Consider the following 115,343-nt stretch of genomic DNA (forward strand, 5'->3'; position numbering starts at 1 on the left):
CAATCCATTTATCCCGCTGGCCAGATGTAGATGGTCTGATAGGACCAATCTCGGTTATGCGTACTGGTTTGATACCGCAGAAATGAAGTACGTTTCGCTTCATGACATTCAGCCCGGCCCGATGGTACACGAGTCGATTGTACCAGGCAGGGGTGTCGGACGTAACGATCAGGTGCGCAGATTTACCCAATAGAAGCTTATCCCATAACGGTGAATGCTCTCTGTATTTGAATGCGAACCCAGGCAAGAATACCCGATCGATAAAGCCCTTCAGAACAGCCGGCGTGCTCCCCCACCATATCGGATAAACGAATATCAGGTGATCCGCCCATCGGATCATCTCCTGTGCTTCAAGAAGTTCATTTTCCAGTTCCGTCCGCTTACCGTATCCATGGTGCAGATTCAAGTCAAAGGAGATTGAGCTTAAGTCGATATTTCGGACTTGGGCTTTGCTGTTCTCTTGAACTCCTTCCGTATATGCTTTGGCTAAGGTTGCACAGTAGCTCTGTCCATCCGGATGGCCGTTAATGACAAGCATTTTCGATTTCATTGCTTTTACCTCCCCGGTAATTTCATTGTGATATAATAGTAAAATAGCAACCCTAGTATATACCGGCAACTGGCGGAATGAAATGATCAACAACGTACTTTTACTTGATAAATTACGCAAAGGGGAGAATTCGGTGATCGATTCGGGTGTTTCTGTTACCATGCTGTATCCAATCATGAAGTCGCTTGTCCATAAGGGCGTGGACACAGATTCGTTTTTCCGGTATGTATCGTTTGACAGCACAGTTCTGACGCAACAGGATGCGCGTATCCCAACAATGGAGTTAGAGAGATTGACAAACGCGGCGGCAGTCTATACACAGGATGATTATTTCGGATTGCAGATGGGGGAGTTTACGGAATTTGCCGATTTGGGCGTGCTCGGATACGTCATGATGCATTGCAATAACATAGAAGCTGCACTTCAGTCGTTTCAGACTTACAATGAAGTGTTATGCAGCGGATTCAATCTGGATTGGGAGATCGTAGATGAAGATGTGAGAATACGCATGTTTACCCAATCTAACTGGAATTTTCCCCGCCATTGTGCAGAAGGTATGGCTACTTCGCTCTACCGTCTGATCGGAATTCTGTGTAATCGAACGGTTCCGTTGCATGAAGTCAGGTTTATGCATGAGTCACCGGGGGGAATACATCCTTATGAAACTGTGTTCGGAGTGATTCCCACATTTGGAGACAATTCCACAATGCTGTGTATGAGTAAGGACTTGTTGGTGAATCCGGTTCTGTATTCCGATACAAGATTGTTATTCGTATTCGAAACGATTGCCAAAGAAGCCATTGAGAAGTTACAAGTGATAGGATCGTTCTCGGATGAAGTATTGCAATAGTTGGAACACTGTCTTCCGACCCATTATCCGACCTTACGGCAAACTGCGGAACACTTTCAAATGAGTGTGCGAACGTTACAACTTCGTTTGAAAAAGGAGAATACTTCTTATCACGAATTGTCTATTCGTGTGCGAAAGCAATTGTCCATCGGTTATTTAGAACAATTGCATATATCTATAGGTGAAATTGCATATGCTCTCCATTTCTCGGAACCGAGCGCATTCAGCAACGCCTTCAAGAAATGGACGGGGATTACGCCGTTACAATATAGGGATAACCTGAAATGCGAAACTCTAGATACAGGGTCATTTCGGGATCCTACCAACAAAACGCGGAAAACATACGCTAAGAGAATTTTGGAATAAAAAAGCCGATTTACCCTATGCTAAGAGAGTAACATCAGAAAAAAACGAGTTTACAATGGTAAGGAAATCCAAATATGAAAAAAAGCCTAAAGTGTAAGGAGCTGCTAAAAGTGAATTATAAAACGCTAAATAGAATTCTTGTGGTACTGTTTTATGGGAGTAATGATATCCGGAATGATTATTGCCCAATCTGATAAAAAATTGCTTAGCAACTTTGGTATTATTATCTTCATTATCTTGAAGATTTTGAGATAAAGCCAAAGAATATCTTTGAATTTTATCCACAAAGTATTGTTCAAATTCAAAATACAAGTGCACCTGCACTAGCGCCATTTCCATTCATATGTGGAATCTTTACTGTAACTCAATAATTCTTATCTTCTAGTAACCAAGAAACCTCTCTATACACTAAATTGATTAGGAAGTTTAACTCCATTTTTTCTAACTCCCACTCCTAGAGCAATTGCAGCTCCCAAGCTGCTTGATATACACCCCAAAGTTAGAAAAACTGACAGGTCTGATTCACCAATTAAAACAGATGCTATCCCTCCAACAGCTGGAAACAACGCAACCATGTAACCACTTTTTGAGCCACCTATTTTCTCTACAAGTTTTAAATAAAACAGCCAAGCTAAAAAAGAAGCAACTATGGTTAAATATAATAAGGCAGATAAATATGTTACTGAAGTTGGTATTATCATTTTCTGTCCTTGGAATATCACAATAGCTATCATGAATATACTTCCAACTGTGAAACCAATAGCATTTGCATAAATCGGATCAATTTTATGACTAGCATTTCTAGCAGAACTAGCATCACCAACTGATGTGAGTATTGTGCCTAACAAAGCTAAAAAAATTCCATTTACATCCTGAAATCCTTGAAACTGATTCAAAGTTGGGTAAATTAGAATACATACACCGAACACCCCCAGAATTCCTCCAACTAATACTCGGCTATGTAACTTCTCTTTAAGAAAAATATTAAGTGCAATAGGTGTTAGAATTACTTTTAATGAAAAAATTAGTGTCACAAGTGCTGCGGAGCTTAATATAGTAGCATAATAGAGGCATAAATAACTTAATGCAAAGTTACATATGCCAAAGACCGCAACAAATGGAAGATCCTTCAATGCAGGAGCTTTTTTAGGTTTGAGAACCCATAAGAGAAATAAAAACAAAATAGTGGTTATTACTAACCGATAAGTCAAAGAAAGCTCCAAACTTACTGGGGTTCCTTGAACCTTCACTGCAATAAAATTAAGCCCCCATACAACCAAACAAAATATGTACATAAACCTAACCATAGTTTTTCCTTCTTCCTAATGTCATGTCATTGTTGAAAATACATCTTCAATTTTAAATGATTACCTAGATTAGACTCATTTTTTTGAGTGATGTCTTTTGAAAACCAAAACTAAGTTACCCAAGTATTCATTAAGGTTTCTCTGGTGCTTTCTATCGCCCTCCTAACCAATAATCATTTCCATCAATTTTACTTAAACTGATAAATCTTATAAATATCTCTATGTGGATATAACCCTTCATTTCTAATACTCTTAAGACCTTATTATTCATTCCATTCCTGCCGTTTGCTTAATTCCAATTATTTCATAATATTAAAATCCCTTCAATTAGATGTTTCTTGGCCAACATAAAAACGAGCGCTAGTCCTTGTTCCAGGTTCGCGCCTGATTGCTGAAGAACAAATTCATCCAAAAATTTGTGCAGCTATGCCATATAATGTTTTACTACGTGGTGGTAGTAGGTTTGAATTCTTAATCATAATAGGGGGTTGACTAACTTTTATGAAATTGTATTTTTCTAGATGCCACATAAATGCATCATTCCCTGATGGGATATCTATTCTTAATTTACCTTGATGGTTTCTAGCTAATCTATCAATTAATGCAAGCGCTGCATGATGATCTGGTGCTACAATTGGACCAAGTATTAGATTGATAGGTCCTAAAATAGACAAACCATACCCTATGATTCTCCCATCTGGATTTTTAACAACTAGAGACTCTTTAGCTTGGTTTATTCTATTGCTAATAAAATTCCTTCTTTCTACACCAAATGCATCCTTATCTAACTTTACAACTTGAGGTAAATCCTCCTTTCGCATAGGAAGAATCTCTACTTCTAAAATGTCATCTAACAATCTGGGAACATAATTGTCACAGAGATACTTATGTACACAATCTGTATATTTAAATCCCATACTTTCATACATTGGCTTTCCTTCTTCTGTTGCTATTAGTATAACTGTTGTATCCTTAGAAACAGAATCTAAACATGCTTGTGTTAATTTCTTTCCAAGTCCTTGCCCTCTGTAATCTTGATGAACAATAACCATACCTATAGATGCCAGGTTTGAGCCATATGGAATGACTGCCGCACTAGACACAATTGTCCCATCTTCATTCTTGTATCCGTAAACTTTGCCAGATGACATTATAGTTTGAATTTCATCTTTATCGTAGTCCCACCCTACAGAAGCAGATAATTTAATTAATCCTGGTATATCTCTTTCTTTAAATGTTTCTATATCTCTAATTGTTTTACTATTACTAGATATGTTCATGTAGAACTACTCCTTTAGTTATTGATCCAATTTGAATTTTTTAATCATATTCTTCCTATTATCAGTCAAGAAATTTTGCTTTCAGTAAATCCATAAGATTTTGTTGAATAATTATGAATATTAACCAGCCACTAATACCTATAGTAATAGAAGCGTATAGATTTATTGATTGCTTTAATGACAGGTAAACGATAAGTAATAAAAATGCAGTAGCAGGGAAACCCCATAGAACACCAAGAGCAAATTTACTCAAACTTTCACTCGATTCTCCTTGAACAGATAACCAAATAATACTTAACAAACTTACGAGTGGAAGAGCAGCAATAACTCCTCCATATGTAGGGAAGCGCCTAGCAATCTCCGTTACAATACCAATGATCGTTGCTGAGACTAGGATCTTAGCCAAAAGGTACATTCTTCGCACGCTCCCTCAATAATTTAAAGGCAGACTCAACTAGCGATTTTTCATCAGAAGACAAGTTATCCCATATATCAATTAACTTGCTCTCGTCTAGACTTGTATTTCTTTGTAAAACCTCTCTTCCTAAATCAGTTAATTTCAAGACAACTCTCCTTTCATCTAATGGGTCCCTATCTTTCATTACATAACTTCTTTCGATAATGCGTTTAACATTTTCAGAAGCAGTATTGTGAGATACATTTAAGTAGGAAGAAACATCGTTAATTCCTATGTTCTGTTTTTTCTCTATTAGTTGCAGGACCCTAATTACTTGGTGTGTAATCTTTTCTTTATGCGGATAGTGCAAATGAAAATAAATATCTGTCCAATAATTATTTAGAGTCTTTACATTGAAATCCATATTAAAATCACCTCATTGTATCGTTTAAATAGATTATATCGTATAATACGATATATAACAAATTAGTTTGACGCCTTCCTAAAGAAAGGCGCCCGATAATGGAAGATCTTCAATTAATATTTATTAAAGAAAAGCTCCCGATTACGGAATATTAAAAATAACGAAAGTACCATAATAATGGCTCCTCAGTTATTTTACTAAAGAATCCGTTAATTGAAGTAGAAGTTAATTAGTTCTTTTAAAATAGTTTATTAAGAAATGAATAATGCCAAAAATCAAAAATATATAACCAAATCCAATTGATAACTCAGGATTTTTCATTTTCGTAGTAAGCTCTTCTACTAAATTTTGAGCATAACTAGAATAACCAACTGTTAAAAATAATCCTCCTGCTATTAGATTAAGAATTGCCACACTGTATTTTTTCACTCTAAAGCCACCTCAAGTTATATTTCTCGTGTGGATGTGTACTACAACAGAACTCCCTCGTACATTTCAATTTAATCACCTAAAATTCGTATAAAGTAAAGTTGCTGCTTCAACGTAATAAGTTGTTATATCTTTATTATATAGCATTTTTTATACATTCTTTCATAATCTCATCCGTTTTAACTTAAATATCCAATTATCTTTAGAAAAAATCTTTCACAATCTGGTCATATAATGAAAAATGAGCGCTTATCCTTGTTCCAGGATCGCGCCCAATTGCGGAATAAGAATACCATTTTTTTCTCAACCTTTTTAAAGTTAGAACATTTAATATTTAAGGCTAATGGTACATTTTTTTATAATTTTTACAAATAATAGTAATTGCATTTCAAGATATATTGGTGTTGATAAACATTATTTGAGAGAAGGAAAATATATTATGGAAAAATTCATACAAAACTTAGATTTATCAGCTAAAGGTATATGGTTCCCTATTGTTCTGGGGATTATTTCTTTGCTTTACATGCTTTTCATGCCAAAACGATTAAGTTGGAAGGAAATTTACATTACATATGGAGTAGGAGCTTTTTTAGCAATAACAATGGATATTGTTATAATGGGAAGCCAAATAGATGTATTTGACTAAGGAGACGCTAAATCGGAAGGTCTTTGCGATTTCATGAGTTACGGTGTTATCGCTCCTTGCTTAGCTGTAATCTTTCTTAATTACTTAAAGCATGAAAAAAAATGGATGTACGTTGTTATTTTTACACTATTATCTTTTTCATCTGAGTGGATGCTTGTTCAAGTGGGATTTATGAAATTAAAGGGATGGAATACTTGGTGGTCTCTCCCTGTATACACTTTTATTTTTGGATTTTGGTTACCTTGGCATTTAAAGTTAATACGAAAAACATAAGAAATATAGGTTGTCCAAAAAAATTTTCGATCAAGAGTTCCAAAATCAAAAACATCATGGCGCCCAATGTGGTTAATCATGTCTAAATTTACGATTGTGCACGTGGTGAATCAGCATTTTTGGCTTTTGAAGAAGCCTGTTAGCTACATAATACTAGCTTTTTTAGAACCTTTACTCCATTAAAGTGGCCCTAAAAAACAAAATGAGCACCTATTCTTCTTCAAGAAGGGCGCCCGATAATGGAATAACTAACATATTGCCTTGATCCTAAAATCATTCTACTTAAACTAACGCTCCAGATACTTGAATACAATTAAATAGAAAGAGTTGCTACTCGCTTATCTTCTTTTTTTCTTGTGAGAGATAATAATATAAAATTTTTTAATGAGCTCAAAAATTAGATAACCTAAAACACCACCCATAGTATTTAAGATTAAATCATCTATATTAAAACTTCTGGGAAATATGAGTCCAAAATAACTAAATATAATTTGCATTGTTTCTATTACAAAACTAACTGCAAAGATAATAATTGCAGCTCGACTTATGCTATTAATCTTAAAAATGGATAGATAAACTCCCAATGGTAAAAGCAGTAACAAATTATAAAAAGATAACTTTACAGCATTCCAAAAAAACCAACCTAAACCAGAATCAATATAATGGTTTATTAGGTCACCTATAAAGAAAAATGGTATGAGTTGAGTATTCCAAGCCCAACTCCACTGAGTTTCAGAAAGTGGTGGTAAATGAATATAACTGTAAACGCTAGAATAAAGTTGACACTTTTTGCTTGATAGGATTTTACACTTTTGCTCAATCAACCTATTACTTTAGTAAAATAGTTTGTGACGTTATTTTACTGGAGGTTAGGATTTTGGAGGAGAAGTTAGTGTTATATATTAAGATTCATGAATTACATAAAAGAAAGTTTAAAGTATCACAAATAGCTAAAGAGCTTAAGGTCTCAAGGCCAACTGTCTATAAGTATTTAGAAATGACATTCGATGAGGCTACAGCTTATACTGAACAACCTTTAGGAAAGAAGAAAAAACTAGATCACTATAAGGACTGGATACTTGCCTGGCTAGAAGAGTACCCTCATCTAAGTAGTGCTCAGATCCATGATTGGCTTTTAGAGAGATACCCCGACCTCGTGGTCGGTGGAAGTACTGTAAGAACATATGTGAGGGGTATTCGAGAAGTCTACCAGATTGAGAAAAAGGTGATTGTCCGTCAATACGAAGCAGTTCCTGAACAGCCTATGGGTAAACAACTCCAGGTAGATTGGGGAGAAACAAAACAGAAAACAGTAAACAACAAAGAAACCAAGCTGTACTTTATTGCCTTTGTACTCGCTAACTCTCGTTATAAATACATGGAATGGCAAGCACGCCCATTTACGACAAGAGATGCGATCCGTTGTCACGAAAATGCGTTTCAGTTTTATGGAGGGCGAACAGAAGAAATTGTCTACGATCAAGATCATTTAATCTCAGTGAGTGAAAATGCAGGACAACTGCTTTTAACAGCTGAATTTCAAAGCTATGTTAATGAGCGTAAATTCAAAATATACCTGTGCAGAAGAGCAGATCCCGAATCTAAAGGTATGATTGAAAATGTAGTGAAATACATTAAAGGCAATTTTGCAGACAGTCGTGTATTTAATGACATTGAAGATTGGAATGAACGTGCACTACAATGGCTCAAGCGTACTGGTAACCACCAGGTGCACCAGACAACGAAAAAAAGACCAGCAGAAGTGTTTCTCCTCGAAAAGCAACACTTACAGCCAGTCTCTTCGTTACTTTCATATGAAAGCACCAATAATCAAAGTATAACAAGAAGTGTAAGCAAGGACAACACGATTCGCTACAAGTCAAACCGTTATTCCGTCCCACTCGGGACTTATCAAACTATGAGTGAGAACCTTGTGTGGGTTGAAGCGAAGGTAGAAGATCACAAAACTCTTGTCATACGTAGAGAAGCAAATGGTGAAGTGATTGCCGAGCATGTCATCAGCTCGGAAAAGGGAAAACTTATTCAAAATCGTCACCATACCCGAGATCGCTCTAAAGGCATTAAGGAACTTAAGCAACGCCTCATTTCTCTCTTTGAAGAACAGCTTAAAGCAGCTGCATACTTGGATGAGGTTAGTCAAAGATACCCAAGGTATCAGCGAGATCAGTTTGCGATTATCTATAAAGTAATCCAGCAGTATCCGACCTTAGTTGATTCTGTTTTAACTAAGTGCATGACAGAGAAGCTTTACAATGCGAATGATTTTCGTGATATCGCTCATCATCTCGATACATTACAAGTTGAACCGGCTGAAGAGGTACAATCCTTTTACACAAATTCGTTAAAACACTCTCATATCAAAGCATCTACGCGTTCTCTTAATGCTTATACCAGTATTTTAGGAGGTAGAGCATGATGAACAAGACTGTACATGAACTACAAGATCAATTCCGTCAGCTACGATTGGCGGAGACTGCGGAGGAGCTTCCACTGCTTCTTCGCGAAGCTGAAAAAGCATCATGGACCTACTTGGAGTTTTTAGAGTCTATTACCCGACATGAATTAGCCAAACGTGAAGCGAAAAGCCTTGAAAAAAGAATGAAATGGGCACGCTTCCCTTTCGTGAAGTCATTAGATGAGTTTGAGCTGAAAGGACAAAACGTTCTGACGGCTCGACAGCTCTCCCAACTCCGTGAATTAAGCTGGCTGGAGCAACAATACAATTTAATTCTTCTTGGTCCCCCTGGCATTGGAAAAACATATATCGCAATTGGACTTGGACTCGAGGCTGTTTATAGAGGGTTCAATGTTTATTTCGCCACAATGGGTGAACTTGTGCAGCTTTTAAAATCAGAAGAGTACTTGAACAAATCTAAAGTCCAATTAAAAAGAATCAGAAATGCCGACCTAGTAATCATCGACGATTTAATGTATATGGCCATGGATCAGAGAGAAGCGAACCTATTTTTTCATTTGATTAATCATTTGTACGAACGAAGTTCGATTATCCTGACATCAAATAAAAGTCCAGATGAATGGGGCAATTTAATAGGAGACCAAGGGATCACCACAGCTATTTTAGATCGTTTACTTCATCGTGTGGAGGTCATCCATGGAGACGAAAAAGAGGAAAGTCATCGGATGAAAAATCGGAAGAGCATTTTTTCAGCAGAAATGTAAAAAGGAAATGAGCAAAAAGTGTAAAATTCAACTTGACGTCTACAATAACCTGTTACTTTATTGAAAACGTTTAGTAAGTAGAATATAAAACTAATGATAATAAGGGATTGTAAAATTATTTTTCCTTTGTTTTTTCTAATCGTTAATAAATAATTATTCATAATTGTACTCCTAAAATCGAATTAATATCTTTACTACTCTTTGTTACAGATTTCTTCACTCCCGCAAAAGAAGACCGCGATTCTTTCTCCGTTTTCAATTTTTGAGCCCGTTAATTGAAGACGGATATTATTCAATCAACCAATTCAACAGAAAAAGTATTAATTTGAGCAGGATTCGATTCTTTAATGATGCCATCAAATCCTACTTTTATCTTGTCTCCAACTTCGAATGTTTCATCATTATTCACGGAAAGGTCAACAAACACATCACCTTCAGGATTACCCTCATACAATTTAGCAGAAACAATTGCGGTTTTCCCGTTAATATCTTTGATTGTTCCTATAAAACTAAAATATTCCGTTTTGACTTCATTGTTTTTTTCTTCACTGCTGCCTATTGAATTAGAGCACCCAACAATGGTTAATAAAACAATGATTGCTAATGCTTTAAATATCCTTGTCATCTCACATTAATCCTCCGTTAATATACTATTAAATGTTAAATGGTGCTTTTGCCGAAGAAAGGATAATCTGGACATTTCCACTATCCTGCCAGTTTGCTTAATTCCAATTATTTCATAATCTAAAAATTCCTTCAATAATATATTTTCTTTGGTCAATATAAAAACGGGCGCTGATCTTTGTTCCAGGAACGCGCCCGATTGCCGAAGACTCGATTTCGAGATACTTGTATATGTTCTTCGATTAAAGCTCCTAGATTGCTGAAGATAAAGCTACCCGTTAGCTTCACAAGCTTTTATAATTTTTATCCTGACTTTTTGATTGGATAACATAGCAATGTCCATCTCCAAATGAAGAGTCATAATGTCCAATGTTAAATTTTTCTTTGTCTATTAAATCACTGAAAGTTATAGGGATATCACAACTCCAGTTCAATTTATCTATTTTATGTGGGAAGTTATCATCGTTTGGATTTGGTGTATGAACAAATACCGCATCTTGACCCGAATCTTCCCCATCTAAAGAAATCCAAGTTTGATAAGGACCTTCACACTCTTTCAGTTGATTTAATAACCTTTCATATAAGGCTAAATAGGCTTTAATATGTTCTCTTCTTATTTTTACACTTTCATTCCCGACACCATACCAGTCAAGATGTATATGATAAAAATCAAACCAGGATTCATTATTAAGATCCAATTGAACCGAATTCACCTGTTTCCATATATTGTTAAAGTATCTCTTTTTACCACGAAACTTTTTCAAATACACCCTCCTTTTTAAGCAGACTGCTTGTTCTACATTCCTGCCCAATTCTTAAGTAAGGGGCTACCCACTATGCAGCAATCGCCCTATTTAATGGCACAACCAGGAAAGTTAATATATACAATGTGTGATTAATGTGGTGATGGTTTACTCTTATTCAAATTATAATAATCTGCTAGTGAATAAATAAAACCAGATACACCGAATACAATAATTGCACTTCTTCTGTTAAGTTCATAACTACTGATTAAGTTTTCAAACCCATATAAATGGTTAAATACCCATATTCCACTTAGCCCTCCTATAAATGAATAAATAATAAATCTTGGAGAAAAAGATTTAGTAATTTTGTTTAGAAAAAAAGTTAAAGGTAAAAAGGATATTAGATAAAGAAACAAGCTATGTACTAAGTTAAACAAAACAAAACCCAAGCCAACATTCTTTAGTCCATAGTAAATGGTTGTTGAAATCTTATTACCTTCAAGAAATTCCAAGCACACAGTGGCAAGAGTATATAATAAAGCGAAAACTCCCCACATAGTTAGATAATGCTTATAACTATTCATAAGTATTCTCCTTGCATATGAACTATCTCACTTTTGAGAGCAAGTGGGTCTGCTTGTTCAGTAATCGCTCCAGATTGCGGAAGATGTAAATTAAGTTATTCGCTGTTATTTTATTTGTAAATTATCTTCTAGTTCCATCTTTTTAAGACAATTATTAAGGACCTTTTTATCAATTCCATTTACAAAAGAATACTTTTCTTTATAAATCGCTCTTATAGCTTTTTGTCTTCTTTACTTTGTTTAATCATATCTAAATTCTTAATAAAAAGGTTAAGTGGTATATCTTCCACCTCATTATGTAGAGATGGTTGTAGGTATTTAATTTCTTCGTACTTTTTATAGTTATTTCTAGCAAAAAATCTATCTCTTTTGATACAATCTTGCTTTTCTTCTTCCGTATGTACGATATCCTCAGTTTCTGTTTCTAAGAAAATAGCTTTAAGTGATGAGTTTCCAGCTGATATGGCATCTTTAAACAACAAATCTTCTAATTCAGCTAATGTTTTCGTTCCTAATCCATTACTTCGAACAAGAGGATTAGTTGCTATATATACAATGAATCCTGAATTTACATCAGCAAAATAGTGTCCTGTTGCAAATGAAACAAGCTGATCTCCTTCCAACCCAATCAAAAAATGATAGTTATTCGGTCTTCTTGTCTTAGCATATTGTAAACTTTGAAGAAAAACACTATGCGGTTCTCTCACTTCAATAGGAAATGCCTGATCATATAATTCCATAACATTTTCTAGGTTAATTAAATTATCCTCTGAAATTTCTACCCACTGTATCGTCATAACATAACCACCTGTATAATATTCCATCATTTGTGTTCAATTGATTCTTATATAATTCTTATTCAGGAATCCTGCCCGTTTGCTTAATTCCAATTATTTCATAATCTAAAAATTCCTTCAATAAGATAATTTCTTTGGTCAATATAAAAACGGGCACTGATCCTTGTTCCAGGATCGCGCCCTTTTCTTGAATAAAATATACATAATAATATTGAATTAAATAGAGGAAATGAATGAGTTTTTTAGAACTTATTATAGATAGGAAAGAGAAAAGGAGTAAATGAGAAGTGAGTAATCAAATAATCCCATCGTTAATTGCTTTTGTAGTTGTTTCAATTTTATCTCCACTATTAATTGCTGTTTTGAGAAAACTTAGGTTCATTCAACCGATAAGAAAAGAACTTCCTTCAGATCATCAGTTAAAAAAAGGCACTCCGTTAATGTTTGGAATTATTCTTTTTGTAGGAATTATCGTATCAATTCTTTTTTCACCTACTCCATTAATGTATTTCTTGTCCATTACCTACATTCTTTTTAGTTTTATTGGGTTTTTGGATGATTTTTGGAAAGCTTCTCGTCAAGATCCAGGAGGGGTATCAGGTAAGACCAAACTTATTCTTCAATTTATTTTTACTGGCATTTTGCTTTTTTACGTGATCAACGAACTAGGCGTAGACACCAGCATTAATATTTTAAAAAATATTTCCTTGGATCTTCCAATGGTGTTATATGTCATTGTCATTACCTTATTTGTCGTAGGTTCTGCAAATGCCATAAATTTTACGGATGGATTAGACGGTCTTTTAGGAGTTGTTGCAATCCCTACATACTTTTTCTTTTTTATGGTCTCAGACAGATCAGAGGTGCAAATTTTTTGTTTAATTATGATTGGATGTTTACTCGGCTTTCTTATTTATAATATATATCCTGCAAAAGCTTTTATGGGGGATACTGGATCATTAGCTATAGGTGGATCGCTTTCATTTCTTGCTGTTCTTGAGAAAGTTGAAATTTTAATCCCCATTTTATTCTTTATATATTTTGCTGAACAACTTTCGGTTATTTTACAAGTTTCCTCATTTAAACTTACTCATAAGCGTATTTTCAGAATGACACCGATTCATTATCACTTTGGCTTAAAATATGGGTGGTCCGAAACTACAATTGTCACGGTTTTTGGATTTATTTCTTGGTTTTGTGCTTTTATCTGTTTAGCTTATTGGAGATTTCTTCTAAATCCATAAATAAAGTTATAATCATTCCAATGAATATTAGAGGTAACCAGGCAATGCACAACGCTAAGAAAAAATACCAAGGTCGAAAATCTGCCACTGCAAAAATTGATGTACTAATCAATACCCCGATAATTACATAAATGAAGATGATCTCCATTTTGTCATCGAACTCCTTTTTAATATTATAAAAAGGTGCACTTGTAGGGGTGCTACATTTAGGCATAATATTAAGATAATTTATGTTAAAACGATCTTCGACTTGAAGATCGTTTTAAGTAGGAACTTTACATACATAGCAACCTGGTATTCAAATACAAAATTAGATAAATTTCTTTAATCCTTCAAATATATGGCCCTATACAAAAAGAGAGCCTTTCTTCAAGAAATATATGTTCTTCGATTAAACTCCAAGATTGTTTAAAATGTGATCTCGAGATATCAAATAGTCTAGTCCTTAAAATTCAATTAATTACTCTGATCAAAACCACTCTCTTCCATGTTCACGAATGAATTCTATATCCTTTTCATAATGCTCAAGGTGTCCTTCGTTTATCATTTTTTGAAATGCAGTGTCTCCTTCGTTGGACTTTCTCTTCATGTATTTACATAACCCTTCTAACCGCAACAATACCATCTCTAAATAACCTTCATCTATACCTTCAATATCGTAAGAATTAAAAAACAACTTAATTCTTGTTTTGATCCTTTCTGCATCATATAAAGCATTATAATAGACAGGCTCACCTGCTTCGTTATGATAAAGTCTGCTTAAAGGAACGCATGTTTAAAGGGTGTAAGCTATGTCCCAAAGTCTTGGGCCGGGAGCTGCAACATCAAAGTCAATAATGCCTACTGGCTGTTCATGATTAAAAATAATATTGTACACAGCAAAATAATTATGACATAGGACCTCTCTCTTAATAGGAGTATTGTCAATTGGAATCCATACATCTAACAAAGGAAAGTCACTAACTGCGTCATGATAAAGACGAAGCATATGTGCTATTTCTTTTAACACATCATTTGACCACATATATTTTTTCAAAGGGTAATTTCCAGCCTCTCCTTCAATGAAGGATAATATCTCCCTGTTTTTTTCATCAATACCCAAAAACTTCGGGGCATAATTAAAACCTTTGCTCTCTAAGTGCTGCAATAATTTATGTAGTTTTAAACTATTAGGTTTTATTTCTCGTCGAACAGTATTTTCAGATCGATATACATTTGAGACATTCCCTCCAGCTAACTTTTCTTCTTCCTTAGAGTTTGACATTGTTTTCCTCCCCCATATTAACAATTAAGACACTCATTATTACACTCCCACCAGTCGTTGCTAGAAGTAAAAGCGATTAAACACATTGAACAATCGCTCCCAGAATTGTTGATGGTTCTATTGAACTCACTCATCTGTTAGATTAAGTTAAATTATTCGCAAATTTAACATTCTAATTTTAGGGATAAAAAATATCAACTATACTATCTGATAAAATTTGAAGAGGAGCATCACCAATGTTACATAGCATAATAAGTCCAAAGTTTTTAGCTGGTATCATGGAAGCAAAACTACTAACTCCTGGATACCCCCCTGCATGTTCAATTACCTTTGAATCACGCAACTTTTTAATTTTCCAACCAAGTCCATAGCTTAACCCAGGCTCTCTTTGTGCAATCATAGAATACATTTTACTTCTACTCGATTGACTAATGATCTTCTGTTCACTTCTCATTATTGCAATTAAATATTTTGCCATATCATTTGCAGTTGAATAGATAAATCCAACAGGTGCCCCTAACTGATTATTAGGAGTCGGTATTTTTATAAAGTCGCCTTTACTATATAGATAGTACTCATTCATATTATAAGATGAACCCTTTGAGGGGTTTATGTATGTATTATTCAGGTTTAAGGGTTTCATTATATTTTCTATTAGATATTCTTCCCAAGTTAAACCACTTATTTTTTCTAAAACATCAGCCAAAATTACGTATGCATCTGTACAATACAGCCATCCTTTACCTGGTTCATATGCTAAGTCAATATTTGAAAAATACTTTGTGATGTCTTCTCTGCTTTTTATTTTAGTAATAGTATCTTCAATGTTTGGACATTGTTTAAAAATAAATTGGTATTCAGGAAGATTTTTTGCGAATTTATATAAACCATTGTCCAGTAACGTCACAAGCCATATATCATCTGGGAAACCAGCAGTATGACTCAGTATGTGCTTAGAAGTAATTTTATTATATCTACCGCTCTTAGTACTAAAATAAGGTAGATATTCAATAATAGGTGTATCTAAATTAAAATCAGTATTTTCTTCTAAATGTAACATTGCAATAGCAGTAAAACTCTTTGATATACTCATTATTGAACTGACTGTATCTTGTTGCATAGGTTTCTTTAATTCTATGTTTGAATAGCCATAATCGAAAGTGAAAATACTCTCTCCATCAGAAACTATATGTAAACTCAACCCAGGAATCTTATTCTCATTAATAAAGTTCTCAATAACCTGTTCTACTTTAAGCAATGTCTCATGCATGGTCTAACCTCCAAAATATGTTTCTCGCCATAATGTGAAAAATCCAAAGTAATATAACCATCATATCCGTTTACTTAGTTCCAATTATTTCATAATCTAAAAATTCCTACAATAAGATATTCCAACCAGGCTTAAATAAAAATGAGCGCCTATCCTTGTTTCAGGAAAGCGCCCGATCGTATTATAAGGTCAACCGGAAGTATTATATTCTGGTTGACCAATTTTTTATAGGTTATTCTTTAGGTAGTCGGGATAGGACGTAAGCGCCCGTGGGACCTGATCCCGTCCGTAATAATGTCTACCCCCTACTTGTAGAAACATGTTTGAGGCTGGTTGGGGCACAGACCCCGAATAACAAGCGAAGCTATGACACTACAAGATAGACAGGGGCTACCGACAAATCTACTAATAGGAGACGTGATAATTTATGGATCCAGTGATTGGCCTGGATGTTGCAAAAGGAGAAAGCCAAGTTCAAGCTTTCCTGGCAAGAAAGCAACCTTTCGGGAAGACCTTTAAGTTTAAGCATGATACCAATGGTATGGGTGATTTTTTTATGTTTTACAAAGAAGTGGAATTACATGCAGAATCTAAACCGGTTGTTGTGTTTGAGTCTACAGGGCACTATCATGAACCAATTTTACAGTATTTTGAGGAAAGAAAGATTACTTACTACTTAGTGAATCCAGTAGTTTCTTACGAAACGAAAAAAGTAGTCTTCGAAAAGTAAAGTCAGACCCTGCCGATGCGAAACACCTGTGTGAAATGTATTACAAAGAGGACTTAGTAGCCTATAAACGGAAATGTGTACAAACGATGAATTTGAGAAATTTATGTAGACAACACGATTCTCTAACACGTAACTATGTACAACTGAAACTTCAGTTCCAAACGATAATGGATCAAGTATTCCCTGAGTATAAATTAGTTTATAGTAATTTATACTCACCTCTTTCCTTAAGAACGTTACGCCTCTATCCTACTTCTCATGAAGTATTAAAGATTCCAACGGATGAGCTAGCCAAGGAGATGCATGGACTAGGAGGAAAGAGATCGTATGGTTGGTTTTATGAAAAGGCTTTGAAGTTAAAAGAAGCAGCCGAACGGAATCCCTTTAAGAAAACGTTGTATCAAAGCCATTTGGTTACACTAAAAATGTATATTCAAATGATTCTTCAACAACGAGAGTTTTTGAACGTACTAGAGCAGGAGATAGAGACGTTAGCGAAGCAGTTTGAGGAGTATGAGATTCTTACATCCATCCCTGGAGTAGGTACCAAAATTGTAGCCACTCTAATTTCTGAAATAGGTGATATCACACAATTTAGTCATCCCAAGAAACTAGTAGCCTATGCAGGAATTGATCCAAGGGTATTCCAATCTGGTAAGTTTACGGCTACGATAAACCGGATAACCAAAAGAGGATCTACGAAGCTACGTCAGACCCTCTATACAGCTGTTCAGTGCGGACTCACCAACAACCGTAATGTGAAAATTCGAGAGTATTATGACAAAAAAAGAAGTGAGGGCAAGCCTCACAAAGTAGCCATCATAGCTTGCGCCACCAAGCTATTGCATTGGATTTATGCCATATTAAAGCATAAACAAAAATATACCGCATAAAACCATACAAATAATTACAATTATTACAAAAACTTCAATAGTGGTTATTGAAGCTTCTTTGTGATGCTCATTTTCATTATAGCATCTTTAATCTAGTATGATTACTTAAAAAGTATTGACTTATATTAGCTGGTATTGCGGAAGATGTAATAATAACTCAACATATCCAACTTATGCTAACTTCATAATCATGACAAATTTCAACTACATATCTTAGTGAAGGACAATAAATCCATTGGTCTGGACCCATACCCATAACATCCTCAATACAATCCAGTATTGTAAATATAGTATCTTTACAACTGGGTAATTATATATCCCAACAATAAGGTAAACAGGCGCTGTCGTGTCCAAAGATTGATTCGATAGAACAGTAGGGATTTTCAAAATGTCTTTTGTATTAAAAGTAATTTTATTATCTATCTTTTCCCAACAATTCTTCCCCAAGATGAAATTGGAAAACAATTCGTCATATTGCTTTCAATCTTGTCACTTTCAATCTCATCTAAGATTTCCACAGTATCTTTTTTGGGAAACAATTCTAACATCTCAGTAATTTGTTTCTCTCTTTGTGATTTTTCTTCCTGCTTCTTTCTTTCTTGGAATATCTGCTCTAATCGCTTTCTTCTATCTTCTCTTTTCAAAAGATAATGCTCCTTTACCTCCGATTATCTGTTATATAAATTAAGTTTCTTTCTTTTTGCTTCTTCCACTACACTCCCTTTAACTTAATACAAATTATTTCATATTCTAAAAATACCTTTAATATAATTTCTTTGACTAATATAAAAACGAACGCTGATCCTTGTTCCAGGAAAGCTCCAGTTAATTGAATATGGTATTAAGATAATTTATTCCATATCTTTAAAGCAACTGGATAACATTTTTCGATTGTCAAATCTTCTTCAAACCACTTAATAAATACCTTGTTTATTCCTACTGCTAATTCATTAACAGATTTAATATCACATAAGAGTCGTACAATATCTCTTATTTCAGGATCATATTCATCTTCTGGACATCCCATACTAAGCAAGCCTATTGGGTCCCATTCATCAATCACTTCTTTAACAGAAATATATTTAAACATAAACATCCCCACCTAAAAAGTGCATTTCTTTAATAGTAATATTCACTTTTCTTATTCAACTGCCCTATTCTTATGAAAGGTGCGATTCACTATGCAGCAATAGCTCCTAGTTAATTGAATAACTAAGGCATACCTATTACTGAATATATTTTAATTATATCCTCTAATTCTTTAATCAAATTCTCTAGATATGATTGGTTTGATACAAATTCGAATGTTAGTACAGCACCACTTCCTGCTGGATAACAAGTCTCTCCAGACCAATCAATATGACCTAACTTATTCATTACACCTTCAAAATGTATAAAGCTATCTAAATTTTTCAAGATAGCTTTTCCCGATAAATGCCTATGCATCAACTTTAAGTCATTAACAAAATCCCTAATATCATCTGTTCTTAAACTTGCATTAAAATCAACATAATACCCTGGAATTTCAACTTTCACATTTGAAATAACCCAATTTCCATCCCAATAATCGGAACTGTCTGGATGTTCACGACTTAACACTTCTATTTCTACTTTAGTTTTCTCTCCTAATAGTCGGAACTTCACTTTACCACCTCAAACTTTCAACCTTTTAACTTTAGTCCTTGTTGCATTGCCACTTTGCTGCAATCGCTCCTAGTTACTTCAACAAGAATGCATTATCTTTCAACCCATTCCTTAAAAACATCTAAAATTTCTTCTAAGTTTTCAGGACCACCAAAACCAACAAAGTGAAAAGCATCCCATTCTGGATTATAGTCAGTTTTACAAAAAATCCAGTCCGTGTTAGTCCGTTCAATATCAGCTCTTTCAAAGGGTTTATGCCTTACATCAGTATCTTCTATACTAATCATTACACTCCATCCAGGGTTATCTATTGTATCAATTCGTATTCCATATCCATGTTCCCAGTCACCATTACATTGTTCAAAATACCATTTTTGAATCCAACTTAATGTCCCCATTACACCCTCCGTTACAAATGACCTTCTTCCATTATCCTGCCCTTTAACTGCATTACATTCTATTTCTAGATAATCCAGCTAATTTCCTTTTTAGACCTGAAAATGGCACGATACAAAAAGACGCGTTTCTAAATAAACGCGCCCTTTAATGGAATAACTAAGTAGCTTCTTTTAGATGATTTCAGCATCTTTTACTCAGTCAAATCAAAAAGCTTAGCAATAACATCAGAGCTACCTGGTGAAAATAGAATAATAGATAACCCAATCAACATAACACCCATAAAAGCTAACATAAAAACCTTTACCTTTCTGATAGAACCTAGTTTAATTGCCTGCGAACATGCTCTAAAAAGAAGAATAACCCCAATAAAAAGAATTACAAAATATTATAAACCCATTAGATCACCTCATTAATTTTTCAATCGGTTGAGGAAACTTTTTAAACTACTAAAAAGAAGTGACCACAATCGTATTCATCTAATTTCAAAATTTGTTTATAGTTTTCAAACCAAATTCCATTCTCCAGATCAAATCTTAATTTTTCCAGACATTTCATTGCATCTTCCCCTTTAGCAAGTGGAGAAGTTCCGCGCTGAAAATCATTGTCTAAATATCGTTCAGGACTTCTCCAGCCTGTAAAGAAAAACTGATCAACCAAATCATATGGGAGTGGATAAGGAACAACAGTAACAGGACGTTCAATCTGCTCCTTAAGCAATTGAGAGAATTCCTTCATTGGTGGATGAATCCTATACGCATTTTCTAAAACTGGTTCAAAGTAATCAAACAACCAACAATCTTCTTCACATAATCTAGGGTCTAGAGTGAATATGACGATCTTTCCATTCTCCTTTAAAACTCTCCTCATTTCTTGAAAACAAAGGGACAAATCTTGAAAATGATGAGATGCTAGAGTGCAAATAATCCCATCTATAGAAGCACTTTTTAACGGTATTCTCTCTGCAACTCCCTCTTTCCAATGGATATTTCTATGCTGTTTGCATTGGCTTCTCATAATTTCAGAGGGCTCAAGAGCAATGACATTATAGCCTACATCAGCAAGTTCATAGCTGTAATTGCCAGTTCCAGCACCAATATCCAATATGGTTGCAGAATGTTCTAAGTTGAGTTGTTGCAAGATAAACTGAGTGATGCGGGAATCTGCTTTTCTGGTAGTGTTATATGTCTTTCCTATTTTATTATAAAGGGGCATGCTTTTCACTTCTCTTTCATCAGTATTGGTCGGCGGTAGCTCCTAATAAAGCTGTCCGTTTATGATTTTAAACGTATCAATACCAAGAAAAGTTTAACTTTATTTGAATTCTTTGGTTTAATATAAAAACTATGAAACTTTATTGTTAGTATATGCCAAGTTCCTGTCGTAAAGAGTATAGCAAGGGATTAATAAAATTCTATTTAATTCTAAATTGGTCCTTCCCACAACCTAAAAAAGAGCTCTAATCACTAATTGATTAAAGTGCCCGTCTGCAGAAGAACCAACCAATACATAATCAAATCTCCCTTTCATAGTAGAGAAGGGAGATTTATTGTTAAGATTTATTCTTTTGATGAATGCATTAGATTAAATTCTTTGGAACCGTTTTTAGGAATGCTCAAAATAGTCCAATCTTTATCCTTTATTTGTTTTCCAATAAATAAAATTTGTCCTAAATGATAACTTATGTGAGCTATTTCCGTTTGAATTGCTTGTAGTACACTCATTGGTTGTTTCCTTAAAGTTACAGTTTGATGTAATTGTTTTGCCTCGAGATTTTCCAGGGTATCAAATAGTAAGTTCCATCCATCTTCCCAATTTCGCATAAGGGTTTCCCTCGTCTCACCTCGATCAAAAAATTCCATATCCCTTTCCCTATACTGCTTTTCTCCATCAGTAATTAAAAAATCCCGCCATCGAGAGTTCATATTACCAATAATATGCTGAATAATAATTGCAATATTATTAGATTCTGCATTGGGCTTCCAATGAATATCCTCATCGGACAATTGAATTAATGCCTTTTCTGCTCGCGATTTGAATTGTTTAAACTGCTGTATCACAATTGAAAGGTATTCCTTTTCGAAGTTATTCAAAGTCTGTCCTCCTCATTTTATGAGTTCTATTCTAAATGCTATTAAACATTTCTCCCATAACCTTCTATTTGTATTAAGGATACTACTATATTGAAATCTCTCTTTAGTTAATAAGCGATATTGGGTAAAATATCCAAAAATCATCTATAAATACTACAGCTACAAATCCCACTATAATTCCCAGTCCAAGACATGTTGTAAAATGAATTTTACTTCGTATAATATTAACGGTATAGCCCAGAGCCAAAGCTAGTAACACAAAGGTAAAACCTATAGTTATCTGGCCAATGCTAAATCCCGCAAGAACACTAAAGATGTAAATTCCTAATGCTGCAACCCAATAAAATTGAGGTTTCCCTTTAGCGGCTAAAATTGTTGTTGCAATGGATATTGTAAAAGCCGAGAATGCAATCACTGAATATATTAGCATCCTTTTCTCTCTCCTTTCTCATTCAATTTCTTAATATAATTTTTATTGGATAATGGCGAATTAACAATGTATGTTTCTTTAACTTCCAATATATATTATATTAAACGTCCAGATTAAAATTTCCTTCTTTTTCCTACATTCTAAGTACTCTTACGAAACCCGAGTTGCCTCGGTTAGAATGAAAAATAGCGCTGATTCTTGTTAAAGGAAAGCGCCCGATAGTGGAAGGTCATTTCTATTAATTGAAATAAAATCATTAGTTGGTTTAATGAACTTAGTATGTACAATTCATCTTGTTTCTTTGGCACTATCTATTATTTGTATTTCTAATAATATCCTCTAGTTCTTTTTTTGTATCAGGGTGTAAAACAATCTTATTGGTAAGATCTAAAATAGAATTTTTAACCTTTCTCCCCCAGTTCCTTGAAAACGACCGCCAATCACATACCATTTCTAGGAGATATTTTCTGGGGATAGGCAAAGCCTGTTTATTATTCGGATCAACAACCCAATATTCCCAATGATGCTTATTTTTATGTTGATGGTGCAGCCAGGCATATCTCCATTTCAATTCATCATCAGCACTTTTTTCTCCATTGTAAAAAAACTTCTTAGCATACGGTAAAAACTCATTTGGTGAAAATTTTGACCAATCATGAATAATGCCTTCTATGTATAATCCTTCTTTCCAGCATTCAATAAGCACGTTTAGTTTATGGTCAAGGATATAAAGGAAATACTTCCAACAAGCCTTTAACATAAAAAGCCTCCTATCTATCCAATAATTGTTGATTTGTATTTTATTTGAATATCAATTGCTTCTGGGTTAGTCCATAAAAGAAAAGAAATTTAAAATGGCAACCTGATTTTCAATTCTTGCGCTCGATTGAAGAAGATACCATTTTCTCGCTTATTGTCAGTATTTCAATGAGGTTTATTTATGTAAGACACTTGAAGTATAGGTAGATATTGAAAGTAAGGGTAACTTTGGGTCTATAGTGAAACAGAAAGTAATCCACTTCAAACTGAATAGGGATGAACTAGTATAAGTAAGATCGAACTGGTGGAAAACTTCTTCGTCCGACCTCCAAAAAGCTCTATCTCCTATCCTATGGAAACGAGGCTCTCTCATGTCATAATACAGTTTCAGAAGCTTGATTCAGTTTTTCTTCAGAATAAAAACTTGCTTTAGAGGGCTGAATATTAAAGATAAATAATATAATCGTTACTCCAAACATAATTAAGGTTCCTAATATGACAACAAACTGAATAGATATCAATTCCGCAATAATTCCAAAAATTACTGTTCCAATAATGGTGAAAAAAGCTCCGATGAAACTATAAATACTACCAACCCGTCCCATTACCTCGACAGGAACATTATTTTGATAAAAGGTGTAAATTCCTGTGTTAATAAAAGCCATTGAAAATGATAGAATGAAAAAGCCAATTGCTGCTACCAAAAATCCACCCGAAAAAGCATAAATCATATAACCGCTTGATACCATCAAGGATCCAAGACCAATCAGCCAAGAGGTAGCTACTTTTTTTACAATAATTATGTTTACTAAAGAGCCTGCAACTATTCCAGCACCAGCAACGCTTACCAGGAATCCATAATCTCCCTCTGATAAAGAAAGCACTTCAATAGCAAATGCTGCTTCCAGTGAATCTATAACCGTTGCTAAAACCATGACCGCACTAAATAGTAAATAAATGACCATTATATAGATGTGTTTACGACTAAAATCAACAACTAATTTCCAATCTTTTTTCAAAACCTTTAAGCTGAGTTTTTCGTCTTTAGTTTCTATAAAATCATTTTTTTCTATATTAGGCATGGACATTGTGATTAGTGCTGCTAAAAAAAGGGCTACTGCATTAACATATATCGCAAAATTAGGGGTGCCACTCATAAATATGATACCCGCAATAGCAGGCCCGGTAACAAACGCTCCAGAATCAATAAAACTTACGAGGGAATTAAATCGTTTTCTTTTATCTTGAGGAATTAACTTAGTTATGTAAGTCATTGTTGTAGGACCAGCAATGGAACTAGCTATACCTATTAAAAATACAAGACCGTATATTGTCCAAATAGATGAAAATAAGGGCAATAAAGCAATAAACACTGCCTGGAATATATTAAGCCACAATAAAAGATGCTTTTTATTTATTCGATCAATCAGACTACCCGACCAAATGTTAGTAAATAAAGTAGATAAAGCTCTAATTATATATAGACCTGAGACAGCAAGTACCCCCATCTTATCAAGAACAATTAAGTTTAGTGCTAAAAAATACACCCATTCCCCAATACTTGAAATACCAATAATAGTCAATAAAATTGCAGGATATCTCCACGACTTTAAAATCATTTTTGTACGCATTTTCATTTTCACTCCTTTTTGAATTTAAATTTGGACAATAAAAAAACTCACCCCCAAGACATTGTCTTGAGGACGAGTTATTGCGTGTCGCGGTGCCACCCCAGTTTGATAATATGTTACCATATTACCCTCATTAGATACTGTATTAACATCATACAAATACCCTAGCTCTATAACAGGAGCTCCTGTCACACTATCACCTAGATGGATCCAATGTGCTGCTCAGAGGCTTGCTTCAGTAAATAAATCCTTACTCCTTTTCACCAAACGGAGCTCTCTGTGAATGATTACCTTTACCTACTCTTCTCTTCATCGCCTTTAATATTATTTAACATTATCCAATATTCGGTTAATTTTGTAAATAGGTAATTTACAATTAATTGAATATTCAATTATATGGCCCTTAAAATACAAAATGAGCACCGATTCTTCTTCAAGAATGGCGCCCTTTAACAGAAGACTAAATTTCAAGATAATCTTAAAAGACTTTAATAATAGTCTTCCATTATTGACCCATTTAGTTGTAAAAGAAAACTTATAACTGCTTAATTAACTTTATGTCAGCATAATTATCAGCAACGTGTTCTTTGTCTCCGTATATCCGATTAATTGCATTTAGTCCAAGTTTAGACCAAAATCTAAGAGTTCATTGAGAATAATTTCAAGGATGTGGGAGACTAAAAGACTCACAATCCAAGAAAACTCCCATATTCATCAGCTCTATTACCAAGTTATTATTCAACTAGTGCACCCTTTAACGAAATAATAACCAAATTATTATTTACTCCAACTTGGAATGATTTCACCAAAATATGTACCAATTTTCTTAACTTTATTCATTACACAATTTATGCCTACTCTGAAAAAAACCAGTATTCCTTTGTTATTCAAAATACAAAGAGTACACGCATCAACTTTCGGAAATTTTAGAGTAGCTAAACACTTTACTTTTTATTTCATTTTAACTATTGACGAAAAGCTTGTTACTATACCTAGTGAAAATAAATAAATGACGTTTAATAAAAAGATATAACTACCATCTATATGTTCTATAGCCCATCCTGCTAAAATGAAGGAAATTGGAACAATTAATTTTAAAGCCATTGAAGTAGTTCCTGCAACTCTCCCTAGCAACTCATTCGGTGTTTCCTCTTGTCTTATTGTTTTATAATGAATTACCAATTGGGACACACTAAATTCGGCTAATAACATTCCAAACGCCAGCATTATCCAGGTATTCGAAATGAAATAAATAAAACTACTTATACACATAATGAAAATAAAAGCAATGAATAAAATTCCTCGATTAAAATATTTTATAGATTTCTTTACAAATAAAGCACCTAAAAGACCACCTAGAGCTCCTGAAGAGAAAATTAAAGCCAACTCAGAAATACTTATCTTTATATTATCTAAGGCATAAAAGATAAAAATGGCACTAGTCATAGAACTAGCAAGATTAATACTTAATACTATTAAACTGGCCAATTTTATAGTTCTATTTGATAATATCGCGATCCACCCTTCTTTAATATCGGATAATATATTTTTTTTCGCTTTAATATTCTTTTGGGTTTCTGAATTTAAGTTTGAAGGTATACTAACATTTATGACAAAACAAAAAAGTATAGATAATCCGAACAAAGTTATAATTAAGCTATAATTAGCTCCTAATTTAAGAAATATTAAACTTGCAAGAGTCGGACCAATTATATTAATAAGTGTACTCATAAAAGTTTTGGCCGAATTTGCTTGTGTAAGCTGTGATTTTTCAACTATCAGTGGTAAAATCGCATGTGAAGTATTGCCAAATGTGTACTTACTTAAATATAAAGCAAAGCCCAGAATGTAAAGAACCCAAAGATTCACAAGTGAATAAATTATTAAAAGCATCAATACAGAAATGACTACCATTTGTATGAAAATGGTTGAAATCATTAATTTTTTTCTATTAACTCTGTCGACTAAAACACCTATGAACATACCTAAAAGTATAGTCGGTAAAATTTCTACTGCTCTCATTGTACTCATTGCTAAAGAAGAGTTTGTTAGAGTATAAATGTATATAGGTAGCATAAAAGTGTACACATTAAAAGTTAAATTCCCTACGTTGGAGCCTATATACAAAAAAATAAATTCTTTGTTAGACCAAATAGATTTTGTATTGGTTTTAACATATACCTGTGATTTATGTTTCTCTACATTTGTTTTCATGATCCCCCACCCACATTACCCCTCAGTTCTAAAATACTGTTGAATAAACCTAATTATTTTCATTTTTTGAAACGAGTACTTCTACTCCTTGTGCTTTAATCATATCGATATTTTCTTTTGTTGTTTCTTCATCGGTTATTATTACATTTATCCCCTTTACAGGATACATACCAGAAAACATATCCATACCGAATTTGTAATGCTCTATTAATGCGATAATCCTCCTTGAATTTTTATAAACAGTTTTATGAAAAACTGAAACTTCTGGAGTAGCTGTACTTAATCCTTTTGATGATAATGCACCAGCAGTGGCAAAACATAAATCCACCGTAAATTGTTGAGCAGATTCATTTGCTAGAGCGTCTGTGATATTACCTGAACTTTTAACCTCTCCACCTATCAAATAAGTTCTTACATTCTCTAAATCCCTTAAGAAAAAAGCGATTACAACAGAGTTTGTAATTACAGTAAATGGAACATCATTTGGTAGGTATTTAAGCAAAACATAATGAATGGCAGCTCCACCAATAAACACTGTTTGATTTTCTTTAATATAAGAAGCTGCTAATTTTGCAATAGCATTTTGATATATACTACCTTCTCCATATCTTTTTGAAGGAGGTTGAGCCATATTTCTAACATTAGGAATAGGTATTGCTCCACCATGAGTTCTCTTTAAAAGTCTTTGCTCTTCCATAATCGATAAATCCCGCCTAATTGAATCAATTGACATATTGAATCTATCCGATAAGTCTTTTGCTAACACACGACCTTTTTGTTCTAATAACTTTAAAATTTCTTGCCTTCTTTCTTCAGAAAACATATAAACACCTCTTTATCACAGTATTTTAGTGGTACTATATTCCATATTATTTCACGTTTGTTCCGCTTTGTAAATATTAATTTAGTTTTTTTTGCTTGTTTTTTCTCGTTTATTCATTTTTATTACTTTTTCAATTAAAAAAACCCCTTTCAGGGGCTTTAAATTTCCTTATTTACAAACCAGTTTAAGTGAGGATTTTTACAATTTAAACTTCAATTATTATTTTAACGGAATATGTGAAAACGATCTTCAACAATCTGGCCCTTATATGTAGTATACCAGGGCGTAGTAATTAACGTTAATAACGTTAATTACTACGCCCTTTTTGTTTCTTTATTTACAACATATATATAGTAGATAAATATAGTAAACATAGTTTTCATAGAAAGAGAAACAAAAATACATCACTATTGTTTTTGGAGGTGATGTTAATGAAAGTGCAAGAGGTTTTAATTAATGACAGAAAAAGATATTTGCTTATTGATGGAGATAACAAACCTGTCGGTCCAGTTTTAAGGTTTCTTAAATATCTAGATAACATTGGAAAGGCCGAAAATACCTTAAAGTCATACTGTCATTATTTAAAGTTTTACTTTCAATTTTTAAACGAAAAAGAAAAAGAGTACAAGGAAGTGGATCTTAACCTTCTGGCGGAGTATGTATCTTGGCTAAGAAGTCCTAATCAATCTACTAAAGTAATTCAATTTCAACAAACAAAAGCAAGGAGATCTGAGCGAACAGTTAATACTATGGTGACTTGCGTTCAGAGTTTCTACGATTATTTAATGCGAATTGAAGATTATGAAAAAGATCTATCAGAAAAAACAAAGAAGCAAGTGATTGGGAATTACCGATCGTTCAAACCCTTTCTACATCATATATCAAAGGGGAAGCCACTTGATAAAAACATTTTAAAAATTAAAGAACCTCGGAGAGAGGTTTTAACACTTACAAAAGATCAGGTTCAATCTATTCATGATGCGTGTAGCAATATTCGAGATGCTTTATTGGTTCGAATTTTGTATGAAGGCGGTCTTAGAATTGGAGAGGCATTATCTTTATGGATCGAGGACTTTGATATTGGCTCTACCTCCATTCAAGTACGAGAATCTAAAACTGTAAACGGCAAAGGAAGAAGAGTATATGTATCTGGCGATACAATGAATGTTTTTCAAGATTACCTAATTGATTATCATGACGCGGATACCAATCATGTATTTATAAATCTAACTGGTCCTAATAAGGGAGAACCATTAAATTATCAAGCAGCTTTCGATGTAATTAAACGTATAAGAAAGAAAACCCAGATTGATATTACCCCCCATATGTTAAGGCATACTTATGCCACTGAGCTTCATGAACAAGGGGTAGAAATATCGATAATCCAAAAGTTGTTGGGTCATTCGAACGTTCAAACAACAATTAAGACTTATGTTCATCCCACCGATGTCACTATACGAAAAGAGTGGCAGAAAGCACATGACAAGATGAAAGGTGACAAGAATGATTTTATTAAATAAAGCAACTGAACAACAAGCTAGAGCTGTAAGATATGAGCAAATTTTACAAGAGTTAAGTGGGTATTGGGAAAACGAAGAATGGGATGCATTAGATTGTCCCCTTTACAAAAAAGAAATAATAATAAAAAGCCCAATAATTAAATTTGAGGAAACATTGAATCCAAGAATTAGAAATGAATTTAAATATTATTTCTTCAGTCGGTTGACTAATTTAGAAATAAATATGGCAACAGTATGGAGTAATTCTACTGCATTTAATAAATTGCAAGATTTTATTTTCAGATTCTATTCTGATATTGGTTCTATTCTAGACATCCCTTACGGGAAATTTTCAATTCACTATAAAACCTATCTTTTTGAACATGGGAAAAGCGACTTAACAGTAAAAGGCTACCTCCAGTTATACAACCGAATTTATTCATTTTTCTTTGACTGGTATGATCAACGGAAGGAAACAGAGAAAGATATTTGGGATGTTCGAAAACTAGGTATTGACTATAATAACAGTAATTGCGGGTACACTTTAAATTTCACTTCTGTACCAAGACCTTTTCAAAACTTGGCAAAAAGATATATCGAAAAACGTGTTCTAATACAAGAAAGTTTAAGCTGGGGTTCTGGCATACAAACCATGGCAAAGCTGCAAGAATTCTTTAAATATATTTATAAAAAGTATCCAAACTGGCAAGACTTAACCTCATTAAGTAGGAGAGATATCGAGGAATTTATGCATTATTTGCGAACCTCTCCAATGGGTGGAGATAGCGTTCACAAAGGTCAACCCCCTACTGAGAATCACATCCATCGCTCATTATCTGTACTAGAAACGTTTATTGTATATATTCAAAGATATGAATGGGATGAAGCTCCCAAAAAGCCTGTAGGAATCCTAATTGTACCTGAAGATAAACCTAGACTACCTCCAAAGGCATCTAACGAAATTAAATACATATCTGATTTTGTTTGGAATCAGATCATTGATCACATGGGAAAACTGCCGCAGGAGATTATTCCGGTTGTAATATTGTTAGAGACATCAGGCTTTAGAATTTCAGATGTGTGTTCTTTGAAAGTAGATTGCTTGATTCAAAGAGAAGATGGTTGGTGGATTACCGGAGATCAGCGTAAAGTAAAGGGGAAAAATCATCGGGTCCCAATTTCGGAAGAAATAGCTAAGGTTGTGCTTTCCCAACAAAAATTAACAAGGGAAAAATCGACTTCAGAAACAAATCCATTAAATTATTTATTTCCAACCTATCATGGTACAAGAAAAGGACAGCCCATTTCGCGTGACAATGTAGTAAATAATTTAAATAAACTAGCTATTGAAAATAATATAATGGATGAAAACGGAGATATCTATCGATGTAAAGCACATGCATTTAGACATCGTTATGGAGTAAACCTTATTAATAACGGTATGAACATTTTACATGTACAAAAGCTGATGGCTCATGTGAGCCCTGAAATGACACTGGTATACGCCCAGATTCATGATACAACCCTTCGAAAAGAATGGGAAAAAGCCACAAGTAATGGGGCTGTAAGATTAAATCCAGGTGGCAAAATTATCGCTACTAGTATAGAAAAACAAGCAGACGAAAATGGATTAGAGTTAGAATGGCTCCGCCACAATTTGGATTCCATTCGATTAGATCACGGTTTGTGTATTAAAAGCCCCAAAAATAATTGTGACTTTTTGGAACAAACTTTAGAACCACCATGTATAAAAAACAATTGCCGCAGTTTCCATGTAGATCTGACGTTTCTAGATTTCTATAACGACCAAATTCTTAAAATGGAATCTGATATTGAGATATATCAAAAATCAGGTAGAAATAGATCAATTGAAATTATTCAGCCAAAATTGAAAAAGTATAAAGAAATTAGAGATGGAATAATAAAAAATGGTGGGATTTATGGACTTCCTAAAACAAGAAGAGAATTGAGAAACTGAATATAGAAAGAGATGAAATACAATGGCAAATATAAACCCAAATACTCAACCACTTCTTCGAAGTATCGAAGAAAAACAGCAAAAAGCAAAGCAAAAGGTTGAAAGTACCATTAAAGAAATGATTAAACATAAAGAAAAGATAAATTTTAATTCTGTATCAGCAAAATCAGGGGTATCAAAACCATTTTTATATAAACACAGCGATATCAGGTCGAGAATTGAAACATTAAGAAAACAAGAAGAAAAATTAGATTCACCGAATCAAGTAAAACGAAACATGACAGACCATTCTAAAGATGTGATAATTGCATCACTTCGAAAGAAAATGATGCATCTCGAAGAAGAAAATAAGAAATTGAAGGAACAATTAAAGGTCGATTGGGCCGCAATTTATAAGGAAATCAATTAAAATAAACCATATCTTTATTAACATGTAAACATAGAATGAGGTTCGATCGAACCTCATTTTTTACCATGATACTATATATAAGGGCCAGATTGTTGAATAAGCGTGACTAGATAATTTGATGTAAATAGTTGCTTTCTCAAATAGAATTTTAAGGCTAAAAACTCACTTTATAAGATACATAAGAAACCAATGTTCTATACCCAAATCTGGTTTGAAATCAAAAAAAGCCTATTATCTGCACCCTGCAGGTAGTAGGCTTTTAAAATAAAGAACTTTTCTAATAAGTAATCGGATATCCACCATTATTTAAGATCAGTTTATTTACTCCCTCTTTTATCCAAAATAAGCGTTAATACTTCAAATAAGCGTTAACCTCTTTTAACGTTAATTATGATATAATAAAAAAAACGACCAATCCCTTATATACCAAGGGATTGAACGTTTTCTAGGCGCAATTTTATAAGCGTTAAATTGTATTATACGCATACTACTTACATCCATTCATCGTACATATCTTTTCGTGCTTGATGATAAAGCCGTGTATATAAATGGGTTTGATGAGGACTATTATGCCCTAGCAGTGTTTGAATGGCCATAAAGGGCATCCCTCTTCTTGCTAAATGTGCTGCGAATGTATGACGTAACGTATGTGGAGAAACATGTCTTCCCAGCTTTTTGGAATAACTATCAAATCTGGATTGAATGGTACGAGGGCACATCTCACCTGTTCTCGAATAGTTTACAAAGACAAATGGAAGCTCATCCTCACGTACATCTAAATAGGCTTTTAAATGTTCTCCGGCCTCTCTTGTAAATAAGACGATTCTTTCTTTTTTACGTTTCCCTTTAGGAATGGTAATCATGCGATCTGGCCAATAAATTTCTTCCTTTTTCATTGAAACTAACTCCTTTAATCGTACACCCGTTGCATAAAATATCTCAATAACTGCCCTTTCCTCTATTCGTCCCTTCAAGATTGTTCGTAACAGCGCTAATTCACTCATTTGTAAGTAATGTGGCAATGTATCATTTACTTCTGGATAAGGTATGGATTCAACTGGATTCTTGGAAAGGATTCCTTCTTCCACACAGAACTTGAAAAATAACTTAATGCCAGCTAGTTTTGTTTTTAAGGTGACCGGTTTATATCCACGTGCATCTAAAAAAGACATCCACCTTCTAATATCACTAGACATGACTTCCTCAAGTGGTTTATTACCATATTCGATGAGTTGATTAACCGCTAGCAGATAACAATATAAGGTGGTTTCTTCCAATCGAAACATATACTCATCTCTAAACTGCGTCAAACATGTTTGGAGTGTCATCAAGGAAGCCCCTCCTATCCCATATATTTTCGATATAGTACCATGATTTCTCTTTTCGGAAGACGAGCGTAGATTTGGGTGGTCCTAATATCCCGATGACCTAGTTCATCTCCAATAAATGACAACTCTGCTCCTTTGGCTAATAATTCTGTAGCAAATGTATGGCGCAAACGATGTGGGTTCAAACTGGAGGACAAGCCCGCATCCTCTCCTATCTTCCTGATAATATCTTGGATAGTTCGAACACTTAAACGTTTTCCTTTCCAAGAAATAAAAAGGCTATTCGGGAACGTAGGTCTAACAGAGAAATACCGTTCCAATAGATAGGCACATTTTTCGGTAAAATGAACATAGCGAATTTTCTTCCCTTTCCCCACTACACGTGCTGTACGGTTTTCTAAATCTACATCCTCTTTATTTAACTCACTAACTTCACTTACTCGACATCCCGTCGTAAGCATAAATTCAACTAACACCTGATTTCTTAGGGACATTAACTCACTTTGGCTTCGCATTTTGGCAATTTCCCCCTTTTCTAGATACTTGGGGATGGATTGAGGAAGGCGAGGAAACCATCTACTCTTAACAGGAGATACTTCCACCAACTCTTCTGCTACACAAAAGTTATAAAAGGAAGAAAGGATACTTAATCGTAGTCTTAGTGTTGCCTGACTTTGATGTGCTTCATTATGTTGGAACCATTCAAGGATTGTATGGGAGGATAACAACGTATATGGCTCCTTCATTTCTCCAAAAAATCTTTCTAGAAAAAAGCGATAGACCTTAATCGTGTTTTTACTTCTGTTTAATATTTTTAAACTCATTAAAAACTCTCCTACGATTTCTTGATTGACTTTTATGGGTAATGTTTTCGTTAATTCCCAGTAATTACTCATTCTTTCACCTCTTTAATTGTAAAGATCATATTGTTTTTTTCGTGCATGTTCCATCAGTCTTGTATAAATGCGGGTACTATTAATATCAACATGGCCTAGAAGTTCCTGAATGTAACTTTGTGGCATATTCTTCTCCGCTAAATGGGCAGCAAAGGTATGACGCAAGGTATGTGGGGTGATTTTAAAACCAAGTGTTTGGGAGAAGCTACGAAAGTTTTTTTGAATATATTCCCGGTGTAGCGGCATCCCTCTTCGATTACAAAATAAATACTCGCTATAAACTTCCCGCTTGTCGAGATACCCCTTTAGCCGTTCTGCACAATCATGGGTAAAAAGGACAAAACGTTCTTTATTTCCTTTTCCTTTATGTATCCATATTTGGCGCGTATCCCATTTTATTTCTTTTAGTTTGATGTGTAATAGCTCACTAACCCTCACTCCTGTGGCATATAGGGTTTCAATAATGGGACGGAATTGATAATCCCCCTTTGTTAATTCTTGAAGTTGTGCAATTTGGCGCTTACTTAGATAGTATGGTAGAGAATCATCTTTTTTAAGGGCTTTTACAGTTAACGTAGGGGGGTTTTTCAAGATATTCTCTTCTATACAATACTGGTAAAAGGATTTTAAGCCTGCTAGCTTAATATGAATAGTATTTTTACTCAGACCTTCTTCCACCATGGAAGCAAGCCATGCCCTTATATCTGTCGCTTTCACTTCATCGTAATTTTTCCTGCAAAATGAAAAGAATTGATGGAGGGAAAGTTTATAACTTCTTAATGTCTCCGCTCTATAGCGAGAGCGGTTATCTTCCAAAAACGATTGGATTACATCTGTTTTCATAATTCACTACCCCATTTTATTGTGATAAGCGGAAATAATATCTTCCGATAAAATACGTGCATAAATACGTGTCGTATTCAAGTTTACATGTCCCAATTCATCCGCTATTAATTCAAGGGTTGCTCCCCTTGCTAACATGTTCGTTGCAAACGTATGACGACAACAATGCGGATGTAACGTTTTTGGTAGTCCAGCCTTAGTACCAATTTTTCTAGTAATGGAATAAATAGTGTAGGTGGTTAAAGGTTGACCTGAATGAGATATAAATAGCGGTTCCTCTTTCTTATAGGGTCTGGAGTGAAGATATTCGTTCAGGGCGATGGAACATTCCTCAGAATAATGTACATTTCGAATTCTCTTTCCTTTCCCTGTTACCTCTGCTGTTCTTTTTTCTAGATTGACGTCTTGGATTAATAGGGTAGAAACTTCTGAACTCCTGCAACCAGACGAAAATAAAAATAGAATTAACGCACGATCACGAGGAGCCAAATTCTCCGCCACAATTTTCACCTTAGAGTATTCCATTTCATTTAAATACTTGGGCAAGGACTGTGGAATTTTAGGTCTCCATCTTTTTTTAATTACTACATTTTCTAGGTACTCTTCAGCTAGACAAAATTGAAAAAATGAAGTCAGTGCGGATAAGTAAGCGTCTACTGTCCGTTCCTTTTTTCCCTGAGTAAACTGTTTCAAATGCTTTCTCACTTCTTCAGCTGTTAATAGTTTTAAAGGAACTGTACACTCTGCGAAAAATCGTTCTAAAAACCAACGATAATTTCTGATAGTCTTTTCTGATTTGTTGGCCAGTTTTAAACCTAGCAAATATTCATTCATAATCGTCCTCGTTGATTCTTCCTTAATCTCACTCTTCCAATACTCTCTCATCAATGAACCTCCTTCTCTATCAAGTGCTTACGTATGATAATCTTTAACTAATAATCTCTTTTTTATACGCTGAATCCATGCAGACCTTGGCTTGGAAATTAAACACTAATCATATCTCCATGTCGATTAAGATAAAAAATATATAGGCTATTTAATAAATTTCGTCCGAAAATGAAAAATGAGCGCTAATCCTTTTTTGAGGATAGCGCTCTTTAATTGAATGTTGAATACTGTTCTTATTATTCATCTCTATATCTAAAAAATGATCATTCTGTTTTATTACCAAGTTTTAAAAAGGTAACTTGGAGGCTGTTCGCATACTTAAAACATTAAGAGATTTGAACAACAAACCTGGCAACTAGTTAGCCCAGTATGTTAGCTGAAAAAAATCGGCGTCCTCTAAACCTCCTCCATTTTAAACCTGGTGTTAATCCTGATATTTCTTACATTTACTCGAGATGAAGATATATAGTGTTTATCCTCAAGAGCCTGAACAAATTTTCGGTGCACTTCATTATTCCTAATTTGAGGACGCTTTCCATTTTCAGCTATCTCCGCATAGGGATCACCCAATTTTGTTAACAATTCTGTAATAGTAACAAAATCAAACTCTTCTATTCGCTTACTGATTAGAATGAGCTTATTATCAACACGCATATCAACAGCCATTAGCCAGTCAAAAACTTCCTTGGATACTTGCACATGATTTTCGAGGATAAAGTCAGCCAATCCCTCAAAAAATGCTGTATCTTCTTTTGATAAGCCAGCTACGTCAAGTCCCTCAATCAAACGGATTTTATACTTTTCCGGGACGCGCTCTGAATGAAATAGCTGCACCACACTATCATGTTCCAACGGATAGTTATCCATATTTTCAATAAATTGATCTATATTTTCCTCCAGGTATAAGCAAACAAGGTTGTTGTAATTTGCTTTCAATGATTGAAAGTTATCATTACTCAGTTTTAGCACACCCTGAATTATCATTGTTTCTACTCTTTTCATTGGTATGGAATCAACTGGAAAGTAGCTGAATTTTGAGATGCTGCTTGTTAATACCTCAAAGGACTCTTCTGTAATCTCCTGATTTTTTATAATTGCTTCAGATACTTTTTCCACAGTATCTATATCAAACTTCTCTGCATCCCCTATATAATGTTTAGATAGCTCGCTTGCAACTTCTGGTTTATTAAGAAAGTTAACTAAATCCTCATCAAAGCTTTCCCCCTCTTGGAAATAAGCTACCACATTTGACCAGGTTACCTTAATTTTATTGAAACTAACAAGAACTGGCCAAATTTCATGATTAATATTGGCGATATTGGAAATTACTACAGGTTGCTCTACAATAACTTTTTCTTTTAGATTCATTGAGACATCTTTACGATTCAATAAATCAATCAGCGCATGCTCTGTTTCCTCCTTAATCGCCACTTTTATTAGTACTTGATCTACGTATATTTCTATATTTGAATCAATATAATTTTGGACATCTTGTCGATCCGTTTGCTTAATGAAAGAATAAGATAATTGTTCCGTAGTTACTCCAAGGATGGTTGCTAATGTACTTGGATTAATTTTATATAACTCCTTTTCAACCACATTATCGATAAGATCCTGATCGCTCGATAGTTTTTCCAAGCCCAGAAATTTCACATCTAGTTCTAGTAATATCTGCATCCGTTTGTTGTTATCTGTTGGTGCTATTGTTAGAAAATCATGATGTCGCGCGATAAAATCTGATAGTTTCTCTCCTTTGTTAATCTTTATAATATCATCTATGTTGGCAAAGGCTAGGATGTCAGATACATAACTATCCTTTTCTTCCGCTGAGAAATTAGATTCCTTCTCGATAAAATGCCATATATTGTCCCATTTTCTACAGATGGATTGGATAAACCGTTTTTTTTGCGTAGCTGTTCGCCTGAACCCGTCAATAAAATCGATGGATTCTTTCTTTTCGTTGGCTAGCTGGGTAATAATGGTTTCGTAAAAAGTTTGGTAAGTTTCAAGATGACTATTTTCCATCAGATGGTTAAGTAAATAATAATTGAGGATTTCCACCTGTTTAAATTCATTACCATTCAAACGTTCAATAATTTTATCGATATTGTTCAGAGAATGATGTGCTTCTAACGGTTCATGATTTTTGACACTAAAGATGAATTTCATATCTGTTTCAGTTAAGCTACCTGGATGGAAGTAAGTGAGATAGTGGTTATACATCTCATCAATATATCCATGACGTAGCAGGTAAATTAACAGCTTTTTATCATAAATACACTCCGAGAAAACGTCTTTAGGGTCGCTTTCTTCGATTAATTCTTTCAAGGATTTGGCGCTAGCTTCTGTTTTTTGTTGTTTTAGCTCGGCTAATTCTTCCTTGAGGAGATCTATTCTGTCTTCTTCACGTATCTTTATATATTCCTCTCGCTCAAAGTAGTTTTGCTTGGTGTCGAAGACAGTCGCGATTTGCTCGGCTTTGGTCTGACCGCTACCACGGTTGGGCAAGTTATAGTTAACTCTGTCTGTCTGTTTCAGATTATCGAAAAAATTTTGTTCGTTATAGTTATTGTTATTGTTATAGCTTGTTGCCCCAATGTTAATAGCATAGTTCTGGTATCTATTCGGTTTATAAATCCCTAACTCATCTAAATAACTCACTTGCAATTCTCTTAATGAAGTCAGTGTTTCTTGCTCTGTCCCTTTAATCTTTAACTCTAGCGTTTCAATTTCCGTTTCTAGTGTGTGCGTTCGAGTGCGAATAATCACGGATTTATTTTGTAAAACATCGTAGACAAGTCCCTTCTTATATTGCAATTGCGAGAAGTCAAACGGATAGATATTTTTATAGATGACCATAGCTAAGAGTTTATTCAAATCAAGGTCGATGCCCCCAAGCTTGTCCTTATAAATAATAAATTCGTTAAAAACATTTTTTAAAATCCGCATATCATCTATGTAAATCGTCACATCGTTTAAGAAACTCCTGTCTATTTTGTCTGTGTACGTTAATTTGTCAATTTTCTCCGTTAATTTATCTATCGAATTTGAGGAGTTAATAATCGGGATGACAGGAATGATAAAATCAAAAAATTTCGTGCGATTTTTGCTGAAGTCAATCGTATCTTGCATCTTGCTGCTGTCCTTATCGACGACACCGAAGATTTCATCCTTAACGGCATATATAAACACAACCCTCCGTTTGATTTGCTCGGAGTTGTTGATAAGCGCATTCAACTCTCGTAAGCTCTCAAATATAACTAAGTTATCAAATCGGTCCAAATCCTCGAAAATTACAACATCATACTTAGTAGCTTCAAAGAAATAAAGAATTTCATCGAGGTATTTATCAAAGATGGATTGAGCATCCACGTTATTTTTTTCAATCGTCGCATTGGCTATTGTCACTTTATTAAAGTTTAGATTGCCGCGGACCAAGCTGTAAATATTTTTTAAAAAGACAAATGGAAACAATAAGGTGACTGTAATCAGAAAAAAGGTCCATAAGATGTTTAAAGGTTGTCCACTAGTGAAATTTTGTTGAAGTAGAGTCCCCTGAAAGTTGTCTTTTAGGTATGTTGGTTGAAATAGATAGATACTAGCTGTCACTGAGGCTACCAATAATGTGAGAAAAAGAATAATACTGCGATTTTTCACATGCTTAATGCGCTTGAATCGCGAAAAGGGAATGGTTCGATCCTTGACGCGATATATCATTTGTTGGAGGATGCTTTTCTCTAGGTCATCCTCTTCGTTTTTCCCTTCTTGTGGCTGAAAAGTTGCTAACGAGATATTTAAAAAATGGTACGTATTTCCATGATTTTTTTCATACGTCTTAAGTACACTACTCTTTCCTGAACCGTATGGCCCAGTCAATGCAATGTTCTTCACATTGTCATTCTCCAAGCCCCAAGATATTGCCTCTGCATATTTACCATTTTCATCAATGTCAGTGCTTGGCGTTAAGTCCTCGAACAAACTTTTAGGCTTGTTTTCACCGGTAGCTAGTTTGGTCTGGAGCTTGGTAAGGCTGTTGGTTAGTTTCGTTAACGCTTGGATAATCCATTTTTTCATTAGTACACCTACTATACTATTATTTATTAGGTTCGCTTTACGATGCTTTGCATACAGAGTCATTATTTTTATTAATTTAATAATAACATTTGTAAAAATTTAGTGTGATTAATAAATATATTTACTCAATCAAATGGTCCAAAAATGAAAACAAGCACATATCCTTATATGGATTGCGCTCGAGCGTATTATTAGGTCAGCCTCTTCTCCTCTTATTCTGGTTGACCTTTTTTGAAAGGTCTTATGATAGCGGTAGTCGGGGTAGAGCGTAGCGCTTGTGGGATTTGATTCCGTCAGCAAAACTGTTCGCCCCCTACTTGTATAAACATGTTTTAGCTGGTTGAGACATGGATCCCATTAACCAAGCGAACTTATGGCATTACAAGGAGCTTAGGGGTTACCGACTAATTACCTTATTATAGGAGCAGATTGGTAGATGAACCCAGTGATTGTTCTGGATGTTTCAAAAGGAGACAGTCGGGTACAAGCCTTTTTCACGATGAGCTCTATTTTATCTTAATTAAGCTCCCAGATTGTTGAAGATCTTATAATATTATCTTATTAAAGAAAAGCTCCTAGATTGTTGAGTAATCCTAATTCAAAAATCAACTATTGGTAAATACATTCATTCATTTCAGTTGTAGATTAGTTTTTTATCCAAGTTATTAATCGTAAAACTTGAAATGGGTCACTCCAGGTAATAGCGAAACTCAAAATAAAAAATGCTCCAACCGATAAGAATTTCCAAACGCCCTTTTCCCTTTAAACATAGCCTCAAAACAAAATAATGATCCGATAACTAAAAAAACAAACCCCATAATCATAAGAAACTCAAATGATTCCGAAAAAACATAGGAGCAACTAAACAAAATAACACCGATAATCGCAAATACAATAGACCATATACTTAGATGTTTCATTGACTACTCCCCTCTGTCACATATTTAATTTTCTAGGAGCAAACCATTATGCTGCAATCGCTCCTAGATTGCTGAGCAAAGACCATATTCGAAAAGTTATACATCACTACTATCAATATTAAGGAAGTAATCATTGGGTATGTAGGTTGGGATTTTTTCAGGAGAGTCAAATAAACTACTTCTAGTAAATATGGTGAAGCCCACCTCTCCAATATCTAGAAAGGTTTCGAGTTTATTAACATCAAGGTTTTTAAATACTAAAGGTTTATCCACCCAATGTTTTGGGGGAATTAAATCTTGCTCTGATAAATCTATCCCGTGAAAAATGAACACACTCAGACCATTACAAACTAGGTCTTCTGCAAGCTTACTTATAAGATGTAATTTATCTATTGAGTCTACTTTTATAACTGCTCCATCTGACGAAAATTCATAAAATGGAATATTATTTGATATTAAAGTCTCTTTCTCGTATCCAAAAATCATTGAGTTCAAAACAAAGAAAACAGGAAGACCGAACATTTTATGGACTAACGAAATTATTAAATCATTTGTGATGTCAGTCATTCCAATTGAGATAGATGCAAAAGCATCTTTTGGAAAGTCAATACTATTAATTATGTTTTGGTCTGAATATTGTACAAAATATTCTTTTTTCAACTTCAGTCCTCCTTCAAATTTTCAGTTCCTTATGTTCTCCATTTAGCTGAATAAGAAAATTCATTTTTTGAGATATAAATACAATACTTCATTTGCATCAGGAGTTTTTAATAATAATTGAGAGTATTTGATTAGGCATACTCCAATAAACTCTTCTTCATCACTTGTATCCACTTTTGCATTGAATTCTTCAGGCAAAAACAAAATATAATCCCCACCAGTTTTTTCCCATAAACCCTGTAAATATTTCAAATCATCTTTGCTAATGATTTTAGTATATGGATTTCTTATGTTTTTACCATTAATGCAGCTTGGTTCATACCACCAAAGAATCGTGATTTTTCGGATCCATAAATACTTGTTATGCAGTCAAATAAGCCTATTAACAAGTCTTTTTTTGGTTGTGCTAATGGGAATTCAATTAATGTCTTTAACTCAGCTTTTTGTCTTGTATCTTGATTTAAATCAATTATATCTAAAAATCCTTCCCAAGAGCCTTCCATACTCTGCCTCCTTAGCTTGGTTAAAATTTAGAAAATGCTATAGATTATTTTTCTCGTTTGAGAAAAGCGACTGTCCCTTTTCCACAAAAGAGCATATATAAATAAGATGACTTATAGTTAGAATAGTATGATTTCTTTCTTTTCTCCTAAATAGACATTACAATTAAAACACCCAATAAAATAATTGCTAATCCGAATAAAATTAGAACTCCCCTCATTAACCAGTATGGTAGATATTTTAATAATAGAGAAATCAAAAATAATACGAGCGTTTCTACTACTCCAGAGTTATAAGCAGCAGTATCATCGAAATATTTTTCCTTTTTATGCTTATCTTTTGTTAGTCTTATCCCCCAAATAATTATTGAAACACCAATCAAAAAAAGAATTGTTACTCCAACATAAACCCAAATCATTGTGCCACCTATTTTCGTAAATTCTATTACCTCTATCTATTTTTCCGTATATCAAGACAAATATTACTTACTCAATAATCCTGCCCTAAATTACTTAATACCTATTAATTCAACCCTCGACCATTAACTCAATAATTAATTTCACATAAAAGAAGCTTACCTTGAACCAGATAAGCTAAATTTAGTTGAATTGAAAGGGAATGATTTTCAAAATTCAAAAAATATACATAAATAACATTAGTGTTTTCCTTTTTCTTCCGTACAATATATACAAAGGGGGAATAGTTTTGAAATATGGCGTTTTTTTAATTATGTTATTGATACTTATGGGGTGCTCTTCTAATTCACCAGCTGGAACCTTGTCGGACAAGGATACAAACCCTAATGTAAATATTATTAAAGAAGTCGAACCCGACTGGCTAAAACATCATTATCTGTCTGATAATATGGATCGAGGAAACCACGATTACTATGATCAGGTTCTCGTGATTGATCCAACCGTAATACCATCAAGCTACACTCGAGGAGATATTGTATTTTTTAGCAATAGTACGAATGACCAAATGATCTCCAGAGTGATTGCACTTCCAGGAGAAAAAGTCAGTATTTCAGATGGGCAGATTTTTATTAATAACAAGAAATTAGATGCTTTTTATGGGAAAGCACATCGGCTCGGTTTTGATAAAAACAGTTACTTTCCAGCAATGGATAAGGCAGGAGTAGAGTACAATAAGGAAGGGATGATGGATACCTTTAATACCAGTATGAAAGAACGGGAATTATCCGAAAACGAGTATTTTGTGGTTAGTGACGATTGGATGCGAGGAACTATGCAGCCCCTTGAACAAGGCGACATAATCGGTAAAGTGCTTGGCTACCAATATGGCTACAAGAACTAACTATTGGTTGAATTTTAATCTTAGTCACAGAAATGAATAATTTTACACCAGACTTAATAACGAGGCTATTAATATAGTTGGATAAAAAATTTCAGAGATTACTTAAAGGGTTTGCTTGTGACTTGCAAACAATAAAACCTTATGAAAGACGCAATGTATATAGCAGCATTTTTCAAACTAGAAGGCTTAGAGGTTTTTTCCTCTAAGCCAATTTTTTATTTCGATATTCTATAAAAGCCCTAGATTGCGGAATAGTTTTGTACCTTTTATTTTAAGAAAAATATTCAAAAGTTAGAGAAGGGAAATTTAATTCACATTAGTTCTTCTTCAAGAATTGCAAACAATAGGCTATCTCTCCACTCACCTTTGATTTTGGATTCTTTCTTAAGCTCTCCTTCTAACCTAAAACCAGCTTTAGTTAAAACATTTATTGAACCAATATTCTCAGAGTCACATTTAGCAAATATTCTATGTAGACCCAAATCTGTAAATCCGAATTTTAATAAAGCAATAACAGTTTCCAACGCATATCCGTTACCCCAATATTCTGGATGAAAATAGTAACCAATTTCAGCAGTTTCATAATGGTCTGTAATAACTAAAAAACATTCACCTACTACATTATTAGAATATGTCACTGCAAAAACATATACTTTTCTATTTTGTTCTTTTTGAAAATCAATTTGTCTATCTAACATTTTCTTAGTATTTTCAAAGGTAATAGGTCCCCAAATTACATATTTAAAAATATCTTTGTTAGACCGTATGTTATGTATTGCTTGTAAATCCTCAGATTTCAATTCCCTAATTGTTAACCTATCAGTTTCCACATTTGTGATTTTACTCAAATTTTTCACCGCCAGTTCACTAATGCAAGAGACACCCCATAATATTGCCTTCCCTTGACTATTTGTTATTAATAATTACTCAGTTATACTGCCCTTTAATTGAATATCCTTATTTATACAGAAATCTCCTTATTTTTCCGATAATTTTTCACTAGTACAAAAATCAAGTATGAAATCTCTTTTGATAACGTGCTACAAAACCATCTGACCCAGTAACTGAGATTGTACATTGTACAAAAGAAAGGAGCTGATTCAGATTAAGCTCCTTTCTTAACCATATTCGTTTTTTGATATGGCTCCCAAGAACTCTATATTCTTCTCAAATCGTTATTGCTCTTTGATATTTTGCATTAGTAGCACGAATATTATATTCATACAAATGAACGGGCGGCAGCATGTTTTGATTAATGCAGCGACCAAGTTCCACAGCCAATCCTGCTGGACCGAAATAGAACAAGTGAATTTCGGAAAACTGATTTTCACTTTGTAAGCGGTATATTTCTTTTCGGAACACACTCTTCAGAACTTCAACATCATCCTCATATAAAACGGCATTTAGTTTTGGCTCGTCAATTTTGATGTTCAACCTTTGGAACGGACCTTCTACCGCATCTGTTATATCCCGTTCATGAATGGTTCCGCTGACTTGTAAGCTGACCACAAGCTTTTTATGAACTTCTTCTGAAACCTTTACTTCTGGCAGCCCCACATTCTTATCAGGGTTCACATTTTCGTGACACCACATTTGTGTATCCCTATCAAATTGATGAACAACAGCGGCTGTTGTATCCGATATCAGACTTCCCAAATGAATTAATAACGGAATCGGAGAAAGCGGGAAAACAAAAAGATACGTCCCCTCATGTTCCTTCTTTGACTTCACCACTTTACGGAAGAAATCCTCATTTTCTTTCTTGGCAGCAGTCCAGCCTTCTTCTGTGAAATCAGTAAATTCCTCCTGTAAAGAAACAGCATCCAACAATAAACAGTTGGTTTCCTTAGATAAAAGGATGGAATCGACAGGCATGAGGTTTTTTCGCTTATGAACCACCACGATTGCCTTATTTTTCTTAGAAAGCTGTTCACTGACCCAGCTTTCATGTTTTTCTTTCATGTCAAACAAATCTTGAGGAGGGTGCTCCTTATGATTCGTGTCAATGGTATGGTGACACGGACTGCACATCAGCATCAAGTTCTCAAGGGAATCGATATTCTCATCGGTTATGTCGAAATCGTCAGCAAATTCTCGCCTCGGTCCACCCTTCTTTCCCTTTGCCTTCCCAATGATATGAGCTCTCTCTCCAATATTTACTTTTGCATTAACATCATCCAAGATTAATGGCGTCTTACACCTAGCACACAATCCACCTGAACTAATCCATAACGAACGGTCTTCAGTCGTAGATAATTTAAAAGGGTCCCTGCTCATGGATTCCACACCTCTAACTTATTTATTTTTACAGTCTTCCGATTTCCTACCCACGCTCCGATGGATTCGGTGCCGATAATAAAGAAAAAAAGAAAGGATGACTCACACTGCGTCTTTTTCAACACTTTCTTCCACTCTCTTCTATCGTGAAAAGAAGGGGAAGGATGTTTCTCTGGATGAGTGTGCCACTCCCCCACATAATTACAGGTACCTTCACTTTCTTCCCAAATCTTATCAACGAGTTCCTGATGAGTTTCCAGGTGCTTTTTAAAGAAGCACCTTTCACGTCTGTCTTTTTCCGTTGGTTCGGTGATTAAATCAATGATGATGTCATCCGAGCCCTCTATGAACCTTCCCATTAAAACTCCGCCCGCTTCCGTATCACGGCTTTCTAACTGACGATAGGTACGGAACTTTTCCAGGACATCATCGTTTATCTTCAACTTCGAGGTTGGACCGAACGAGAAAATCATGGTGTTTCACCCGCCTGACATATTACACAATTTTCGTTCTTATATAAATAACGGGTATCAAACAATAAGTCGGAAGGAAATCCATACCTCGGACTTAACTGATATCCTTGACTGAGAAGTGCCGTGGAATCACCCTTCCAGGACATAAGCGGGCTATCCCTTTCCTCACCTGACAGAATCCTTACAGACAATCTAGTGGCCATGACCGCTGTCTCAAGAGCATCGATTGAACCGTACGGAGTGTAAACAGATTGACAGCCTGCCAACGTTTTTCGGAAATTTTGACCAGGAGCTGCAAATGACGCCTGGTTGGCTATTAAGCGCTTCGGTTCATCAGGTTGAGTGAACAGGCACTGAAAGCAGCCTGGTGTCCCTTTCTTCGTTGATAAAGCATGCCCGCCTAACCCAATGGGGTCTAGCCAAGTAAAAAGAATCGGCGGCGCCCCGTCCATTTGGCGCAGCATTTCATTCACGTACAGCTCTTCGGTCGGGGATCCGAGAGCGATGATGACCAAATCCGATTCAAGCAGTAGCCCTGGTTCTCCTTGGATGATGTCCAAAATATCGGAGGTTTCATATTCCACCTCAACGAACGGAAACTTTATCTCCATGGCTCTTTTCATCGCCTCTGTCTTAGGAAAATGGTAATAGCAAGCACTATCTTTAAAATAAACATCACTGATTCCCAATTCATGCCGATAGACGTTATCGATATTCAAGGCATCGTTATCAATCAAAGTAAACCTTTCAATTCCCGCACGTGCCAGTTCAAAGCATATCCTGCTTCCCAGTGACCCCAGTCCAACGACCGTCACTTTCTTATCTGCAATTCGGTTATGTCCCTGCGTTCTATTCAGCAAATACTCCTTATCATGCCGTTTGATATCCAATGGCATCATTTCAAATGCAGCCTGGTTTTTCCTTATAGGATGAAGAAAAGGAAAATGCTTTCCTTTTCCCTGTTCTGCACGGAAATCAGAAAGCTTTAAGCCTATAAGAGCTCTTTGCCCCATGGGGATAGGGATGCCAAGCACGATATACTCCTCATCCCCCTTTTGGATGAACTTCCTCTTCAAATATTGATTCAGTTTATTCTTGGTTGAAGCCGTAATGTTGTGCTTGATAAGCTGTCGATAATTCCTGATATCCCATGTCTCCCAAAATGCAGGTGGTTTAATAGTAGAAGACTTCCTCAAAGGGATATAAATTCCATTGCTCCTATCAAACTCATCCAGCACATTGCGGCTGCTATATAAACGGTTCAAATAATAAACCTTGCTTTCATTAATACTGTCCAACAATATGGATTTATTTCGATTCTCATCATGAAAAACAACTATCTCTTTGAAGCGGTCTTCTGGTGTGAGGATAGCATCCACTCGGGTAATCCCTTCTTGCCTTGACCACAGAGCTTCAAACTCCACTAGGAAGTCCTCTGAGTTCAGCTTAAGCACACCCTCTTCAAGCGTTCTTTTCGCGCGTTGAAACGATTCATGGATAATGCCCTTCGGGTTGTTCCTGTCGAGCAGTACCCCTTCATCATGCGAGTAGCAGATAAATCCGTCAGGCTCTATGTGAGGAATGAACCCAGCTTCTTGACGGTTTTTCAGGAAGTACATCGGTTTTTTCAAAGGAAAAAGTGAAGGAAGAGCAAGTTGGATCGTGAATTGCTCTTCCGCCACACTCATCTTCCCCTCAAATGCATGAAGAAATTGACTACGCTCACTTTTTACTTGGTGAACATCGATTGCCTGTACTTCGGCAAACAGCTCGTCCAAGTTCAGGCTATCTATCGTAAAATCATCAGCCATACACACACCTCATGCTGAAGAATGGTCTACCATGATGGCAGGCCCCCTCTGCTGAGCGGACTCCTTTTGGGTCGGAACAGGGAAGTCTTCCCCGAACTCTTTTTGCAGCATTTCACATGCTTTTACTGGGTCCGTTTCAACTCTTGCTTCTTTCAACCTGTCACGCATGGATTCTAGCTTAGACTTGAAATTCTTCATTTGGCTGCCTGTCAGTTTCTCGTAAATATCATTATAGGGAGGGGTAGGCAGATTCACCTCTAGCCGGTCTTCCCATTCACCGTCATCATTGAACTTATAGCTGAATGAGTTAATCATATTTTGAACAAACGATTCCAATGCACCCAAGTCATCGTATGTCTTTGTGAAGGCGTTATAAGAATAACTCGGATGAAAATGAGTCAATCCAGCTACTGTTAACCCAATCCCAGATGGACGGTTCACGACACCCTTAAACTTCAAATCTTTCCAGCGCTTCAAATAACGGATGACCCTTCTGAATTGCTTGCGGTCTTCTTTATCCATCAGATTTTCTTTGATGGTTCTCACCAACTCTTTGGGGTCAGAATGCTCCCATGTTCTGCTGTCACTCCCGCTGCCGAGCTTCCCTTTCGCAAGGTACGTTTTGCCATCATCATTTTCATTCGAATATATCGTGAAGTCCACATGGTAATTACGGTCGTCATTATCTACTTCTCCTTCGAACCTTACCGACACACACGGGTACTTCATCTCTGTGTCCTCGTAATCATCCTTCAATGCGTTATACACTAACTTCTTTGCTGTAACTGGATTAGGATAATCCTCGGTGGAGATGTTAAACAAAAGGCCGACATCAATATCATAGTCACCGCCTTCTAAAGGCTTAATGCCTGTGTGCATCGTATAGCTGCCTTGATGAAAAATATCATACTTGCCCTCTTCAAGGTCGATGTTTTCCTTTAGGACATCAAGCAGTTCCTCTCGCTTGTCTCGAAGGACTTGATTATCATCGATTTCCAATTTGATTGCATCATGAAAATCAAGGAAATATGATTGCAGATTCCCCATCCCTTTGTACCTCCCTCTATAAATATTGATATATCAACGGTTTGACCCGTTGGTGGGATGTCAAAAAAATATTTTTCGACATACTCCCTAACAGATATTAATAAATTTGTGATTCTCTTACATTTGGTGGGTACGCTACGCGGTCACTACTGGGTAATGATGGTAAAGTAGTGATCATTGGATATACGATGCACAATGGATCTCTGCGTAGCTTATGATGACGTACCCTCCCATGTCTCTGGGCATCAGTGTGCCTACATTCCTTCGTTCGGTCTAGTCATAAGGCAGAGGCTAGCGAAGCTCCTTTAGGGACTCGAGGTCGAATGGAAAAAATAGTGCCAGCTTCTCCGTGTCATCCTGTTGTCTAGGTCTTTAAAGGGGATGCAGGACTTTACATAGCCTCTGCGAGACTAGGAATATCCCTCATCATTCGCTTTGCGTCAAACGCTTTGTGCTTCGTGCTGATTCCATGGAGAACTTTTAAGAGTTTTCCGCATAGGACCACGATGGATTGCTTCTTGCGTAACGGATTATCCTTACGGTTTGTGTAGTAATCATGGAGCCTTTTAAAAGCTTCATTATGGCGAATCATCGGCATCATCACTCGGAATAGGAGGGAACGAAGCTTTCTTCTGCCCCTTTTGGAGATTCGCTTTTGTCCTTTGTGCTGGCCGGAGGAATTTTCCCGTAATGTCAATCCCGCGAGTTTGATTAGTTGGCGTGGATCTTCATAGTGAGAAAAGCTTCCGATTTCAGCTAGTAAATCGACAATCGTGGTATCTCCAAGTCCAGGAACCGTTGAGAGCCATTCGTATTCTACTGATGTTTGGATAAGTTCAACCAGGTGCTGCGTAATGCTTTCAATCTCTTGTTCTAACTGGTGGTAACGGCGAACGAGTGTGGCAATTTCCATACGGGCCATCTCCCGTCCTTCTGTTACCCCGATCGAGTCTGAAGCGAGTTCTATCAGTCGTATGGCTTTCGGCCTTTGGGGGGATTTGAGCCCCTCGACCTTACGGTAAAGTGCCAATACTTCATCCGGTTGTTTCTGATGAAGATCGGCCGGAAATGGTGTGCACTCCAGGACAGCCATTGCCATCTTTCCGAATGTCGGAAAGACCTGGGTGAACTCAGGAAAATAGCGATCCAGCCAGCGAATGACCATGTTTTTGACGGCACCCAGTTCCTCTGTCAACTTGCTTCTGAACGTTGAACCCACACGGAGTTCAGCCTCCACATCCTTTAGGATACGAGGATAACTGAAGCGTCCATCTTTAATCAGGCGAGCGATAACTAACGCATCTTTACGGTCATGTTTGGTTGGCAAGTTGTCATCCAATTCTTTTGACCGCTTAACGTGCATAGGATTGGTCATCACCAGGGGAATGCCTCGTTCCTCAAGGAAATAGGCTAGATTAAGCCAGTAATGGCCGGTAGGTTCAATCCCGACAATGACCTCCGTCTTTTCGTATTCTTTCATGGCAGCCAAAATACGCTCGTAAAAACGATCAAAACCGTCGCTAGACTGTAATACCGAAAAAGATTTTTGAAGCACACGCCCACGGTCATCGACAAAGCAGGCGAAGTGTTTCCGCTTTGCAATATCGATTCCGACTACAAGTGTATTTTCGGTGACTTGATTTATCTTCTGATTTTGTTTAAAATCCATGTTGGAGTCCTCCTTGGTTACCTAAGTTAGGGGTCAATTCGGTGCACGATTTGACACCCCGTATCATACCAAGAGGGCTCTTTTTTGTTCAAGTCCCCGAAAATCCTTCTAACAGGAATGCTCCTTATATTTAAGTAACATAGTAGTGTTTATCCAAATGAACCCAATTTTTATCTAAACTTCTATTAACCAATTCTACCTGATAACTTAATACCAATTATTTCATAATTTAAATATTCCTACAATATGTTATTCTTCATCCTTGCCAAAATAAAAAGAGCGCTGATCCTTGTTTCCTAGATCGCGCCCGATTGCGTAAGAACGTTATGAAGTAATGCAACCGTTAGTTAAATAACATGCTATTCTTTTAAGGCACTCCCTGAGATATTGACTCTCTTTGATACAAAGTAATATACGAATACATAAACAAATAAACTACCAATTACAAGAAAGTATATTTTAGCAGTAGAAGCATTAATGAACATTGTGAAATATAGAATAATAAATTGGGCATATAGTATGACCAAGACAAACTTTAAGAAAGAATCTTTTATCTGAGATTTTGAAATAGGATAAAGTAATAAACTTTGTTTCATTTCATGTTGTAAAGGAATTACTTGAAATCCAGTCATAAATAAAATGAGGAGATTAAAGATCCAACCATTTGTTGGCATAGCATAATTAACAAACATGCCAATTACAGTTAGCCTTAAATAAAGGTAAAAATAATCATTATATCTTACAAACAAGTGTGAGTATAAATATACGAATGTACTACTCTGACCATATGGGATACACCTTTTCAGAATAAAAGTGAGCAAACGTCTATTTCGAAAAGAGCGTTTAAGATTAGGTACATCTATGAAGTAATTAATGAATTTAAAATTCTTTAATAAGGCACTTTCTTCTTCTATTAGCCTCTGCCAATTCAAAATTCTTTTTCTTTCTATAAAATAAATTAAATAGACGAAATTTACACTGATTAAAAGAAACGCAAAAATCCAGTCGTTTTTAAACAAAAAATAATTCATTAAATATATTGAAAAAAACCTATTTATCCTATGTAACACTAATTGTACATGGTTCTCTAACCATTGTTCATCCCACTTCATTAAAATGTTATAAGCAATAATCCCAACTATAAAAAAAAGGATGGGAAGATCTATATAAATTGTTTTTAAAAATAGAGATAAGAAAACAGCAATGAAACTAAGTAATTTAATTGCATCAATAACAAAACTATATACAAGTGATTTAATAAAATACGGCTTTAATTTCGATTCTAATGGCAACAAAAAGACAATATCTGCTCTTTTAATAAATGTACGAACTTTTGTCTGTATTAAAATGAAGGCTACAAATAGTGATAAGATTCCTTCTACTGGTATTTGAGGAGGTATCCATTGAAGAAATAAATTAAAATAATATATAAAGATACTACTAATGATCAACAAAAAATAAAAAACATTCGCACCAATTATTGAATAGTATTTGAAAATTTTTCTATAAAATTCCTGAACCCTTAAACCCCATAATGATTTTATATCCATTAGTACACCATACTTTCATTGAATACTAATTTAATTGCACTATTGTATATCTCAATTAGCTATTTTCTTTTTGCCCTGCGTTAATTGCTCCAATACCTACTTATAAATGAATATTCTCCATTTCAATTGTATAACCCTTCTTTCACTATTCTGCTCCTTTACTTTAAGTACAATCCTTCACAATCTCTAATTATCTTAACATAAATATCCAATTTTACTGCATAGTCTTATTCCATTATCTGGAACTAAAATAAAAAATGAGCCCCAATTCTTGTTCCAGAATGGCGCCCTTTTGTTGAAGATATTATAAACCCCTATCTCTTAATTCTTTGATTATCAGTTCAACAATTTTATCTGGTGGTAGAGTTCCGTCAATCACTATATCTGAAATAGGTTTAATACTGTTCTCCATTTCTAGATAGGCCACTCTTCCATATTGCAAATAAAATTTCACTTCATTACGAACATCGTTAATAGTGCTATCCGCGTGATCTCTAAGTATTCGCCTGGCCATTGCTACGTCTAAAGAAGTGTCAATATAAATAGATAGGTCAATGTATTTCTTCATCTTATCGTTCATATATGAAAACGGATAGTCTAGTAATATGTATGTAGGTACTTCTCTAGACGATTTTAACCTCTCAATATCTGAAATCAATGGGTCTAAATTCCAAAGGTTATAATCTGCTCCCTGATCCACCCACTGAACAATGTCTTGTGGTGCGTTTTCAAAGTCATAATCATCAAAAAACAACTCTTTTGTATCTTCTAGTACTAAACTCAATTTTTTTGTTATGGTAGTTTTTCCTCCACCTGAAACAGCTGCAATTGAAATAATCGTTGGCTTAATACTCATTCATATAATGCTCCTTATTTATTACTTTTTTATAAGAGAGAAACAACTCTCGCTTTCTTCTTTTGAAGAAGCTATAAGAATGTTCAGCATCTGGAATAACCACAAATCTAGTATTTGGGATTTTATCTTTTAACTTCCTGTAAATGATTTGATTAGACTTTATAAATTCATCACTTAATTGGGTGCCTTGACCAGCCTCATTTGTTCCACAGTCTAAATAAATGGATTCAACGAGAGTAAGATCACTTTCATCAATAAGTTTTTCTATTTCCTCCTGATTGGACCAAAAGGAAGAAGATAAACAAATTATAGTACGGAATAAATGAGGATATTTACAGGCAGCGTAAATCGTGATTAATCCACCAAGTGATATTCCTGCCATCAGGCTATTATCGCTAATAGTGCGGTAATTACTATCAATGGTAGGTTTCAATTCTTGGACTATAAACTCGATATATTGCTCTCCTTTTCCGCCATAAGAATCACTATTACCAGTTAATTCTCTTACAAACTCTCCACTTACCCATGGACAATACTCATTTTTACGTTCTTCAACGACTTGGTCAATAGCTACTATAATTACATCTATATCATTCTTTTCTACATATTCTTCTAGCCCTAACGAAATACCACCAATTGCATCCTTATCTTGAAACACATTTTGACCATCGTGCATATATAAAACTGGATATCGCTTGCTTTCTGATTTTGAATAACTCTTGGGAAGATATACCCGAACAAATCTACTGTTCTTTAATATTGAACTAACTATTTGAAAAGACTCCAGTTCAACCAACACCTTTTCACCTTATTTTCAATCCATAATCCTGTCTGATTCTTAAACATGTAAAAAGCTTTCTCTCTATAATTAAGTACGGCACTTTATTGCTTTAAATATTCCTCATAAAGCAAATTCATAGCTTCCATAATTTTATTGTCAGCAGCCTGATTGGTAAATCTATTAGATAAATTAATAGCCCCTACTGCATAAATAAAAGGATCTTTATTGAAGTCTCCGATCATACCGATATCAATTACAACATTGTCTAAGCCACCTGTCATATGATTTAGATAGTGTGGTGGAATGTGGTTTACATCACCTTTTTGTCTAACCAGGCCATTAATGATTGGTGCCCAAAGGAGAGGATGTGCTTTGTAGCCTTGAAAGATTTGAATCAATATTTCAAGAATTTGGTTTAGCTGACCCTTGTTTTCAATATCTCTTGGGTTTTCAGTAATATTTATTGACGGAAAATAAGATTGGAGAGAATTGTTTAACTTTTCCCAGCCACCACAATAATTCACAATACATTTTGCTACATAGCTATCATGACAAGCAATCATAACTTCAATCGCCTCCCTTAAAGGAAGTGATTTTCTATTTTGTAGATGAGGATAAAGTTCCTTGCTATCTTCTTCTGGATTAAATGAAATCTCATTAATTAGGTCTTCCCAATTATATGTATTTTCCTCTACCCATTTTGCTACACAATATGCTATTGCCACTTTTGCTGCTGATGCAAGGGGGACTGTAAGTTCACTATTTAAAGAGGTCTCATACCTTTGTTCTTTGCTGGAAAATAATATGACACCTATTTCTCCGGTATCTATTTCTTTTAGTTTATCAATAATTTTATTCAAGCATATTCACCTTACCTAATTTTAAACTTTGGCATAAGAATCTATTAGTTCAATCCATTTATGTCCATGAGGGTACTGTATTTTCAAGGATTTTTTTAACCAATCACGGTTGCTAACATTTAATTTAGGTAATATATTTCCTAAATCAATAACGTCTTTCTCTCTAATGACAGAACTTCCACCTTTATAAAGAAGTTGTATTTCTGGTTTTAAAAATGGTATTCCAGATAAAGATACTAACCCAATATCTTCAAGTGACTTTCTTATTGTGTTGTTTCGTTTGTAGATCCAATTCTTCTCCTCTATATCCAATAACATTACTTGGAAAGCCCATGTTGATTCATCTTTTTTCTTAACCCAGATATTATCATAATGAGAGTCTAGCAATTGATTCTTGTTCCAGGGTATTAACTGCCCTTTAAATGCTATAAACATTTCCCAATCTCTACCCAGATGTCTTTGTAAAATTAAGTGATCTGGTCTTAGGATAACTATGTCAATATACTCATGAGCCCTTGTGACTTTTCGTAAATAAATATCTAAAGCCCACCCACCAGCAATCCACCATTGGATAGGAATTATGCTGAAGATACTATGAATTTCAGTAATAGAAAGAGGTCTCCAGACTTCTTCATTATCTCCCAACTTTTCACCCCATTTTTATTTACGAGCAATCCATTACAGACATTCACCTTAATACCAATTATTTCATAATCTATAAATTCCTACAATAAGCTATTCTTCATCCAGTCCCAATAAAAATGAGCGCTAATCCTGTTCATGGATCGCGCCCGATTGTTGAACATTCAACCTACGTTTTTGGCTTTTATGTATTTACTTCCTTCTGCATATTTTTACCACTATCTATCCTCGCGCTCTTAAAACTCCATGTACCAATGATAGTTGAAATGAATAATAAAGCTCCTGAAAACATATAGGCAAACTGTGCTCCAAACAAGTCAACGATTAAACCTATAAGAAAAATAGAAATAGAAAAGATTATTTGGTTTAATGTCGCACGTGAGGCAAAAACAGATGCTAATTCTTCTTTTTCTATTTCCTGTTGAATATAGCTTCTAGTAGAGATGCTCATTAGTTGGAAAAATGGCCCCATTATTACTACTAATACCAACCCTATAAACGAAATAGGAATGATACCGTAAGAGATTGTAAGAATAGCTAAACTAAATGAACTAATCAATATAGCTTTAATATAATTATTCTGTATTCGGTTTGCTACTTTCCATATGAATAGCCCACCAAGAATAGTTCCTGTAAAGTATGCGGCGTTAATATACCCCCACCATGACTCTCCCAGATTATAGACTTCTGTAACAAAAGCAAGAGTGACTGCACCTATCCAAACAGTACCTCCAAAACCATGAGTTATATCCATCAAAGTTATGGTTCTTAATTTGGGATGGGTGAACAAAACAGTCCAAGTCTTATAAAACACAGCATATCTCTTGGATTTTTTTAATGATCTCGTATCGGAGGGTATATTTGTTAATTTCAGAGAAATTAGAGAAATGGTTAAAAGGACAAATGAAATCATTAATAAAATGGTATCACCTAATTTGGCAATTAATACTCCCCCAAGTGTCCACCCAATTAATAGCAAAGTTTGGTCAGAGGTAGCTAAGAATGTATTAGCACGTACTAGAACGTTATTCTCTATTATTCTTGGGACAATTGCATTTTTAATAGGATTCGTTGCTGCATAGAATAATCCTAAAAAGAAATTGAGAACAAACAACAATACAATTGTGAAATTTGACAAATCTAGGTTAAAGAAAATAACCAATAATATAAAGATGATTAACTGGGATATTTGACTGAAATATAAGATTGCTTTTGATGAATAAAGCTTAGTTAACCCAGGTAAGAAAATCCCACATACAATCTGTGCAACAGTTGTAGTTAAAGTAACAGTGGAAGCGAGTGTTGCTGAGCCTGTTTCACTATATAGTATTGTAATGAACGTCATGGTGAAGAACGCAAAGCTTAACCTGCTGGAAGACATACTAATAACTAAATTATAAAATGATCGTGGCAGAAGACTACCTCCTTTACTCTCACTTCTATTTTAAAATCATTTTTTAAATACCAATTATTTCATAATATTTAAATTCCTACAATAGTTCATCCTACTCCCCAAAAAAGATAGCTGATCCTTGTTACAGGATTGCGCCCGATAATGGAGGATCTTTTTTGTATGATTTTTATTTTCAGTACCTACTCTCGTACTGTCTCAACTCTTTATCAGTAACCAACTTAAATAATAAGGTGGACTCCTCCTCTTTCAATTTTTTGTACATACTTTCTCCTTCTACTCTTATTTCAATTCTGTTCTTATTAGCTGTTACCCAAATAGAAAAAAATCCAGCATCTGTTATGAAACGAATGTGCGGAGGTACACTCATTTCTACTTCTGCTCTTTCCCATTCTACACTACTAAGGATATCTTCTATTTGCCTCAATTCAGCTGAATCCTCTACAACCTTTAATTTTCTATAACCTGCACTTGTATTTTCTTCCACATTAATAGTGTTCTCCTCAAAATTAACCTTTGTTTTCACTAAATCAATATTGTTCTCCTGTTCTTGATTCAATTCATCATTGACATTCGAAATTTCAGACTTTACAAAGTTGCAACCTACTATTATGTTTGTGCAAAGCAGAATACCAAGAAAACACTGTTCCCTACTCTAGTAACGTAACGGATTGTTGATGTGCGGTGGTATAGAATATTCATGAGTAAAGTACTACTCTCAATTTTTAAAGCTAATTATTTTGTTTCTTTTCTAACAAAAATTGAAAGCAAAATTCCTAACAATATAAAAAACCCTGAACCGATTAATACCTTTATTGGCGAGGTCGAAAAATGATGTGGAATCATTTTAATATCGTTGTTTTCTGTATGGGTTTTCCTTATATGTTTTACAGTCCACCAATCCTCAGGAGTAGAGTGATTAGAAGCGACATACAACCATAGTAAATAACTAAATAAAGTAAATAAAAAGACTCCCACTAACCTATTCATAATCCCTCCCCCTATACAACCCTGTCCCATTGCTTAATACCAATTATTTCATAATATGAAAATTCCTACAATATGTTATTTTTCGCCCCGGTGAAATAAAAAAGCACAAATCCCTATTACAAGATCGCGCCCGTTGTGGAAGATCCAAAAGTTTGAAGAAAAAAGGGTCGCCCGTAGCAACCCTTAGTTTTAGAACATTGAATTAGCAATTTTAAGTAAATCCTCCACTGTAATCTCTTTTTTCGTTGTTTTACTTATACAAATTGAATACCTTGAATTCTTATGTTGAAAGATAAGTTGATGGGCAGAAGGAACATTCTGATACAGTGCTTTCGTACCGCTCTTCAATGTATAATATTCATCATTTTCACCTTCTAACTTCTTTAAATCAGTATCACTTGGTACTATTTTCACCTGAACTAATCCTTTTAAATCAGCATTCCTATACCTCAACATTAGTGTATCTTTATTAAAATCTGCGTCAATATGGGTAATGTCAAAAGGAAACTCGGAGGCTGCAAGTATAGGAGTATTCATTTTATCTTGATACTCTTGAATTGCTTTTGCTTCATCTATAAATGGATTAGAACCATCGAACACAACTCTTATATCCGTAACTTTTTCTTTATTAGATGTTACTTCCCATATAAACGCAATTCTTTCTGGTTCATTCTCTCCACTTTCAAAGTAGCCAATTATTACTCTTACATTTTCATTAGGGGAATTTAATCCAGAAAACCCGGTGATTGGTGTTTTTTCTCGAATTTCAGGTATTTTAACATCAGGAACTGTAAATGACCTTGCTTCTTTTTCACCGTTTCTAACTAACGTATGTATAAAGTTACTAACTACATTACCCTCTTTAAAAGGTGGTGTGGCCATCCCTGTTTGTGCTGATAAAAATAAAATGCCTAAAGTAATTATTGTTATCATAATTCTTTTCATTTTTAGCACCTCCAAGGTTATCTTTTCCTCGGATGTAAGTTTTATGTAATCTATAGTAATTGACTTTTTAGCGTAATAAGTCAAAGGAGCTGTCATAAAGGCAGCTCCCACTCTTTCGTACTAGCGCCCGATAGCGGAAGACTTTAATTCGAGATAATTTGTAATACGATCTACGATTAAAGCTCCAGATTGCTGAATAGGGATGTTATTATATTTATGCCGCCCCTGGGCTTTCTTAAATTTATTTCTTTGTCAGTTTAAATGTTTCAGTCTTACCATTCCACTCAACTGTTACCTCAACTTCAGTATGTTCACTAACTTGGGCATTAGTTGTGTTCGCTTCACTATAATCTTCAACAGTCCCATTTTCCTGTAATTTATCCCTAGTTCCGCCAAAACTACCGACACTATCGACTTTATAGGTAATTGGACCAATCGACTTTACATCTTCTCCCTGAAATTTCAGTAAAAGTCCCTGCTTTTCAAAACCGCTAGACTGGTGCACCTTTAAATCTGCTTGCCAATTATTTGATTCACCTGAATATGCAAAGTCTTTAGAGCCGCAAGCCGACAACAATAAAACAGTTATAAATAATGTTATCACTATTCGAAACATACTTTCTCCCCCCTCTATATTTACTTGCTTGTTTTTTACAATGTCACTTAAGTCAGAAGAGCCTTTATTTTTCAAATTGCTCTCCCTTGTTATACCTTGCATTAACTTTATAATAAAAACTGAAGCAGATTATTGCAGTTAATAGGGCTGTTCCTAGTACAACACATACTCCATCCCAGTAAACGGAACTCCCAGCTAAAACCCAAACTTGGTAAGAGGTGATTAAATACCCAGCTACGGCTACCCCTCCCAAAAGTAAAGAAATGAGGTTCGACCTCGCTTCTTTTAATATGGAGTCATTTTTTGAATACTTGATCTTTGTCAATTTTGACATACTAAACAACAATAGGAAAATTGAGAAAACGAGTAATAAAAAGTTAATCTTTTTGCCTCCCCACACAATATCTTTATCAAACTAATCACCAAGGTCTAAATGTATCCTGAAACAGTTATTCCGTTAAACTCCCTCTTTCTTAAGTATAGAGCTCTCCCGCTATGCTGTATTCACTCCTAAATAATTGAGTTAAAATGTTAATAACTTTGACATATAAAACTCATCATAAAAGCTTCCATCTATCATAAGAGAATTTCTTTTTGTACCTTCTATTTCAAATCCGCTCTTTTTATATAGAGCTACACCTGCTTCAATGTTAGTAACCGATGTGTGTTCCAATCGTGATATGTGGTGATTTTTCGCCCACTCATCAACACGTTTAAATAAAGCAGTTCCAATCCCTTGTCCTCTGTTTTGTTCTAAAATCCCTACAACAATGTAAGCTGAGTGTTTAGTTCTTTTTACACTTCCGCCAATAGCAATCAAATAACCTATTAAATTTCCTTCTTTTTCTGCTACAAAGATTGTTGAATTGTTTTGCTGTCCTAGACGTTCTAAATGTTTTCGTTGCTGTTCATGAGTAGTTTTTCTTTCTCCAGCTTCCATTAGCATAAAATTTGATTTTGCTTCTACTTCCTTAATGAGATTTATCAAATTCTCAGCATCCTCAATTTCTATCTCTCTAATTAACATAAAATACTCCTTCCCCTTCTTTCTTCTGCTATACTGCCTGTTTGCTTAATTCCAATTATTTACTTATTAGGAGTTAACAGTTAAGTGGACCAATGGGACGGTTCTCACGGTTCATGCTCATCCTATGCAAGAGGTGAAGGATAAAACTGGGGATGAGAACCAAAGATGAGGCAATATATTGTCTTATCATTGATTCTTTAGACCTTAGTTTAAAGAAGTTATCATTAATCTAAATGAAATAATTGTAAAACAAAAAATTTTATGATAACATTTTAATAAATTTGAACGTTAAAGGAGTGTTGAATGATGTCCTCTACAAATTTATTATTGATTAAATCTTTCGATCAATTAAAAGCGATTAGTGATCCCTTAAGAATAAGAATTTTTTCTCAAATAACTAACCAATCAAAAACGGGGAAACAAATTGGGGATATTTTAAATATCCCAGCCCCTAAAGTACATTATCATTTAAAAGAACTTGAAAAAGTTAAGATCATATTTATTGAAAAAACTGAATTACTAAATGGGATTGCACAGAAATTTTACAAAACTTATGGAACAGATATTGTTATCGACCAGAAGCTTTTTCCTCACCTCAATGAAATGAATGAATCAATTAGAACTTCAATATATTCAATTTTGTTAAATGCAAAAAATGAGGCAATCGCTGCTCCCGAGGATTCATTTTCAATTTCTTCAGGAGAATATATGGATTGGCCTTTAATTTCTATTCAAACAAAAGTTAATATCAAACGACCACAGTTTATGCAGTGGAAAAAAAAGTATCATAATCTTTTAAATGAATTAGCAAATATGGAAAATACAGACCAAGAAGATGTAAGTACTTTTTATATTTCAAGTGTAGGTTTTGAAGTCAAAAAGGACAGAGGGGAATTCTAAAATGATATCCTTATTTAAAAACTGGAGGTTTACACGATTATTTTCCGGAAGAATTATAACTAATATGGCAGACAGTATCTATTATATTGCAGCAATGTGGTTAGTATATGAATTAGGAGGATCAGCATTTCACACTGGATTAGCAGGTTTTTTAGTCTTGTTACCACAAGCAATACAATTTTTAGCAGGTCCATTGGTTGATCGTTGGTCTTTAAGAAAAACCCTATTTTTTACTCAGCTTGTTCAAGGCATACTTATAGCTATTATTCCAATCGCATATCAATTCAATTATTTAAATATAACTACAGTACTCATAATAATCCCATTGATATCTTTGCTAAATCAATTCGCTTACCCAGCTCAAACGGCTGCTTTACCTTTGATATTAAAAAAGGATGAATTAGTTAAAGGTAATTCATTATTTAGTTTTGCTTATCAAGGTATTGATATGGCTTTTAATGCAATTGCGGGTATACTAATTTCATTATTAGGAGTAGTAACGTTATTCATTATAGATTCCGTTATATTTTTTATTGCTGCCGTACTATTTTTATCAATTAGAATTCCTGTAAATGAGGATACGGATGACTTAATACCAGATAATAAACATAGAAAGCTGAAACAATTACTTAAGAATTATTTGTTAGAATTAACTGATGGATTTAAATTTGTTTTTGGATCTATCATTGCTAAATTATTTGTAGCGATAATTGTTGCAAATTTTGCAATTGGAGCAACCCTTGCTATTTTACCAGTATACGGTGACTACCTTGGTGGTTCTGATACATATGGATATTTAATGGCAGCATTATCGGCTGGAACATTAATAGGAGCTCTGTTGGGTAGTATTATGGGAAGGTTCCCCTTAGGTACTCTGACAATTATAGCATTTCTTATTGGATTTTGTTTTTGGATTAGTTCCATCTTTATGCCTTCAAAAACTTTAACAATTATATTGTTTGGTTTTGCTTGGATACCTTTAGGTGTAACTAATGTTGTAATGAATTCAGCTATATTAGGAATGATTCCACAGAAATTTGTTGCGAGAACTATTACTGTGGCAGCTAGTATTGGGACTTTAATGATGCCTATCGGTTCCCTTCTAGGAGGTTACGTTGCTACAGTTCTTGATATTACCCTGGTTTTTGGATTATTAAGTTCTGGATTTTTATTCATTTCAATTTTTTGGGTTTTGAATTCTACATTAAGAAAATTACCACAGCCCGTTAAAATGAATGCTGAAGATTATGGATTACATATAAACAATCAAAAATCAGCTCAGGCTAATTAAAAAAAGTTAAGCTTATAGAAGCCCCTAGTAGTATTTGAAAAATCACTTTTTGTGGATCCTTTTTACTTTCTTTTTCGATTGCCACTTAAAAAGTATAGTAAGTTGAGATAAAATAAGACATACCTGTATCGAACAGATATGCCTCTTCCTTATTTAAATATGATCTCCAGCAGATACATCAGCTTATGTGGACCACTTTACTTGATGGACGGAAAGACAACGATGTGCTTGGAATCCTGCTTTTTACGTATACTTTCATTTGTTAATTTCGAAAAATGGTGCTGCGAAGACGAGACAATATGGTGTTTCATCTTTTTTTATATTTTATAGATTTGGTATCTGGCCCTTTTCATGAAGAAAGACTTCCTTATTTCAGAAAAGCGCCCTTTAATGGAATAACTAATATGCTATTATTACATTTATTGCGGTATATCAAATGCTGCTGATAGTGCTTTTCTTTCATAAACATGAAAGTAGTAGTTATAAGGGTTTTTGTCATTCATAACGCCTTTTTTTACAGATACTTCTTTCCACTCATCGAAATTAACTTCAGGCATCAAAGTTAAAATCTATATCTCTGGTTAGAATAATATTCCTTCTTTCAGGTAAAGCCCTTCCAATTGACTCGAGGTTCTTTCTACCTAATATGATTGGATGCCCTTTTGTAGTATTTTTAACATACTCCCAATCTTTCTGGATTCTCCAGGGGATGTCATTCTCTTTTCCAATTACTCTATTCTTATCCATTGCAACAATTAAAGAGACTTTCATATATAACACAGCCTTTTTTTACTAATTAACCATGTGATTTTTATTTTAATTTTTATACCTTTTAATTCTTTAACCGCTTGTTGTATCATATCAATACCTATCCCTTTACCTTGGAATACTGGATAAAGATAAATAGCTGCCAATTCTACCTTTCCACCATCCCTTACTGTGGAATAGTTTGCAAAAACGACAACTCTCCCCTCAACTTCAGCAATGTAAACAATAGAACGTTCTATCCGTTGTTTCATACTTTCATCACTGTAATTTAATTTCAAGAAGTTATTTTGTACTTCTAGAGGAATTATGCCCTCATATGTTGCATTCCAAGTTGTTTTCGCTATGCTTTGAAATTACAATAACTAAGTAGCTTCTTTTAGCGAGTTTAACCATTATTTATATCCAGGAAAAACCGAACAAAATCCCGTCCAAACTTAGACATTTCAAAATTTTCTTTTGATTTCATTTTCGGTTCTTGGAGCCTTGGTAAAGGTCCTTTGTGTTTGGGGTTTGTTAATTTATTTAGATAAGTATGCAATTCCTTAAATTTCTTCACAATTTCGTTTAAGTCATCTGTAATATTCAAATCCGTTTTAGTTGTCAGCATTCCTTTTCTTAATAAATTTCTCCGGACAGATTCATATTGTTCATATGTAATACCATGTCTTTCCATTACATCCTTATATGTTTCTCGAGCTTCTTGAACGTCGAGATGCCAAGAAGAGTACATAAGTCTTAGAACAGAAATATCCACCATTCTTAGTTCTTTAAGCACATCATAATAAGTAAGTATAAAATCATCTGATACTTGTTCATGTGCAGTAATGTTCACAAAGCCATGTACCATATATTGAATTTTTTCTTCTTGTTGTTCATCAACAACAAAATCCAATACATATTTAAATAGTTGATCAATTTTCTTTTTTTGATGATCCGTCTTATGTTCTAAATTAATCCTAATTTCTTCAATCTTTATGTGAAGCTCTTCGGTGAAAGTTTTTATGTTCCTTTCAAACCGAGCCCGCTTATACCCCTGCACTGCACCTGATACTCCGGGGATAAGTTAACTTCCTGTTTCTATAAGAATTTCTCCTACTATACCTGTTAGGGATTCTTTTGCAATGTCTGCTGCAGTGTCACTACCAACAGTCAAGATGGTTTCAATTGCAAGATTTTTGCCGGTGTCATTTAGATCTTTTCTTTGATTCTGATTCAAAAGCATTCTCCTTCATTATATTAGTAGTAATGAGAAAAGGGGACAAGCCCCCTTGTTAAATCATACTATCTTAAACGGATGGTTTCTTTTCCGCTTTATTTGATAAAGTATTATTGTTTACAAATTAAAATGTGGTTTATTTATCTCAATATCATTCGATTGAACTGGGATAAAGGGATGGTTTTAATATTTAATTCTTCTGCTCTTTTGAGTAGCTTATACTCGTTTCCATCTGTATAGACAATAATGTCGGCTTTTGTGCTATTTGTTCCTTTGTTTACACCAAGTACTTCCAAATGTTGAACAAGGATTTCTTCGACCCTGTTTTGCGCCCGAATAGGTAACAGAGCAATGTTGATAACTTTCCCTTTCAATTCCGGAATTTTTTTGAACGGGGACTCATTGTTTTCCACTGTAGTAGCGATAGATTTTCGGGTAATAGAGGCTGTTCCTAGATCGAGATCCGACGATACTGCGTCTATAAACCAATCATCAGTTTGAACCTCAATCTCCAACGCTCTTGCTTTAACCAGTTTGCTTCCCGGATTTTCCCCACAAATCAATAAATCAGTTTTAGGCGAAACGCTTCCTGTAACGGTAGCACCACACTTGGTTGCGATCGCTTGCATAAGGACCCTAGGAAAAGGGCTAGTACCGGTGAAAACCATCCTCTTACCTGCAAATACGTCACATTCCCCTTCCACATTCGCGTTCGCTTCCACCAAATTTTTAAATTTTTTCGGTGACACTTTATATAATGGTAACCATGTTTGTGGATTTGCCTTTTCTATCACCTCATAGAGCGCATTAACATCATCAATCGCTTTATGCGTCAAAGGACGGTTTACTTCGAAATACCGCAGTAAATAGTCCAAGGAATACGAAAACAACTCTGGATTTTCAAGTTTAATGGCCCTAACGGAATCATAGCATTCATACTCCTCCCCTAACCATCCATAATGCACTAGAAACTTTCTATCAAATGCAACGTTATGCGCAACTATAGGATACTTATATTTTTTCACTATTTCTATAAACCGTTCTTTACTCTCTTTGTCTTCACATATATTTGCATACCCTTTTCCCATTCCTAGATGAACTAAACGTATGTCTGCTACTTCTGCGATATGCTCCGTTAAAACGATTCTTCCGTCTTCCACGACCAACAAGGCAACTTCGTATATACCAGAGTCCACACTAAAATCCAGCGTTTCTATGTCAAGCAGAATCATGTTTTTCATAGTGCTGCACCGATATGAACCTTGAAATTGTCCTGAAGATAATTGTTCAATTCATCTCTACTACTAAATAGCACGGAGAGTTTTTCAGATGAAAAATGAAAATGATCACTGTATGTACTCTTCCTTATAGTAAAGGTAAGTGACAGGTCTTTTCCCTCTTCGTTTTTGTATTGTATCGTATCTTTGTGTACTGCTTTATATTGATGCCTTCCTACTTCTTTTCCGGTTTTTCTTACAATAAATAACGCATCATTCTTAATTTCGTGGAAATGTAGCTCCTGGTAATCATATAAACCTCTAGAATAAAAAGATTCAGTTCCAGTTTCCAAATGGCTGATCAGCATTTCCTCTCGAGTAAAACCCGTAATATAGACTTTGTTTTCATGAATATCTATAATTGCACTTTTCAATTCATTTATTCGAGCTTGTAACATTATTCCACCCCTCCATACAATATTTCCCTCTTTATATTACCTTAATTTTCCGAATATTTCTTTGTTTTTTTAAAAAACATCCTAAATACTTGAAAGGTTAACTTGTGGGGTGCAAACAGACAAATATTCCGTGTAATTACATATAAATCTCAATTGAGACACTTGGTATTTCGCCCAAAAAAGACCGACTTTTATTAAGCGGGTCTTTTAAATTACTAAATATCGTTTTATTACACTTATTTTTCCATGATGCCTAATACCAGTTGTTTCCTCAAGATATATTTTCCATTAAAAAAATCTTATCATGTGGCATATAAGCTTACTTAAGCTAAGCAAGGGGTTATTTTAACATTGAATATTAAACCACCCAGTTTCTCTAGGAAAATCATCTCTTGTTAGTCTAGTACCTGTGATAAGTTCCCTAAAAGATGTGATTGTACCATCGTGAGAAACCACAAATATTTTTTGGTTTTCTTGCCGTTTGCACCAATTAAGAAATTTCTTAGCTTGTAAGTTGAATTGCAGTTCAGGTAGAGTATTAATTCCATTAATCCACAATTCCTCTGGAATCTCATTCTGTAAATCAAAGCCTGGAAACTCTTCTTCTATCTTCCTCTTACTTAATATTTCATCACAAGGCAATGTTTTTCCAGAAGGAACTTGAGGGAATATTCTAGGAGAAACAAGTGGACTTACAATCTTTTTACAATTAACATTTGAACTCCAATAATCAGCTGTTTGTAAAGCCCTCCTTAAAGGACTAATTACTAAGATATCTTCTTCAGTAAGGGGAAATTGTTCTCTAAGCAACTTAGATTGACTCACCCCTTCAGCAGTAAGTGCAGGGTCGCAAATTTGCAAGCTCTTTGGGATATCTAAGGTATGTTCACTCTCCCCGTGCCTAATAAATACTAGCTCCAAATTATCTCCCTCGCTTTCTCATAAGCACTAAATCAGTAACCAGAAAACTAATCAAAAGTGATAAAGAACGGCTGATTTTCTATATCAATTATCTTTAACAGTTCTTGTTTATATTCCGTAAAAATAATTAACTGTAATGCTTCTTCAAGACTGAAAAATCCTACATCCAAACTTTCATCGCTTGTCATAAGATTGCCTTTTAATGGTTTACCCAACCACCAAAAGTTACATATATTTTTTCTTGATTCTTGGGATACTCCACAAAATCTTAGGACTTCAATATCTAATCCAGTTTCTTCCTTCACTTCTCTAATTACTGCCTCTTGAATAGTTTCATTAGCTTCTACAATGCCACCAGGTAATTCCCATCCTCTTGAAGGATCCTTTTTTAACAGTATTTTATTCTTATTATCCCTTATGACTGCACCGGATGTGAGGGTGAATGGATTAATCATCTATTACACCTACTTTAATATAGTCCTTTATATTTAATTCCAATAAACTTTTTTATTTAACACCAATTACCTAAAAACAGAACAACCTCAAGAAGCCACAAGGTTCTAGCAATTAAATCCACTTGAAAATATATTTGCTCTTCTACTTCTTCATAGTACATACTTCTAAAAGATTCTCGAAGTATCAGAGCTTCATAATAACATCGTCAACATTATCCCATTCATAAATTAGTTCATTTAAAACTTTTCCACCGATTTTAATTCGAACTTTTTGAATTAATCTCGCCCCATAATATTCATAAAAATAACGAGTTTTATTTTCTTCAAGAACTTCCACATATATTTTTTCATAACCCAATTGTTTAAAATGCAAAAATAGTTCTTTAAGCAGCTTTTTTCCAATTCCTTTTCCTTGATATTCTTCAAGGAGATAAATCGATGTTAAATTACTAGAATTTCCCACTACATTGGTCTCTCTCTTCCAAGCATCTGCAAAACCTATAATTTGACCTTGATTATTTTCCGCAACAACAACATAAATATGGGTTTTTTCAATATTTTTCTTCCACAGTTCTGTTCGTTTTTCATAAGATAAATTGTTTAAGAAATCATTTGGGATAATGCCTTTATAAGTTGTCTTCCAACTATCAACATGAACGTTTGCTATCCCTGGTGCATCTTCTACTTTTGCTCTTCTTATAATCATTTCAACACCCCGTTATGTAATTAATCGCTTAAACAAATACTGACACTCTATTCTTCTCAATACTATAGTAAGTAAAGTGATCTCAACTCCTATGCTGCTATCGCTCAATTCATTAGGAAATAGGCATCTCCCAATCTTCTAACTCCGCCCATTTAATAATGGGTTCTCCTTCTTGTGACTTCATTGAACCGACAAATACATTATTATTAGTCATTTTTTTAATGAAGTGATTTATTATTTCAATTGTAGTTGCCGATACATTTTTATTTGCGACTTCATTTATTTCAATCCACTTTAAAGAACCTTCATCACTTTCAACTAAGGGGTATTGCTTACTTAAAGTACCAAAAAACACATATTGTATTCTAATTTCCTCGTAAGCTTTTGTTCTATGTACGATGTATCTGAGAGTTAAATCATGCAGATGATTTCTATTTATTCCTGTCTCTTCTTCTATTTCTCTTAAACAAGCATTTTTAGGTTCATTTATTTCTATACCTTCTATATGCCCACCTATAGGAACTAAATGTCCAGCAAGAAATGTATCTTGTGATTTTTTTTGAAGAAATAACACTTGATATTCTTCGTTTATTATAAAAGCGACGGCCAACTGTCTAAGTTTCAAAACATTGTCCCCTTTCTATTTCAGTTTTAGAATTCTACCTGATACTGACCTAATTTTATACTTCTAGATGAAGCATTACGTTTCCTTCCTTATTCCACAATCTGGCCCTAAAATACAAAATGAGCACCGATTCTTATTAAGAATGGCGCCCGATTGCTGAAGACTCGGTTTCAAGATAACAATACATTTCTTCAACTATAGCTCCTAAATTGAAGAATTCTAAATCTCTTTTAGTCGGGGGTAATTAAACCGTATCTGTTCCTTTTACCCATCCACGAACTAACATCACGCCACTTAAGATTCTTTGCAGAAATCCAGCTATTAGCACCCTGAGTATAGGTATTTGGTTCCCAATCCAAATCATCAGCCCAATAAAAATAACCTTCGTGTAAAATAAGTTTTGCTTCATAAATGACTGGGTCATAGTTAATTGGACTTGGAACGATATGAAATTGAGTTACGCCTTCAAAAAGTAATTCAATTGCAGAAGGATTATCATTCTGTCTTTGGAAGAGGATTCGTACATTTGTATCAAGGTCTGTTGACATGCCCATAGATAAACTTTCGTCTACATAGCTCTCTGTCCACATATATAATTCCTTTAAACAACTATCATGGAATTCACCAAATGTTTCTAACAAATTATAAATATCATTCCTATCTTTAAGTTCTTTCCATTCCATAATATCACCATCATTTAATTATTTCTTCTTCTATTAAACTTCCTATTCCTAAGTAATAAGTAAAAAGTAATAAGCGATCCACCATGCTACAATTGCCCCTATTTAATGGAAGAACATAATTAAGGTAAAGCACCAATTAGATTTCACTAGTGAATTTCTTAAAATCTTCAATGAAAGGTTTGTTAGTGGGAGAAATATTTTCAGGTAATTCATCTATGTTATAAAACTTAATTTCGGCACTTTCTATTCCATCAGCTTTAAAATGCCCACTAAAAGTTGAGGATGAAAATACTACATTAACAAAGTAAACCTCGTCACCATTTGGATAAATGTGATGTTGCTGCCCGCCAGAGTAAACATTTAACAACTTCATTTCCTCAATATTTATATTTGTTTCTTCAAATACTTCTCTTTTTGCGGTTTCTTGAATACTTTCTCCTACATCCATTACACCACCAGGTATGCACCAGTTTCCATCATCACTTCTTTTGATCAAGAGAATTTTATTATCTGGATCCGTAACAATAACACCTGCTGCACATATTATCAGTGGCATATTCCCTACTGCCTGGCGTAAAGTTTTTATATATTCCATCTAATTCACCTTCTTTATATGTTAGGAAGTCTGTTTACTACGCTATTGCTCCAAATTGTTATTGTAGGTAGTATAGATTGGATTTTTGAGGGTTCAACTCTCTATTGAGTCTTCTAATGTTCTTAGTAAAAATTCTCCGAAGCTTGGAAACTCAGTTTCAAACTTTTGTGCTTCTATTGGTAATCCACGTAAATATGAAACAACAGCAGCGTTATCATCGTTTTCATCCTTCACATTAGAGCAATCTAAACAATAATACATATTGTCATAACCAGCAAAATAGAAACAAACCAGGTGTTCGGGGAATCCTTCTTCTTGTCTAAAGTGTTTAGTAATCCAAACCATACTTGGAACTCCACCTTCTTCAATTCCAAGGCCGTATATTTCTTCTCCAAAAATGTCACCAACACCATATCTTTTTAGAAATAGTCTATAACTACTAGGTAACTTGACGCTTAGCGTTTCTTCAGCAGAATAAATTAAATCTTCCTGAATTTCACCAATAAAATCTCCCTCATCCGAATGCTTCTCAATGATTTCAAATGCCTTTTTAATAACCAATTAATTTCTCCCCTATAGTAAGAAAATTTAAAATAGCTCTCTTAAGTTAAACTGCTCAATTCTTATGTAAGGAGCGATCCACTATGCAACAATCGCCCTATGATTCTTGAAGAAATTCTTGCATCATTCTTGGTCAATATTTACTATGATTTCATCATACAATTCATCATCAATATAAACCTTTAACTTCCATAGTCCCGATGATGGAAATAATACTGCTGAACGAGCGTGTCCGTTTATGACATCACCACGAGGGGTTAATTGTTCATCTTTGAATGTGATTGGATTTATCACTTCTTCTTCGCCCTGTTTAAATGCTTTTACTTCCCATTTTTTGTTGGATATACTTTCGGGTCCCCAAAAATGCCACATCCACTTTTGTCCCTTTTCTGTTACAGTTTTAGGACCGATAATTCCAATACTACCTTCTTTACCGAACATTTCTCCGTACTCAGTTTCAAAGTTGGAAGTATTATCAGACCAAGTTGCCTCTTTAACTGTTTCTTTCGAAGTACAAGCTACCAACAATAACACCATACATAGCAATGGAAACAAAAATAAACTTTTCTTCATCTTAATCCCCCTTTATTAATGGCTTAACAACTCATAATATTCTTTTTGCTTATTCAACAATCCTGCCCTATTACTTAATACCAATTATTTCATATTCTAATAATTCCTTCAATTAGATATTTCTTGCGGCCATAATAAAAATGGACGCTGATCCTTGTTCCTGGATCGCGCCCTTTCATTGATTAAGATACTTAATATATCATTCTCTTTGAAAGATAATACTGCTGATTTTCTTTAGTTGGATGTTCTTCTATCACACCAACTACTTCATAACCATACTTTTGATAAAAATTAGGTGCTTGGAAGCTAAATGTATCAAGCTGAATTAGTCTGCAATTATTTTCTCTTGCAAAATCCTCTATCTTTAGTAATAACTCTTTCCCATACCCTTTACCCCTCAGCGATTCATCAACCCATAAGAAATCAATATGTAAGGTGTACCAAAAAATTGTTCCTGTTATTCCTCCTAAAATTTTTCCTCCCTCATCCTTTATAATAAAGCTAATATTCTTAACAGGATGTTTTACATCGTCAGGTAGTTTAGAAAGATTATGTTCTATTACTTTTTTTCGAATGTATTCACTATCTTCTTGATTCCATTGTTGCGTAATTATCATAATTTCCTCTCCCACCTAGAAGTCACTGAATTTATATTTTATCATATTTGCTTCTTCAACCTGCTTCGTTACCTAATTAATCCTTTTTCAATTTAATTGTCCTAAAATACAAAATGAGCACCTATTCTTCTTCAAGAATGGCGCCCGATTGTTGAAGACTCGATTTCAAGAAAATTATACATTTCTTTAACTATACAAACTGCCCTGGATGAGGTCTGATAAGAAAGAATCCACATCATCCCTAATCACAACCCCATGCCCTGTACAAAGGATACTTGGCCTAATCTCCCTAAGTTTCTTAAGTCCTTCCATAAACAACTCAAAATGGTGCTTACTTCTCATCTCCTCGTTTTTTGCCCACTCCGAGATGAACTTTACATATTTATCCTTCATTTCTTTCCCATTGCCCGCAATTTTTTCATTTGGCAAAGGGTCACCAAAGAAACAAAGGTGGTCCCCACAAAACAAAACACCACTTTCTTGATGAAAAAGAGCAACAGAGCCTGGAGTATGATGACCTAGGAGGATACACTCCAACCCGTTGATAGCCGCACCATTATCAGGGAGCGTTCCTGTAAGAGTGGTTTTCAGATTTTCCGGCACCAGGCTGAGATCTTCACTATGAATATAACTTTTTATGTTTTCTAAAAAGGAAAGTCCACCGATGTGGTCTTTATGACCGTGCGTAGCTATGAATGCGAAAATCTCGTCTTTATTTAGATTAATTTCTGTCAAGGAGGCTTCTAGGTAATCAAAGTGCTCCTCTTTACCAGAATCAATAAGTGTGTAGCCATTATCTCCCATCACTAAATAACAGTTATTATAGGAATTCCACGATTCATCCCATAAGAGAAAGCCATACACATGATCCGTTATTTTTTCAAAGTAGTATTTCAAAAAAATCCCCTCCCTGTTTACACTCCGGAAAACTCCTCTTTCAACAAAGAGCTGCCATATTGTTTTAATACCAATTATTTCATATTCTAAAAATTCCTACAATAAGTTATTTTTCATCCTCGCAAAAAAAAAGAGCGCTAATCCTTGTTACAGGATCGCACCCGTTTGCTGAAGATTGAAATGTAAGGTATAAGTCTGTTTTGCACAGACTATAAAGAAAAGCCCACTTTTGTTAAAGAAGAATACGTATTATTCATTTATTTCGTAAACTAATATATCGAATAATTTTCCATCAGTATAAAGCAATATTGCCCATTCTCCTGACTTTGGAATGTTCACGCTTGAAGGTGCGTGTGCATTTGCTCCATTATTCCCTCCTCCAAGACCTATAGTCCAACCTGTTGTTATGATTTGATGGACAGTTCCTGTATATCTGTGAAAACCAACGACCGTTAGTTCGGTTTCTCGGGGGTTTTCAACACCCCATAGGTGCCACATCCACTTTTGATTGATGTTTATGCTTGGCATATCAGCACCAATAACACCTGATTTATTTTCATTTCCAATAATATTGTCATTGAACGTCACAGCTTTTTTATCCCAATCAACTTTTTCAAAATTACTTACTTCAACAAAGTTTGGTATTTCTTCAGGTAAAATAATAGAGCCGTCTTTTGCTTTTTCATCTACACTGACAGCTACATCACCGTAGGCTTTGCCATCCAAGTACACCTGATACTTCCATATGCCTCCATAGGGTACTTGAAATGTAACCGTGAAACGCTGTAAACTTGAGTACCCAGATGAAGGTTCAATTATTTTTTGAGGAGATAAAACTTGGACTCTTTCACCAGTTTCCTTATTCAACGCAGAAATGGAAAGTTCTTTTCCTTTATAAGTTTTAAAAGGCTCTGCGAAGTTAAAGATATATCCATAAGGCTTTCCTGCTTCCAATTCAGGATCAGGGAATATGCTAAATAGTATATTCTGATTCTCCTTATATTCATGTCGTATTTCCCACATATCAGGAGCACCTGGACCGCCATTTATCTTTTCATTATTTTGCCTGATTAAAAACTCTGTTGAAACGAAGAAGGCTAATAAACAGATGGCAAAAGTGGAAATGAGGAATACGGCTAATTTATTGGGACTGTTTGGCTTCCCTTTTCCATCTGTAAGGATTGCTTTTCTAATATTATTTTTTTTAAATTCCGTAAAGTGAATACCTTTGTGCGTCGTTGAATCCATCGCTTTCCGCAACTGTTTAAGCTTGTTCTCCATCATATCCCCACCTCTCCATCATTTTTTTCAGCCTTACCCTGGCTCTGCTCAATCTCGTTTTTATCGTATTTGGGTTCACACCTAATATTCCTTTAATTTCTTCAATTGAACATTCCTCATAATAATAAAGAATAATAATTTCCCGATACTTAACAGGCAAAGATAATACACTCAAGGAAAGGAATTCTTCCTCGTTGCGCTTCAATAGATTCTTTTCTGGTGACAATTCCTTTGATGAAAAAAGAGTAAATAGGCTTGAATTAATGACCACTTTTCTAAATGCAGAACTCTTCAAAACATCCTTTGATTTGTTAATAGTCAATCGAAAAATCCACGATTTAAATGAGATAATTTCATCTATTTTTTCATATTTCTTGTAGCACGCTATGAATACATCCTGAACAATATCTTCAGCTAACCTCCAGTCCTTCACATAGTTATAAGCTAACTTTGTGAGCCGTTCTCCGTACTCATCCATAATAAACTCCAACCATGCATCTCTGTCTTCTAAAGAACCTTGATCCCTAATCTTTTTCACACGCTTCTCACCCCATTTGCCGTATAATGCTAAGACGATTTAGTTAGAAATAGGTTTCATTTCTTTCAAAACTCAATTTCAGTTCAATATCTTCACTTTTTTTTGACAAAAAAAACACTTATCCTTTTTCCGGATAAGCGCCCTTTAATGGAATAACTAAAATCTGACCTTATTCATAAAATCACTTAATTCTTATTAAACTAACACCAGTTAATACCAAATGATCTATTTTACATTAATTATTCAAATGAGATGAAAGACCCCGTCCAATAAGGTTTGCAGACACAGGCTTTTTCCCTACTTCCCTTGCCCAAATTGATAATTGTCCTATATGGTGAATTTCATGAGCAATGAAATGGCGTATAACCTCACCCCAGGTATCCGTTACAATTCTTCCATCTTGTAAGGTATCGTAAAATAATTGATTTTCCTACTATCATCCCAGATGTTCACAAAGTTCTCCACTTCCGTTCGAAATTCAGCGTCCAATTTTCGTACCTGATTCAAGCTCTTATAATCATTGAAACTCTCCTCAAAGTCTGTTTTACCTTGTAAAAGGCGTATCCAACTCCATTCTACATAAACTATATGGAAGAGTGTATGTAGTATACTACCTACACCGCCAGTTCGGTTGCGTAAAAGATCTTCTTCACTTAACTCCTCACACCACCGATACCATTCTTCTCTGACCATCCAGTTATATTGAAATGTTTGCAATGAAACCCCTCCATACTTCAAGAATATGACAACTGATAAAACACTTCACTTCTGAGAATAAAACAAAGCAAACTCCAGTATTACTATTTCAACTAAATAGTATAGATTCCTTCTTAAACATGCCCTCAGTTTCGGTGGAATTTTCACAATCTTGATACTTACAAAATCTTATAGCCATGCGTTCATCAACCATCTGGCCCATATAAAACGATCGCTGTCCATTTTTTAGATGAACAAGACTATGTGTATATTATGGGGGGAACTGTAGATGCGTATCAACTTTGCGAGCTATTCTACACTGAAGAGTTGAAGCCTCATAGAAAAAGAGGAAATCAGTTATTAAAACTGAGAAGCCTCATAGAAAAAGAGGAAATCAGTTATTAAAACTGAGAAACCTCACCAGACAGCAGGAAGCAATTGTAAGTGTTTCATCTCAAACAAAATTACAATCACAAATTCTATTGGATCAGGTATTTCCTGAGTATCGAGGTGTTTTTGGAAATCTATATTCTAAAGTCTCTTTAATGTATTCCACTATCCTGTAGATAAGGAGCAGAATAGTTGAATAAATTAAACAAGAACAACCACATCTATGACTGTTCCTGTTGTTTTGGTTTTGGATTCTTTGTTGTTTTAAATGAATTTCTAACCTTATAAACATGATAATTGTAATTGAGTTTTCTTTACCTACTTATCCATTCTTACTATGTTCTGCTTTCGCCAACCATAGTGAGTCATTCCACGAGGTTTGTATACCGATAACCCTGTGACCACAAGTAATACCAATAATCCACCAACAGCGTGTATAACAAGGGACAGTCTTAACTCACGGAGGTCGGTGCTGAATAATATCGTCTCTGCTGCTACATTTGCAATATAACTAATTGGCTCCAGTTGTAAGTACAAGACGATAGTTGCAACCAGCGTTAACAATAATTTTATTAAAACCCAATAATGACGGAACAATCCCCACTTTGTGCCTAACGATTGAATGAGACCGCTTAACAAAGAGAATATACTCAACGGAACAATGACAAGCAACGTAATTAATTCCAGCGATAGGTAAGATGCTCTAACCACCTGTTCATTCTCACTATTCAAACCGACAATAGAAAGAACAAGAAAACAAGCAATAGCTCCAATCCAGCCAAGAGTAGAAACGATATGTATCAAAAGTGCAAACTTTCGGATGCGTGGTGTCATCATCACGATTCGATAATACCTTGTTTTATTATCGAAACATCGTTGCCAACTCCATTAAGTGAAAAGTGGCGATTGGGTCCATGTTCTCCACCGATACCTGTAACTTTCATAATTACAAATAATAAAACTAAAACAATAACAATTATCCCAAAGACTTTTACCCACCGTGGGGTACTTGGTGGTCCTTCTTGTTTAGTCATGAAATCCTCCCAATTTTATGCTTTTAAATATATTTAATTATAACAAAGTTTATAAGCCCTCTTACAGTATGAGGCTGGTAGCATTAGAACATTTTTTCACAAGCACTTTAGAAATATAGTGTTGTGTTGCACAGTATTACGTCTACTCCGCATATAATGAGTTGTTATAGTGATAGGTAAGCTTTTGACGTTATCTCCAGCTTTTCCCCCACTTCACACCGTACAGGCGAGTTTCCCAGCATACGGCGTTCCAACTAATCCAATTCATTCAAGATTTTTATGATTATGCAAAGGAGAATCAGATTGCTTCGTTCAGACATTGCTTTCGCAATTTATTGACTTCTATGAGTTGCTTTTCATTTAACTTAAGTGAGTTTAAAAGCACTTGTATTTTCTCTAAATCTCTCAAATGTATAAGGAGATGTACAGATTTATGCAATATCATTAAGTTTCCGTATGAATCATCTTTGGTGAGATGGTACGGTGTCTTATGGTGGCAATGCCATTCATCGAGTCCTAATTCAACCCCTGTAACAGCACATTTCCCATATTGTGCAATAAATCTACTAATTCGGTTATCGTTGTATTCGATGGAACGGCTCGGTATGAACTGTTTCATCACACGAGTAAGCGTTTGTTTATTGATTGCTCGCAAGTTTTTATGAATTTTGTCCCTACCTACGGTAGTGTAGTTACAAATAGTTTGAGAGAAGTTCAGATTTACCTTGCAACGTTGGGCATGAATTGGGATAAGTACCATTTCTTTTATTTTGAAGAGCTTACACTCATATCCCTTGTACCGTTTCTGTAAGGATTTTGGAAAGTCCTGAAACGTAGCTTCTTTTCTCAATTCTTTTAAACGATTAAACAATGCTTTATGAAGACGATAGTTCAGCTCGGTTAAATCATCAGTGATGTGTGAAGCTGCTGAATAATAATTTTGGATTCCCATTATAACTGTATTAAAGCGCCAAACATTCTCAACCGATTGGTGTTTCTGAATCTCTTTGATTGTTTGTCTTACTTTTATCTGTGCATTTTTGAGCGCATTCTTTGTCATGTGTGAGCGAGCGACATAGAGGGTTCAGTAATCGTTTTAAACAACACTGTATAGACAAAGAATATTCCGATGTAACGGTGGGTCATTATTTCAAACAGTCAGCCAGGTTTATGGACTACCTTTCTTCTCAGAAAGTTATGGATTGTAAAGGTATTAATCTACAATACTCCTAAATTTTCAGCAGCTTATTATTTGAATCCTACTAGTAGATTTTTTTCGTGATTACCATAAAATTCTGAATATTTAATGAAAAACTAGCAATTGTAGATTCATTCGACAGTAAATATCTACATTTTGCTAGTTTTAATTATTAAATGCATTCTCTCTCTAATTGTTATTTATATATGCTTTGATCGAAATATTTTCATAATAACATTATTTCGGGTTTAAATATGAATTTTAAATTTGTGTACTTCTATTCAATCCAAACCTTCACCTAACACCTTAATATTATTTTTCATTATTGAAAGATAATCCTCTTTTGCTTCACGTCTGTCTTCAGAAAGTGACTCTAAATTGTGCAAGAAAAGCGGACTTGTTCCAGTTTCATTTTGGACAGTTTTGGCAACTTTATTGTTCAAATTTTCCTCGAAGAATAAATGCGTAAGTCCTTCTTCTCCCATTAAGTTAATGATTTCAATCAACTGTTGTTGTGAAGGTTCATCACTTGGTGATATTCCACTGATGCCTATTTGCTCAAGACCATATCTTTCTTCCCAATATCCGTAAGCAGAATGGGATACAATAAATTTCTTTTTTTCGGCACTTTTTATCATTTCATTGAATTCTGCATCCAGCTTTTCTAAATCCCTTTTCAAAGAAATAAAGTTTGCCTCAAAAATCTCTTTTTCTTCTGGATATAATTCTACTAGTGATTTTTTGATATTGTCAGCTACTTCTATTGAACGTATAGGGTCTAGCCAAAAATGAGGGTCCACTTCACTCTTTTCATTTTCATGTTTTTTTTCATCATCGCTATGTTGATCTTTTGCTGAGCTTTTTAATAGCGTAATATTTTCAGTTGCATTTACAATCATTACCTGCTCATCCTCTAAAGATTCAATAATAGACATGGCAAAACCTTCTAAACCTGTACCTGAATAAATAAAGGCATCTCCTTTTGCCACTTTCACCATCTCACTAGGCGATAAATCAATGGAGTGTGCATCGGAGCCAGGAGGTACTATATTCTCAATGGAAACCAAACTGCCACCAATCCTTTTTGTAAAATACTCTAATGGATAAATTGTTGTAAATATTGTAAGTTGTTTGTATTCCTTATCTTCATTTATTGATTGATCTGCAATACACCCACTAATTAAACTGATAATGATAAAAGATATCATCAAAAATTTTATTCTCTTATACATGACATTACTCCTCTAAATGATGTATTTCCATAAGTAATCATTACGATTTATAAATTATTTCTACTTAACCATAAACTTAATATTTATATGGTCCAATAAGTTAAAGTATCCCATATCCCTAAAACAACTAAAAATGCACCGGCAACTTTTTGTATTATACTTCCCACACGTTTTCCTTTCTTCATTACCATGCCACCAGCTTCGAAAAACCATATTAGAAACATTAATATAAGTATTGGCACCGTAGTTCCTATCGCGAATACGGAAGGAAGAACCATACCATATGATTCCGTTAATGCAACCGGCATAAGGCTTAAAAAGAATAGGACGAACATGGTCGGACAAAATCCTAAGGAAAAACTGAAGCCTAACAAAAAAGATCCCCATTTTTTTGATTTAATATTTTCACCAGCAATATTGAGTATAGGGAGGTGCCAATTCATTTTTAGATATCCTAATAAAAATAGTCCTACCGCAATCAACAGCGGTCCAGTCAATTTCCGTATCCAGGGAAAATAAAGGGTCAGTGAAGACTGAATTTCTCGACCAAATAACCAAATTAAAAGCCCAAGAGATGTAAAGGCTACAATTTTACCTAAAGTGAATAATATGACATCCCCCCAAGCCACTTGTTTATCAAGCGACTTTTTTCCAAAAAGGGTTATTGCCCCAATATTCCCAGTCAATTGGCAAGGAACCATCGATCCCACAATACCTAACAAAAAGGCATATAAAAGTGTAACCTCTTTAAATGAAATCGCAACATTCGAAAGTGGGACTGTAATGGAGTTTGTAATCCCATTCATAATTTCGTACATTAAACCACACCATTTCATACTGTTTTTATCTTAATTGTAAGATAAAAATGTGCAGATATTATGAAGAAACACACTTATTCATTTATTTGTAACTATTACCTTTCCTACCATCCCAGCTTTCTTATGACCTGGAACCGTGCAATAAAATTCATATTCCCCTATCTCAAGAGGGGTGAAACGAATCTCATTTTTACTATTTGCAAGAGCGTGCAGATGCAAAGGTCCCTTTAAATTATGATGACTACTTTCCATTGTTTTTACTGATAAGCCTTTTATCTCTATATCATGTTCCACTCCATCCATGTTGTTTAATTGAAGAATGATTTCCTCTCCTACTTTTGCCACAAAAGATGCAGGTGTGTAAGCATTGTTTACCGCCTGAACAGAAACTACCTTTGGATCTTTTGTGCCAGTAGCACGATGCTGATGTCCATGATCTGCTGATGGTTTTACTGCACCATGACTTAATTGAAAACCAAGAATCAGGTATGCACTAATTCCTACCATTGAGAAAAGTGGCTTTAAATACCACGATTTATTAAACTTATTTTGATCTTGGTTAGATTGACAAAACACAAAAAACAATAATAACGAACAAACACTTATCGTTAACAATAGGATTATCAAGAAGAATACATCCTTAGTTGAAATCATTTCTCCCAGCATAGCACCCATCATACCACCCATTAAACCTGACATGGCTCCTTCAATAGACGTAAGTAATCCGAGTCCTACACCCGCGAGTATACCAGCAACCATACCTAAAAATAGTGCAATTATTGTGGAGCTGAATAAGTCCCCTTGGTACATTACGCCAAATGTCAATCCAACTATCAAACTTATGGTCATTGCATAAGTCATGGATAAAATCATTCCCGCCATGGAAGGCAATCGTTTCTTCAATATTCTTGAAAGTACTAGGATTATACCTATTTCCATAATCAATGTTAATAAAATATACCAATAAAATACATGCATCGCGTACCCCTCCCCTCTAACATATCTATGCAAATGATGGTGGGACATGTATGCTGTAGTTTTACAATACTGTGCAGATAATAAGGATTTTTATTTTTAAGTATTAGGAAGTTAGCTGGAGGGGTACACCATTAATGTTTAATAAATCTTGAAAGGAGTTTTTCCATTGTTAATTAAAAATGAATATCAAGAATGTTTGGACGCCTGCTTGGCCTGTATGGAAGCCTGTAATTTTTGTTTTAATGCTTGTTTAAACGAGAATGATGTAAAAATGATGGCTGCCTGTATCCGACTAGATCGCTTATGTGCAGATACTTGTAGTCTTGCAGCGACAGCTATTCAATCAGATAGCCCATTCAAGGAAGAAATCTGCAGATTATGTGCCGAAATCTGTGCTGCCTGTGGAGAAGAATGTAGTAAACACACACACGAACATTGCCAAATTTGTGCGGACGCATGTTTTCGATGTGCAGAAGCTTGCAGAAGAATGATTACTGCATAATGTACTTTTTAAGACACGCCACTTATTGGCGTGTTTTTAATTTTGTTTTTTCCACTCACTACCCCTATAATACATACATCCAATTCAGTTAATAATGACAATTTTTTTGTTGCTTTCTGTCAATCTGCAAGCTTTCTCGATAATTTCCGGATATTCTAAAACTATTACAAAGTAGGTGATGTACTTGAAGTTCTCAACCAAGCTAGGGCTTTGGTTCTTCTTTTGTATTTTAATTATTGAAACTGGTTCCATGCTTTTCCTTCATCAAAATGTCGTTCAATCCCTCGTTGATAATGAATTGAAGTCATTATCGGCAAGAGGAGATAGCCATCGAGATGTTCTGGAAGAATCTTTTATCGACAATACACTTCAACATATCGTATTAATGGAATCGAAAACCGATACGGAAGTGGTGATAACAGACCAAAGTGGAAATGTTATCGAATCTTCCATTGCCATCAATGACGAAATCACCTCCATTATTTTGCCAAGTACGCATGAAGATATGATCATTGAAGCAGATTGGGAGTCACAATCCTATATAGCCACTGCATCCCCATTCAGTTCGAATAGTGGGGTTAGGGGAACTGTCTTTATGCTAAAAAGCACTAACCAAATGAAAAGCTTGATTACCAACTTAAACCACCATTTCGGGATTGCTGTTATCATTATTTTATTTTTCCTGGTAATTACGAACCTCATCTTAGTGAAGCTTTTAACCAAACCCTTAGTATCCATGAAAGAAGCAACAAAGCGAATCAATGAAGGAGACTTCACGGTAACCCTTCCTGTGAAATCCAAAGATGAAATTGGAGAGTTGGCGAAATCCATTAAAACATTGGCAAGTAACCTAAACTACTTGCAACAGGAGCGAAAAGAATTTTTGGCAAGTATATCCCATGAGCTACGGACTCCACTCACCTATATCATCGGTTATGCTGATATTGGTCAAAAGCATAATTTAACGGATACTCAAAGGAATGAATATCTGAAGATTATTCATGAAGAATCGATTCGAGTATCAAACCTACTTGAGGATTTGTTCGAATTAGCCAATATGGATCAGAATTCTTTTTCGATTGCAAAGGAAGAAATCCAACTAGGGAAATTCTTGCAGACTATTTTTGAGAAGACTTATCCCGTATTCTCCAATTCCGGCATTGGTCTAAAGTTTAACTGCAAACAGAACTGCTTCGTGAATATAGATCCTTTGCGATTTGAACAAGTAGTACAGAATATATTGGACAATGCACTGAAGTATTCAGACAGAGGGACCACAACCATCGAATTAAGCAAAAAGGATAATATCTGCATACTCTCCATCTCTGACGAAGGTAAAGGAATTCCTGATGATCAAATCCCATATATATTTGATCGCTTATTCCGAGTGGAAAAATCCCGATCTCGCCTTACAGGTGGAGTTGGTCTTGGGTTATCCATCGTAAAGGAAATTGTAGATGCCCATGATGGGGAGCTGAAGGTGAACAGTGAAATTGGTGTAGGTACAACTGTATCGATTCTATTAAAGGAGGCAAAATAGATGAAACAAATACTACTGATAGATGACGAACAAAGAATGCTAGACCTTTTATCCCTCTATTTAACCCCGCACGGGTTTACCTGCATCAAAAAGACTACTGCTTTGGAGGGGATTCTGTTTCTGAGTGATCATGAAGTGGACCTCATTATTCTTGATGTCATGATGCCAACCATGGACGGTTGGGAAGCATTAGCTGCAATCCGAGACTTTAGTAAAACACCTATAATCATGCTCACAGCTAGAAATGATGACACCGATATGATAAAGGGCTTAAAGAACGGTGCAGACGATTACATTTCCAAGCCATTTAATGAAGATGTGCTTGTAGCAAGGATTGGAGCTGTGCTCCGTCGATCGGCCACAGAAGGGCCAACGGAAAAGCCATTACACTTCAAAGGTTTATCACTTGACTCTCTTTCTTACAAATTATCATATAATGGACAGCCTATTTCCATTACACCAAAAGAATTTGCCTTACTGGAGCTATTTTTAAAGTATCCGGATAAGGTCTTTTCACGGGACCATTTACTTTCTACACTTTGGGAATTGAAAGCAGAGACGGAAAACCGCACCATTGACTCCCATATTCGGAATCTTAGAGAAAAACTGCGACAAGTTGGTTTTAATGTGGACAGGCATTTAAAAACCATTTGGGGAGTTGGGTATAGGTGGAATGATAAATTTGAATCGAATTAGTAAATCCATGGAGGTTTAGAGATGAACAAGATAAAGAATTTTATTATGATAACAGTTATAAGTATGCTAGTTGTTGGATGTTCAACTAAAGAGCAAAATAAAAATAATGACTACTTTATAGAGGCAAAGGAAGAAACCATAAATCATATCCACGGGATTGGTTACTTGGGTGATGAGAAAGACTTAATTCTAGCAACCCATCATGGCCTTTTACGCTTTTCTGAAGGAAAATGGTACAAGACTAGTAAAAATAATCATGATTATATGGGATTCCAAGCAACAGATGAGCAATTTTTTTCCAGCGGCCACCCTGAGCTAGATTCCGACTTAAAAAATCCCTTAGGGCTTATTAAAAGTAGTGATCAAGGTGCTACCTTAGAAAGAATTGCTTTTTATGGGGAAATTGACTTCCACTATCTTGCGGCCGGATATAAGAGTCAAACATTGTACGTTTTTAATGAGCACGAAAATTCCCTGAAACAAGGTCTTCATTATTCGGTAGATCAAGGGGAAACATGGGAAGCTAGTTCCATGAAAGGAATATCTGCCAATGCCATCGGAAATATAGCTGCACACCCTACTTCTTCAGAGGATGTTGCTATCTCCACCAATAAAGGATTATTTATTTCTTCTAACTTTGGTAATGAATTCAAGTTGCTAACCAGCTCAAATTCTGTGACAACAGTGGAATATCAGGAGGACAGTCTGATTTACTTTATCCTAGAAAATAATGAAACCAAATTAGTAAAGTACAATTTTAAAAATGAAATAACTGACGAGTTGTCCCTACCTGAAGGGATTTCCAGTAAAAATCCCATTATGTTCATTGCCACTAATCCAGAGAATAGGTCAGAAATAACAGCCATCTCCTTGAATAATGACATTTATCAGTCCAACAATACTGGAGAAAGCTGGAATACATTAGTTGAAAAAGGTAACGTCTCTAATGAATAGAAGCCGTAAGCATATTGTTATCGGAGTCTGTTCCTTTTTGCTAAGTTATCTGATCGTACAAACCAGAAATGAATGGGCTCCCCTGCATGCTTGGAACCGTGCATTCGCAGATGTATCCTTATTCATGCTTGGACTTGTCATGGTTATAGGGCCAATCGTACGTATCCTCCCAGTCTTGAAGGGGCTGGTTGCATGGCGAAGATCGTTAGGGGTATGGTCTGGAATTCTTGCGCTTATTCATACGATTATCATTCTAGATGGATGGGTTGAATGGGATTTTACACGATTGTTTTTCATTTTCACTCCATTTGGTCAAGAATGGGTATTGCATCCTGGTTTCGCACTCGCTAATGCAATCGGAATAATTGCGGTGCTATACTACCTTATACTAATGATTACATCGAACAATCTGAGTATTAAAGTATTAGGTAATTCAGCCTGGAATTATTTACAGAGTAAAACAAGCACTCTTTATCTTTTGGTTTTGTTGCATACTCTTTATTTTTTGTATTTTCACAAACCGGAAAATCCTAACTGGATGAAAGGTCCTTTTATAGCCATTATTGTTTTGATTTTCTTATTTCAAATAGCAGGATTTGCATGGACCATTCGAAATAGAATCAAAAAAAAAGTAAACAAATAAAACTTGTTTACTTTTTTTATTGGACTGTCACAAATTGTTACTTTTTCTAATAATGGAATTCCATAATTTCTGCAATCATTTTTGATAACATTCTCCTTGAAACTACTTAAGGAGGAATAATCATGAAACTAAAGCTGATAGCTTTACTATCTTTTACGGTAATATTTTTGGCGGCATGTTCGGATATGAGTAACATGGATCATGGTGAAATGAATATGAGTGATTCTTCAACTGAACAAGAGAAAGAAAAACTCCCTGAAACAAAAACTACCTCAACTGAAGTATTCTCTGAGAATGAAATAACATTGGTTGCAAAAGAGGCAGCTCATCAATTAAACAATAGTACAGTGGTAAACGCCTGGACCTTTAATGGTTCTGTTCCTGGTTCTCAAATACGTGTTCAGGAGGGCGAAGATATAACAATTCATCTAAAAAACGAACTTAAAGATCCTGTTTCCATTCATTGGCATGGCCTTCCTATCCCAAATGCAATGGATGGAATTCCCGGTGTGACCCAAAACGCTGTTCAGCCTGGCGAGACCTTTACCTATAACTTTACTGCCACAGTTACCGGGACATACATGTACCATACACATCAAGACGGTGTCAATCAACTTGATAAGGGCCTATACGGTTCTTTCATTGTAGAACCTGCTAATAAGACATATGACAGAGATTACTCATTAATGTTGGACGAGTGGATGAGTGACCCTAAAGGCTCTTCCATGAGTGATATGGAAGACATGGACCATGGAAAAATGAATGATAAAGAAAAAGAAAATCAGGACAGTTCAATGTCCATGGAGGGCATGGGCCATAACATGGACGGCTACGACATCTTCACCATTAACGGAAAAAGCGAAGATTTGATTGAGCCGTTAAAAGTGAAAGAAGGGGAAAAAGTTCGAATACGGCTTGCGAACATAGGGTTCATGTCACATAAAATACACCTTCATGGGCATCAATTTAAAGTAGTAGCAATTGATGGTCAGGAACTGAACGCTCCACAAGAACTAGAAAATCAATTATTGTCTATTGCACCTGGTGAGAGGTACGATATTGAATTCATTGCTGACAATCCAGGTGTTTGGTACCTTGAATGCCATGGGGAAATGACAGGAACAGAAGGAATGAAAACAAAAATACAATACGAAGGATATACGGAATCCAAAGATAAGCCAAATCCAAAAGAAAAACTACCTGAGTTTAACTTTAATGACTATGGTGAAGCAAAAAGTGGATTTTTTGAGATGAACCAACAGTACGATCTGGAGTACACGATGAATTTAGATACCGAGATGGAAAAGAAGGAGATGGTGTATACCATCAACGGAAAAACTTTTCCTGAAACAGAGAATATCATAGTAAAAGAAGGAGACAATGTCAAAGTGAAATTGGTCAACAATTCAGCCACAGATGACCATCCTATGCACCTTCATGGCCAATTTTTCCAAGTACTAAGCAAAAACGGAAAACCAATAGAAGGATCTCCAGTCATTAAAGACACCATCAATGTAAAACCCGGTGAAGAATATGAAATCGCATTTAAAGCAGATAATCCAGGAAACTGGCTCTTCCATTGCCATGATTTGCACCATGCCGCAGCTGGAATGGTGACTCAAGTAAAATATGAGGGTTTTAAACCTGATTTCAATCCAGATCCAGAAGCGAATAATAAACCAGAGTAAAATTACCACAACTCATAAGGATACCAAAGCCTCTTTCACCACGAAAGAGGCTTTGGTTATGCCTGTCTGGCGGAAAACTAGATGTAAAAATATATTTTTCTCCTAGTATTCTTCTGTAATGATAGGAATTCCGATTGTAATTTGTAAGTTTGAATTGGACGGTTCCCTTCTTAAAGCCACTTGAAGATTAAATCGCTTATTGTTGGTGGAAGGTAAACTGAAAGCCCAATCCTTGTTAAAGGCTGACACCGAAACAAGGTTTTTTTCTTCAAGCCCTTCCACTTTATCAGCAGATAGGTTTTCCAAAAGTAAATTTGCTTTTACATTTAAATCCGAGTTGATATCAACATCTAATAAACTTCCCTTCACTGTAAAGTATATACTGTTCTTCAATTCAATATCATTAACGAAGCTTCTATAATCCTTTTCTGACCATCCTCCTCTTGTATAACTGTAAGTCTGTACTACTTGATATGAATGATCCTCCTTATAAGCCGTAACCGTTATTCTTTCCCTTTCGATGTCACTCTTCATATTAGTTCCTACAATTAAATAATGATGATCCTGTTCCATGTCGGTGGACCATTCGAATTTTGTGTAATCTTTCTTTAACTTCGCTTCTATTTCCTTGATTACATCCAAATTATTTACATTAAGTTCCTCACGGGAATAAATCGTCCACTCATGTATTATTACTCCCTGATTTTTAAGTATGTTAATAGTAGATAATAACTTATCCTTTTCATCCATGGATTCCCTATATTGACTATCTATTACCATGAAACCAGCTATAAAAATAAGAATAATGTATAAAAGCATTTTCACGATTCCATTTCACCTCCCGATTATAACCCTGCTTATAAATAAATTTAAGCAGATAAATATTCGTTGAATTTCTGTTACAAATAATGCACAAATTCTGGACAAGTTTTCGCTAAACTTAATTGATTAAATCTTGATAGAATAGGAGCTTCCAGATATGAATTCTTTACAGGCTATAGATAGAGTAGCATTCGAAATTGGACCATTTACAATCTATTGGTACGGAATAATTATTGGGATTGGAGTACTTCTAGGTTGGTACCTTGCAACCCAAGAGGCAAAGAAATTAGGGTTGAGTAAGGAAATATTTTCAGATCTACTAATTTGGGCAATTCCTATCGCAATTGTCAGTGCAAGATTATATTATGTCGCATTCAATTTGGATTATTATTTAGATAATCCAGGAGATATCTTTGCGATATGGCAAGGTGGTATCGCCATACATGGTGCTCTGCTTGGAGGTGTCATAGTTGCTTATATATACACCCGAAAAAAGCGTGTTTCCTTTTGGCAATTAGCAGATATAGCAGCCCCTAGCATCATTTTAGGTCAAGCAATTGGAAGGTGGGGGAACTTTATTAACCAAGAAGCACACGGTACTGAAGTTTCACGATCCTTTTTGGAGGGGTTATATCTCCCTAATGTCATCACGAATCAAATGTTTATTGCGGGAGCCTACTACCATCCCACATTTTTGTATGAATCACTTTGGAATTTAGCTGGATTTGGTGTTTTGTTATTTTTGAGAAGACTCCCCATCAAAAGAGGTGAAATTTTTCTCTCTTACTTGATTTGGTACTCATTCGGAAGATTCTTTGTTGAGGGTTTAAGGACAGATAGCCTTATGATAGGAGAGGTCCTAAGGACAGCCCAGATTCTTTCCTTATTAATCATTCTTCTTGCCATTTTTCTAATTTGGTTCAGAAGAAAAAGTGGCTATGCAAAAATTCTTTATCTTAATGATTACAGAAAATAACTTTTTCCATAAAAAATAGCTTGTAGTATAACGCTACAAGCTATTTTTATGGCTTTATTCTTCTGATGATAATTCACTTTCTGTTACCCACTTATGATTGGTTACTTCCTCTCCACTGTCTTTCAAAGTGAAGTCTACCATATAAACGGTGGTTTGTTCCGCTGAATCAATAACTGCAGTTGCACCCTCCATACCTTCCATATGTTCAGCTTCTACCTTTACTTCAGCACCAGCTTCATAAGGTTCTTCCTGTCTATCCGCTATCTCTTCGTGGATGATCCATTTATGATCTTCGACTCTTTCTCCACCATCGGTTGGGTCATAAGATATGGTATATACCGTTGTATCATATGCTCCAACAATCGTAGCTTCTGCACCTTCCATACCTGGCATGTGAGCCTCAGTAATAACCGCTGTACTTCCAACTGGGAATGCAGGACTTTCTGCTTCCTCCAGTCCTTCAGGGACTTCACCGGAACCGGACATATCCATTCCGGAATGGTCCATTCCGGAGTGTTCACCTTCTGAATTTTTCTCTTCATTTTCGTTTGAAGCTGTATCGTTTCCGTTATTCGAGCATGCAGATAATACTAGCAATCCAGCAAGAGCACCAAACAATATTAGCTTTTTCCAACTCATTTTTGTTTCCTCCTCCAAAATTAATATAATTATTATACCCAGAAAATTTGCAGAAATTATGGACTTACTCGATTTCATTCTATATTTCACAAAAAATTAAAGATCCAGTTAAGCAACCTTTAACTTCTTCCATAAACTTAGAAAGAAATGTATTTCCTCGGGTTCACCGCATTCGATTTGGCATTATTCCAATTACCTTCATGCAGCTCGAAGTGAAGGTGGTTTCCAAAAGAATAACCTGTGTTGCCCATTCCTCCTAGATACTCCCCTTTTTCCACATATTGTCCTTGACTGACAGAAAGATTATCCATATGAGCATACACGGAAGTATAAGTCTGTCCATTAACACTATGTGTAATGATTACCCAATTTCCATAAGAACTACTATAAGATGCATTTGTTACATAGCCATCAGCAACAGCTACAATTGAAGTTCCTCTTGGTGCAGCAATATCTATTCCATAATGGTAACGGGGTTGACCATTTAATACATCATATCCAAATTCAGTAGTAAATACCCCATTTGTAGGGGCAGTCCATACTCCTTCACTGACAGGAATATGAACTGGGCTATTTACCTGTTGTGGTTTAGAAGTTGCTACTTTTTGCTTTTGTTCTTCTGCAGCTTTCCTTTCTCGTTCCTTTTGCCTTGCTAATTCAACTAATCGCTCCTGCTCAGCTATAATGCTCTCTTCAATACCTTTCTCTAACTCGTACAATTCATTGCTCTTTTCTTCAAGGTCAACCTGCATTTGTTCTATTTTTTTCTGTTGAGCTGTAAGACTGTTGATAAGTTCATTTTTTTGTTCCTTTTGTGAACCTAAACTTGCAATAAACTTATCTAGTTCTTTCTTTTGAGTTTCCAAATTTACTAATTCTTCCCGTACTTCTTTTTCTTTTTGTGTTAATGAATCCTGTTCTTTCTTTTGTTCGTCAATTATATCGCGGTCTGCCTGTACGAGTGTACTTACTGCTGTTAATCGATTTATGAGGTCAGCAAAGTTCTCAGAATTCAAAATAACTTCTAGATAGTTATTATATCCTCCGTTTGTTTGAAAGGCACGAGCCCGATCTTCTAATAACGCTGCCCTCTTTTCCAGCTTTTCTTTCAGTACCTCTATGTCTTTTGTCAACTTTAAAATATTTTCATTCGTTTCTTTAATATTTCCATTTACGGATTTTATTTCTTTATCCGTATTGGATATTTCCATGTCTAACTTTTTAATTTGGGCTGTCAAGTCATTTTGTTGAGCTATAATACTATCAATTTTTTTATTATTGTTCTCGATACTTCTATCAATTGACTGACGTTCTTGCTGAACATCCTGTTTTTTCTGCTTTAAACTATCAATCTCTTCAGCTGAAGTGGAGTGAGGAAAAAAAGCATTACTAACTGACAATAATGCAACTACAAAATATCCAAGAAACCTTTTATTTTTATTCATTTGAAAACTCCTGTTATAATTATTTCCTCTTCCTATGTATGGATAGCAAATTAATGAGGATTCGAATGCATTTTGTGTCGAAAAACAGAATCTATTATCGAACTTCCTTATCTTAACACTGTCTAGTGCTTAGTAGATAACCGTTGTCTTACAAATTCTTCTCATGCTAGTAACATTTTCTAGCATTTTTTGTGCAGAAAAAAACAGTCTCTTAGCGCAGGCTAAAAAACTGTTGTCTCTATCATAAATTTCCTATATATATTTTCTCAGTTTAAACTAGTATATATTAGAATACATTATCAGCAAACATATACTATACTCAATTCTTGGTATACCTTCGTATGTTAAAAATCACCAACATCTTTATCTTCCCAAACCAGTTCACTAAAATACTTAGCAAATACTTCCACAGAATTATCTAACTCCACCATAGTATTATCTACTCCCCCTACTTCTAGTAGAATAGATCTATCGGATAAATCTTGGTTATAAATCCCGTCACCTTCGGATTTATTCTTTATAACTACACCTCTACTTAAACCCGGAAAGTGTTCTTCTATAGCATAGTGGAGATTACTTGCGAAATCCAGATTCTCCTTGAAATTTTTATTCTCTTCTCCAACAATAAACAATAGTTTAGCGTAATCTTTACCATTTATTTTAATATGAGTTTTATCTTTTCTTACAGAATCTCTGTGAATATCAATCAAATATTTCAGTTCATTATTGGAACTTAATACTTCTTCAACCACCTCTCTTGAGTACTGATATGAGTTATAATAATTCCAGCCCCGTGAAAGTAATTGTTCAGTTACATTAGTAGTGTTATGTTTGGCGACTATTCCATGACTTAATAACTTCCCTTTTAGCATATTTCCTACAGCTATAACGTTAACTTTAGAATTATTACTTGTTGCCTCATCAGGTGTTTTGGCACCCTTTAACAAAGGTAAAAATGATTCCCAACTATGCGATTGATAAATGTAAACTAATTCCTTTTCATTCGTTTTTTCTGGTGCAGGAGGTGGAGATATTTCTTCTTCTATTTCTTCTAATTGTTCATGTGCAATTTCCCTCTCCTTCAATAATACTTCCATGGGAGGAGAGGATTCATGTGGAAGAGTAGTATAGTTCGTCCCTTCTCCTGCAATATGTATCCTGTAGTCAAATGCATAAAAGCCTGGAATTTCATTTCCTAACAAACTCCTGACATCATTAGGTTTAATATTAGTGGCTAATTGAAATATCATACTTTGAATCGGTATTTTATCTACCTCTACTCCTTTTCCAATCATATAATGATTTTGGCTTTGAAGTGCACTTAAAAAAATATTTGTATTATTTATCTTGTATAACCAAGTGCCAATAATTTCTGAAGAAAGCTTATTTGTAAAAGCAGTACTTATTACAGTTACCAATAAAAGCGATATGATGATAGACAAAAAAGTACTATTTAAATAGAAGACCAAAATATTATTAGATGAACGTTTAGTAGAATTCATTTTAGCTCCCTCCTCATTCTAGTATTTATCCTATGAATGAAGCAGTTAAAATAGAAGGAGATAATGTATGCTTAGGAAAATAGTTACTATATACTGAAAAGGATGATACGATTAAAGTATCTTTACCTTTAATCGTATCATCCTGATATTTATTCATGACAAGTTGAGAACTATTAATAATTATTAACTGACTTAGAAAGTTGAGCATTACGGGTTCTCGGATCGCAATCTGCAACTTTATCTTTTGTGCTAGATACCCAGCGGTCTTTGTTAAAACGAGTCCATAGAACAATTGCTCTAAAGACTATATCAATTCCAATAGCTATCCAAACGCCTGCCAAGCCCATTTCTAGCACTATCGCAAGAAGGTAGACTGTCCCAGTTCTTATAAGCCACATGCCTATGATGGTCAGATACATAGGATACTTTGTGTTGTTTGCACCTTGATATGCACCTGTTAATATTTCCTGCAATTTGGTGAACAGCAAAAGTATTAGTTCCAAGTGCAAAAACACTTGCAAAAGCTGCCCCGACAATTCCATATGCAGGAATGAACCAGAATCCAACTATTAAGAAGACTGTATGCTTGTTAATAGTTATTTGCGCAAGCTGACATGGTTTCTTTTGTTGTTTGAGGGTGACAGTGCGATTCTGGTTCTGGTGCCTTTTCGAGTGCCATCCATTTTCCCCGTTTAAATTGTATTGCCAATACTATTGCACGAAATGCTATATCTGCTCCTATCGCTATCCAAACTCCCGCGAGTCCCCAGCCCAGCTTGATTCCAAGAAGATAGACAAGTACGGTTCGTACCGCCCACATCCCGAATCCAGTAAGGTACATCGGGAATTTCGTGTTGTTTGCCCCCTGGAATGCTCCTGTAAGCACCATTAATACAGCGAGGAATGGCTGGAACATACCCGAAATCTTTAGTGCGGTACCTATATCATCAATAACTTGCTGTTCGTCGGTAAAAAATCTGCCAGCCCAGTCACCGAGGAAGAAGAGCAAGGCACCGAGCAGGGTCATCGCTCCTACTGTGAGATAGGTGGATAGTTTGGCATAATGCCTGGCTTCTTCAAGATTGCCCGCACCGATTTGCTGGCCAACCAAAATTGTGGCTGCTGTAGCAAATCCATATGCAATCATATAGGAAAATACTTCGACATTGCCGGCAATCTGGTGGGCGGCAAATGCATTGGTACCAAGGGCAACAACGAAACCGAAATAAACAATTTGGCCGGCACGCATGACCAGTCTCTCGCCTGCAGCCGGTGCTCCAAGGGTAGTCAGTTCCATCAGATGTGTCCTGTCAATACGCCAGTAATCTCTTCTGAAGGTAAGAGTTGCTGTTCTATTGACATAGTAAAATAATGCAATGCTGCCGATTAATCTAGAAATGACGGTTGCGATCCCTGCTCCAACGATGCCCATTTCAGGTATGAACAAAAATCCGAATATGAGGACATAATCCAGAACGGCATTCACAATATTGATGACAATACTGACCTTCATTGGGGATTTTGTATCGCCTGCTCCTCTAAGAATAGCGCTTAATACAAACATGAAACTCATCACAATCGACGGGATTCCAACAATCCTAAAATATAGAGCCCCTGCCTCTAAAACTTCCGCTTCTATCCCCATCAGTTTTAGCAGCGGTTCAGCGAAAATCCAGGTAATAATTCCTGTTAAGATGCCAAATATGGCAGCAAGAACGATTGATTGCTGTGAAATATGCCTTGCTTTTTCCGGAAGGTTAGCACCAAGGAAGTTTGCAATCCTTACATTGGCTGCTACCCCAATTGCCATAAATAACGCAAAATATATCGCAAGAACTGCATTGGTGACCCCTACCGCCGAAACTTCTGCCAGACCGATTTTTGATACAAAGTATGTATCGACAAAGCCGAGGACCGTCTGGAAAAAATTTTCGATGACTGCTGGAATAGCCAGTATCGTAATGATTTTCAGTCGTCCTTTGTTCGTTTGCGGCCTGTCAATTTTCCCTTCAATCTCCTTCACGTTTGTACCTCCTTTCTAGAAAATTGAACAATAGCACACAATCCTGTGTGCCATTGCTGAAACTGATGCCTATTACTTGACTTCAATCACAAAAGGCACCGTATAAAGTTTTTGTTTGTACTTGAACTGCCCCCAAATTTTATACAATCCACCTTGGGGAAAGCTGGTCATATACTCGACATTTGGTCCTTTTTCGTTTTCATCTACTGGGTGAACATGGAGAAATTCATTCATATCCTCACTGACAATCACGACATGTCCTGCAGAACCAAGATAGGGTTCAAGTTCAGTAATTGGGTTTCCTTCCTTATCATTTAGGGTGAAAATCAAACTTATATGCTCATCTACTTGCGCTTCTGGGAGAATCAGCTCGATTGTCAGGTCGTCTATCTCCTTTTTCAAAAGCTTATCAGGAACCACCTCTTCCATTGTTTCCGAACCGTTTACGACAAGCTCATGAGACGCAAGCTGCTGATTTGCCCCCTCCGGCAGGAAATCTGCATATAATTTATATTCCCCTGCCTTTGGGAAGGTTGTCTTTACCTGAAATTTGCCTTTCCCACGATAATGCGGATGAAGATGCTGAAAAACAGACAAATCCTTTTTGATTGCCAGTAGGTGCATTTCTTTTTCATGCACAGCTAAAAAAGCCTCGATAACCTCCCCGGAGAAATCTTTGATGTTAATAAGAATTTCTGTTTCTTGACCAACTTTGACCGTAAGAGGGTTCGAGGTCCAATCAACCTGTATTTTTGATGACGTTGCCCCACCTTTAGGTTTGTTCTCGTGATGGTCGGTGTGGTCTTGATAGGAATCCACCATGCTATGTCCTTGATGATGTTCATAACTGACATGTGGTGCTCGACTAGTCTGGCTACTATCTCTTGTCATTCTTGCGGTCTGCCTGTTGTCATGATTGTTTACAGTACTATGATCATTTTTAGGATTCATCTCCCGACCTCCAATCAAAATCTATTCTTCCATCATATAACTGAAATGATTCATGACTTTCTTTTGTTCATCTGGCGTACCCATAGGCGTTACATCTGCTTCAATCTCTTTCAGGAATTCAGTAACCATATTTAGCAGTTGCCCTTGCTGAAGTGCCTATTCAATATGAGTCTGTTTGACCTGATGGTCCTTCATTTTAAGAGCTGAGAAGAAGTTCTCCTTCGCCATTGCCTCTGTTGAAACCTTAATCTCTAATGCGATATGCTTGTCCATCAGCTGTGACCCTCTAGATGTAGTTTCGAGCTGACCCTCCGGAAGCTCATCGAAATCCGGAAGCTTCTCAAAATCACTTTTGTCAGGATCGAGCATATCCATCATGATACGCACATGGCTTCTTAAAATCCCTACCTTAGTATTTAGCAATTCAAGTAATTTTTCTTCTTTTACTTCTCTTGCCATAAGCTTTACTTTCAATATCATGCCGTCATGGTTAGGTAGGTGAGTTGCTAGTAACCCTAAGTCAGATGCAGGTAATAGCATATTTTTATTCCTCCCTAATTTCTTTGGCTTTACTAGTTTCTACCCCAGGTTTCTTGAACTAAACTCCATAGAAAATGCATATTTGACTACAGTGAGCAGTATTGTTTGTAATTATAAACCGGCGCTTATAAAATACACAGCGAGGAATTGTGTATTTAAAAATAATGTCATGTAAAAGCTAGATAAGAATTAAAGGAGGTAAAAATGGTGAAAAAAATTGTTATGCCCGCACTTATCTTATTGATTCTGCTCATTGTGGGCGGCTGGTTTTTTATGAGGGTTTTTGGCGGCATGAACGGCAACATGCCTGGACAAGGGGGAGGAATGATGGATGATGGTATGATAGGTAACGATAACGGAGAGGTTGAAGATATGAAGAATGACTCATTCGCTGATGGAGGAACCTCTCTTCCCATTCCCCCCATCCTAAAAGATGAGAATCCGGACCCAGGAAAAGCAGAGTTCACTCTTGTTGCCCAAAAAGGAACCATGGAGTTTATAGAAGGCAAACCAACAGATACGTTTGGATATAATGGCGATTACCTAGGACCCGTGATTCGTGTAAAAACTGGAGATGATGTTTCGATCAAGGTGAAAAATGAGATTGATGAAGCAACCACTGTCCATTGGCATGGACTAGAAGTTGACGGCGACCAGGATGAAGGCCCTCATTCCGGTATCCAGCCTGGAACCACGTGGAATCCGCAATTCAAAATTGAACAAAATGCTGCTACATTATGGTATCATCCCCATCTGCTCCATGAAACTGGCGAACATGTATATAAAGGACTTGCTGGTCTATTTATAATTGATGATGAAGATAGTGAGAACCTGGACTATGACCTGCTTGCCCATTTGCTCCCAGTTCTTCTTAAAACTTCTGTATGATTCTTTCCTGTTTTTTATACCAGTGATAGGATCGTTAAAATATATATGGTCATCGTTGTATCCAGTAATTAGCACGGAATGTTCTTTGTAAGTGATTGATTCAGGTCCTAATGGCGTTATCCATTCCTCAAAATAAGATGCCGGCAGCTTTTTATAGGTTGTATTAATGATCACCCATATGGGAAGGTCCAAGGATAAATAGGTTTTAATTTCGGAAAAGTCAGCTCCCGTTATATCCTTTACTTTACCAGGTAAGTATTTTTCTGCCAGCTCAGCTATTGGTCTATGATAAACACCAAATCCGGGTTTCTTATAGGTATACATATCCCCAATATAGCCATCGTTTGGATGTCCCCAGTTAGGTACACCCTCTCTTTTCTCGAGCAACACCGGATTCTTCTTAATGCCTGAAGCTAATTCCATTTTATCCACATCAATATCATTGTATTGAAGTAACATTGCAAGACTAGTTACTTCACATTCTCGTGGAAGTTTGGGAAATTGTTTAACCACTGGTGCGTAAAGAAGCACTTTATCCTTTATTCTTATAATCAAATTTACCTTTATTGAGCCTTCATTTTCATTGCTTGGCCTACAACATTCCCCCCACACTTCATTTTCTTTGTTTATAATAAAAGTGACGGCCAATTGTCTTAGCTTCAAAAAATCGACCCCTTTCATTTTCGCTTCAAAATCCTACCTGTATACTGACTTAACTTATAATTCCAGATGTGGCCTTACGATTCCTACCTTATTCCAGAATCTGGCCCTAAAATAAAAAGTGAGCGCCAATTCTTCTTCAAGAATGGCGCCCGATTGCGGAAGAATTGAATTCAACATAACTTGTATTATGACCTTCAATTAAAGCTCCCAAATAGTTGAATAGTCCTCACTATCCTTCAAGAAGTTCCCTATAATAAAGTTCTTCTCCTTGAAACTCAACAAGTAACATTCCACTACCTTCTTCATCTATTGAATAAACTTTTGTCCCTTTTGGTAATTTAGTTGCACTAAGATTATTAAACAACAAGCTACTGGTAGTCTGTTTTTGAATTTTACCAACGTAGTTATCTTTAGAAAAAGATATATTCTCCCTATCATTTTCGAACCAACCCAAATTTGTCACATTGCTAAAAATTTTGCCGTCATACTCAATAATGTCTGCATCTTTGTTTTGTTTCAATACATCTCTGGCAGTCACTCTTCCCCCGTCAGCTACACCGCAACTAGTAAACATATATATTGCTAAAGTAGTTATAAATAACACTGCAATTAACGATTTATTTATTATATTCCCCTCCCATCTTCCGACGTATCTTCTTTAAGTAACCTCCCATAACTTGAACAAAGGGCGATTGCCATTCCCGCAAATGCTCCCAACTGTTGAAGATATACAATTAAGGAGTAACCTACTCATTTTTAGCTGGCATTTGTCAGCCACCTTCTATACAAGTGAGACTTGAACTTCCAACAGTTGCATTTAATTCTTGCAGTAATGAAGGTAAACGGTTGCTTTGTAAGAGGTATATTATTTTTTATAAATATCTCTTCTGTTTCTACCCAAGCATCTGCAATTGCTTCAGGGGACATATTCGACTGTATTACCATTTCAACACCTACTTTTTACTTGACTATATCATTTCCTAGTGAATTAACCTGCACAGTTAGCCGAAGATTCTCTGACGAAATAAATGCAGAGCCGCTACTTGATCAGTAAACGCCCCTCTACTTTGATAAGCAAAACAGTCATGCTATGCTATGACTAATGTGCATTTTATTATTCTTTAGGTTGTGATACAGAATGAACTTACTTGAAAAACTATATACTCTTATTATTTTCTTAGCAGTGATTATTGATATAGGTTTAGGACAAGTAGAACTAATAAGTGAAAATGCAGAAAGGTTTATCTTTCCTTTATTAGTAGCAATGCTTTATATTACTTTCTTACAAATTCCTATTGAGCAAATAAAAAAAGCTTTTAAAAACATCAAGTTTACATACATTTCAGTCATCATAAACTTCATTTGGACACCTATCCTAGCGTGGCTGCTAGCGATGGCATTTTTAGGTGATAACCCAGCCTTGTATATTGGATTTATTATGCTGATGGTTACACCCTGCACTGATTGGTACTTGATATTTACAGGGATAGCAAAAGGAAATGTTGCATTATCAACTGCAATCTTACCATTAAACTTAATCTTACAAGTCATTTTGCTACCTATCTACCTTCTGGTTTTTGGCGGAACAACAGGTGTTATAGAGCTTTCGTTTCTAGTCGAAAGTATCTTAATTGTACTATTCATACCATTGATTTTAGCTTTTCTAACAAAATTGTTCTTGAGAAGTAAACAACAGTTAAGAAAAAATCTTATATCCAATCTCAGCGTGATGCCGATAATTTTTCTCAGCCTTGCAATTGTTGCTATGTTTGCTTCACAAGGCCAAATACTTTTTAATAATCTAGATTTAATGTGGCAAATTACCATCCCTATTCTTTTGTACTTTATTGTAAATTTCTTAGTTGGTCAGAAAATTGGACAGCTTATGAACTTTTCGAACTCCGACAGAACAAGTTTAAGCTTAACGACTTTAGCAAGAAACTCGCCAATCGCTTTAGCAATCGCTATGACTGCATTTCCAGACCAACCTTTAATAGCTTTAACATTAGTTATTGGACCATTATTGGAATTACCTATTCTGGCTATCATTACACAGATTTTATTATTTATTTCAAAAAATAAAAGTGCATAAACAACTAAAAAGCACACATCAATTTATTTTAATGATGTGTGCTTTCAAATTGGATTACCTTAATGCATTAATTCTAATTATTTCATAATCTAAAAATTCCTTTAATAAGATATTTTCCTCGGCCAATTTAAAAACGAGCGTTAATTTGTTCCACGAAAGTTCCCGATTGCTAATTGGGCTTTTAGTAAAAAAGCATCCGTCGTCAGAGTGAAAAATCTGTTTCATAATGCAATAGGTCTATGACTTATAAGCGAGTAGAGAAAATTAATAACTTAGAACTTGTAATTTGACTCCACAGCCAGTTCCTCTTTCACTGTTACAATAATGGTATGAATATATTGAAAATAAGGGTGAATTACCTTCCTTATTTTTGTCTTAACAACCTCATACTATTTAATATTACAATCAATGCTGCTCCTGTATCACTTAGAACGGCCATCCATAAAGTAAGATCACCTGTGAAGATCAGTAATAATGCCGCAAGCTTTGTAAGAAGAGAAAACCACACATTTTGTTTGATGATGGTTAACGCTTTTCTACTCAGTCGTATGGTATGAGGAAGTTTCTCAAGGTTATCGGCCATTAACACAATATCCGCTGTTTCCATGGCAGTATCCGTACCTGCTCCACCCATCGCAATTCCCAAATCAGCAGTTGCTAGGGCGGGAGCATCATTGATTCCATCTCCCACCATGGCTACTCGTTTCCCTTCAAGCTGAAGTTTCTTCACAGCTTCCACTTTATCTTCAGGCATCAATTCTGCAAAATAGCGATTCACCCCTGTTTGGGATGCGATTTTCTTTGCGGTTCCTTCATTATCCCCTGTTAGCATCACCATTTCATCAATTCCAACTTGTTTTAGCTTATCGATAGCTTGAACAGTGATGGTTCTGATTGCATCTGAAACCGCGATAATACCGAGCACTTCGGTACGTGTACCAATAAGAATCAGCGTGTTTCCTTCATGCTGTAATTGCTTGATTTGTTTTTCTAGTTCGGAAAGGGATAAATTAAATTCTTCGTACAATTTTGGATTCCCCACAAAATACTCTTGACCATTAATGGTAGCTTGAGCACCTTTTCCTACGATTGTTTTGAAAGTTTCCCCATTTAATACTTGAATTTCTTTCTCGGCAGCATAAGTGGTGATGGCTTTCGCAATAGGGTGGTTAGAATGCTCTTCAATTGTACGTGCTATTGCAAGCAGATTTTCCTCTGTACTGTTTAAAGGGATGACCTGAGAAACTTTTGGTTTCCCTTCTGTTAACGTACCTGTTTTATCAAAGGCTATAGCATTAATGGCTCCAGCTTTTTCAAGGAAGGTACCTCCTTTAATTAAAACACCATTTTTAGCAGCATTTCCAATTGCCGAAACAATCGCAACAGGTGTAGAAATCACGAGAGCACAAGGACATGCAACAACAAGCAATGCTAATCCTTTATAGGCCCATTCAGACCATGTTCCGATTCCAAGTGAAGGTGGTCCTATTATGATTAGTAATGCTATTACAAAAACTATCGGGGTATAGATGCTTGCAAACCGGTCTACAAAAGCTTGGGTAGGGGCTTTCTTTTCCTGTGCCTCTTCCACAAGATGAATGATTTTAGCGATTGCTGTATCTTCCACAAGCTTAGTTATTCGGACTTCCAACGATCCATTTTCGTTTACCGTTCCAGCAAAAACGGAGTCTCCAACTTCTTTATCAACCGGAATGGACTCGCCAGTAATCGGAGCCTGATTAACAGTGGAAATACCTGATACAACGTCTCCATCCAATGGGATTTTTTCGCCAGGTTTAACGATAATTATGTCTCCTACTGAAACGTCTTCAACAGGAACTTTTAACAATTGATTTCCTTTTTTCACTACTGCTTCTGATGGTGCCAAATCCATTAAACTACGAATGGATTCTCTAGTACGCTCAATGGACTTATTTTGAAGTGTATTCCCTAATGCGAATAGCCACACTACTGTAGCCCCTTCGAACCACTCTCCAATTAGAGCAGCTCCGATTGCCGCAGCTGACATGAGAACATTCATATCAAGGGAACGACTTTTGATTGCATAGTAAGCACTTCTGATCGGTTTGAATCCACCTACAACAATTGCCGCTGCATATAAAAGAGTGACAAGAATGGGATAGAATCCTGCATAGGCACCAAAAAAACCAACTGCTAAGAATCCACCTGAAATGGCTGTTAAAGGCACTTCTTTTCTCTTTTTATTTGGAGTGGAACCATCTTTGGAAATAGGGGAAGCAACGAATCCAGCCCTTTTTACCTCTTTCATAATCTCTTGATTATTTGTCTCGTGTACAACATGCATTTTCCCAGTTGAAAAATTCACTCGAACATCTTTAATCGCTGGATTCAAGCTAAGGTGTTTTTCGATGGTTGCTGCACAAGCACCGCAATCCATCCCTTCTACTTGAAAGGTATGAACTTGTTTGGAAGCTTGATACGATACAACATGAAAACCCAGGTTTTTTACTTGTTTTTCAATTTTCCCGTTTAGAGAAGATACCCCGGTTTCCACCTGCATCTTACCTGCACTGTAGTTGACATTTACCTTGTTCACGCCTTCTATTTTGGAAATACTTTTCTCGATTGTGGCTGCACAAGAGGGACAGTCCATCCCTTTGACTTCATACTGCAGTTTCTCGACTACATTTGGTGTAGCTGAAAGATGTTCGACTAGGGAATTATCTGATTTTCCGCTACAACAAGCTGAAACCTTTTTATCATCCCTTTTTTCCTCCTTACAGCATGAGGCAGGATGGACATTTTCATTGTGATGTGTTGTATTATTGCAGCATGAGTCCTTTTCCAAATTCCCCTGAAAAAGAGGAATGGAAGAGGAGGAATCTTGCATACTATCATTCTTGGAACAACAACTATTTGATTTTGGTTGATCTGTTGACATAATTCTCACCCTTCGTCCGGTATTCCTGTTGTCATCCATATCTAAGTATGGAATACTCTCTATTCCTTGACCACTTCTTCTTTGGAATGTATTAATGCAATAGATACTAATTGGTGAATATGATCATCAGCCAATGAATAAAACACTAATTTTCCTTCTTTACGATACTTCGCCAGGTTCATACTCCTTAACAATCTCAGATGATGGGACGCAGTGGCAGTGGAAGATCCAATGATATTCGCCACATCACAAACACACAATTCTTTCTCCAAAGTTAAAGCATAAGCAATCTTTATTCTGGTGGAATCGGAGAGTGCTTTAAAAATCAACTCCACTCCGTTTACTTCTTCTATTCTATTTTTTAGGGTATTAACCTTTGGTTCATCAAAGCAAAAAGTTTCACAAGTGTCCTTTTCAGCAGTTTGAATCAATTTTTCTGACATGTGTTTCCCCACTCCTATTCAAACGTTCATTTGATTATTAGTTCTAAGATTATGTTATGCCATGTTTTTAATATTGTCAAAACTTTATTCAAATACCCTTTTGAATAAATGTTCTTACTTTGTTAGAATGAATCCGATAAAGAATAATATTGGAGGCATCCTTATGAACAAAGCAATTATCCTGACGATCATCTTATCGATTTTTTCCTTTAATCAAGTTTCAGCTCATACAGGTCTGGAAAGTTCCGATCCTGTTCAAGGAGACACAGTAAGTGATGAGTTGGAAGAGGTCATCCTTAATTTTGAAACAAAAGTAGAAGCGAATAGCACATTGACAGTCCTCGATCCAAAAGAAACAGAAGTTCCTGTAGAAGTGGAAATTAGCGGGCAGCAAATGAAGGGGATATTGACTCAGCCATTGGAAGCTGGCGACTATCAAGTACTGTGGAAAATAATTGGAGCTGACGGACATCCGATTGAAGGAGAGGTTACTTTTTCTGTAAGTAATGACGAAACAATAACTGAGCAACAGGAAGATAATCATACTGAAGAAGTGGATCGCAATATTGAAGGGATTGAGCATAATACTTTGCCTTCCTATATCCTCCCATCTATCGTTGGTATATTCTCCATATCGATACTTGTTAGCCTCTGGTGGTTATTGAGGAGGAAAAAATAATCAATGTTTTTCTTAGGAGTAATAAGTGAAACCATTCTTTATTTGTGCTTCTCGATCCTAATGGGAAGTTTCATTCTTTATGCGGTGCCTGAACGATACCGTCCATCTATTTACGTTCCAAGAAACGTCATGCTACTTGCTACAGGTGGGATTGCGATTCTATCTTTTACCCCAGTGGCAATTCTGGTTCTCTATCTCTATAAAGATATTGGAATTTGGAACACCTTACAGAATGTTCTATTTACTTTTGAAGTAGGGAAAGCCTGGGTCATCACTTATTTTATAGCTACCTTTCTCTTTATCTTTATTGTGTGGTTCGATATTCGAAAGCGTGCACTCTTTGCTTTTATTGGAATTGCTCTTACCCTTGTATTGATACTTGCTCTGGGTTATGCAAGTCATGCCAGTTCCTATGATCCCATAACTGGTTTTCTCACCCACTCCACCCATTTTACAACTGTAACGGTTTGGGTAGGTATATTGTTTGTTGTAGGTTGGAAGTCCACTAATTATGCAAACTGGCTTTCATTCTTAAAATGGTACACTCCATTATCAATCCTTTGTTTAAGTGTGACAATTCTCTCTGGGCTTTATCTAATGAACTATGTAATAGATTACGAGTTCTATACGAACTCCTGGATGCTGACATATGGACAAACCCTACTTTTAAAGCACATTTTGGTCTTACCATTGTTAGCTTACGCTTTTATTAATGGAATTTTAATAAAAAATATCTTAAGAAAAGATTCATCTTTTGATCCAAGACCATGGACAAAAGTGGAGGGAATTATTATCGGCTTTATTTTTGCTGCAACTGCCGCATTAGGACAACAATCTCCACCCCACGAAACAGATATTACAAAGGATACAGTTTCAACATTGTTTACTTATTTTTATCAAGGTAAGTACACGGAGAACATGGTACTAGGTTTAGAAATGTCCTTAACAAGTGTCTTGTTGTTAATTTGTGCGACGACTTTTTTCATCTTAATGATATACTCATTCATGAAAAAGGCTGGTCCATTACTGACGTTTATACTGGGAGTGTTTTTAATTATATCCAGTTATCTTACCATTTTAGTTAGTATTCAGTAGGAAAAGGAGAAATTAACATGTCCAAAAACAATAAATCACCATTCAAGTTAATGGTTATCGTAACGCTACTTATCATTGGAATTATTGCGGCTCTTGTAATCATTACAAACCAAGATAATGACAATGAAGAAAAATACGTGGAAAACACCCCTTCCATTGAAGGGCAACCTGTTCTTGGCCAAGAGGATGCACCAGTAACGATTGTAGAGTTCGGGGACTTTAAATGCCCTGCTTGCAAAGCATGGGGGGAAAATATTTACCCTCAACTTATCAAGGATTATGTAGATTCCGGAAAAGTTAAATTCGTTTATATTAATGTTCTTTTTCATGGCGAAGAGTCCGCTTTAGGAGCAGCAGCTGCTGAAGCAATTAGAAAACAGAACCCGGATGAATATTGGGAGTTTCATAAAAAGCTTTTCAATGCACAGCCATCAGCTAATCACGACGGATTATGGATTACAACAGATAAGGTGATGGAAGTGGCTAGTGAACTACCTGGCATTGATATGGAACAATTTAAAACTGATCTGAAAAGCCAGGAAATTATAGATGCTGTAACTCATGATAATGATCTCACCGAGGAGTTTAAAATCAGTCAGACTCCAACCATCATGGTGAATGATAAAGTGTTGGCTGACCCATTTGACTATGAGAAAATCAAGTCATTAATTGAGTCTGAGCTTGAAGGTGATGAATAATGAAAAAGGTCGAAGAGGCATCTGGCCAGATCTATCTATATTTGGCTTGGCTTGTTGCCACCGTCGCTACGCTAGGAAGCCTGTATTTCAGTGAAATACGAGGCTTTATACCATGTGAATTATGCTGGTACCAGCGTATTCTGATGTATCCAATGGCCCTTATCCTTGGAATTTCAACCTTCCAGAATGATAGCTCCGGCAAGAAATTTGCTCTTCCGATGGCAATAATAGGTTGGTGCATTTCGCTGTATCACTATTTAATTCAAAAGGTTCCTGGATTTGCGGAGATTAAACCGTGTGTCAATGGTGTTCCCTGTAACGCACAATATATTAATTGGTTTGGATTCGTTACGATACCATTCCTTGCATTAACGGCCTTTTCATTAATTATTCTTTTACTCACTCTATTGAGTATGAAACAAAGGAAACAAAAATAAAGGAAGACTAAGAGAGACACTTGCAGCATTTTGGCAAGTGTCTTTCTTAATGTAACTAGTTCTCATTCACAATCTTTACATGCTCGATGACTTCCTCAAAAGGCACATCTAAACCGTCAAAACTCTTGATAATAACTCCCTCCTGGTTAATGAGATAGAAGCTCGTACCATGTACAACTTCTCCTCCCCCTTTAGGCTTGGCTACTATTGTTTTAAAATTCTTCTGGCCAAATGCTTCTATTTCTTGTTGTGTGTAGCCCGTAACAAAATTCCAATTCGAATAATTGATATCAAAACGGCTGCCAAACTCTTTCAGCACTTCTGGAGTATCTACCTCAGGATCTACTGAAAACGAGAGATATTGGACATCCAAGCCTTCTTCTTCTGTTTTCTTTTGCAGTTTAGACATATTTGCTGTCATCGGGGAACAAACTGTCGTGCAGCTTGTAAAGATAAAAGATGCAATAGTAACATTCCCTTTTATGTCTTCTAAACTGTACTCTTTTTCGTCCTGATTGACAGCGGAGAACTCCTCTAGTTTCCAATTTGTCTGGTCCGGAATCTTTTCACTACTAAAACCACATGAAGAAAGAATTAATAAAAGGACGCTAAGCATTCCTAAAAAAGTAGATTTGTTTCGCAATCTGTTTCATCCTTTACTGTAAAATAAGTAACAACAACGGAATCGTATCATGCTCCGAAGAAGAAAGAAAGATTACCTAAACTTTGTTCATAGAAATGTCTTGAATAGCGAAATATATTCAAAATTTCATTGCTCTCAGTCTTTATAAACATTAAAATATGAGTATATATGCATATATAAAGGTGGTCTTTATTATGATTTATGATGCTTTAGTAATTGGAGCTGGCCAAGCAGGCTTATCCTTAGGTTACTATTTAAAGAAGACTTCGCTATCCTTTTTACTCCTAGATGAACATTCTCGAATCGGGGAATCCTGGAGAAAAAGATACGATTCCCTCGTGCTATTTACCCCAAAGTCGTACAGCTCTTTACCCGGCATGGGAGTAGAAGGATGTCCCAGCCAATTTCCTACAAAAGAGGAAATCGCCATGTATCTAGAGAGTTATGCTACCCACTACCAGCTTCCAATCCAGCTAAACACTCAAGTGAAAAAACTAACGAAAGAAATGGATCTTTTTGTTGTAGAGACCAATGCTTCTACACTTAGGGCAAGAAATGTTATAGTATGCACTGGGCCTTTCCATACTCCCAGTATTCCTTCAATTGCTAAAACACTATCCACTACCATAAACCAGATGCATTCCTCTGAATATCGTAACCCATCCCAATTGGCATCAGGTTCTGTGTTGGTAGTAGGTGGAGGAAATTCAGGTGCACAAATTGCAATAGAAATTGCAAACCAAGGCTATGACACCTACCTTTCTGTAAGTAAAAGTCTAACTCACTTACCCTTAACCATTGCGAATAAAAGCATCTTTTGGTGGCTAGATCGAACCAAAATTCTTCGAGCAAATAAAAATACGCTAGTTGGAAAAGCCTTTCGAAAAAGAGGGAATGTCATTTTTGGTACAGAGTTAAATGATGCAGTTGCAGAAGGGAAAATCACTATTAAGAAAAGAAGCGTGGGGGCAACTGATCAAACCATTCTCTTTGCTGATCAAACTACCCTTAATCCAGATAATATTATATGGGCTACAGGATATACCCCGGATTATTCCTGGATAGATATGCCTAACATTATCCAAGAAAAAGAGAGGCCGTTACATGAAAGGGGAGTTACAAGTATCAAGGGGCTTTTCTTCCTAGGAATGCCTTGGCAGTCCCAACGCGGTTCCGCTTTGTTACTTGGTGTTGGAAGTGATGCCGGTTTTATTCATCAAAAAATATTAGAAAATAACTAATCCTTCAATTTTTTCTCATCTTTTATTACATAACAATAATTCCGATTCTATGTATTTCCCAGCACAATCATATATAATAAAGGTATTAACTTTAAGGAGTTTATGTTATGAGTAAGAGCAACATTGAGTTAGATTCAGAAACATTGAACATGGTTTCTCAGACATTCAAGGCACTATCGGACCCTACAAGACTGAGAATTCTTCACCTGCTCTTTGATGGAGAGTTTTCGGTTAACGATATCGCAGAGAACTTAGGCCTCTTGCAGTCCACAGTATCACACCAACTCCGCTTACTGAAGAGTCTGCGATTGGTGAAATTCCGTAGAGAAGGAACAACTATTTATTACTCGCATGATGATCAACATGTCATTGACATATTGCAGCAGACCATACAACATACCAAACATAGTTAATTTGGAGTGTGTAACTCCATAAAAAATAAACGCTCCCAATACGAGCGTTTATTTTTTATAAATCAGTTGCAAAGATCCCCTTCACAATTCTCTCCAATCAAATCAATTTGAATGGTAGTGTGCTCAAGATGGTAATTATGGTGTAAAAGTGTTTGTGCTGTTTTTAAAATATCCTGCTGATTCACGTCTGCATCGATAACGATGTGACAACTTAATGCAGGGAATTCGGATGTGATGGACCAAACGTGCAGGTCGTGCACATCCCTTACTCCCGTAATCTGGAGCAACGACTCTTTAATCTCCTTCACATTTATATTGCTTGGTGCCCCCTCCATCAGAATGTGAAAGGAATCTTTTGTTACGCGATAACCACTAATTATTATTAGGACTGCTACTATTACGCTTGCAATCGGGTCAGCCAAATTCCATCCAAAAAACATGATGAGTAAAGCCGCCGTTATAGCCCCCACCGATCCAAGGAGATCCCCCAATACATGTAGGAAGGCACTCCTGACATTCAAGTTTTCGTCCTTATCTCCGCTCATTAGAATATATGCAGCAATAATATTCACAAGTAATCCTAACACAGAGATAATTAGCATCCCGCCACTGATCACTTCAGGAGGGCTTTGAATTCTTTTGTAGGCCTCCCAGAATATATAAACGGAAATGCCTATTAATGTGACACCATTTATGAAAGCAGCGAGGATTTCGAACCGTTTATATCCAAATGTTTTCGAAAGTGTTGCCTGCTTTTCTCCAAATGTTAACGCCAAATAACTTAATCCTAAGGCAACAGCATCACTTAACATGTGTCCTGCATCGGACAATAAGGCCAAACTGTTGGTCAGTATTCCCCCGATTACTTCTACGATCATATAGGTGGCAATAATGATGAATGAAAGTTTCAGTGCTTTTTTATTCTTACTGCCATGATGATGATGTCCATGGTCATGACTGTGGCTATGATGAGCTCCCATCAAGAATCATCCTTTCTTTATATGTGTATATGTTCATATATACATTATTACAAACTTATTAGTTAACATCAATACATTTTTCATTATTTTTCCACAATAATATGAAAAGTAATACTTAAAATAATTCCCGTCAATAAAAAGAAGTATGCCTGTTTTCTGGACAACATGTTCCAGTAAGAAAGAATAAATTCGTGTAAGGAAGTAAAAAAGATAAGACTGCCAGTCATAGCAATTAACACACTTTGAACTCGGTCTGTTATGGAAAAATAATTTCCTAATGACATAAAGCTAATAAAAAGAAGAGCAAAAGGTACATAGTACAGGAGGGATTTCCAAGATGCTTCTCCTTTTGATAAAAGTGCTAGGGTAATTGCAAACCCTTCTGGAATATGGTGAATTCCGGACATTATCGTAAGCGATGTGAAAATTTCAGTTTTATGAATGATAGCCCCAAGAGTAAGGCTGAAAGGAATGGTATGTAAAATCATTGCCAGAAAAATAAGCAATACAGAATGATTTGCTTTCTCGAAAGAGTGCAGGAAAAAATGGAGTGTTATAAATAAAGACAGACCAATCATACTGCCAACTGCTAAGCTTTCTATATCTCTCTCATTCATAGCTAGTGGAATTATCTCTATACAGACTACTCCAATTAATAATGCACCACATAGAAGAAAGATACCGTAAACAGATCGTTGGAACAGATAGAAAATTCCTATCGCACTACCTCCCCCGACTACTAAACAAACCAATAAGAACATTCCAATTGTCCATTGCTCCATGAGTGCCATCCTTTACTAAATTAGTAGTGTATTCACCTTCAAATTGTCCTATTCGGTTTCAAAAATATTTATTTCTTTATTATTTTATATGGTTGACAATATGAACATATGCACATATTATGAAGTTAAAGTTGTCCTAAGGAAACTTTATGAGCTTATACCAATTTATTAGCGCGAGGTGAAACCTAAATAGTAAAAAATTAGAAATTATCTTTAAATTTTCTATTAAAAGGATAGTCCCAATAGGCATTCAATGTAGTTATTTATCATAAAAGTTGCATATAGGCAATTTTTTAAGAGGAGGTAAAGTATGGATAACGAAAAGGAAGAACAGCAAAAAATATCTCGTCGTGATATTTTGAAAATTGGATCAGTTGGAGCCGTAGGACTTGCAGGGAGTTATTTTTTAAACAAGGTTGCTCCATATACAGGAACAGCCAACGCTTCTTCTCACAATAATCACAAGAAGAACAATGGTCATGCCAATCATGCGAACATGACGGATAATTCCAAAACGAGCGGTTATAAGATGGCTGAGCGATTGCTCACTGAATTTGATTATGGAAAAGTGAGTACCCTGCCTAATGGTCAAACTCTCAGAACATACGAAGTCGTTGCAATTGATAAAGAAATCGAAATCGCTAAGGGCATCAAGTTTCCTGGATGGACGTACAATGGAACCATTCCAGGACCAACCTTCCGGTGTACAGAAGGTGATATGCTGCGATTCAACTTTATTAACCAAGGCAGCCATCCACACTCCATTCACTTTCATGGCATCCACCCACCTGAAATGGATGGAATAGAACCAATCTATCCAGGTCAATCTTTCACGTATGAATTTGAAGCGAAACCTTACGGACTACAAGTCTATCATTGCCATGTACTCCCTTTGGCTCGTCATATTCACAAAGGACTTTATGGGAATTTTATCATTGATCCTAAGACACCTAGAAAACCAGCGAAAGAGCTTAACATGGTCATGAACGCTTATGACTTGGACTTAGACGGAGCGAACGAATTCTACACTGTGAACGGCTATGCGTTTGCATTTATGAATCATCCGATAAAGATAAAAAAAGATGAACTCGTCCGAATTTATTTGAGCAATCTAACGGAATTTGATTTATTGAACTCGTTCCATCTTCATGCTAACTATTTTACGTATTATCCAACTGGAAGAGACGACAACCCCTCCCAATTCACTGATACGATTATGCAATGTCAAGGTGAACGTGGAATCGTTGAAGTCCGTTTCCCATACAAAGGGAAATATATGTTCCATGCTCATGTCAGTGAATTCGCTGAACTGGGTTGGATGGGATTCTTTGAGGTCGAGTAAAAGGAGGGATGAAGATGAAGATTAAATGGTTGATTGCTGGACTTATTCCATTAATTTTGTTAGTCGGCGTACTTGGTTGGGTGTTAAAAAATGGAGCAGGCGTTGAACAAGATCCTGCTGCTCCAATTGAAGTATTAAACATTGAGAGAATAAAAGTAACAGTCTCTGGGTTCGAGCTTGACGTGAGCAACACGGGACCTGAAACATTAAAGATTTCACAGGTTATGGTGGATGATTCGGTTTGGGATTTCACTGTCTCTCCTAGTCAAACACTTGAACGATTTGATGATGGGAATATCGTGATCAACTACCCATGGGTAAAAGGAGATCCCCATCTGATAAAACTGATTACGGAAAATGGCATCATCACAGAAGGTGAGGTTCCTGTTGCAGCTTTAACGCCATTGCCCACTTGGGAAAACTTTTTGAATTACGGTTTTATTGGATTTTATGTGGGAATTGTTCCTATCACATTAGGATTGTTATGGTATCCGTTCATGAAACGCTTTAAGCGTAAATGGATCAATGCAATTTTAGCATTAACCGTTGGATTACTGCTCTTTTTATTTGTAGGAACGTTAGCTGATGGGTTTGAGATAGGAGCTGAAGCACCTTCTGTATTTCAAGGAAACATGGTGGTCATCATCGGAGCCGCTCTTACATTCCTCCTACTGATCGGCTTTGATCAGTATCAACAAAAGAAACTGGAGTCTAAAGGATATTCTCCTTATGCCATAGCCTTACTCATGGCAACAGGGATAGGACTCCATAACTTCGGTGAAGGTCTTGCCATCGGATCTTCTTTTGCCCTAGGGGAAGCAGCACTCGGAACCTTTTTAATTATCGGGTTCACATTGCATAACATCACAGAAGGAATCGGAATCGCAGCACCGTTATTAAAGACGAAACCACGATTTAGGGACTTCGTTCTCTTAGGATTGATTGCTGGTGCACCAGCAATCTTGGGTACTTGGTTTGGAGGCTTTGTCTTCTCACCAATCTGGGGAGCGTTATTCTTAGGAATTGGAGCAGGTGCTATCCTGCAAGTCATCTTTGTTATCACAAAGATGCTAGTTGAAGACCATAAAAAATTCAGAGAACCTTCTGTCTCTTGGTTAAACCTTTCTGCATTTTCTGCAGGGATGCTTATCATGTACTTTACCGCATTTTTCGTAAAATTTTAAGGAGGGATAGTAATGTTAGGACCTGGAAGCTGGGTATTAGTTGGAGCAGCTGCTCTTATTATCTTCGGACCGAAAAAACTTCCCGAATTAGGTAAAGCAGTTGGAACAACGCTTAGGGAATTTAAAAAGTCAACACAGGGCCTCATGGATGAGGATGAAAAAAAACCTCAACGCGATACCGACTCATAAAAGTACTGACACTCATAGAAAACAAAGGAGCCACCTGTCTTAATCAAGGTGGCTCCTCTAGTTTTTGTACCTTGGTAAATTTTATTTAGATATACTTTCTATGCACGTTCTTACCGTCATAAGTAAAAGTACGTTCTTCTTCTCAATAACCGACTCCATATAGGGGTACCACCAACAGTTTGTCATAAAACCACACGCTAAGCAAATTTCGACATAAAATAAGCCGATGATTCCCTACGCTAAGGAATCATCGGCTTATTAGTAACTATTCTAGTCGTTTTATTATCTGTATAAATCCAGACATTTTCCATTTGGTTATTCATGATAATCAATCCAAACATGCTGGTACTTGCCAATTTTAGGGTTCCTTTGTGGTAACTCCTCAGTTTTTTCTATTGAAATGGTAGTTAGCCCCTGTGTTGCAAATTAATATAATAGGGCTTCATAAGCTGCACTCTGTATTAGTGACAGGATATGACCAATACTATATTTACTTTAATGATCCACTAGCAAACACAAAGAATAAAAAGGCCAAAAATAGCAGACTTTGAAGCTGCATGGGTGCAACTGGGTAGACAAGCAATTACTTATATCCAATAGTTAGTTGGTTAAGGTAGGTTCTATTATTTGAAAGAAGAAAAACAAAAGTCCCAACTGTTAACTAGAGCGACTTTTGAAGATTATTTTTTAATAATTTATTAAACTCAAAAGGGCACCGAAAGTTTCGTTCTCCACCATGATATAGATTCCTAAACCAATAAAGACAATGGGTATAATCCACCTACCGTAATTCTCTAAGGTTTCAGAGACATGTTTAAAAGCTGCCAAACGATATCCAATAAAACACCAAATTGCAACCATAATAAAGAAAGTAATAACCGATACTGCTAGTTGGTTCATGGTTAAAGTAGAGAAGAAAGGAACATATATTCCAATGTTATCTCCTCCATTAGCAAATGTTATAAATGCTACACTTAAAAAGACACTATTATACTTTCCAGAATTTAAACTTGAAAGAATTGCATTTTCATCCTCATCCTCATCTTCTCCCTTTATAAACAACATAATCCCTAAATAGATTGGAATTAGTCCAAGTAATCCTACCCATTTCTCTGGAATTAACATAACTCCAAAAGTTCCTAAGAGACTAACTACTACTAACAAGGTAAAACCTAGATATTGTCCAATAATTATATCCTTAGGGGATATAGGTTTATTCTCTGTCTGGTTACCTTTTAAACCTTCACTCGTTTTCACCTGTGCTTTTACCTGTGAAAATAGCAGCATCAAAACAAAAATATCATCAATATTGGTAACTATAAATGCCCCTATTGCAGAAATAACGTTCAAAATTAAAGTCAATTACATCAACCCACTAACTGATTTTTTACTATATTTAGAAGTTATACTATTAATGAGACCATTTTAGAAAAGGAATTTCTATCTTTCTGGAAAATCCCTTTTTAGCACTTTTCCCTTTATTCTTTCACTCTCATTAGTCGCAAACCATTTAGAGCTACTAGAAGGGTTGCGCCCATATCGGAAAGAATGGCAATCCAGAGCGTTAACCAACCTGGGATAACCAATAGTAAGGCAATAAATTTAATAGCAATTGCAAAAGTAATGTTAGCTTTGATGATATTTAGAGCTTTCCGGCTAAGTTTTACAGTAAATGGTAGTTTTCTTAAATCGTCTCCCATAAGAGCGACGTCTGCTGTTTCCAGAGCTGTATCTGTACCAGCTCCACCCATTGCAATACCAACTGTTGAGGCCGCCAAAGCAGGTGCATCATTAACACCATCTCCTACCATAGCTACGTTGCCAAACTCGGATCTCAACTGTTTAATAAAGTCTAATTTGTCTTGTGGCATTAATTCTGCCTCTATATCAGAAACTCCAACCTGTCCTCCGATAGCATTCGCAGTACCTTTGTTATCACCTGTAAGCATAATTGTTTTTTTGATGCCAAGTTGATGTAACTTTTGAATGATTTCCTTACTTGATTCACGAACTTCATCAGCAACTGCAATAACTGCAAGTAATTCTTTTTCGGTCCCAATAATCATCGCTGTTTTCCCTTGATTTTGAAGTTTAGTAACATTTTTCTCTAAGTCTTTATCAAAATCAGTAGTCAATAATTCCTTAAAGAGTTTCGGGCTACCGATATAATAAGTGGTCCCGTTTACAATACCCTTTATACCCTTTCCTGTGATAGAAGAGAAATCCCCTACCTGTATGTCAGAATAAGTAATGTCCTTTTCTTCTGCTTTTTTCATGATGGCTGAAGCAAGAGGATGCTGAGAACGATACTCCAATGCAGTAATAATGGATAGTAATTCTTTTTCATTTGTCTGTTTGTTCAACACATTATAATCAGTTACAGCTGGGACTCCTTTTGTTAATGTTCCTGTTTTATCGAATGCAATAGCCTTTAAGGCGCCCATTTCTTCTAAATACACTCCGCCTTTTACAAGGACCCCTTTTTTAGCAGCATTCCCAATCGCTGAAACAATAGAAATCGGAGTCGATATGACCAATGCACAAGGACAACCAACAACAAGAACAGCTAATCCTTGATAAACCCATGTTTCCCAACTGCCATCAAAGAACAAAGGAGGGACTATAGCAACCAATGCTGCAATGATCATAATGATCGGTGTGTAATATTTCGCGAATTTATCAACAAATGCTTGCGAAGGAGCACGTTCTCCTTGTGCTTCCTCTACAAGATGAATAATTTTAGAAATCGTTGTATCTTCTACTAGTTTCGTTATTTGTACTTCAAGTAATCCTTCTTCATTTAAGGTACCTGCAAATACTTCATTATCAACCGTTTTCTCAACAGGGACTGATTCACCTGTAATAGCTGCTTGGTTAACGGCAGAGTAACCACTTACAACTACACCATCCATAGCAATCTTTTGACCAGGTTTTACAATCATGATATCC

119 protein-coding genes, 7 pseudogenes and 1 other annotated feature (2 of these 127 only partly in view) are annotated in these 115,343 nt (G+C 35.6%); of the genes and pseudogenes, 32 read left to right on the forward strand and 94 right to left on the reverse strand.

The genetic code is table 11. From position 1 onward, the window contains the following. Positions 1-550 carry the 5' portion of an NAD(P)H-dependent oxidoreductase gene (locus tag MKY77_RS17965; RefSeq protein ID WP_339147144.1) on the reverse strand. It extends 35 nt beyond the left edge of the window, so 550 of the gene's 585 nt are visible here — the first part of the coding sequence; it begins with the start codon at positions 548-550; its stop codon lies beyond the left edge, outside the window. A gap of 82 nt (positions 551-632) precedes the next feature. Between MKY77_RS17965 and MKY77_RS17970 the strand changes: the two genes are divergently transcribed. Next, a complete protein-coding gene (locus MKY77_RS17970) occupies positions 633-1,400 on the forward strand; it encodes an AraC family transcriptional regulator (RefSeq protein ID WP_339147145.1) in 768 nt (255 codons plus the stop codon). Further along, positions 1,401-1,766, forward strand: a complete 366-nt coding sequence (locus tag MKY77_RS17975; RefSeq protein ID WP_339147146.1) for a helix-turn-helix transcriptional regulator — start codon at positions 1,401-1,403, stop codon at positions 1,764-1,766. It begins immediately after the preceding gene. Positions 1,767-1,781: 15 nt separating this feature from the next. Here MKY77_RS17975 and MKY77_RS17980 read toward each other — a convergent pair whose 3' ends face one another. The 6 genes from MKY77_RS17980 to MKY77_RS18005 all read right to left on the reverse strand — a co-directional run bounded on the left by MKY77_RS17980 (position 1,782) and on the right by MKY77_RS18005 (position 5,603). Then, the gene (locus tag MKY77_RS17980) at positions 1,782-2,105 is read right to left on the reverse strand and encodes a hypothetical protein (protein ID WP_339147147.1); all 324 of its coding nucleotides are present in this window, start codon (positions 2,103-2,105) and stop codon (positions 1,782-1,784) included. A gap of 62 nt (positions 2,106-2,167) precedes the next feature. After that, positions 2,168-3,073 carry a DMT family transporter gene (locus tag MKY77_RS17985; protein WP_339147148.1) on the reverse strand — a complete coding sequence of 302 codons (906 nt, stop codon included), beginning with the start codon at positions 3,071-3,073 and terminating at the stop codon, positions 2,168-2,170. Between the two features lie 404 nt (positions 3,074-3,477). Then, a complete protein-coding gene (locus tag MKY77_RS17990; RefSeq protein ID WP_339147149.1) occupies positions 3,478-4,353 on the reverse strand; it encodes a GNAT family N-acetyltransferase in 876 nt (291 codons plus the stop codon). A 61-nt stretch (positions 4,354-4,414) separates the two neighbouring features. Next, positions 4,415-4,768, reverse strand: coding sequence for a DUF3147 family protein (locus tag MKY77_RS17995; RefSeq protein ID WP_339147150.1), 354 nt, complete (start codon positions 4,766-4,768; stop codon positions 4,415-4,417). Further along, entirely contained in the window at positions 4,752-5,174 is a 423-nt protein-coding gene (locus tag MKY77_RS18000) for a MarR family winged helix-turn-helix transcriptional regulator (protein WP_339147151.1), read from the reverse strand. The genes MKY77_RS17995 and MKY77_RS18000 overlap by 17 nt, the downstream gene beginning before the upstream one ends. Before the next feature lie 225 nt (positions 5,175-5,399). Beyond that, a complete protein-coding gene (locus tag MKY77_RS18005; RefSeq protein WP_339147152.1) occupies positions 5,400-5,603 on the reverse strand; it encodes a hypothetical protein in 204 nt (67 codons plus the stop codon). 439 nt (positions 5,604-6,042) lie between these two features. On the opposite strand from MKY77_RS18005, the gene MKY77_RS18010 reads away from it, so the two are divergent. Continuing rightward, positions 6,043-6,249 (forward strand): hypothetical protein, encoded by a 207-nt coding sequence (locus MKY77_RS18010; RefSeq protein ID WP_339147153.1) that lies wholly within the window; start codon positions 6,043-6,045, stop codon positions 6,247-6,249. 611 nt (positions 6,250-6,860) lie between these two features. On the opposite strand, the gene MKY77_RS18015 is transcribed toward MKY77_RS18010, so the two are convergent. Next, complete coding sequence (locus MKY77_RS18015; RefSeq protein WP_339147154.1) at positions 6,861-7,346, reverse strand: VanZ family protein; 486 nt, start codon at positions 7,344-7,346, stop codon at positions 6,861-6,863. A gap of 68 nt (positions 7,347-7,414) precedes the next feature. Here MKY77_RS18015 and istA point away from each other — a divergent pair, with 68 nt between their 5' ends. Together istA and istB are read left to right on the forward strand one after the other, a co-directional pair. After that, the gene (gene istA, locus MKY77_RS18020) at positions 7,415-8,959 is read left to right on the forward strand and encodes an IS21 family transposase (protein ID WP_339149856.1); all 1,545 of its coding nucleotides are present in this window, start codon (positions 7,415-7,417) and stop codon (positions 8,957-8,959) included. Beyond that, positions 8,959-9,723, forward strand: coding sequence for an IS21-like element IS643 family helper ATPase IstB (gene istB / locus MKY77_RS18025; protein ID WP_339149857.1), 765 nt, complete (start codon positions 8,959-8,961; stop codon positions 9,721-9,723). The genes istA and istB overlap by 1 nt, the downstream gene beginning before the upstream one ends. A 292-nt stretch (positions 9,724-10,015) precedes the next feature. Here istB and MKY77_RS18030 read toward each other — a convergent pair whose 3' ends face one another. The 4 genes from MKY77_RS18030 to MKY77_RS18045 all read right to left on the reverse strand — a co-directional run bounded on the left by MKY77_RS18030 (position 10,016) and on the right by MKY77_RS18045 (position 12,474). Beyond that, a complete protein-coding gene (locus MKY77_RS18030; RefSeq protein WP_339147155.1) occupies positions 10,016-10,348 on the reverse strand; it encodes a DUF3221 domain-containing protein in 333 nt (110 codons plus the stop codon). Between the two features lie 283 nt (positions 10,349-10,631). Continuing rightward, entirely contained in the window at positions 10,632-11,111 is a 480-nt protein-coding gene (locus MKY77_RS18035; protein WP_339147156.1) for a hypothetical protein, read from the reverse strand. A 131-nt stretch (positions 11,112-11,242) separates the two neighbouring features. After that, entirely contained in the window at positions 11,243-11,677 is a 435-nt protein-coding gene (locus tag MKY77_RS18040) for a hypothetical protein (protein WP_339147157.1), read from the reverse strand. 212 nt (positions 11,678-11,889) lie between these two features. Continuing rightward, on the reverse strand, positions 11,890-12,474 hold the full coding sequence (locus MKY77_RS18045) for a GNAT family N-acetyltransferase (protein ID WP_342515390.1): 585 nt from the start codon (positions 12,472-12,474) through the stop codon (positions 11,890-11,892). A 287-nt stretch (positions 12,475-12,761) separates the two neighbouring features. On the opposite strand from MKY77_RS18045, the gene mraY reads away from it, so the two are divergent. Beyond that, entirely contained in the window at positions 12,762-13,718 is a 957-nt protein-coding gene (gene mraY / locus MKY77_RS18050) for a phospho-N-acetylmuramoyl-pentapeptide-transferase (RefSeq protein ID WP_339146176.1), read from the forward strand. 469 nt (positions 13,719-14,187) lie between these two features. Here the strand turns inward: mraY and MKY77_RS18055 are convergent. Both MKY77_RS18055 and MKY77_RS18060 read right to left on the reverse strand, forming a co-directional pair. Then, a pseudogene (locus MKY77_RS18055) lies at positions 14,188-14,982 on the reverse strand (phosphotransferase). A 178-nt stretch (positions 14,983-15,160) separates the two neighbouring features. Beyond that, positions 15,161-16,252, reverse strand: coding sequence for a serine hydrolase domain-containing protein (locus MKY77_RS18060; protein WP_339147159.1), 1,092 nt, complete (start codon positions 16,250-16,252; stop codon positions 15,161-15,163). 427 nt (positions 16,253-16,679) lie between these two features. Between MKY77_RS18060 and MKY77_RS18065 the strand changes: the two are divergent. Then, positions 16,680-17,875 (forward strand): annotated as a pseudogene (locus MKY77_RS18065) (IS110 family transposase). 419 nt (positions 17,876-18,294) lie between these two features. Here the strand turns inward: MKY77_RS18065 and MKY77_RS18070 are convergent. From MKY77_RS18070 to MKY77_RS18120, 11 genes are all read right to left on the reverse strand, one after another. Next, positions 18,295-18,519, reverse strand: a complete 225-nt coding sequence (locus tag MKY77_RS18070) for a hypothetical protein (protein ID WP_339147160.1) — start codon at positions 18,517-18,519, stop codon at positions 18,295-18,297. Between the two features lie 197 nt (positions 18,520-18,716). Further along, entirely contained in the window at positions 18,717-18,965 is a 249-nt protein-coding gene (locus MKY77_RS18075) for a DUF1871 family protein (protein WP_339147161.1), read from the reverse strand. 122 nt (positions 18,966-19,087) lie between these two features. Then, complete coding sequence (locus MKY77_RS18080; protein ID WP_339147162.1) at positions 19,088-19,519, reverse strand: hypothetical protein; 432 nt, start codon at positions 19,517-19,519, stop codon at positions 19,088-19,090. Positions 19,520-19,611: 92 nt separating this feature from the next. Next, positions 19,612-19,917 carry an immunity 53 family protein gene (locus MKY77_RS18085; protein WP_339147163.1) on the reverse strand — a complete coding sequence of 102 codons (306 nt, stop codon included), beginning with the start codon at positions 19,915-19,917 and terminating at the stop codon, positions 19,612-19,614. Between the two features lie 439 nt (positions 19,918-20,356). Then, positions 20,357-21,130 carry a class I SAM-dependent methyltransferase gene (locus tag MKY77_RS18090; protein WP_339147164.1) on the reverse strand — a complete coding sequence of 258 codons (774 nt, stop codon included), beginning with the start codon at positions 21,128-21,130 and terminating at the stop codon, positions 20,357-20,359. Between the two features lie 344 nt (positions 21,131-21,474). Continuing rightward, positions 21,475-22,008: a DUF1572 family protein gene (locus MKY77_RS18095; RefSeq protein WP_339147165.1), complete on the reverse strand. Its 534-nt coding sequence runs from the start codon at positions 22,006-22,008 to the stop codon at positions 21,475-21,477. A gap of 103 nt (positions 22,009-22,111) precedes the next feature. Next, the gene (locus MKY77_RS18100) at positions 22,112-22,438 is read right to left on the reverse strand and encodes a hypothetical protein (protein ID WP_339147166.1); all 327 of its coding nucleotides are present in this window, start codon (positions 22,436-22,438) and stop codon (positions 22,112-22,114) included. Positions 22,439-22,745: 307 nt separating this feature from the next. Beyond that, positions 22,746-23,198, reverse strand: a complete 453-nt coding sequence (locus MKY77_RS18105; protein ID WP_339147167.1) for a DUF5662 family protein — start codon at positions 23,196-23,198, stop codon at positions 22,746-22,748. Between the two features lie 373 nt (positions 23,199-23,571). Beyond that, complete coding sequence (locus MKY77_RS18110; RefSeq protein WP_339149858.1) at positions 23,572-24,828, reverse strand: MFS transporter; 1,257 nt, start codon at positions 24,826-24,828, stop codon at positions 23,572-23,574. Between the two features lie 65 nt (positions 24,829-24,893). Beyond that, positions 24,894-25,150: a binding site (T-box leader), on the reverse strand. 629 nt (positions 25,151-25,779) lie between these two features. Beyond that, entirely contained in the window at positions 25,780-27,042 is a 1,263-nt protein-coding gene (locus tag MKY77_RS18115; RefSeq protein ID WP_339147168.1) for an MFS transporter, read from the reverse strand. Between the two features lie 49 nt (positions 27,043-27,091). Further along, a complete protein-coding gene (locus MKY77_RS18120; RefSeq protein ID WP_339147169.1) occupies positions 27,092-27,865 on the reverse strand; it encodes a DeoR/GlpR family DNA-binding transcription regulator in 774 nt (257 codons plus the stop codon). A 431-nt stretch (positions 27,866-28,296) separates the two neighbouring features. Here MKY77_RS18120 and MKY77_RS18125 point away from each other — a divergent pair, with 431 nt between their 5' ends. Genes MKY77_RS18125 through MKY77_RS18135 form a run of 3 tightly spaced genes read left to right on the forward strand, consistent with a single transcriptional unit; the run spans position 28,297 to position 31,751 of the window. Beyond that, positions 28,297-29,385, forward strand: a complete 1,089-nt coding sequence (locus tag MKY77_RS18125; protein WP_339146269.1) for a tyrosine-type recombinase/integrase — start codon at positions 28,297-28,299, stop codon at positions 29,383-29,385. Next, the gene (locus MKY77_RS18130) at positions 29,369-31,342 is read left to right on the forward strand and encodes a tyrosine-type recombinase/integrase (protein WP_339146267.1); all 1,974 of its coding nucleotides are present in this window, start codon (positions 29,369-29,371) and stop codon (positions 31,340-31,342) included. The genes MKY77_RS18125 and MKY77_RS18130 overlap by 17 nt, the downstream gene beginning before the upstream one ends. Before the next feature lie 22 nt (positions 31,343-31,364). Continuing rightward, the gene (locus MKY77_RS18135; protein ID WP_339146265.1) at positions 31,365-31,751 is read left to right on the forward strand and encodes a DUF6262 family protein; all 387 of its coding nucleotides are present in this window, start codon (positions 31,365-31,367) and stop codon (positions 31,749-31,751) included. Positions 31,752-32,242: 491 nt separating this feature from the next. Here MKY77_RS18135 and MKY77_RS18140 read toward each other — a convergent pair whose 3' ends face one another. The 9 genes from MKY77_RS18140 to MKY77_RS18180 form a co-directional block, all read right to left on the reverse strand. After that, entirely contained in the window at positions 32,243-33,079 is an 837-nt protein-coding gene (locus MKY77_RS18140) for a tyrosine-type recombinase/integrase (RefSeq protein WP_339149859.1), read from the reverse strand. Positions 33,080-33,093: 14 nt separating this feature from the next. Beyond that, on the reverse strand, positions 33,094-33,975 hold the full coding sequence (gene xerA / locus MKY77_RS18145; RefSeq protein WP_339147170.1) for a site-specific tyrosine recombinase/integron integrase: 882 nt from the start codon (positions 33,973-33,975) through the stop codon (positions 33,094-33,096). A gap of 12 nt (positions 33,976-33,987) precedes the next feature. Beyond that, positions 33,988-34,818: a tyrosine-type recombinase/integrase gene (locus MKY77_RS18150; RefSeq protein WP_339147171.1), complete on the reverse strand. Its 831-nt coding sequence runs from the start codon at positions 34,816-34,818 to the stop codon at positions 33,988-33,990. A gap of 6 nt (positions 34,819-34,824) precedes the next feature. Then, positions 34,825-35,703: a tyrosine-type recombinase/integrase gene (locus tag MKY77_RS18155; RefSeq protein WP_339147172.1), complete on the reverse strand. Its 879-nt coding sequence runs from the start codon at positions 35,701-35,703 to the stop codon at positions 34,825-34,827. A gap of 399 nt (positions 35,704-36,102) precedes the next feature. Then, complete coding sequence (locus MKY77_RS18160) at positions 36,103-39,780, reverse strand: hypothetical protein (protein ID WP_339147173.1); 3,678 nt, start codon at positions 39,778-39,780, stop codon at positions 36,103-36,105. Between the two features lie 1,016 nt (positions 39,781-40,796). Further along, positions 40,797-41,360 carry a hypothetical protein gene (locus tag MKY77_RS18165; RefSeq protein WP_223490574.1) on the reverse strand — a complete coding sequence of 188 codons (564 nt, stop codon included), beginning with the start codon at positions 41,358-41,360 and terminating at the stop codon, positions 40,797-40,799. A 60-nt stretch (positions 41,361-41,420) separates the two neighbouring features. After that, positions 41,421-41,612, reverse strand: a complete 192-nt coding sequence (locus tag MKY77_RS18170) for a hypothetical protein (RefSeq protein ID WP_223490576.1) — start codon at positions 41,610-41,612, stop codon at positions 41,421-41,423. Positions 41,613-41,647: 35 nt separating this feature from the next. Further along, on the reverse strand, positions 41,648-41,863 hold the full coding sequence (locus MKY77_RS18175; RefSeq protein ID WP_223490578.1) for a hypothetical protein: 216 nt from the start codon (positions 41,861-41,863) through the stop codon (positions 41,648-41,650). Between the two features lie 146 nt (positions 41,864-42,009). Continuing rightward, positions 42,010-42,279 carry a hypothetical protein gene (locus tag MKY77_RS18180; protein ID WP_148966328.1) on the reverse strand — a complete coding sequence of 90 codons (270 nt, stop codon included), beginning with the start codon at positions 42,277-42,279 and terminating at the stop codon, positions 42,010-42,012. A 287-nt stretch (positions 42,280-42,566) separates the two neighbouring features. Between MKY77_RS18180 and lepB the strand changes: the two genes are divergently transcribed. After that, positions 42,567-43,178 carry a signal peptidase I gene (lepB, locus tag MKY77_RS18185; RefSeq protein WP_223490580.1) on the forward strand — a complete coding sequence of 204 codons (612 nt, stop codon included), beginning with the start codon at positions 42,567-42,569 and terminating at the stop codon, positions 43,176-43,178. A gap of 311 nt (positions 43,179-43,489) precedes the next feature. On the opposite strand, the gene MKY77_RS18190 is transcribed toward lepB, so the two are convergent. From MKY77_RS18190 to MKY77_RS18270, 17 genes are all read right to left on the reverse strand, one after another. Continuing rightward, positions 43,490-44,026 (reverse strand): GNAT family protein, encoded by a 537-nt coding sequence (locus MKY77_RS18190; protein ID WP_339147176.1) that lies wholly within the window; start codon positions 44,024-44,026, stop codon positions 43,490-43,492. A gap of 319 nt (positions 44,027-44,345) precedes the next feature. Further along, positions 44,346-45,455, reverse strand: coding sequence for an SAVED domain-containing protein (locus MKY77_RS18195; protein WP_223490584.1), 1,110 nt, complete (start codon positions 45,453-45,455; stop codon positions 44,346-44,348). Continuing rightward, entirely contained in the window at positions 45,452-45,928 is a 477-nt protein-coding gene (locus tag MKY77_RS18200) for a Mov34/MPN/PAD-1 family protein (RefSeq protein WP_223490585.1), read from the reverse strand. The genes MKY77_RS18195 and MKY77_RS18200 overlap by 4 nt, the downstream gene beginning before the upstream one ends. Continuing rightward, positions 45,925-47,739 carry an E2/UBC family protein gene (locus MKY77_RS18205; protein ID WP_223490586.1) on the reverse strand — a complete coding sequence of 605 codons (1,815 nt, stop codon included), beginning with the start codon at positions 47,737-47,739 and terminating at the stop codon, positions 45,925-45,927. The genes MKY77_RS18200 and MKY77_RS18205 overlap by 4 nt, the downstream gene beginning before the upstream one ends. A 9-nt stretch (positions 47,740-47,748) precedes the next feature. Beyond that, complete coding sequence (locus MKY77_RS18210; protein ID WP_339147178.1) at positions 47,749-48,786, reverse strand: nucleotidyltransferase; 1,038 nt, start codon at positions 48,784-48,786, stop codon at positions 47,749-47,751. 391 nt (positions 48,787-49,177) lie between these two features. Further along, a complete protein-coding gene (locus MKY77_RS18215; protein ID WP_342515391.1) occupies positions 49,178-50,455 on the reverse strand; it encodes an IS110 family transposase in 1,278 nt (425 codons plus the stop codon). A gap of 359 nt (positions 50,456-50,814) precedes the next feature. Beyond that, on the reverse strand, positions 50,815-52,005 hold the full coding sequence (locus tag MKY77_RS18220; protein ID WP_223490588.1) for an ABC transporter permease: 1,191 nt from the start codon (positions 52,003-52,005) through the stop codon (positions 50,815-50,817). 304 nt (positions 52,006-52,309) lie between these two features. Then, complete coding sequence (locus MKY77_RS18225) at positions 52,310-52,861, reverse strand: hypothetical protein (protein ID WP_223490589.1); 552 nt, start codon at positions 52,859-52,861, stop codon at positions 52,310-52,312. Continuing rightward, a complete protein-coding gene (locus MKY77_RS18230; RefSeq protein WP_223490590.1) occupies positions 52,851-53,657 on the reverse strand; it encodes an alpha/beta hydrolase-fold protein in 807 nt (268 codons plus the stop codon). The genes MKY77_RS18225 and MKY77_RS18230 overlap by 11 nt, the downstream gene beginning before the upstream one ends. An 86-nt stretch (positions 53,658-53,743) precedes the next feature. Then, positions 53,744-54,502 (reverse strand): serine hydrolase, encoded by a 759-nt coding sequence (locus tag MKY77_RS18235; protein ID WP_223490592.1) that lies wholly within the window; start codon positions 54,500-54,502, stop codon positions 53,744-53,746. A 21-nt stretch (positions 54,503-54,523) separates the two neighbouring features. Then, positions 54,524-55,147 (reverse strand): hypothetical protein, encoded by a 624-nt coding sequence (locus MKY77_RS18240; protein ID WP_223490594.1) that lies wholly within the window; start codon positions 55,145-55,147, stop codon positions 54,524-54,526. Positions 55,148-55,328: 181 nt separating this feature from the next. Then, a complete protein-coding gene (locus MKY77_RS18245) occupies positions 55,329-56,525 on the reverse strand; it encodes an MFS transporter (protein WP_081728169.1) in 1,197 nt (398 codons plus the stop codon). Between the two features lie 205 nt (positions 56,526-56,730). Next, positions 56,731-57,114: a hypothetical protein gene (locus tag MKY77_RS18250; protein ID WP_342515392.1), complete on the reverse strand. Its 384-nt coding sequence runs from the start codon at positions 57,112-57,114 to the stop codon at positions 56,731-56,733. A 176-nt stretch (positions 57,115-57,290) separates the two neighbouring features. Further along, positions 57,291-57,545, reverse strand: coding sequence for a hypothetical protein (locus MKY77_RS18255; protein ID WP_223490596.1), 255 nt, complete (start codon positions 57,543-57,545; stop codon positions 57,291-57,293). Positions 57,546-57,734: 189 nt separating this feature from the next. Further along, the gene (locus tag MKY77_RS18260) at positions 57,735-58,490 is read right to left on the reverse strand and encodes a hypothetical protein (RefSeq protein ID WP_223490597.1); all 756 of its coding nucleotides are present in this window, start codon (positions 58,488-58,490) and stop codon (positions 57,735-57,737) included. 241 nt (positions 58,491-58,731) lie between these two features. Then, positions 58,732-59,181: a hypothetical protein gene (locus tag MKY77_RS18265; protein ID WP_223490599.1), complete on the reverse strand. Its 450-nt coding sequence runs from the start codon at positions 59,179-59,181 to the stop codon at positions 58,732-58,734. 448 nt (positions 59,182-59,629) lie between these two features. Beyond that, positions 59,630-60,133: a GNAT family protein gene (locus MKY77_RS18270; protein WP_223490601.1), complete on the reverse strand. Its 504-nt coding sequence runs from the start codon at positions 60,131-60,133 to the stop codon at positions 59,630-59,632. Positions 60,134-60,436: 303 nt separating this feature from the next. On the opposite strand from MKY77_RS18270, the gene MKY77_RS18275 reads away from it, so the two are divergent. Together MKY77_RS18275 and MKY77_RS18280 are read left to right on the forward strand one after the other, a co-directional pair. After that, positions 60,437-61,033: a winged helix-turn-helix domain-containing protein gene (locus MKY77_RS18275; protein ID WP_223490602.1), complete on the forward strand. Its 597-nt coding sequence runs from the start codon at positions 60,437-60,439 to the stop codon at positions 61,031-61,033. A gap of 1 nt (position 61,034) precedes the next feature. Beyond that, entirely contained in the window at positions 61,035-62,324 is a 1,290-nt protein-coding gene (locus MKY77_RS18280; RefSeq protein WP_223490604.1) for an MFS transporter, read from the forward strand. 419 nt (positions 62,325-62,743) lie between these two features. Here the strand turns inward: MKY77_RS18280 and MKY77_RS18285 are convergent. The 20 genes and pseudogenes from MKY77_RS18285 to MKY77_RS18380 form a co-directional block, all read right to left on the reverse strand. Continuing rightward, positions 62,744-63,095: pseudogene (locus MKY77_RS18285) on the reverse strand (dihydrofolate reductase). Continuing rightward, positions 63,092-63,436: a GNAT family N-acetyltransferase gene (locus MKY77_RS18290; protein ID WP_339149860.1), complete on the reverse strand. Its 345-nt coding sequence runs from the start codon at positions 63,434-63,436 to the stop codon at positions 63,092-63,094. The pseudogene MKY77_RS18285 and the gene MKY77_RS18290 overlap by 4 nt, the downstream one beginning before the upstream one ends. A 41-nt stretch (positions 63,437-63,477) precedes the next feature. Then, positions 63,478-64,131: a hypothetical protein gene (locus MKY77_RS18295; RefSeq protein WP_339147184.1), complete on the reverse strand. Its 654-nt coding sequence runs from the start codon at positions 64,129-64,131 to the stop codon at positions 63,478-63,480. A 24-nt stretch (positions 64,132-64,155) separates the two neighbouring features. Continuing rightward, positions 64,156-64,308 (reverse strand): hypothetical protein, encoded by a 153-nt coding sequence (locus tag MKY77_RS18300; RefSeq protein ID WP_339147185.1) that lies wholly within the window; start codon positions 64,306-64,308, stop codon positions 64,156-64,158. Between the two features lie 488 nt (positions 64,309-64,796). Further along, positions 64,797-65,102 (reverse strand): annotated as a pseudogene (locus tag MKY77_RS18305) (BRCT domain-containing protein); the annotation flags it as partial. 9 nt (positions 65,103-65,111) lie between these two features. Next, a pseudogene (locus MKY77_RS18310) lies at positions 65,112-65,549 on the reverse strand (exonuclease domain-containing protein); the annotation flags it as partial. After that, positions 65,546-65,983 (reverse strand): hypothetical protein, encoded by a 438-nt coding sequence (locus MKY77_RS18315; protein ID WP_339147186.1) that lies wholly within the window; start codon positions 65,981-65,983, stop codon positions 65,546-65,548. The gene MKY77_RS18315 and the pseudogene MKY77_RS18310, both read right to left, overlap by 4 nt. Positions 65,984-66,328: 345 nt before the next feature. After that, positions 66,329-66,904, reverse strand: a complete 576-nt coding sequence (locus tag MKY77_RS18320) for a histidine phosphatase family protein (RefSeq protein ID WP_339147187.1) — start codon at positions 66,902-66,904, stop codon at positions 66,329-66,331. A gap of 47 nt (positions 66,905-66,951) precedes the next feature. Beyond that, on the reverse strand, positions 66,952-67,359 hold the full coding sequence (locus MKY77_RS18325) for an NUDIX hydrolase (protein WP_339147188.1): 408 nt from the start codon (positions 67,357-67,359) through the stop codon (positions 66,952-66,954). 184 nt (positions 67,360-67,543) lie between these two features. Beyond that, a complete protein-coding gene (locus tag MKY77_RS18330) occupies positions 67,544-68,065 on the reverse strand; it encodes a GNAT family N-acetyltransferase (RefSeq protein WP_339147189.1) in 522 nt (173 codons plus the stop codon). Between the two features lie 112 nt (positions 68,066-68,177). After that, on the reverse strand, positions 68,178-68,690 hold the full coding sequence (locus MKY77_RS18335) for an NUDIX domain-containing protein (RefSeq protein ID WP_339147190.1): 513 nt from the start codon (positions 68,688-68,690) through the stop codon (positions 68,178-68,180). Positions 68,691-68,920: 230 nt separating this feature from the next. Further along, positions 68,921-69,373: a hypothetical protein gene (locus MKY77_RS18340; RefSeq protein WP_339147191.1), complete on the reverse strand. Its 453-nt coding sequence runs from the start codon at positions 69,371-69,373 to the stop codon at positions 68,921-68,923. 136 nt (positions 69,374-69,509) lie between these two features. Beyond that, complete coding sequence (locus MKY77_RS18345; protein ID WP_339147192.1) at positions 69,510-69,968, reverse strand: NUDIX hydrolase; 459 nt, start codon at positions 69,966-69,968, stop codon at positions 69,510-69,512. A 93-nt stretch (positions 69,969-70,061) separates the two neighbouring features. Beyond that, positions 70,062-70,529: an SMI1/KNR4 family protein gene (locus MKY77_RS18350; RefSeq protein ID WP_339147193.1), complete on the reverse strand. Its 468-nt coding sequence runs from the start codon at positions 70,527-70,529 to the stop codon at positions 70,062-70,064. Positions 70,530-70,652: 123 nt separating this feature from the next. Then, entirely contained in the window at positions 70,653-71,102 is a 450-nt protein-coding gene (locus MKY77_RS18355; protein WP_339147194.1) for a DUF4871 domain-containing protein, read from the reverse strand. Between the two features lie 191 nt (positions 71,103-71,293). Beyond that, complete coding sequence (locus MKY77_RS18360; RefSeq protein WP_168865119.1) at positions 71,294-71,719, reverse strand: GNAT family N-acetyltransferase; 426 nt, start codon at positions 71,717-71,719, stop codon at positions 71,294-71,296. 186 nt (positions 71,720-71,905) lie between these two features. Beyond that, on the reverse strand, positions 71,906-72,616 hold the full coding sequence (locus tag MKY77_RS18365; RefSeq protein WP_168865120.1) for an MBL fold metallo-hydrolase: 711 nt from the start codon (positions 72,614-72,616) through the stop codon (positions 71,906-71,908). A gap of 249 nt (positions 72,617-72,865) precedes the next feature. Beyond that, on the reverse strand, positions 72,866-73,900 hold the full coding sequence (locus tag MKY77_RS18370; RefSeq protein WP_240948551.1) for a hypothetical protein: 1,035 nt from the start codon (positions 73,898-73,900) through the stop codon (positions 72,866-72,868). Continuing rightward, entirely contained in the window at positions 73,881-74,435 is a 555-nt protein-coding gene (locus MKY77_RS18375; RefSeq protein ID WP_168865121.1) for a sigma-70 family RNA polymerase sigma factor, read from the reverse strand. The genes MKY77_RS18370 and MKY77_RS18375 overlap by 20 nt, the downstream gene beginning before the upstream one ends. Before the next feature lie 235 nt (positions 74,436-74,670). After that, positions 74,671-75,152, reverse strand: a pseudogene (locus MKY77_RS18380) (DinB family protein). Positions 75,153-75,416: 264 nt separating this feature from the next. Between MKY77_RS18380 and MKY77_RS18385 the strand changes: the two are divergent. Continuing rightward, positions 75,417-75,679 (forward strand): annotated as a pseudogene (locus tag MKY77_RS18385) (hypothetical protein); the annotation flags it as partial. A 160-nt stretch (positions 75,680-75,839) separates the two neighbouring features. Here MKY77_RS18385 and MKY77_RS18390 read toward each other — a convergent pair. From MKY77_RS18390 to MKY77_RS18415, 6 genes are all read right to left on the reverse strand, one after another. After that, positions 75,840-76,358 carry a DUF2269 domain-containing protein gene (locus MKY77_RS18390; protein ID WP_205825355.1) on the reverse strand — a complete coding sequence of 173 codons (519 nt, stop codon included), beginning with the start codon at positions 76,356-76,358 and terminating at the stop codon, positions 75,840-75,842. Then, positions 76,358-76,555, reverse strand: coding sequence for a hypothetical protein (locus MKY77_RS18395; protein ID WP_168865123.1), 198 nt, complete (start codon positions 76,553-76,555; stop codon positions 76,358-76,360). The genes MKY77_RS18390 and MKY77_RS18395 overlap by 1 nt, the downstream gene beginning before the upstream one ends. Before the next feature lie 298 nt (positions 76,556-76,853). Continuing rightward, positions 76,854-77,615: an HNH endonuclease signature motif containing protein gene (locus tag MKY77_RS18400; RefSeq protein WP_205825350.1), complete on the reverse strand. Its 762-nt coding sequence runs from the start codon at positions 77,613-77,615 to the stop codon at positions 76,854-76,856. Positions 77,616-78,034: 419 nt separating this feature from the next. Next, positions 78,035-78,985, reverse strand: a complete 951-nt coding sequence (locus MKY77_RS18405) for a zinc ABC transporter substrate-binding protein (protein WP_168865124.1) — start codon at positions 78,983-78,985, stop codon at positions 78,035-78,037. A gap of 83 nt (positions 78,986-79,068) precedes the next feature. Beyond that, positions 79,069-79,803: a sulfite exporter TauE/SafE family protein gene (locus tag MKY77_RS18410; protein WP_168865125.1), complete on the reverse strand. Its 735-nt coding sequence runs from the start codon at positions 79,801-79,803 to the stop codon at positions 79,069-79,071. 78 nt (positions 79,804-79,881) lie between these two features. After that, the gene (locus MKY77_RS18415) at positions 79,882-80,781 is read right to left on the reverse strand and encodes a cupredoxin domain-containing protein (RefSeq protein WP_168865126.1); all 900 of its coding nucleotides are present in this window, start codon (positions 80,779-80,781) and stop codon (positions 79,882-79,884) included. Between the two features lie 172 nt (positions 80,782-80,953). On the opposite strand from MKY77_RS18415, the gene MKY77_RS18420 reads away from it, so the two are divergent. From MKY77_RS18420 to MKY77_RS18445, 6 genes are all read left to right on the forward strand, one after another. Next, positions 80,954-81,283 (forward strand): four-helix bundle copper-binding protein, encoded by a 330-nt coding sequence (locus MKY77_RS18420; RefSeq protein WP_223493678.1) that lies wholly within the window; start codon positions 80,954-80,956, stop codon positions 81,281-81,283. Between the two features lie 184 nt (positions 81,284-81,467). Next, positions 81,468-82,823, forward strand: coding sequence for a HAMP domain-containing sensor histidine kinase (locus tag MKY77_RS18425; protein ID WP_223490606.1), 1,356 nt, complete (start codon positions 81,468-81,470; stop codon positions 82,821-82,823). Further along, positions 82,824-83,519 carry a response regulator transcription factor gene (locus MKY77_RS18430; protein ID WP_168865128.1) on the forward strand — a complete coding sequence of 232 codons (696 nt, stop codon included), beginning with the start codon at positions 82,824-82,826 and terminating at the stop codon, positions 83,517-83,519. It abuts the gene before it with no gap. A gap of 21 nt (positions 83,520-83,540) precedes the next feature. Continuing rightward, positions 83,541-84,473, forward strand: coding sequence for a F510_1955 family glycosylhydrolase (locus tag MKY77_RS18435; RefSeq protein WP_168865129.1), 933 nt, complete (start codon positions 83,541-83,543; stop codon positions 84,471-84,473). After that, positions 84,466-85,116, forward strand: a complete 651-nt coding sequence (locus tag MKY77_RS18440) for a hypothetical protein (protein WP_168865130.1) — start codon at positions 84,466-84,468, stop codon at positions 85,114-85,116. The genes MKY77_RS18435 and MKY77_RS18440 overlap by 8 nt, the downstream gene beginning before the upstream one ends. A gap of 122 nt (positions 85,117-85,238) precedes the next feature. Continuing rightward, on the forward strand, positions 85,239-86,804 hold the full coding sequence (locus tag MKY77_RS18445) for a multicopper oxidase family protein (protein WP_168865131.1): 1,566 nt from the start codon (positions 85,239-85,241) through the stop codon (positions 86,802-86,804). 102 nt (positions 86,805-86,906) lie between these two features. Here MKY77_RS18445 and MKY77_RS18450 read toward each other — a convergent pair whose 3' ends face one another. Next, positions 86,907-87,623, reverse strand: a complete 717-nt coding sequence (locus tag MKY77_RS18450) for a YwmB family TATA-box binding protein (protein WP_223493679.1) — start codon at positions 87,621-87,623, stop codon at positions 86,907-86,909. A 160-nt stretch (positions 87,624-87,783) separates the two neighbouring features. Between MKY77_RS18450 and lgt the strand changes: the two genes are divergently transcribed. Next, positions 87,784-88,602 (forward strand): prolipoprotein diacylglyceryl transferase, encoded by an 819-nt coding sequence (gene lgt / locus MKY77_RS18455; protein WP_168865133.1) that lies wholly within the window; start codon positions 87,784-87,786, stop codon positions 88,600-88,602. Positions 88,603-88,656: 54 nt separating this feature from the next. On the opposite strand, the gene MKY77_RS18460 is transcribed toward lgt, so the two are convergent. From MKY77_RS18460 to MKY77_RS18490, 7 genes are all read right to left on the reverse strand, one after another. Then, the gene (locus MKY77_RS18460) at positions 88,657-89,241 is read right to left on the reverse strand and encodes a YdhK family protein (protein WP_168865134.1); all 585 of its coding nucleotides are present in this window, start codon (positions 89,239-89,241) and stop codon (positions 88,657-88,659) included. Between the two features lie 137 nt (positions 89,242-89,378). After that, the gene (locus MKY77_RS18465) at positions 89,379-90,686 is read right to left on the reverse strand and encodes a M23 family metallopeptidase (RefSeq protein WP_168865135.1); all 1,308 of its coding nucleotides are present in this window, start codon (positions 90,684-90,686) and stop codon (positions 89,379-89,381) included. A gap of 344 nt (positions 90,687-91,030) precedes the next feature. Beyond that, on the reverse strand, positions 91,031-92,188 hold the full coding sequence (locus MKY77_RS18470) for a stage II sporulation protein P (protein ID WP_223490608.1): 1,158 nt from the start codon (positions 92,186-92,188) through the stop codon (positions 91,031-91,033). A 173-nt stretch (positions 92,189-92,361) separates the two neighbouring features. Continuing rightward, positions 92,362-92,754, reverse strand: a complete 393-nt coding sequence (locus MKY77_RS18475; protein WP_342515393.1) for a hypothetical protein — start codon at positions 92,752-92,754, stop codon at positions 92,362-92,364. Between the two features lie 23 nt (positions 92,755-92,777). Further along, a complete protein-coding gene (locus MKY77_RS18480; protein ID WP_168865137.1) occupies positions 92,778-94,211 on the reverse strand; it encodes an MATE family efflux transporter in 1,434 nt (477 codons plus the stop codon). Between the two features lie 72 nt (positions 94,212-94,283). Further along, positions 94,284-95,162, reverse strand: coding sequence for a hypothetical protein (locus MKY77_RS18485; protein ID WP_223490613.1), 879 nt, complete (start codon positions 95,160-95,162; stop codon positions 94,284-94,286). 156 nt (positions 95,163-95,318) lie between these two features. Continuing rightward, positions 95,319-95,702, reverse strand: a complete 384-nt coding sequence (locus tag MKY77_RS18490; protein ID WP_168865138.1) for a hypothetical protein — start codon at positions 95,700-95,702, stop codon at positions 95,319-95,321. Positions 95,703-95,906: 204 nt separating this feature from the next. Between MKY77_RS18490 and MKY77_RS18495 the strand changes: the two genes are divergently transcribed. Further along, the gene (locus tag MKY77_RS18495; protein ID WP_223490615.1) at positions 95,907-96,590 is read left to right on the forward strand and encodes a multicopper oxidase domain-containing protein; all 684 of its coding nucleotides are present in this window, start codon (positions 95,907-95,909) and stop codon (positions 96,588-96,590) included. On the opposite strand, the gene MKY77_RS18500 is transcribed toward MKY77_RS18495, so the two are convergent. Beyond that, complete coding sequence (locus MKY77_RS18500; RefSeq protein WP_223490616.1) at positions 96,501-97,253, reverse strand: C39 family peptidase; 753 nt, start codon at positions 97,251-97,253, stop codon at positions 96,501-96,503. The genes MKY77_RS18495 and MKY77_RS18500 overlap by 90 nt on opposite strands. A 229-nt stretch (positions 97,254-97,482) precedes the next feature. Then, on the reverse strand, positions 97,483-97,857 hold the full coding sequence (locus MKY77_RS18505; protein ID WP_342515394.1) for a hypothetical protein: 375 nt from the start codon (positions 97,855-97,857) through the stop codon (positions 97,483-97,485). A gap of 534 nt (positions 97,858-98,391) precedes the next feature. Here MKY77_RS18505 and MKY77_RS18510 point away from each other — a divergent pair. Next, positions 98,392-99,345, forward strand: coding sequence for a bile acid:sodium symporter (locus tag MKY77_RS18510; RefSeq protein WP_168865141.1), 954 nt, complete (start codon positions 98,392-98,394; stop codon positions 99,343-99,345). 364 nt (positions 99,346-99,709) lie between these two features. Here the strand turns inward: MKY77_RS18510 and MKY77_RS18515 are convergent, their stop codons facing one another. Both MKY77_RS18515 and MKY77_RS18520 read right to left on the reverse strand, forming a co-directional pair. Next, positions 99,710-102,268 carry a heavy metal translocating P-type ATPase gene (locus MKY77_RS18515; protein ID WP_168865142.1) on the reverse strand — a complete coding sequence of 853 codons (2,559 nt, stop codon included), beginning with the start codon at positions 102,266-102,268 and terminating at the stop codon, positions 99,710-99,712. 59 nt (positions 102,269-102,327) lie between these two features. After that, complete coding sequence (locus MKY77_RS18520) at positions 102,328-102,711, reverse strand: metalloregulator ArsR/SmtB family transcription factor (RefSeq protein WP_168865143.1); 384 nt, start codon at positions 102,709-102,711, stop codon at positions 102,328-102,330. 163 nt (positions 102,712-102,874) lie between these two features. Between MKY77_RS18520 and MKY77_RS18525 the strand changes: the two genes are divergently transcribed. The 4 genes from MKY77_RS18525 to MKY77_RS18540 are packed head-to-tail and all read left to right on the forward strand — an operon-like array spanning position 102,875 to position 105,620. Next, positions 102,875-103,390 (forward strand): copper resistance CopC family protein, encoded by a 516-nt coding sequence (locus MKY77_RS18525; protein ID WP_168865144.1) that lies wholly within the window; start codon positions 102,875-102,877, stop codon positions 103,388-103,390. Positions 103,391-103,393: 3 nt separating this feature from the next. Then, positions 103,394-104,485 (forward strand): CopD family protein, encoded by a 1,092-nt coding sequence (locus MKY77_RS18530; protein WP_168865145.1) that lies wholly within the window; start codon positions 103,394-103,396, stop codon positions 104,483-104,485. 17 nt (positions 104,486-104,502) lie between these two features. Continuing rightward, on the forward strand, positions 104,503-105,183 hold the full coding sequence (locus tag MKY77_RS18535; RefSeq protein WP_168865146.1) for a thioredoxin domain-containing protein: 681 nt from the start codon (positions 104,503-104,505) through the stop codon (positions 105,181-105,183). Next, positions 105,183-105,620, forward strand: a complete 438-nt coding sequence (locus MKY77_RS18540; RefSeq protein ID WP_168865147.1) for a disulfide oxidoreductase — start codon at positions 105,183-105,185, stop codon at positions 105,618-105,620. The genes MKY77_RS18535 and MKY77_RS18540 overlap by 1 nt, the downstream gene beginning before the upstream one ends. A 55-nt stretch (positions 105,621-105,675) precedes the next feature. Here MKY77_RS18540 and MKY77_RS18545 read toward each other — a convergent pair whose 3' ends face one another. Then, on the reverse strand, positions 105,676-106,236 hold the full coding sequence (locus MKY77_RS18545; RefSeq protein ID WP_168865253.1) for an SCO family protein: 561 nt from the start codon (positions 106,234-106,236) through the stop codon (positions 105,676-105,678). A gap of 221 nt (positions 106,237-106,457) precedes the next feature. Here MKY77_RS18545 and MKY77_RS18550 point away from each other — a divergent pair, with 221 nt between their 5' ends. Together MKY77_RS18550 and MKY77_RS18555 are read left to right on the forward strand one after the other, a co-directional pair. After that, entirely contained in the window at positions 106,458-107,504 is a 1,047-nt protein-coding gene (locus MKY77_RS18550) for an NAD(P)/FAD-dependent oxidoreductase (protein ID WP_168865148.1), read from the forward strand. Positions 107,505-107,611: 107 nt separating this feature from the next. After that, a complete protein-coding gene (locus tag MKY77_RS18555; RefSeq protein WP_168865149.1) occupies positions 107,612-107,917 on the forward strand; it encodes a metalloregulator ArsR/SmtB family transcription factor in 306 nt (101 codons plus the stop codon). A gap of 62 nt (positions 107,918-107,979) precedes the next feature. On the opposite strand, the gene MKY77_RS18560 is transcribed toward MKY77_RS18555, so the two are convergent. Both MKY77_RS18560 and MKY77_RS18565 read right to left on the reverse strand, forming a co-directional pair. Then, positions 107,980-108,897, reverse strand: a complete 918-nt coding sequence (locus tag MKY77_RS18560) for a cation diffusion facilitator family transporter (RefSeq protein WP_168865150.1) — start codon at positions 108,895-108,897, stop codon at positions 107,980-107,982. Between the two features lie 83 nt (positions 108,898-108,980). Then, entirely contained in the window at positions 108,981-109,679 is a 699-nt protein-coding gene (locus tag MKY77_RS18565; protein ID WP_168865151.1) for a hypothetical protein, read from the reverse strand. Positions 109,680-109,989: 310 nt separating this feature from the next. Here MKY77_RS18565 and MKY77_RS18570 point away from each other — a divergent pair, with 310 nt between their 5' ends. The 3 genes from MKY77_RS18570 to MKY77_RS18580 are packed head-to-tail and all read left to right on the forward strand — an operon-like array spanning position 109,990 to position 112,394. Continuing rightward, positions 109,990-111,021 (forward strand): multicopper oxidase domain-containing protein, encoded by a 1,032-nt coding sequence (locus tag MKY77_RS18570; RefSeq protein ID WP_168865152.1) that lies wholly within the window; start codon positions 109,990-109,992, stop codon positions 111,019-111,021. Between the two features lie 14 nt (positions 111,022-111,035). Next, positions 111,036-112,205, forward strand: a complete 1,170-nt coding sequence (locus tag MKY77_RS18575; protein WP_168865153.1) for a ZIP family metal transporter — start codon at positions 111,036-111,038, stop codon at positions 112,203-112,205. Between the two features lie 12 nt (positions 112,206-112,217). Then, entirely contained in the window at positions 112,218-112,394 is a 177-nt protein-coding gene (locus MKY77_RS18580) for a twin-arginine translocase TatA/TatE family subunit (protein ID WP_168865154.1), read from the forward strand. Positions 112,395-113,081: 687 nt separating this feature from the next. Here MKY77_RS18580 and MKY77_RS18585 read toward each other — a convergent pair. Together MKY77_RS18585 and MKY77_RS18590 are read right to left on the reverse strand one after the other, a co-directional pair. Then, entirely contained in the window at positions 113,082-113,756 is a 675-nt protein-coding gene (locus MKY77_RS18585; RefSeq protein ID WP_168865155.1) for a CadD family cadmium resistance transporter, read from the reverse strand. Positions 113,757-113,872: 116 nt separating this feature from the next. Further along, positions 113,873-115,343 carry the 3' portion of a heavy metal translocating P-type ATPase gene (locus MKY77_RS18590; RefSeq protein WP_168865156.1) on the reverse strand. 701 nt of this gene lie beyond the right edge of the window, so the window shows 1,471 of its 2,172 coding nt (coding positions 702-2,172); the start codon falls outside the window, past its right edge; it ends in the stop codon at positions 113,873-113,875.

The sequence above is a fragment of the Sutcliffiella sp. FSL R7-0096 genome (assembly GCF_038595065.1).
In the GTDB taxonomy this organism is placed as follows: Bacteria; Bacillota; Bacilli; order Bacillales; family Bacillaceae_I; genus Sutcliffiella_A.

What these genes read in the sequence shown, in the direction of transcription:
- MKY77_RS17970 (WP_339147145.1), top strand. Translation starts at nt 633, where the DNA reads ATGATCAACAACGTACTTTTACTTGATAAATTACGCAAAGGGGAGAAT.
- MKY77_RS17980 (WP_339147147.1), bottom strand. Translation starts at nt 2,105, where the DNA reads ATGGAAATGGCGCTAGTGCAGGTGCACTTGTATTTTGAATTTGAACAA.
- MKY77_RS17985 (WP_339147148.1), bottom strand. Translation starts at nt 3,073, where the DNA reads ATGGTTAGGTTTATGTACATATTTTGTTTGGTTGTATGGGGGCTTAAT.
- MKY77_RS17990 (WP_339147149.1), bottom strand. Translation starts at nt 4,353, where the DNA reads ATGAACATATCTAGTAATAGTAAAACAATTAGAGATATAGAAACATTT.
- MKY77_RS17995 (WP_339147150.1), bottom strand. Translation starts at nt 4,768, where the DNA reads ATGTACCTTTTGGCTAAGATCCTAGTCTCAGCAACGATCATTGGTATT.
- MKY77_RS18000 (WP_339147151.1), bottom strand. Translation starts at nt 5,174, where the DNA reads ATGGATTTCAATGTAAAGACTCTAAATAATTATTGGACAGATATTTAT.
- MKY77_RS18010 (WP_339147153.1), top strand. Translation starts at nt 6,043, where the DNA reads ATGGAAAAATTCATACAAAACTTAGATTTATCAGCTAAAGGTATATGG.
- istB (WP_339149857.1), top strand. Translation starts at nt 8,959, where the DNA reads ATGAACAAGACTGTACATGAACTACAAGATCAATTCCGTCAGCTACGA.
- MKY77_RS18030 (WP_339147155.1), bottom strand. Translation starts at nt 10,348, where the DNA reads ATGACAAGGATATTTAAAGCATTAGCAATCATTGTTTTATTAACCATT.
- MKY77_RS18040 (WP_339147157.1), bottom strand. Translation starts at nt 11,677, where the DNA reads ATGAATAGTTATAAGCATTATCTAACTATGTGGGGAGTTTTCGCTTTA.
- MKY77_RS18045 (WP_342515390.1), bottom strand. Translation starts at nt 12,474, where the DNA reads ATGACGATACAGTGGGTAGAAATTTCAGAGGATAATTTAATTAACCTA.
- MKY77_RS18060 (WP_339147159.1), bottom strand. Translation starts at nt 16,252, where the DNA reads ATGCATGAGACATTGCTTAAAGTAGAACAGGTTATTGAGAACTTTATT.
- MKY77_RS18075 (WP_339147161.1), bottom strand. Translation starts at nt 18,965, where the DNA reads ATGTTTAAATATATTTCTGTTAAAGAAGTGATTGATGAATGGGACCCA.
- MKY77_RS18085 (WP_339147163.1), bottom strand. Translation starts at nt 19,917, where the DNA reads ATGGGGACATTAAGTTGGATTCAAAAATGGTATTTTGAACAATGTAAT.
- MKY77_RS18090 (WP_339147164.1), bottom strand. Translation starts at nt 21,130, where the DNA reads ATGCCCCTTTATAATAAAATAGGAAAGACATATAACACTACCAGAAAA.
- MKY77_RS18100 (WP_339147166.1), bottom strand. Translation starts at nt 22,438, where the DNA reads ATGCTAATATATTCAGTGATTGCATTCTCGGCTTTTACAATATCCATT.
- MKY77_RS18105 (WP_339147167.1), bottom strand. Translation starts at nt 23,198, where the DNA reads ATGTTAAAGGCTTGTTGGAAGTATTTCCTTTATATCCTTGACCATAAA.
- MKY77_RS18110 (WP_339149858.1), bottom strand. Translation starts at nt 24,828, where the DNA reads ATGCGTACAAAAATGATTTTAAAGTCGTGGAGATATCCTGCAATTTTA.
- MKY77_RS18115 (WP_339147168.1), bottom strand. Translation starts at nt 27,042, where the DNA reads ATGAAAACAAATGTAGAGAAACATAAATCACAGGTATATGTTAAAACC.
- MKY77_RS18120 (WP_339147169.1), bottom strand. Translation starts at nt 27,865, where the DNA reads ATGTTTTCTGAAGAAAGAAGGCAAGAAATTTTAAAGTTATTAGAACAA.
- MKY77_RS18125 (WP_339146269.1), top strand. Translation starts at nt 28,297, where the DNA reads ATGAAAGTGCAAGAGGTTTTAATTAATGACAGAAAAAGATATTTGCTT.
- MKY77_RS18130 (WP_339146267.1), top strand. Translation starts at nt 29,369, where the DNA reads ATGATTTTATTAAATAAAGCAACTGAACAACAAGCTAGAGCTGTAAGA.
- MKY77_RS18135 (WP_339146265.1), top strand. Translation starts at nt 31,365, where the DNA reads ATGGCAAATATAAACCCAAATACTCAACCACTTCTTCGAAGTATCGAA.
- MKY77_RS18140 (WP_339149859.1), bottom strand. Translation starts at nt 33,079, where the DNA reads ATGACACTCCAAACATGTTTGACGCAGTTTAGAGATGAGTATATGTTT.
- xerA (WP_339147170.1), bottom strand. Translation starts at nt 33,975, where the DNA reads ATGAGTAATTACTGGGAATTAACGAAAACATTACCCATAAAAGTCAAT.
- MKY77_RS18150 (WP_339147171.1), bottom strand. Translation starts at nt 34,818, where the DNA reads ATGAAAACAGATGTAATCCAATCGTTTTTGGAAGATAACCGCTCTCGC.
- MKY77_RS18155 (WP_339147172.1), bottom strand. Translation starts at nt 35,703, where the DNA reads ATGAGAGAGTATTGGAAGAGTGAGATTAAGGAAGAATCAACGAGGACG.
- MKY77_RS18160 (WP_339147173.1), bottom strand. Translation starts at nt 39,780, where the DNA reads ATGAAAAAATGGATTATCCAAGCGTTAACGAAACTAACCAACAGCCTT.
- MKY77_RS18175 (WP_223490578.1), bottom strand. Translation starts at nt 41,863, where the DNA reads ATGGAAGGCTCTTGGGAAGGATTTTTAGATATAATTGATTTAAATCAA.
- MKY77_RS18180 (WP_148966328.1), bottom strand. Translation starts at nt 42,279, where the DNA reads ATGATTTGGGTTTATGTTGGAGTAACAATTCTTTTTTTGATTGGTGTT.
- MKY77_RS18195 (WP_223490584.1), bottom strand. Translation starts at nt 45,455, where the DNA reads ATGAGCAGGGACCCTTTTAAATTATCTACGACTGAAGACCGTTCGTTA.
- MKY77_RS18200 (WP_223490585.1), bottom strand. Translation starts at nt 45,928, where the DNA reads ATGATTTTCTCGTTCGGTCCAACCTCGAAGTTGAAGATAAACGATGAT.
- MKY77_RS18205 (WP_223490586.1), bottom strand. Translation starts at nt 47,739, where the DNA reads ATGGCTGATGATTTTACGATAGATAGCCTGAACTTGGACGAGCTGTTT.
- MKY77_RS18210 (WP_339147178.1), bottom strand. Translation starts at nt 48,786, where the DNA reads ATGGGGAATCTGCAATCATATTTCCTTGATTTTCATGATGCAATCAAA.
- MKY77_RS18215 (WP_342515391.1), bottom strand. Translation starts at nt 50,455, where the DNA reads ATGGATTTTAAACAAAATCAGAAGATAAATCAAGTCACCGAAAATACA.
- MKY77_RS18220 (WP_223490588.1), bottom strand. Translation starts at nt 52,005, where the DNA reads ATGGATATAAAATCATTATGGGGTTTAAGGGTTCAGGAATTTTATAGA.
- MKY77_RS18225 (WP_223490589.1), bottom strand. Translation starts at nt 52,861, where the DNA reads ATGAGTATTAAGCCAACGATTATTTCAATTGCAGCTGTTTCAGGTGGA.
- MKY77_RS18245 (WP_081728169.1), bottom strand. Translation starts at nt 56,525, where the DNA reads ATGTCTTCCAGCAGGTTAAGCTTTGCGTTCTTCACCATGACGTTCATT.
- MKY77_RS18255 (WP_223490596.1), bottom strand. Translation starts at nt 57,545, where the DNA reads ATGAATAGGTTAGTGGGAGTCTTTTTATTTACTTTATTTAGTTATTTA.
- MKY77_RS18260 (WP_223490597.1), bottom strand. Translation starts at nt 58,490, where the DNA reads ATGAAAAGAATTATGATAACAATAATTACTTTAGGCATTTTATTTTTA.
- MKY77_RS18270 (WP_223490601.1), bottom strand. Translation starts at nt 60,133, where the DNA reads ATGTTAATTAGAGAGATAGAAATTGAGGATGCTGAGAATTTGATAAAT.
- MKY77_RS18275 (WP_223490602.1), top strand. Translation starts at nt 60,437, where the DNA reads ATGATGTCCTCTACAAATTTATTATTGATTAAATCTTTCGATCAATTA.
- MKY77_RS18280 (WP_223490604.1), top strand. Translation starts at nt 61,035, where the DNA reads ATGATATCCTTATTTAAAAACTGGAGGTTTACACGATTATTTTCCGGA.
- MKY77_RS18315 (WP_339147186.1), bottom strand. Translation starts at nt 65,983, where the DNA reads ATGTTACAAGCTCGAATAAATGAATTGAAAAGTGCAATTATAGATATT.
- MKY77_RS18325 (WP_339147188.1), bottom strand. Translation starts at nt 67,359, where the DNA reads ATGATTAATCCATTCACCCTCACATCCGGTGCAGTCATAAGGGATAAT.
- MKY77_RS18330 (WP_339147189.1), bottom strand. Translation starts at nt 68,065, where the DNA reads ATGATTATAAGAAGAGCAAAAGTAGAAGATGCACCAGGGATAGCAAAC.
- MKY77_RS18340 (WP_339147191.1), bottom strand. Translation starts at nt 69,373, where the DNA reads ATGGAATGGAAAGAACTTAAAGATAGGAATGATATTTATAATTTGTTA.
- MKY77_RS18345 (WP_339147192.1), bottom strand. Translation starts at nt 69,968, where the DNA reads ATGGAATATATAAAAACTTTACGCCAGGCAGTAGGGAATATGCCACTG.
- MKY77_RS18355 (WP_339147194.1), bottom strand. Translation starts at nt 71,102, where the DNA reads ATGAAGAAAAGTTTATTTTTGTTTCCATTGCTATGTATGGTGTTATTG.
- MKY77_RS18360 (WP_168865119.1), bottom strand. Translation starts at nt 71,719, where the DNA reads ATGATAATTACGCAACAATGGAATCAAGAAGATAGTGAATACATTCGA.
- MKY77_RS18370 (WP_240948551.1), bottom strand. Translation starts at nt 73,900, where the DNA reads ATGATGGAGAACAAGCTTAAACAGTTGCGGAAAGCGATGGATTCAACG.
- MKY77_RS18390 (WP_205825355.1), bottom strand. Translation starts at nt 76,358, where the DNA reads ATGATGACACCACGCATCCGAAAGTTTGCACTTTTGATACATATCGTT.
- MKY77_RS18395 (WP_168865123.1), bottom strand. Translation starts at nt 76,555, where the DNA reads ATGACTAAACAAGAAGGACCACCAAGTACCCCACGGTGGGTAAAAGTC.
- MKY77_RS18400 (WP_205825350.1), bottom strand. Translation starts at nt 77,615, where the DNA reads ATGACAAAGAATGCGCTCAAAAATGCACAGATAAAAGTAAGACAAACA.
- MKY77_RS18405 (WP_168865124.1), bottom strand. Translation starts at nt 78,985, where the DNA reads ATGTATAAGAGAATAAAATTTTTGATGATATCTTTTATCATTATCAGT.
- MKY77_RS18410 (WP_168865125.1), bottom strand. Translation starts at nt 79,803, where the DNA reads ATGTACGAAATTATGAATGGGATTACAAACTCCATTACAGTCCCACTT.
- MKY77_RS18415 (WP_168865126.1), bottom strand. Translation starts at nt 80,781, where the DNA reads ATGCATGTATTTTATTGGTATATTTTATTAACATTGATTATGGAAATA.
- MKY77_RS18430 (WP_168865128.1), top strand. Translation starts at nt 82,824, where the DNA reads ATGAAACAAATACTACTGATAGATGACGAACAAAGAATGCTAGACCTT.
- MKY77_RS18435 (WP_168865129.1), top strand. Translation starts at nt 83,541, where the DNA reads ATGAACAAGATAAAGAATTTTATTATGATAACAGTTATAAGTATGCTA.
- MKY77_RS18440 (WP_168865130.1), top strand. Translation starts at nt 84,466, where the DNA reads ATGAATAGAAGCCGTAAGCATATTGTTATCGGAGTCTGTTCCTTTTTG.
- MKY77_RS18445 (WP_168865131.1), top strand. Translation starts at nt 85,239, where the DNA reads ATGAAACTAAAGCTGATAGCTTTACTATCTTTTACGGTAATATTTTTG.
- MKY77_RS18450 (WP_223493679.1), bottom strand. Translation starts at nt 87,623, where the DNA reads ATGCTTTTATACATTATTCTTATTTTTATAGCTGGTTTCATGGTAATA.
- lgt (WP_168865133.1), top strand. Translation starts at nt 87,784, where the DNA reads ATGAATTCTTTACAGGCTATAGATAGAGTAGCATTCGAAATTGGACCA.
- MKY77_RS18460 (WP_168865134.1), bottom strand. Translation starts at nt 89,241, where the DNA reads ATGAGTTGGAAAAAGCTAATATTGTTTGGTGCTCTTGCTGGATTGCTA.
- MKY77_RS18465 (WP_168865135.1), bottom strand. Translation starts at nt 90,686, where the DNA reads ATGAATAAAAATAAAAGGTTTCTTGGATATTTTGTAGTTGCATTATTG.
- MKY77_RS18470 (WP_223490608.1), bottom strand. Translation starts at nt 92,188, where the DNA reads ATGAATTCTACTAAACGTTCATCTAATAATATTTTGGTCTTCTATTTA.
- MKY77_RS18485 (WP_223490613.1), bottom strand. Translation starts at nt 95,162, where the DNA reads ATGAATCCTAAAAATGATCATAGTACTGTAAACAATCATGACAACAGG.
- MKY77_RS18490 (WP_168865138.1), bottom strand. Translation starts at nt 95,702, where the DNA reads ATGCTATTACCTGCATCTGACTTAGGGTTACTAGCAACTCACCTACCT.
- MKY77_RS18495 (WP_223490615.1), top strand. Translation starts at nt 95,907, where the DNA reads ATGGTGAAAAAAATTGTTATGCCCGCACTTATCTTATTGATTCTGCTC.
- MKY77_RS18510 (WP_168865141.1), top strand. Translation starts at nt 98,392, where the DNA reads ATGAACTTACTTGAAAAACTATATACTCTTATTATTTTCTTAGCAGTG.
- MKY77_RS18515 (WP_168865142.1), bottom strand. Translation starts at nt 102,268, where the DNA reads ATGTCAACAGATCAACCAAAATCAAATAGTTGTTGTTCCAAGAATGAT.
- MKY77_RS18520 (WP_168865143.1), bottom strand. Translation starts at nt 102,711, where the DNA reads ATGTCAGAAAAATTGATTCAAACTGCTGAAAAGGACACTTGTGAAACT.
- MKY77_RS18525 (WP_168865144.1), top strand. Translation starts at nt 102,875, where the DNA reads ATGAACAAAGCAATTATCCTGACGATCATCTTATCGATTTTTTCCTTT.
- MKY77_RS18530 (WP_168865145.1), top strand. Translation starts at nt 103,394, where the DNA reads ATGTTTTTCTTAGGAGTAATAAGTGAAACCATTCTTTATTTGTGCTTC.
- MKY77_RS18535 (WP_168865146.1), top strand. Translation starts at nt 104,503, where the DNA reads ATGTCCAAAAACAATAAATCACCATTCAAGTTAATGGTTATCGTAACG.
- MKY77_RS18540 (WP_168865147.1), top strand. Translation starts at nt 105,183, where the DNA reads ATGAAAAAGGTCGAAGAGGCATCTGGCCAGATCTATCTATATTTGGCT.
- MKY77_RS18545 (WP_168865253.1), bottom strand. Translation starts at nt 106,236, where the DNA reads ATGCTTAGCGTCCTTTTATTAATTCTTTCTTCATGTGGTTTTAGTAGT.
- MKY77_RS18550 (WP_168865148.1), top strand. Translation starts at nt 106,458, where the DNA reads ATGATTTATGATGCTTTAGTAATTGGAGCTGGCCAAGCAGGCTTATCC.
- MKY77_RS18555 (WP_168865149.1), top strand. Translation starts at nt 107,612, where the DNA reads ATGAGTAAGAGCAACATTGAGTTAGATTCAGAAACATTGAACATGGTT.
- MKY77_RS18560 (WP_168865150.1), bottom strand. Translation starts at nt 108,897, where the DNA reads ATGGGAGCTCATCATAGCCACAGTCATGACCATGGACATCATCATCAT.
- MKY77_RS18565 (WP_168865151.1), bottom strand. Translation starts at nt 109,679, where the DNA reads ATGGAGCAATGGACAATTGGAATGTTCTTATTGGTTTGTTTAGTAGTC.
- MKY77_RS18570 (WP_168865152.1), top strand. Translation starts at nt 109,990, where the DNA reads ATGGATAACGAAAAGGAAGAACAGCAAAAAATATCTCGTCGTGATATT.
- MKY77_RS18575 (WP_168865153.1), top strand. Translation starts at nt 111,036, where the DNA reads ATGAAGATTAAATGGTTGATTGCTGGACTTATTCCATTAATTTTGTTA.
- MKY77_RS18580 (WP_168865154.1), top strand. Translation starts at nt 112,218, where the DNA reads ATGTTAGGACCTGGAAGCTGGGTATTAGTTGGAGCAGCTGCTCTTATT.